Source organism: Pantoea sp. BR_17, from assembly GCF_041955125.1.
In the GTDB taxonomy this organism is placed as follows: domain Bacteria; phylum Pseudomonadota; class Gammaproteobacteria; order Enterobacterales; family Enterobacteriaceae; genus Pantoea; species Pantoea stewartii.
On the sequence record NZ_JAVAXT010000004.1, the window covers coordinates 1 to 115,343 of the forward strand.

A 115,343-nucleotide genomic window follows, 5' to 3' on the forward strand; every position below is an offset into this window, starting at 1 on the left:
GGAGCCGGGCCAGACCGTGACCGTGACGCTGGGCGGGCAGACCTACACCGCCACGGTGGGTCAGGACGGCAGCTGGAGCGTGACGGTGCCGGCGGCGGCGCTGCAGGCGCTGGCGGCGGGCACGGCGACCATCGAGGCGACGGTGAGCAACGCGGCGGGCACCGCAGCCACGACTGCCGAAACCATCACTGTGGAGGCACCGGCAACACAGCCTGGCGATCCGACGTTGACCGTCGATCCTTTCGCCGGAGACAACGTGCTGGATAATGCAGAAAAAGCAACGGATCAGATTCTGTCCGGCACCACCGTCAATGTGGAGCCGGGCCAGACCGTGACCGTGACCCTGGGCGGGCAGACCTATACCACCACGGTGGGCCAGGACGGCGGCTGGAGCGTGACGGTGCCGTCGGCAGCGCTGGGCGCATTAGCGGCGGGCACAACGACGATTGCCGTCAGCGTGGCTAACAATGCCGGAGACATCGCGACGGGCAACCAGGACATTATCGTTGAACCCGCAGCGGGGACGCCGGGATCGCTGACGATTACCCAACCGCTGGGCGGAGATGGTTTTATTAATGCGCTGGAGGCCAGCCAGGGCGTTATCGTTAAGGGTGCGTTCCTTGGTGGGACACCGGGTCAGCAGATTGCGGTTAACTTTAACGGTGTCAATTACAACGGTACCGTAGATGGTGACGGATTATGGTCGGTCACGATGCCTGCAGCCGCTTTTGACGGCGTGGCAGACGGGCTGAAATCGATTACCGTCAGCACCGTGGATGCTAACGGTAACCTCGTGACCGGCACAGCTGACGTGATCCTGCAGGCCACAACATTGCCTGCTGTTAACCTCGACAGCGGCGCGATCAGCGATGGTGTCCTTAATAATCTGGACGCCGCCAGCGATCAGGTACTGAGCGGGAATACCGGCATTACCGGTGACGGACAACAGGTACAGATTCAACTCGGCGGCAACACCTACAACGTTCCGGTTAATACGGACGGCAGCTGGAGTACGACGATTCCTGCCACCGATCTGTCTGCCTTACCGCAGGGGAATAACCCACTGGTTGTCAGTGTGGTTGATCAGGCTGGCAACGTGGTTACCCAGACAAATAACCTCACGGTGGATACCCAGTCACCTGTGCTGGGCGTTGATCCCGTGGGCGGCGATAACACGCTAAGCGTCAGCGATCTGACACAGCCACTGATCCTGAATGGTACCGGCCAGAATGGCGATCAGGTCACACTATCGCTCAACGGCAGATTTTACCGGACGCTGGTGGCCTCCAATGGCCGCTGGTCTTTGAGAGTTGACCAGTCTGATCTCGCTGCATTACCGTCAGGCAGCAATCCGTTTACGGTCACGGTGACGAATGCCAATGGCAGCCAGACGACGTTCACCAGCGATCTGAATGTCGCGACGGCACCAGAAGTCCAGCCTACCATTACGGTTAATTCGGGTAGTTTTGCTGGCGATGGCATTCTGGATGGTGCCGAACAGCAGCAGCCACAAACCCTTACCGGCACCACAACCAATGTTGAGGCGGGACAACAGGTTAGCGTTACCCTGAATGGCGTGACCTACACGGGGACAGTAGAGCCCAACGGTAACTGGCAAATCACGCTGCCGTCCACCGCATTGTCCGGCTTGCCGAATGGTGCGCAGACGCTGACCGTTGAGGTCGTAAACGCCGTCGGGAACACCAGCAGTGCCGAGCTGGCCTTTACGGTGGACAATACGGGCAGCAGCGTTGCGCTGTCGCCTGTAGGGACAAATAACTACCTCAATGTTGAGGATGTGGCCAGCGATGTCGTGTTGAGTGGCACCACAATCAACATTCCTGCGGGCAGTCAGGTGACCGTTAGTGTTAATGGCACCAGCTATACCGGCACGGTCGATGCGCAGGGCAACTGGACGGTGACGCTGCCTGCCGGTTCGCTGGCTGAACTGCCAAACGGTGCTCTGCCGGTCATTACCACTATCACCGATGCCGGTGGTAACACGCTTGCCACCAATACAACGAATATTAACGTCTTTGCTACCGATCTGCCGATCGCAACGGCTGGCGTCGCCTTTGGTGATGGCGTGCTGAATGGCGCTGAAGCCACGGCCAACGGCACGATTACGGGCAACAGCGGTGTGACCGGTGCCGGGCAAGGCGTTGTCGTCAACTTCAATGGGGTTGACTATAACGGCACGGTAGATGGTGCAGGTAACTGGCAGGTGAGCATTCCGTCAGGCATCCTCGCTGCGCTGGATCAGGGAACGGTACCTTATACCGTCACGCTCACCGATATTGCCGGCAACACCAGTACGGCCTCTGGCTCCGTCACGGTGGATACCGTGCCGCCGGTGCTGCAGGTTGCCACGCCTTCTGGCGATGGCGTACTCAACGCCACGGAAATTCAGCAGCCTCTTGTGCTGACCGGCACCAGTGAAAACGGTGCGACCATCGTCGCCTCGTTTAATGGTACAACCGTCACAACAACGGCTAATACAGATGGCACCTGGACGCTGAATGTACCGGATGCTGCGTTGAGTGGATTGTCTGACGGTAGCTATACCTTAACGGTGACGGCGACAGACAGTGCCGGTAACGTCTCTACCAATACCAGTAACCTGACGGTAAAAGCGGATGCGGCTTCGCTGCCAACGTTAACCCTGAATCCCTTCGCAGGCGATAATGTCGTCGATGGCGCAGAGCGTCAGGTCAGTCAGGTGCTGTCCGGCACCACTACGAATGTCGAGCAGGGTCAGACCGTCACCCTCACTGTAGGCAGCGATGTTTTCAGCGGCACAGTATTGGGGGATGGCACCTGGCAACTGACTGTTCCGGCAGAGGTCCTCGCTTCGCTGGCTGACGGCAGCGCCAGTTACACCGTGGCCGTCAGTGATGCCGCAGGCAATACCGCCACTGGCAGTCTGGATCTGACGCTCAACAGCAATGCCTCAGGTATCGCGCTGGCCCCCTTGAGCGACGATAACTATCTGAATGCCGGTGAGGCAACCGACCCGCTGATTGTTAGCGGAACCACGGTCAATGTCGCGCCCGACAGCACGGTTACGCTGGTGTTCAATGGCGTCACGTATACCGGCACGGTTTCAGCCACCGGAACCTGGAACATTGTGATCCCACCTGCCGATCTGGCAAGCCTGACTGATGGGCCGACCACGTTGACCGTATCGGCTACGGATACCACGGGGGCCGTACTCAGCAGCTCAGGTACGCTGAACGTGGCCATTAACAATGTACCCAACCCTGTCGTTATTAATGCTTTTGATGGCGGCGTGATTAATGCAGACGATGTCACCAATGCGCAGGCGCTGAACGGCACAACTGGCGTGAGTGGCGTTGGGCAAACCGTTAACGTCACCTTTAACGGTAATATCTACAGCGGAACCGTGGACGCAAACGGCAACTGGCGCGTTACGCTGCCTGCTGATGCGCTTACCGCTCTGACTGAGGGCAGCACCGGCTATACGGTGACGGTCACGGATGCGGCCGGTAACAGCCGTTCCGTTGCGGGCACTGTCGAGGTGGATCTCACCCCGCCAGGCCTGACGCTGGATCCGGTGACAGGTGATGATGTTGTCGACCCGACCGAGAGCACCGGACCGATTGTGCTCAGCGGCAGCAGTGATGCCGGGGAAGGTCAGGTGGTAACGATCGCCCTAAACAATCAGGTATGGACCACGGCAGTTGACGCCGAAGGCAACTGGAGCTTTACATTGCCCGCTGGCGCACTGGAAGGTATTCCCGCAGGTAGCTATGCACTGGCCGTGACCGTCAGCGATCTGGCCGGAAACAGCGTGACAGAAACCCGCGAGATTACCGTATCAACGAACAGTCTGCCGATCAGTATCGTTACACCTTTCACAGACGGTTATCTGAACCAGATCGAGTCCACGACTGACCAGACACTCAGCGGCACCACCGGCGCTTCTGGCGCAGGTCAGACCGTCACGGTGACCGTGGGGGGAAATGATTACAGCGCGACAGTGGATGCACAGGGTAACTGGTCTCTGACTCTGGGTAGTGATGTCCTTCAGGCACTGACAGAAGGCGTCAATCCCATTGTCGTCAATGTGACTGACGCGGCGGGTAACACGGGCAGCCTGGACAGTAACATCACCGTGGATTTCACACCGCCTGAACTGACTCTGACGCCGGTTACCGGAGATAATCAAATCAATGCAGTGGAGGTGCTGCAGACCATTCCGGTTTCCGGCACGGCATCGCTGGCTGATGAAGGGCAAACGGTTACCGTGACCTTACAAGGCCAGACTTATCAGACGCTGGTGCTTCAGGATGGAAGCTGGCAGGTCAATATTCCTGCCAGCGTCATGCAGGGCTTACCGGATGGCACGTATGCGTTGGATATTACCCTGACAGATGCGGCGGGTAACCAGACCACGCTGACGCAAAATCTGACCCGCGTCGCCGACAGCGCGTCATTGCCCGTGCTGACAGTCGATACCGTCAGCGGCGATAACTTGCTGAACCGGGCAGAAGCCGCTGCCGATTTCACCATCAGCGGTGGCAGCACGAACCTGACGGCGGGGCAGGTTGTGACTGTCACCCTGAACGGTCAGAGCTACACCGGTGCCGTACAGGCAGACGGCAGCTGGAACGTGACCGTTCCTGCGGGTGATGCTGGCGCGCTGCCAGATGGTGCGTTGTCTGTGGTGGTGGTGGCGAGCGATACGGCGGGCAATCCTGCCAGCAGCACTGCCAGCCTCACTGTCATCGCCAGCGAGGCGGCGCAGCCAACGCTTAGCGTAGATGTAGTGGCAGCGGACGACATCATCAACGCAACCGAAGCCGGAACGGCGCTGGAGGTGACGGGCAGCAGCAGGCTACTGGCAGAAGGGACGCCTGTTACGCTGACCGTTAACGGTATTGCGTACCCGACCACCATTGATGCCAACGGCAACTGGCGCGTAACCGTGCCCGCCGATGCCCTTGCTGATCTGCCGTCCGGGACAGAACAAGCCTTTGTGGTGACGGCGAATGATGCTGCGGGCAATCCTGCGGAGGCCAGCCATAATGTCGCCATCGAAACGACCCTGCCACCGCTGGTCGATATTACCCTGAGCGCAGGCACGTCGCTGAATCAGGCCGAATCGCTCCAGGATCTGACGGTCACCGGTAACAGTGCGCCTGGCGCACAGATTAGCGTGACGCTAAATCAAATCAGTTACACCGCCCTGGCCGACGGAAACGGTGCCTGGACGCTGGCCATCCCGGCAGCGGATCTGCAAGCGCTGACTGATGGTGTTCAGACTGTCACCGTGACGGCAACGGACACCAGCGGTAACGTCGCGACCGACAGCAGCACGACGCTGGATGTGGCGATCAGAAACGTACCTGTCCTGACGCTGGACGTCCCGTTTGGCGATGGCCTGCTGAGTCAGGCAGAGGCTGCGGGTGCGTTGACGCTGACGGGCACAGCCACCAATCTGGCCGAAGGCAGCGAAATCACCGTCACAATTGGGGATCAACCCTTTACCACGACGGTCGCTGCCAACGGTATCTGGACGCTCAGTCTGGCACCGGACGCGCTCAGCGGTTTACCCGATGGCGTGACGCAGGTGCAGGTGACGGCCAGTGATGTGGCGGGCAATCCGGCAGAAGCATCCGTCGGCGTTGAGATCTTACTGACGCCACCAGCGACGCCAACGGTTGCGGAAACGCTGTTTGGCGACAACGTCATCAATGCCAGTGAAGCTGCGTCAGTACAGCTGATTAACGGCACCACACCACTGAGCGACGGGCAAACCGTGAACGTGACTGTGGACGGCACACCGCTGACGGTATCCGTTGACGCCCAGGGTAACTGGACAGCCAGCCTGACGCCGGAAGTCATGGCGGGGCTGGCCGATGGCAGCCATACCCTGAGTATCGTGACGACCGATCGGGCAGGCAATACCTCGGTGACGACCACACAGGATTTCACGACGGCAACCGCACCGATTGCCGCGCCTACGCTTGATACGCCGTTTGGCGATGGACGCATTAACGCGGCCGAGGCGCAGGCTGGCGGTAGCCTGAGTGGCGATCTGAATAATGATAACGCCGCCGCCGTGACCGTTACGGTCAACGGGACGCTCTATGCGGCTGCCATTAACGGCGACGGCACCTGGTCACTGGACCTGCCCGCGAGCGTCCTGCAAACGCTGCCGGATGGGACCTGGCCGGTGACGATCACCGTCACCGACGTCAATGGCAATACGGCCAGCACCGTTGACAACATCATTGTCGCTGTGCAAACGCTGCCGAATGTGAGTCTCAATCTGCCGTTTGGCGATGGTGCGCTGAATGCCACTGAGGCGACACAGGACCAAACCCTGACCGGTACCACCGGCATCAGTGGCGCGGGGCAAACCGTTACGGTGGTGATCAGCGGCTTCAACAATGACGAACCGCTGAATGCGGTCGTGCAGAATGACGGAAGCTGGTCGCTCACGCTGACCCCGGATCAGATGGCGCAAATTCCTAACGGTAGCCATGTCATTACGGTGAGTGCAGCCGATAGTGCGGGGAACACCGACAACACCACATTAAACGTGGTGACCGCGGTGACGGCGCCCGTGCCGACTTTTGCGGCCACACAGTTTGGTGGCGACAATGTGCTGAGCATCAGTGAGGCCGCCGCTGGCGTCACGCTGACGGGAACGACGGGCAGCAGCGGCGCAAATCAGGCCGTCAGCATTATCGTGAATCTGGACGGCATCAGCTATACCGGCACGGTCGATAACGATGGCAACTGGAGCGTGACGATTCCGCCTAATGCGTTAAATTCGTTAGTGAGCGGTCCGTATACCGTCACCGTTAACGTCGTTGATGCTACCGGCAACCCGGGTACTGCCCAGTTTAACTTCACGGCCGATCTGACGACACCGGTGCCAACCGTGGCCCCGCTCGCACGTGACGGTTTTATTAATTCAGCGGATGTCGCGAATGGCGTCACCCTGACCGGTAGCACAGGGGAACCCGGTGAAGGGCAGACGGTTGTGGTCACCTTAGGAGGGACAAGCTTCGATGCGGTGGTACAGGCAGATGGCAGCTGGACATTAGCCCTGAGCACAGCCGATCTGCAAGGTTATACCGACGGAAATTACAGTCTTTCTGTGGTCGCGACGGATGCGGCTGGCAACAGTGCCACCCTTACAGAGACGCTGACCATTGATACTACCGCACCTGTGATCACCACGGTGGCCTTTGCAGGGGATGACGGACTGGATTACGCCGAAAGTGTTCAGCCGCAGGTGCTGAGTGGCGTAGTAACAGGGGCTGAAATCGGGACTTCGTTGACCGTTTCCCTTGCGGGTACGGTGCTGGGCACGGGCATCGTTGGGGCAGACGGAAGCTGGAGCCTCACACTGACGCCTGAACAAATGCGTGACTTTACGCAGCCGACTACCACACTGACGCTGACCGTCAGCGATCAGGCCGGTAACCCGGTGACGCAGGAACTGTCAGTTCCGGTTGATCTGACGCCACCGCCGGGACCGCTGGTCACGCTGGGCACCGTATCGGGTGACAACATCATCAGTACGGTCGATCAGGCAAATGGTGTCGTGCTGAGCGGAACATCGCAAAACCTGGGTGCTACCGGCGAGGTCAGCATTGTCATCAACGGGACCCCTTACGCCACCACGCTGGATGCGAACGGCAACTGGACGACGGGAGCGCTGTCCGTCGCCGATTTCGGCACCACCGACGGGCCGGTCACCATTACGGTCAACGCGACCAATGGTTCGGAAACCGTCACGGCCACTGGCACCGTGCAGTTGGATCTGACACCGCCGTCACTCACTATCAATGACTTTGCGGGTGACAATGTCATTAACGACGGCGAAACTCAGGTACGCCAGACCATTAGCGGTACCTCGGACACCAGTGAGGCGGGCCGCGCAGTAACGGTGACGCTCAACGGCAAAACCTACACCGCCGTCGTGCAGACTGACGGCACCTGGTCAACCAGCGTACCGGCCAGTGATATGCAGGCACTCGCCGAGGGTCAAACGGTCATCAATGCCCAGCTCAGCGATGCTGCGGGCAACGTGACTTCCGTCGACCGCACCGTGACTGTAGATACGACCGCACCATTGATTCAGACTGACGCCTTCCTGGGCGACAACCTGATTAATGCAGCCGATATCACAACCAGTCAGGTCCTGACCGGTCGCACAACGGGCGCAGAAGAGGGCCAAACCATTTCCCTGTTCGTGGGTGATGGTGCGCCGATCGCTACGGCGGTTATCGGTGCTGACGGTGCCTGGAGCATTGACTTAACGCCTGACGTGCTGGCCAGCCTTAACGATGGTCCGCTGGTCTTTGGTCTTCGCGTCAGCGATGTTGCAGGCAACCAAACCGATGCGACGATCACCGTCAACAAGGTGGTGAACGCGGCGTTAAATCTGGTGGTCGACTCTGTGTTTGGTGACGGCACACTCAGTGCTATCGATACCACGATTGCACAGACCATTACCGGCACGGCCACATCGGCCGGCGTGGGCGCGACCGTCGCGGTCACGATTGGTGGCACAACGCTGACCAGCGCGGTCGGACAGGATGGCAAATGGGCCATTGTGGTTCCACCGAATGTACTGGGTTTGATCAGTGATGGTCAGCTGGCGCTGGACGTCACCCTGACAGATGCTGCGGGCAACGTCCGTACCGTGGGGGAAACCGTGACGGCCATTGTCGATGCCGTACCCGTTGTGGGAACCCTGACCGGCCTGTTTGGTGGCGACAACTTGCTGAATATTGCCGAAGCGGCCGTCAACCAACAGATTGGCGGTACGATCGAAAATGCGGCAGCGGGATCGCAGGTGACGGTGACGTTAGGCACCCGCACCTACACCACTGCAGTGGGCACCAATGGAAGCTGGAGTCTGACGCTGCCTGCTGCCGACCTGACGGCGCTGACGGCGGGTAACCAGACACTGGGCGTCAGCGTGATTGATGCTGTCGGCAACGTGGCCAGCAACAGTACCACCATTGGCATTTTCACCCAGACGCCGACTATCAGTCTGACCTCACTGTTCGGTGATGGTGTGCTTAACCTGGCCGACATTGCGACCAGTCAGACGCTCAGCGGCGTGGTCAACAACGTCGCAGTAGGTTCGACAGTCACGCTTACGGTAGGCGCCTCGCAGATTAACGCAGTGGTGGGAGCGAACGGCACCTTCTCCGCAACGGTGACGCCAGATATCCTCGGCACGCTGGCGCAGGGCAACCTCACCATCGGGGCAACGGTTACCGATGCTGCCGGGAATACGGCCTCGACCAGCGCGGGCATTCGCGTCGATACCGTGGTACCAACCATCACCCTCAATCCGCTGTTTGGGGATACGTTGCTGAATGTAGCTGATGCCCTGGCGGGGCAGACGATTAGCGGCGCGGTAACCGGGGCGGAAGCCGGATCTCGCGTGGTTGTGACGATTGCGGGGCAGCAGCTCGTGACCGTCACCGATGCCAGCGGCAACTTCAGCCTCGGCTTAACGCCGACTTTGCTGAAAGGCTTGTCCGACGGCACGCTCACTGTAGGCGTCAGCGTCACCGATGCCGCAGGCAATACCAGTAGCAGCTCGGCCACGGCGACCGTAGGCATTAACAATTTGCCGAAAGTGACGCTGAACCCGCTGTTTGGCGACGGTGTGCTTAATATTGCCGAGTCGCTCGTGACGCAGACCATTACGGGGACCGCAACCGGCGTGGCGGCGGGCAGCACCGTGCGCCTGGCGATTGGCAACACCACGGCGACGGCGGTGGTGAATGCGGACGGCACGTTCTCTGCTTCGTTAAGCCCGGCAGTTCTTTCGACATTGCTTGGCGGCAACTTTACGGTCAGTGCATCGGTAACGGATGCGGTCGGTAACACCACCTCCACCAGCGCAGGCGTGCAGCTGGCCGTGACGCAGCCAACTCTGACGGTCAATACGGTGTTTGGCGACGGTGTCCTGAGCGCCGCAGACCTTTCAACTAATCAGACCATCAGTGGGTCGTCGTCACTGTCAGCGGGCGCAACCGTCAGCGCCACGTTAAACGGCGTGACCTACTCCACCAAAGTGGTGAGCGGCGGTGGGTGGACGATCAGCGTACCGAAGGCAGATCTGCTGAGCATCAGCGATGGTACGAAAACTGTTGCCGTGACAGGGACCGACCTTAACGGTAATACCGTGTCCGGTTCGGGCAACCTGAGCGTCATCAGTAACAGTGCGCCGGCGTTAACCATTACCTCCCTGTTTGGTGACAACGCGCTGAGCGTCGCAGATGTGAAAACCACGCAGACGATTAGCGGGACGGCCACTAACGCGGAAGGATCGCTGGTGCAGGTCACCATCGGTACCCAGACCTTTACCACGTCGGTAAACAGTAACGGGACCTGGAGCCTGCCGATCTCCGCAACAAACCTGGCGGCGATTGCGGACGGACTCTATACCGTTACCGCCAGCGTCACCAATGGTATCGGCAACAGCGGCAGCGCGTCTGCTTCGCTGGGCGTCGCCAGCCGCAGTACGCCGACCGTTGGTGTGAACAGCTACTTTGGCGGTGATGGTTATCTGAACATCTCTGAATCCAATATTGCTGAAACCATCAGCGGCACCAGCAGTAATGCTGTCGGCGGGCGCGTAACCGTTAACGTGGCAGGTAATATTCTGACCACCACTGTAGGCGCAAACGGCACCTGGAGCGTTAGCGTACCGTCAGCCACACTGAAAGGCATATCGGACGGCAGCCATTCGGTCGCGGTCACTGTCACGGATATCGGCGGTAACAGCACCACGACGACCAGTGCCTTTACCGCGTTGTCGCACAACCAGCCTGTCGTCGGGGTGGATCCGGTGCTCAGCGTCGTGACCGCACTGTTGACGGGTTTGACGGTGCAGGGCGGATCGCTGAACGCAGCCCAGGGTTCCAGAGTCAGCGTGACGCTGCTGCTGGCGAACGGCAGTAACGGGCCAACCATCAATACGACTACCGATGCTCTGGGACGTTACTCGGCTAATTTTGCCTCGTCACTGCTTTCTGTAGGGGGACTCTTGCTGTCAGTGAATACGCTGGCGAAAGTGACCATTACGGATGTGGCCGGTAACAGCTTTACCACCACAAACACGCTGTTGCTGGGGTCATTGTTGCCTGCCACGACCACGCTGTCGGCGGAGTCGTTTGCCACCTTCGCGGTGTCGGACGAAAGTGTTACGGCGGCCAGTCTGGAAACGCAGCATCACAGTCAGTCTGGCGAGGAAACAGCACCGGCGCTCCATGCCGTCTCTACACTGACCACGGAAGCCGATACGGTGGTGCCGACCAGCAGTACCGAGTCGGTGAATGTCGCGGAGCAAGCCGTTGTCGTGCCTGAAACCCCCATAACGGAGGAGGCTTACAGTATTGGTGGGGTGGTGATTACGCTGGAAGATGGCAGACAGATTGAAGGGGCGACGGTAAGCGGCAGCAGTGGTGCCGATACCGTGACCGTCAACGATCTGAATTTCAGCCATATTGATGGCGGTGCCGGTACCGATACCCTGGTGCTGGGCGGTGATCACATCACGCTGGATCTGACTGCGCTTGGCCTGAAAGTCGAAAACATTGAAATTCTCGATCTGGGTAAAAGTGGCACCAATTCGGTCAAACTTGATCTGAATGAGGCGCTTACGCTTACAGACAACCAGAGCGATGATTTGATGATTAAAGGCGCAGACGGCAGTCAGGTCACGCTGGTCAATAGCGATGGTGGCGTTTGGGAAATCAGTGGTGAGCGTATGCTGAATGGCCAGGCCTATGAGGTCTACCATAATTCGGCGCTTGCCAATGACAATACGCTGGGTGATGTGCTGGTCCAGCATAACCTGCAGGTCGCCATCGTCTAAACGGTGCAGTTTGATGGTTACACGCAGAACACAGCGGGTGCGCAAGCACCCGCTTTTTTAATCCGTTTTAACTGACCGTACCGCAGTTAATGCGCCGCATTCGATAGTGCGTGTCGGTCATCCATCATCCAGGCGGAGGACTGGCACGGGATAAAGCGGTATATAACGTCACGCCCAGTCCTGACGCCTCGTCCATCAACGGATAGAGTAATTCCTTAACTTTATTAACTGGTAGGATGTTTACTTATGCTAATGACTTTTTGGGATTAAATTTGGCTAAAAAAACAGCTTTCAGACGATATATTTGATAACTGGCGATTTTTATCATGAACCTCTCGCCAATTTATACTATTAATATTAACGCGCGCTTAGCGGTAGGCTTTCAAAAACATAAATTAAATTAACAATAAAGTGCGTGTTCTGCTGTCGCATTGCTGTTTTTTACGCCCCAAATCACCAGGTAATCCTCTAACGATGATAAACAGCCCTGTTGGTATGAAGAATGAAGAACGCGCGTCTGGTCCTGATCTGTTGTGCCTTAAATGGCATGGTACTCCCTGCAGCCCTGGCTGCGCCTTTACCCGAAGCCGAATTTAACTGGCGTGCCGCGCCCAGTGAAGAACAGGTGGCAACCTTAACCCTGCGTGAGGCGATTCTGCGCGCGTTTGCCCGCAATCCGAAGATTTCGGAAGCGGCCGCTCAGATTTACGTAGGGGAAGGGGATCTCAGTGCGGCCCAGAGCGCCTGGTATCCCCAGATATCGCTTCAGGGCGCAGCGGGGCGCTCACATCAGACGGATTCCTCCGGCAGTCTGAACAACAACGGCTCTGGCGGCATTATGCTCAGTCAGCTCCTGTACGATTTTGGCCGCACCAACGGCGCCATCGATGAACAGCATGCCCTTTCAGAGGCATATCGCTTTGGCCTGTTCGATGCCATGACGCAGGCCGCGAAAGATACGTTACAGGCCTATCTTGAGGTCAAACGCTATCAGTCACTTGCCATGACGGCCCAGACAAACATCGCGTCGCTTGAGCACGTTCGCGAAATTGCCAAAATGCGGGCGGATGCCGGTCTCAATTCTCAGTCCGATGTATTGCAGGCGGAAACCCGCATTGCTGCGATGCAGGCGACTCGTGAACAGTATCTGGCACAGCTTCGCTCGGCCAAAGCCCAGCTTACGGTCTTGACCGGCGTGGTACCGGCGACGCTGCCTGAACTTCCTCAGGCGCTGCTCAGGCAGCAGGTCACTCTTGATCGTATTGCCTATGAAAACAGCGCTTCGGTGCGCAGCGCGCAGTCTAAGCAGGAAGCCGCGCGTGAGCGGGTAAGGCAGGCCCAGTCTGGCCACTGGCCCAGTATCAAAGTGCAGGCGGGCCGGACGCGTTATGAAAACGATCAACGCTCATACTGGGACGACGAAGTGCAGCTCCAGGTTGAGGCGCCGCTCTATCAGGGCGGGCTGGTCAATGCCAAAACGCAGGCCGCCGAGGGTGAGCGTCTGGCCGCACAGGCGGCGGTGCAGCAAGCCAAACTGGCCATTAATCAAAGCGCCTCCACGGCTTACGCCGATATGATTGGCGCCCAGCAACGCCAGCAGGCGGGGGAAGTGCAACTGGCCAGCGCGGAGCACACGCGCAATGTTTACGCCGATGAATACCGGCTCAGCAAACGTAGCCTGAACGATCTGCTCAGCGTTGAGCAGGATGTCTTTCAGGCCGACAGTTCCCGCATCATCGCCCTCTACGACGGCTGGGATGCCACCGTCCGCTATGCGGCCGCCGTTGACAACCTGCTCGATATCATGGGCATCGACCGCCAGAAAAACAGTGGCGATCTTCTTCCTTCGCTGCAATAGCCAGTCTGCACTAAAAGGCGTGAATAATGAGTGTACAAAACCTGAAGACGGAAAACTGGATTGCCGCGATGTTGCGTGTGGCGGCGCGTTTCGGCAAGCCTGCCGATGGCAAAACGCTGCGTCAGCAGATGCGCTGGTTCGAACATCTCCCTGCTGAACAGCAACTTGAACGGCTTTGCGGTTTGCTCGGCCTGCACCTGACCATGGTGTCCCCCAACAAACTGCGCTGGCGCCAGGACATCACGCCTGTCGTGCTGGTTATGGAAAACCATAGCGTGGCGGTGCTGGAAGGCATTGATGGGGAGGGAAGCGCACGTTACTGGCTCAGCGAAGGCGGTGACGTGATTCGCGAAGGTGAGCTGGCGGGCCTGCTTTCGCGTACACAAGGGGATGTGGGCGTTATTGGCGTTGCCGCTCGTGGGCGGGATGCCCGCATTGATGAGTTTGTTCAGCCCTATGAGCCGCACTGGTTCTGGAAAAACTTTCGGGGCATGGGCCGCCGTATTGCTGAGATTTCCCTGGCATCGATCATCAGTAATGTTCTGGCGCTGGCCGGGATTCTGTTTTCCATGCAGGTCTACGACAGGGTCATTCCTGCGCAGTCCGAAGCTACGTTGTGGGTGCTGTTTGTGGGCGTGCTGATTGCCGCCGCCATTGAATATTTGATTCGTCTGATGCGCACGCAGGTATCCGATCTGATGGGGAAACGCATTGACCTGAAAGTCTCTGCCATGCTGTTTGCCCGGGCGATGAATATTCGTAACGAATCCCGACCTAAATCAACCGGCTCTTTTATCTCGCAACTGCGCGAGATCGATCAGGTGCGCGAGTTACTGACCTCCACGACCGTCGGCGCGGCGGCAGATTTACCTTTTGTCATTCTCTTCCTGTTTATTATGTCGTTTATTGGCGGCTGGCTGGTCCTGATTCCGCTGGCCGCCATTCCCCTCATTATTATCCCAGGCCTGCTGGTACAGTTTCCTATGGCCCGGCTGGCGAAAGCTGGCTTACGTGAAGGGGCACTGCGTAATGCGGTGCTGGTCGAGACCATCGAAGGCATTGAAGACATCAAGGCATTGCAGGCAGAGCCGTATTTTCAACGCCAATGGGAGCAAACGCATGAGGTCAGTGCGTCAATCGGTAATCAGCAACGCCTGTGGGGGGCCAGACTCACGGGCTGGGCATCGACCGTGCAGCAGCTGACCTATGCGGGCATGCTGGTCTTTGGGGTCTATCTGGTGCTGGACGCACAAATCACGACCGGGACGCTGGTCGCCTGTAGCCTGCTTTCCTCGCGCACCATCGCGCCACTGATGCAACTCACCATGGTCTTTTCCCGCTGGCAGCATGCGAAAACCGCAATGAAAGGGCTGGATGAGCTACTGAAAAAACCACTCGATAAACCTGAGACCGCGACACTGGCCCACTGTCCGACGCTGACCGGGCACTATGAATTGCGCAACGTGCATTACACCTATGATGAAGAGAACGAAAAGAACGTACTCAACGTGCAGCAGTTAACCATCAGGCCCGGTGAAAAAATCGCCATTCTGGGCAAGGTCGGTGCAGGTAAATCCACCCTGCTGAAAATTCTGGCCGGTCAGGCACAGGCCACGCAGGGGAAAGTGCTGGTCGATGGCGTGGATATGGCGCAAATCGACCCCACGGATCTCCGCCGTCAGCTCGGCTGGCTTTCTCATGATTCGCGACTGTTCTTCGGCACGTTACGTCAGAATCTGCTGCTGGGGAATCCACACGCCAGTGAACAGGAGATGCTGCAGGCGCTGCGTATCAGCGGTGCGTTGTCGCTGGTTCAGCAGGATGCGGCCAGTCTGGATCGCATTATTAATGAAGGTGGCCGTGGGCTGTCGGGCGGACAGCGCCAGATGATTATGCTCAGCCGGATGATTCTGCGCCAGCCACAGGTTGTGCTGCTGGATGAACCCACCGCCTCGATGGATGAGCAACTTGAAGATCATGTGATCCGCCAGATGCAGAGTTGGATCAGCGGACGAACGTTAATCCTGGTCACGCACCGTCCCGCACTGTTGAAGATGGTTGATCGTATCGTGGTGATGGAAAACGGCCGCATCATTGCGGACGGGACAAAAGAGCAGATTCTGCGGCGCGCGACCACGGATGCCGGCCAGGGAGGTGCAGCATGAGCATCGTCATGTTAGACAAAGATTTGGCCAAACATGAGCGACGCACATCCACCATCATCTGGTTGTGCACCGCCGCGCTGGTGCTTTTTCTGATCTGGGCGCATTTCGCCATTCTTGATGAAGTCACGGTCGGCACCGGAAAAGTGACGCCGTCAACCCGTGCGCAGGTAATTGACAGTCTGGACGGCGGCATCGTGAAGCAGCTTAACGTGCATGAGGGCGATATCGTCGAAAAAGGCCAGATTCTGGCCACTCTGGATCCCACCCGTTTTCAGTCTAACTTTGGTGAAGTGCAGGCACGGGTGAGGACGCTGCGCGCTTCGTCTGAGCGACTGAGCGCAGAGCTGTCTGGTACACCGCTCACCTTCAGCGCAGAGACGCTAAAAGAGCCGCAACTGGTGGCGCGTGAGAAGCAGTTGTACGAATCACGTCGCCGTAACCTGACAGAGACGATCAGCAACCTGCAACAGTCTTTACGGCTGGTTCAGGATGAGCTGCGTTTAACGGAACCGCTGGTGGCGAAGGGCGCCGCAGGGCAGGTAGAAGTCATTCGCCTGCGCCGTCAGGTCAGCGATCTGCGCGGTAAAATTGATGAGGCACGTAACGATTATCTGGTCCGTGCCCATGAAGAGCAGGTAAAAAACAATGCGGAACTGGATGCCCAACTGCAGGTTGCCGCAGGCAAAGAAGACCTGCTGACGCGTGCCACGCTCACTTCACCCGTTCGGGGTATCGTGAAGGATATCCAGGTCACCACGGTCGGTGGTGTGCTCGAACCGGGCGGTAAGATGATGGAAATCGTGCCGCTGGAAGATCAACTGCTAATCGAAACCCGTATCAATCCTCGTGATATCGCCTATATTCGGCCCGGCCTGCCAGCCGTGGTGAAAGTGACCGCCTATGACTCTTCCATCTACGGTGACCTGCCGGGCGTGGTGGAAACGGTCTCGCCGGATACCTTGCAGGATGAGGTTAAGCGCGATCAGTTTTATTACCGTGTTTATGTCCGCACACAAAAAGCGGAGCTGACAAACCGGGCCGGACGACGCTTCCCCATTGTGCCGGGCATGGTGGCGAATGTAGAGATCAAGACAGGGCAGAAATCTGTCATGGATTATTTGCTTAAGCCGTTGAATAAGGTTAAAGAATCGATGCGTGAACGTTAATAAGGCGTGGAACCGGACCGGTAACCTAGCTGGTTTCGGTCCGTGATAAAATACAGGGGAAACTTTGTAAGAGGTGAGGGTTAATTTGGCGAGGGCGAAGCGGCATAAGTGACGAATAATTCAGCACTTAGCGGTGCTATTTTCCGCACAGCTGACCAGACACTGAACAGCAGGCAAAAAAAAGCCGGGCAATATGCCCGGCGCTTAATTAGCATTTAAGAAATCATTCGGGGGTGAATGAAGATAAGAAATAAATGATGATAGCGGGTGTAATTATAGGGATTATGGGAAAGATGTTTTATCATTGAGTGCTTAGGAATATTCCCACTAAAATCATAGGAATAACTATTATTAAGTAAGGGATTATCAATTTGTGCTTTATTTTTTATCACTCCGTGCGGCTAATTAGTTCCGTAATATTCATATCCTGAAATAAATTTTACAGTTAAAGAAACACTTTCTGAAATTTCGTATCATTTTAGCGATGGATTATTACGCTTGTTGAAATAACAATGGGCCTTCAACCGATTTATCATCGGTCAGCAGTGGCAAATATAAAAGGCACATAACAGAGGGTAATAAAATGAAGCGTCACATTCTCTCCCTGGCGATCCCGGCTTTACTCGCAGCGGCAGGATCGGCAAATGCGGCTGAAATCTATAATAAAGACGGCAATAAATTAGATTTATTTGGCAAGGTAGACGGCCTGCACTATTTCTCGGACAACGACAGTAGCAATGGCGATCAGTCGTATGTGCGTTTTGGCTTCAAGGGTGAAACCCAGGTTACCGATCAACTGAGCGGCTACGGCCAGTGGGAATACCAGGCCGCGCTCAACAATTCAGAAGCCCAGGGAACAGCTGACAGCTATACCCGTGTTGGCTTTGCCGGGTTAAAATTCGGCGATGCGGGCTCATTCGACTATGGCCGTAACTACGGTGTCGCTTACGACATTGGCGCGTGGACAGACGTGCTGCCTGAATTCGGTGGCGATACCTATGGCGCGGATAACTTTATGTTCCAGCGCGGTAACGGCATGGCAACCTACCGTAACAACGGCTTCTTCGGACTGGTCGATGGTTGGAACTTTGCGGTTCAGTATCAAGGCAAGAACGATAACCCCACTGAAAAGTCAGGCGGTCGTGATGTGTTGGGTGAGAACGGCGACGGCTGGGGCCTGAGCACCACGTACGATCTGGGATCGGGCTTCGGCATCGGTGCCGCGACCTTCCAGTCCGATCGTACTAATAACCAAAATGGCAATGCGCCAGGCATTCTGGGACGCGGTGATAAAGCTGCAGCCTATACCGGTGGCCTGAAATACGACGCCAACAATATTTACCTGGCCGCGATGTACACGCGCGCCTATAACGCCATCAGCTTTGGCGACAGCACCAGCGGCAACCAGGCGAACACCGCTTACGGATACGCCGATAAAGCCGACAACTGGGAACTGGTGGCGCAGTACCAGTTTGATTTCGGTCTGCGTCCGTCTCTGGCGTACATCAACTCACGCGGTACTGATGTCCAGAACTGGGGCAAACAAAATCTGAAGAAATACGTCGACGTAGGGGCGACTTACTACTTCAACAAAAACATGTCGACCTATGTTGATTATAAAATCAACCTGCTGGACGATAATGACTTTACCAAAGCGGCCGGTATCAATACCGACGATGTGGTGGGCGTAGGACTGGTTTACCAGTTCTGATAAAAGCAGGGAGCGCTATGCGCTCCCTGCGTTATTCCTCACCCACCGAGGCTGGCGGATGGTTTTCGTCTGACGGCACAAGAACGTTGCCGTATCTCGCCCCTTCAAACGCCACACCTGACAAGGTAAACGCGGCGTAACTCAACCAGCGTTGTAACGCCGTCATTCCGATTTCTGGCTTTTCCATCCTCTCTCTCCCGGCAACGCAGATAGCATTACACGTGCAGGATTCATGCCAGTCCGACCGCTCTCATAGCCACGGACATCTCGCCCGTTTTGCTACAATGGCCGGCGATTCAGGGGAAGAGAATGACCTTTGATGGTGCAGACGTGATCAACGACGGCGCAGATAAGTCGTAACCATGTGGCGGTGACGGCGTTGTTGCCAGGTTTTATAACTGCCAATAACGAACAGGCCCAGCGCAACGGCAAGGATTATATAAATCATCTGTTGCTCCTTATGCTTACGCCCTCAGTATTGAGGAGAACGATCCAGTCTGTGCGACTCACTCAGCTTTATCAACCAGTTTTAATTTAATTTACTTAATGTTTATGCTTTGAAACAGGCATAAAACGCCCGTTATGGATGAATAATGATGAGAAGTAAGATTAATCTGCTGTTAGTGGCGGCGGTCCTGCTGGTAGCAGGATGTGATCATCCCGCATCAAAAACCAAAGACGGAATGGTGCTGGAAGGGAAAACGATGGGAACGGTGTGGCGGGTGAGCCTGGCGGGCGTGGATGAAACGCGTAAAGCCGATCTGCAGCAGCGCATTCAGCAACAACTGGATGCCGACGATGCCGAACTTTCAACCTGGAAGGCTACCTCCGTGCTCTCTCGCTTTAATCAGAGCCGCGCCACCACGCCGCAGCCGGTGAGTGAAAACATGGCTGATATTGTGACGATGGCTTTACGTATCGGTAAAAAAACAGCAGGTGCCATGGATATTACGGTGGGACCGCTGGTGAATTTATGGGGGTTTGGGCCGGATAAACAGCCCGTGCATATTCCCGATGATCAACAGATTGCTGCGGCCAGAGCGTTGACCGGCTTACAGCATTTGCGCGTCATACAGGGCAGCAACGGACAATGGCTGCAGAAAGATCTGCCAGGCTTGTATGTCGACCTCTCCACTATGGGCGAAGGATTTGCCACCGATCATCTGGCTCGCCTGATGGAGCAGGAAGGCATCAATAACTATCTGGTGTCGGTCGGGGGAGCCGTCTTATCCCGTGGAATGAATGCACAGAACCAGCCGTGGCGGGTTGCGATTCAAAAACCGACTGACAGAGAAAATGCGGTTCAGGCCAGAGTCGATCTGCAGGGCCATGGGATCAGTACGTCGGGGAGCTATCGCAACTATTATGAACTGGACGGTAAACGCCTCTCCCACATTATTGATCCGGCCACAGGCCGGCCTGTCGATCACAAGCTGGTTTCGGCAACCGTGATTGCCACGACCGCGATGGAAGCCGACGGCTGGGATACCGGGCTTATGGTGCTAGGCACAGAAAAAGCCAAAGCGCTGGCTCTGAAAGAGAAGCTGGCGGTGTACCTGATTACGAAGGAAGGGGACAAATTTGTGAGCTGGATGTCGCCACAATTTACCTCTTTCATTATTCCATCTGACTGACAGAGAGAAACGCATGCTGGATCTGTTTAGTGACGCTTCACCCTGGCAGGAACCGCTGGCGGACGGCGCCGTGATATTGCGGCGACGTGCCCGCGATCAGGCCGATGCACTGTATGAGGCGATCATGACGATTGCGAAGAGCAATCCGTTTGAACACCGTATTACGCCGGGAGGACACCGCATGTCCGTCGCCATGACCAACTGTGGTGATTTTGGCTGGTCCACGGATGCGCGCGGCTACCGTTACAGTGAGCAGGACAGCACACATCAACGCCAGTGGCCTGCGATGCCGGAGACGTTCCGGCTACTGGCCCGTCAGGCGGCAGAAGAGGCGGGCTTTCCGGCGTTTAATCCGGATGCCTGCCTGATCAACCGCTATGAACCTGGGGCAAAACTGACTTTGCATCAGGATAAAGACGAGAAGGATCTGCGTCAGCCGATCGTTTCTGTGTCGCTGGGGTTGCCTGCTGTATTTCAGTTTGGTGGTTTTGAACGCAGCGATCAGGCGCAGCGGGTGCTACTTGAACACGGCGATGTGGTGGTCTGGGGCGGCCCGTCTCGCCTGCGTTACCATGGAATATTGCCGCTGAAAGCCGGTATTCATCCGCTGACTGGCGCGTTCCGCTATAACCTGACATTTCGCCGGGCGTTTTAACGTGCGCAAGTTAGTGCGAATAACTATTGCTATCATTTGCCATCACTTTACACTGCAGGCTCACTGGATTGCCGGGTAAGGTTTTATGGCGTTGTTACAGGTTGTTTTTAATCAGTATCGCTGGCCGTTTATTGGTGTGATTTTGCTCACCCTGCTGAGTGCGGCATTGGGATTAGGCATGATTGCGTTTATTAACAGCCAGATGATTGTTGCGGTGAATACCTCGCTAAGCGTGTTGCCGGCTTTTCTGGCTCAGGTCGCGCTGCTGATGGCGGTGACCCTGGCCTCACAGCTGTCGCTGACCTGGCTGGGGCATCAGTTTGTCTGGCGGCTGCGCGGCGAATTTATCAAACGTATTCTGGATACACGCGTGGAGCGCATCGAGCAAACAGGCAGTGCGCAACTGCTGGCAGGATTAACCAGCGATATCCGGGCCATTACCCTTGCGTTTGTGCGTCTGCCGGAGCTGATTCAGGGCATCATTATCACGCTGGGTTCAACGCTCTATCTTGCCTGGCTGTCGCCGAAAATGTTGCTGGTGACCAGCGGCTGGCTGGCTGTGACGTTGGTGGGCGGCTGGATGCTGGTTTCCCGGGTTTATCAGCACATGGCGAAACTGCGTGAAGTTGAAGACAACCTTTACCGTGACTACCAGACGGTGATTGAAGGACGTAAAGAGCTGCAGCTTAACCGCGCGCGTGCCCGACTGATTTATGACACGGTTTATCAGCAGGATGCCCGCGCTTACCGGCACCACATTGTGCGCGCCGATACTTTCCACCTCAGTGCCGTCAACTGGTCCAATATCATGACGCTGGGTGCCATCGGCATGGTCTTTTTCATGGCAAACAGTCTGGGCTGGGCGAATACGGCTGTCGCAGCAACGTTTTCCCTGACGCTGCTGTTTCTGCGCACGCCGCTGCTGTCGGCGGTAGGGGCCTTGCCGACATTGCTCAGCGCGCAGGTGGCCTTTCGCAAACTCGCGCTGTTTGAACTTGCACCTTATCAACCTGATTTTCCTGTCCCCGCAGCAACAACTCCGTGGCAAACGCTTGAGTTGCGCGACGTCACCTTTCATTACGGTGAAAACGGGTTTCGGGTGGGGCCGATCAACCTGACGCTTCGTCGTGGCGAACTGGTGTTTTTGATTGGCGGTAACGGCAGCGGTAAGTCGACGCTGGCGATGCTGCTGACAGGTCTGTATCAGCCCCAGTCCGGTTGTCTGGTGATCGACGGTCAGCCGGTCGATGCTGGCGACCGGGATGCCTGGCGGCAGCATTTTTCAGCCGTCTTTACCGATGTGCACCTGTTTGATCGCCTGATTGACAGTCAGGGCGAACCGGCTTCGCCTGCCCGTGTCCAGCTATGGCTTGAAAAGCTAAAAATGCAGGACAAGCTGAAGATTGAGGGGAATAAGATACTTAATCTGCAACTGTCGAAGGGGCAGAGCAAAAGACTGGCGTTACTGTTGGCGGTGGCGGAACAACGCGACGTCTTGCTGCTGGATGAGTGGGCCGCCGATCAGGACCCGCATTTCCGCCGGGTGTTTTACCGCGAACTGCTGCCTGCGTTGCAGGCGGCGGGCAAAACCGTCTTTGCAATCAGCCATGATGATCACTACTTCATTCATGCCGATCGTCTGCTGGAGATGCGCGATGGCAGGCTGTATGAGTTAACCGACAGTGAGCGCGAGCGGGCCACGCAGGATGCGATAAAGCTTACCGATACCGGCTTGTAGACGCGTGGCAGCCGTTGCCGGCGCATCGACGATTAACGGAAATAAGACAAAAGATAAAGCCGCTCAAATCAGCGGCTTTTCAATGTTGGGTTGGCGTTTTCAGCTTCCACTCAGGCCTGACAGTGCCAGAGCCAACAACGGTGGGTTGGTCGCTTGAGATAATCAATCATTGGGTGGGATGGCAAAGTTTTTCAGGGACACGACAAAGTGGTGTTGGCCTTTACTGATGCGCGCACCGCGATCGCACCACTGACTTGCCAGACGGAAGAAATCGTCACAACCGATGTCGTATGCCAGCTCCACCTTACTGATGCCTGAATGCAGTAAGTCTTCTGCATCCTTCAGGTTCTTAGCTTTGATGACCATATCTGTATCCTCGATTTCAGGAAGAAACAGAACAAGTTATTTTTATTACAAATTGTTTCAATTTCATGAATGGCTGTCATATTTGCCCGTTTTGTGAAGCCACAAACACTTTGCATGTCACGTTAACCCAATGACTTTTTTCCTGAATCTCCCTTTCAGGCCTTTTTCTGGCAAGCCAGAGGGAAACCGCCTCAGCGTGGCCCGACTCACTATCCGCTCACTGCCATGCTATCTGTTCTGCGTTTTCCGCTTTCACGGTTGGGGTTCACTTTCAGTTGCTGACCGGACAGGCCCCTGCGACAGAAAACTGAGATCGCTGCCGGATGGACGCTGATAAATACGTAATGAAAAAACGTTAGCGATTGCATAGATATATTCAAAGATTGCCGACTGCGTATTTTCATAGTCCACCCAGAGTACGGAGGAGGTAAAGCAGTAGATCTCAATCGGTAAGCCTTCGGCTGACGGTTTCAGCGATCTCACCACGATATACATGTCTTTGTGGATATCCTCCCGCTGTGTCAGCCAGGCAGTAAGATAGTGACGAAAGACCATCAGGTTAGTCATGCCGTTTTCAACAAACCAACGGTCACCAACCGCGCTCAGTTCCCGACCATCCATCAGCTTTGACAGTTGTTCGCTGATGCCGCGGACCTGGACCATCGGCTCCAGCATGGCATGATCTACAAAGCGTATTGACGTTTGATCAAGGTAGAAACTCCGCATAATGCGTCGTGCACCGGAGGAAAACATTGCCTGCCAGTTGGTGTACGTTTCGGTCAGAAAGGTTTTTGTGGGCACACGCGAAAGTGTATTGTCCCAGTTACGAATGGTGATGGTGTGCAGCGCAATATCAATGACCTCGCCACTGATATTATTCGCGGGCAGCTCAATCCAGTCGCCAAGCTGTAGCACGTCATTCGATGAGAGCTGAATATTCGCCACCAGTGATAACAAGGTGTGCTGAAAGACCAGCATCAGAACCGCTGCCACGGCACCCAGACTGGAGATGATAATGGCTGGCGACTTATTCGACATAATGGCCAGGATCATTATCGCAGAGATAATGTGGACCAGAATCTTACCGACCTGAATATAGCCCTTGATTGAATGATTTTTACGTTTTGATTTTTTGACATAGGAGATGTTCACAATCTCCAGTACTTCATTAAAAAACAGCGACAGATAAACCATAAATAAAATGCCGCAAATGGTTTTTATGGCGATTAACAGGTGCTCGGGCAGGTCCGGCATAAACTGCAACAGGAAGTAGACCGTGATGACCGGAATAAAATTGGATAGTTTTTCAGACAATCTGACATCTTTATCCAGCGGCACCTGATTCTTGTGACTGCTGAAGAACACTTTACGCACCACTCTGACCACAAAAAATTTGCATACCAGATGGGCTACCAGGCCCGCGACAATCAACACCAGGAGGTTAACAGCAATAGAAAGGGCGGGTTTATTCTCGATAAAGTGTTGTATGTCGTTCAAATAATTCATGTTAATCGTAAGCCTGGAAATGTTGCTGGTATTCAACCACAAACCTGTTGATGGCGATAAGCGTAGCGTGCGCCTGCTCTTCGCGCGACCGCGGTTAAATAAATGTTGTTTGTGCCTGAATGTAAGCCGCGCGGCACGGGCCGTCAGCCCGGAGGTGGTGACCCTGCTGTTGTTGACGTGCGCGGCTATCTGTTCCAGCGCGGGTCGTTAACCACGATGTTTTGTCGATGCATCGCATTGTCTCATGAAGGTGAGTGCGGGTAACGCGCGGAGGTCTCCATCGCAGCAAACCGCATTGCAGATAAAGACAGAGAAGAGGCGAATCAGAGAAGGGATAATATCGTCGGCGTTTTTCTCCTTTGCACAGGGAAGGTGATTAGCGTCGGGTTTTATACTTGCAGAAAATTAAATTTTTGATGGTGACTGACGCGTATTAACCAGGCTGCTGTCGGTTTTATCCCAGGCGAGATAATGGCTGAATATATGCCCATATACGCTGAATACATGGAATATATGGTTATTATTTTGCTTATGAGAGCGTTATCGTAGGTTAAAAATACCTCTAAAACATATGCTTATCGCCACCTCTTTTCAGGAAGGTGGAAAATGAAAACGCACATAACGTCAACCATTCATGCCGATTACGCTGTTCAGTCAGACCGCTCGGGTCGTGTAGGCTTTATTGAGAAGGCCGGATTTGGGGCCGGTGATGCAGCCTGTAATATGTTGTTCAACCCGATAACCCTGTTCCTGTCATTTTTTTATACGGATATATTTGGTCTGGCTCCGGGTGTGGTGGCGACCATCTTTCTTGTTGTCCGTTTTGCAGATGCGATTTTTGATCCTTTTTATGGCGCCTGGATTGATAAAACCATCACACGCTGGGGGCGCTTTCGTCCGTGGATCATTGGCTTCGCCGTACCGTTTGCGATGAGTTGTATGGTGATGTTTTACACGCCCGATTTGCAGGGCAATGCAAAGATCCTGTATGCGTTTATTACCTATCTGATTTTGTCACTGCTGTATTCCGGTGTGAATATTCCGTACTGCTCGCTAGGCGGTGTTATCACCACCAATGCGCAGGAGCGGGTGTCCTGTCAGCAGTTTCGTTTTATGGGCGCTGGCTTTGCCAGCTTATTCTGTACTCTGACATTGTTGCCGATGGTGGCTTTCTTCGGTAACGGCAACCGGCAAATGGGCTTCTTTTGGGTCATTACGATTTTTGCCGTGATTTCCCTGTTCCTGTTTGTCTTTTGCGTGGCTACGACACGGGAGCGCGTGATCCCCAAAAGCAACGCCGGGGATTCCATCTTTAACATTATCCGGCAAATCATGAAAAACGATCAGTGGGTCGTCTGTGTCTTTGCCATGTTCCTGGATTGTATTCCATCGTTTGTGCGCGGGGCCGCGTGTATTTATTTTGCCAAATACGTGATGGGGCTAAACGATTATTATGCCACGCTATTTCTGAGCACCGGGATTGTCGCCGGGATTCTGGGTTCCTATATCACACCGTATTTCACCAACCGCTGGTGCAAAGTCACCGTTTACCAGGCATGCAAAGCTATCGCGCTGATGATGTCTGTCGGGTTCTTTTTTCTGCCCGCGCAGAGTGTGCTGGTGATCTTTGTCTGGTTCTTTGTTCTGTCAGTGATTCATCAAATTGGCGCGCCCATTCTGTGGTCGTTTATTGGCGATGTGGATGACTATGGCGACTGGAAAACGGGTAAACGTCTGTCCGGCATCTGTGCCTCCGGTAACCTGTTTTCACTCAAAATTGCGCTGGCCGTCAGTGGCGCGATGGTGGGGGCAGTGCTGTCGGTTACCGGTTATCAGGCCAATGTCGCCATTCAAAAAGCTAGCGCGATTGCGGGCATTTATACGCTGATGGTCTGGATTCCGGTCGTGGGTTATCTGCTTTCTGTGTGGCTGGTCCGCACGCGCTACATACTGACCACGGCCAAAATGAAAACCATCGAAGACGACCTGTTATCGACGCATTCTGAGTGAGCCTCTGCGCGTTCGCCACAGAGAAGACAGAAGGGGAGAAAATGATTAAGTACTTTTTTCAAAAACAAAACTACATCGGCCAGGTCAATGACGCGCTGTACGGTTCTTTTGTGGAACATCTTGGACGTGCGGTCTACAGCGGTATTTATGAACCCGGTCATGTCACGGCGGATCGGCACGGTTTTCGTCAGGATGTGGGGGCCCTGGTGCAGGATCTGGGGATTAACACCGTACGCTATCCTGGTGGCAACTTTGTCTCCGGTTACAACTGGCGAGACGGTATTGGGCCGCAAGCTGAGCGTCCGGTGCGGCTGGATTACGCATGGCTTACCAAAGAGAGCAATCAGTTTGGCATTGATGAGTTCGCGACCTGGTGTGAAAGCTATGGGCTGACGCCCATGATTGCCGTAAATCTTGGCAACGGCACGCCGCAGGAGGCCGGTTACTTTATTGAGTACTGTAATGTGGCATCGGGGACCGCGCTGAGCGATTTGCGTATCCAGCATGGTCGGGCAGCGCCGTACAATTTCAAATTCTGGTGCCTGGGTAACGAGATGGACGGTGACTGGCAAACCGGGCAACTGAGTGCAGAAGATTACGTGAAAAAAGCCCGTGAAACGGCAAAAATCATGCGCTGGGTCGATCAGGATATCAGGCTGGTCGCCTGTGGCAGTTCAAACTCGTTACAGGCCAGTTATCCGGAATGGGATCGCATCGTTCTGGAAGGGCTTTATCACCAGATCGATTACCTTTCCTGCCACCATTATTTTGAAAACAGCACCGGCAATGCGCAGGACTTCCTGGCGTCTTTCCAGCGAATGGATGATTTTATTCATACCATCACGGCCACAGCCGACTATGTGAAAGCCAAACTGCGTAGCGATAAAAAAATGATGCTGTCGTTTGATGAATGGAATATCTGGTCCATCGAAGGCGAGCCCTGGCAGGATTACTTCACCGATCCCGCTAATCGCTACCAGGAAGCACCGCCGTTACTTGAACAGTCTTACACCTTCCTTGACGCGCTGACGTTTGGCGGGCTGATGTGCTCGTTACTCAATCACTGTGACCGCGTAAAAATGGCTTCTCTGGCCCAGTTAGTTAATGTGATTGCCCCCATCTTTACCCGTCCGGGAGGGGAGGCCATTCGCCAGACGATCTACTGGCCTTTCCAGATGGTGAGCCATTCCGGGCGAGGGCATGCGTTACGCTATTTTGCCAATGTTCCTACCCTGAAGACGGTGCATGGCGAAACCCGGCAGATACAGAGCGCGGCGGTGTACAACGAAGAGAAACAGCAAATTGCCTTCTTCGCGCTCAATATGCACGAGCATGATGCAGCGGATGTGGCCTTTATGCTTGATGGCTTTGGTGAAGGGACGATAGCCGAACACAGCATACTGGCAGGTCATGCGCTGGACGCAAAAAACACTTTTGCTCAGCCCGACAACGTGGTGCCAACGTCACGCACGCTCACTGAGGCTGAACGTCGTCAGATGCAGGTGGCGTTGCCGCCGCTGAGCTGGAACCGGGTGCTGATTGATCTGCGGGGTTGAATACAGGTCGGGCCGGCCAGGTTGGCGGGCCCGGAGACAGACATAAAAAAACCAACCGTAAAGGTTGGTTTTTTCGGGATAATTTGGTCGGCACGAGAGGATTTGAACCTCCGACCCCTGACACCCCATGACAGTGCGCTACCAGGCTGCGCTACGTGCCGAACTTTGGAGAGCTAGTCTACTGATTATCAGCACGAATGCAAGCGTTCCAACGCCTAACTGCCTTATTATTAATCAGTTAGCGATAAAACGCTTCTCTTCTGTGAGCACCTGCAACAATAGCGCCAGCTCGGGTTTATGATCCTTCAACGTATTGCCGTCTGCGTCGTAGGCGCGATAGCTACCGTTATTGTTGAGCACCAGCGTGACTTTCGGCGTGGTGATGACCAGCTTATTGTCTTCGCTACTGGTCACCCAGTCATGACGGCGCTGTGCCGCAAACAGATCTTCACCCTGCGCATAATTCACCGGATTCGTTCGCACATGCAGCAAGCGCTGCATCAGCGTCACCATCACGTCCTGATGATCGGAAAGGCGCGTCACCGTCTGTGCGGGCGTGTCCGGCCAGTGAATCACCAGCGGCACCTGCAGGTTTTGGCGATTTCCCTCGTTATCCGGATCGCCCTCCAGCGCGATACCGTGCTGTGCGGTAATCACGACCACGGTGTTTTTCAGCAAATCACGCTGCTGTAGCGTGGTGAGGATCGCCTGAATCTGTTCATTTAGTGCCGGTGCCTGGCGCAGATAGCTGCGCTGGCGGGTTTTGTCATTGTTGCCGCTGATATCCGGTCCGTTCAGGGCCAGCCAGGAGAACCATGGCGTGCCGTCAACTTTTTGCGTGCTCAGCCAGTTTTGCCATTGCGATACGGTGCTGGCATTGGGCTGATCGCCGCTGGCAGGCAGCGAGTAATCTGACAACAGCGCCTGACGGTACAACGGCTGGTTGAAGCCGTCAGAAGAGAACAAACCAAACTGATAGCCCTGCGTACTCAGCGCCGTCAGCAGGGCAGAAGGCGTACGTTGCGCCAGCACGCCGTTCATATAACTGGGTGAAATACCGTAGAACAGGCCAAACAGCCCCCTTTCAGCGTTATCCCCTGCGCTGAAGTGCTGCGTGAAACGCACGTTCTGACGGGCAAACGCGCCTAGCGCGGGCAGCGCCGTGTCGGTGTTGGCGCTGTTCAGGCCATCCACCGTGATCACTAACAGGTTATCGCGCGTACCTTTATCCGCAAAGGTGATATCGCTCAGCGGATACTGCACGGCCGCCGCTTCGGGATCGCCTTGCTGTACCAGGCGGCGTTGATATTCCTGCGCATCCAGTAAGCCGTGGCGCTCCAGGAAACGTCGCGCGGTCATCGGGTAGGAGAGCGGCAGATTGGCGCGTTGCATAGTAATAGGGCGGTAGAAGTTGGCGTCCGCCCAGATATACATCAGGTGGCTGGCAAAGAAGGCGCAGATAAACAGGGCCGCCAGCGGTTTGCCAAAAGAGCGGCGGTTCAGGCTACGTAGCTTCTGCCAGCTCCAGGTGGCAAACAAAATCTCCACCAGAAAAATCAGCGGCACGCCGATAAACATCAACTGCCAGTCGCGCGCCATTTCACTTTGATCAGGATTGATCACCAGTTCCCATACCACCGGATTAAGGTGAAGATGGAAACGGTTAAATACCGCGCTGTCGACCATCAGCAGTGTCAGCCCTGCCGTGGCCACCACCGACGACAGGACCCGCATCAGACGTTGCGACATAACGACGAACGTCAGCGGAAAAATAATCAGTAAATAGGCGGCAAAGACAATAAAGCTGAAGTGGCCAATCCAACTGCTGTACGCATAGATACGTCCCGCCAGGGAGGCAGGCCAGTCGGCAACCAACAAATAGCGGCTACCCAAAATGAGCGCGAAAAAGATATTAAACAGAGCAAACCAGTGTCCCCAGCTAATCATCTGGGAGACTTTTTCGCGGTAGCGCTGTCGGTTGGTTACCATAGTTTTACGTCAGACCGGCAAATTAATGAGTACTGTCGTCTACCGACGCCTGTAGCGCATCAGCAAAAGAACGAGCCAGAGCGCGGCGTTGCGCAGGCGCAACATCGCTGTTAATCAGGTTGGTTACCATGTTCCCCAGAACCATCAGGGAGAGATCGGTGGGAGCCTGGTCTTTTTGCAAAACCTGCGCCATTTCCGCGAGGAGTTGTTCAACGCGTTGGTCGCTGTAACGGGATGATTGTGGCATAGCGAAAACTTATCTCGTCTCAAAAGGCGATATAGTACCGGAACAACGCACTTTTTTCCGCAAATTTATCGAAAGCATCCGGTCTGCGTTATGCAGAGAGTTGAAAGCTGCTGCTGGCGGTGTTTGAATACGCGCCTGTGCTACCAGGAGGAGTTTACCATGAGTCTGGATATCGACCAGATTGCCTTGCATCAGTTAATTAAACGTGATGAAAATCAGCTAGAGCTGGTGTTGCGTGATTCGTTACTGCCGGCCACCAGCACGGTCGAAGCAATGGCGGAAGAGTTGCACCGTGTTTACAGTGCGAAGAGTAAAGCTTACGGGCTGTTTAATGCGGAAAGCGAACTGGCCGAGGCGCTGCGTAACTGTCGCAAAGGACATGATGATTTCCTCGCCTTTAGCCGGGCGGCGACCGGACGCCTGCGTGATGAACTGGCAAAATATCCCTTTGCAGAAGGCGGCGTGGTGCTGTTTATTCAGTATCGTTACCTGGCGGTAGAGTATTTACTGGTGGCGGTATTGAACAGCCAGTCCAGTATGCGCGTCAACGAACAAATGGATATCAGTAGCACGCACTATCTGGATATCAATCATGCGGATATCGTGGCACGTATCGATCTCACCGAATGGGAAACCAATCCGGAATCCACCCGTTACCTGACTTTTTTGCGCGGCCGGGTCGGGCGTAAAGTGGCCGATTTCTTTATGGATTTCCTGGGCGCGGAAGTCGGTCTGGATACCAAAGCACAAAACCGTGGCCTGTTACAGGCGGTAGATGATTATTGTGACGAGTCGAATCTGGATAAAAATGAGCGGCAAAATTATCGCCAGCAGGTTTACAGCTACTGTAATGAGCAACTTCAGGCAGGCGAAGAGATTGCGCTGAAGGCGCTGTCTGGCGAACTGCCACCGCTGGGGGATAAAACGTTTGAAGCCTTTACCCAGGAGCAGGGCTATGAACTGGAAGAACATTTCCCGGCCGACCGCAGCACCTTACGTCAGTTAACCAAATTTGCCGGGAGCGGCGGGGGGCTGACGCTAAATTTTGATGCCATGCTGCTTGGCGAGCGCATTTTCTGGGACCCGGTGACGGATACCCTGACCATCAAGGGCACGCCGCCCAACCTGCGCGAACAGCTACAGCGCCGTACCAGCAGTAAGTAATGGCGAGCCGGACATGACGTTCCGGCTGACCGCAGACAAAATAAAAGGGCCGGTTTCGCAACCGGCCCTTCTACTTTCAACTCACCCGGCGATTAAGCGCGAACGAAGTCGATGTGGTGCAGTTTTGGCTTGAACGGGTGACGCTGAACAGCCTGCACTTTAACTTTGGTTTCTTTACCATCAACAACCAGCGTCAGAACTTCTTCGTAGAAGCCTGGCTTCGCTTGCAGGTTCATTACCTGGTCGTGGTCAAGGTCGATAGAAACAGCCGCTTCTGAACCACCATAGATGATGGCCGGGAAACGGTTTGCTGCGCGCAGGCGGCGGCTCGCACCCTTACCCTGCTCTTTACGTTCTACTGCATTGATAGTGAACATTAATACGTCTCTTTATAATTTCTGCTACAGGCGACCCAGTAACAGAAGGGTTATTCAACACCGCTGATGCACATGCAAAAGCGGGCGGCATTATAGCCGTAATCCCCCACCGGGGCAAACGCTAATACGACCTAGCGGAGTTCATTGGCCCGGCGGAAACGGCCCTGATAGTCAAACAGCTTCTCGCGAATCTGCCAGAAGCGGCCTTTGGCGCGCGCCACAACAAAATCGGGATGACGCAGCAGCGGCTGTAAGGCCAGCACATCGGCGGCGGTTTGCCAGCCCAGCGGCACGCCGGGTGCGCGCTGGTGCGGGCGCATAAAGAGCTGTTCGAAGGCCTTGCGCTGTGCAGGGGTTTGCAGGCGAAAGCGCTCGCTGACGCTGGTGCCGTCTTCATCGAAGTAGGTAGCGTTGAGCCATTCGCCTTTTTCATCGCGGCCCTGTTCCAGGGTCATGCCACCGCAGCGCAGAACCCGGGCATCTTTCAGTTTCAGGGCGGCTTTGAGCATATCGTCAGGATCGACCAGAATCTTGTCGCATTCGCGGCAGCGACGCGCGGCAATGTCGTTCTCTGCGTTGCACTCCGGACAGTTTTTAAAGCGGAAACGGTAGTCGCACTGTTCACGCTCGCCCTCGTCGTCCTCTAAAACGCCCTGGCATCGCCGGCCGAAGTGCTCAATCACCATGCCATCGCTTGTGGCTTTGCCCCAGAAGGTGTTGGCGAAACCGCAGGCAGGGCAAAACACCTGCACGGGCTGATTGTCGCTTTTCCCTTTTGGCGTCCCCACTTCGGGCGTAAACAAATCGTGGGGATTACCGGCATAGTCCAGAATCAGGCAGTCCTTCTTGCCGGGAGACAAGCGTAGACCACGCCCCACAATCTGTTGATACAGGCTGACCGATTCCGTGGGACGCAGGATGGCGATCAGGTCCACATGCGGCGCATCGAAGCCGGTCGTTAACACGGCGACGTTCACCAGAAATTTAAGCTGCTGGGCTTTAAAGGCGGCGATCAGGGCGTCGCGGTCTTTGGCATGGGTTTCCGCCGAGACCAGCGCGCTGTTTTCCGGCAGCAGGCTCAGAATTTCCCGTGCGTGTTCGACCGTGGAAGCAAAAATCATCACGCCCTGGCGATCGTCGGCAAATTCCACAACCTGACGAATGATCTGTGGGGTAATACGCTGCTGCTGTTTAAGTTCCCGGTTCAGATCGGCTTCGCTAAACAGGCCATTCGCCTGCGCGGTCAGGCGGCTGAAATCATACTGCACCACCGGCATATCCAGCCGTTCAGGGGGCACCAGAAACTGGTGCTTAATCATATAGCGCAGGGGCAGTTCATAGATGCAGTCGCGGAACAGGGCTTTTTCGTCGCCACGCACCATTCCGTGATAATGAAAACGGTATATCCAGCCCTTGCCCAGACGGAACGGTGTGGCCGTTAAGCCCAGTAAACGCAGGTTGGGATTGTGCTGACGCAGATGCGTAAAAATCTGTTGATACTGGCTCTCTTTGTCGTCACCAATGCGGTGACACTCATCCACGATCACCAGCGAAAAGGCGCTGTCAAACAGGCTGAGGTTTCGCGCAACGGACTGCACGCTGCCAAACACGACTTTTCGCTGACTCTCTTTACGCTGTAAGCCTGCCGCAAAGATATCAGCCTCCAGGCCGTAAGCCTGATACTTGCTGTGATTTTGCGCCACCAGCTCTTTGACATGCGCCAGCACCAGCACCCGGCCGCGGGCCAAGCGTGCCAGTTCCGCGATCACCAGGCTTTTTCCGGCCCCGGTGGGCAGCACTATCACGGCAGGGTCATGATGACGACGGAAGTGGGCGACGGTGGCATCCACCGCTTCCTGTTGATAGGGACGTAAAGTAAAAGACATGCTGCTCACTTTTGGAAAACCTGCTGCAATTATGCCACGAATCGTCTATAAACGCGCTGTCAGAGAGACGCCGTTCAGGCTATACTTCCCAGACTTTTTCAACGGTTAATAACGCCGTTTTAGTTTCCCTCCGCAGTAACAGGCAAAACACATTCATGCGACTCGACAAATTCATTTCTCAGCAACTGGAAATCAGCCGTGCTATCGCCGGACGTGAAATCCGTGGTCAACGTGTCACCGTTAATGGTGAGGTGGTGCGCGATACCGCGTTCAAACTCCAGCCCGATCACGAGGTCGAGTATGACGGCAACGTGCTTCAGATGCAGACCGGGCCGCGCTATTTCATGCTGAATAAACCGCAGGGCTATGTCTGCTCCACGGACGATCCCGATCATCCTACCATCGTCTATTTCATCGAAGAACCGATGGCATTCAAACTGCACGCCGCAGGCCGGTTGGATATTGATACGACCGGATTAGTGCTGCTGACGGACGACGGACAGTGGTCGCACCGTATCACTTCACCGCGTCACCATTGTGAGAAAACCTACCGTGTGACGCTTGAAGCGCCGGTAAGCGACGATACCGCTGCGCAGTTCAGCGCAGGTGTACAACTGCATAACGAAAAGAGCCTGACCAAACCCGCACAGCTTGAGATCATCACACCGACGGAAGTCCTGCTGACGATCAGCGAAGGGCGCTATCACCAGGTCAAACGCATGTTCGCCGCCGTGGGGAATCGGGTGGTGGAGTTACACCGTGAGCGCATTGGCGCCATCGTCCTGGACGAGGACCTGGAACCGGGAGAATACCGCCCGTTAACAGAAGAAGAGATAGCCAGCATTGGCTTGCCTGACGAACTGAAACAGAAATAGCGAGAAAGCCGGTGCGCAAGGAAAAAAATTCGCCAATGGGGTTGGTGATCATTCTCGGCCTGTTAGCGATGTTGATGCCATTGTCGATAGATATGTATCTGCCTGCCATGCCACAAATTGCGCGTCAGTTTGCGGTATCCGCAGGCAGCGTACAGATGACGCTCAATCTTTATATTCTGGGGTTCGCCATTGGGCAGTTGATCTACGGTCCGCTGGCCGACAGCTATGGTCGCAAACCGGTGATAACGCTGGGCACCCTGATATTTGCCTGTGCGGCGGCAGCCTGCGCGCTTTCTCAGTCAATAGAACAGCTTATCGCGATGCGTTTTTTGCACGGCCTGTCCGCTGCGGCTGCCAGTGTCGTGATAAATGCCCTGATGCGCGACAGCTACTCGAAAGAGGAGTTTTCGCGCATGATGTCCTTCGTGATGTTAATCACCACCATTGCGCCGCTGCTGGCCCCCATTATCGGTGGCTGGCTGCTGTTGCTCTGGAGCTGGCACGCCATTTTCTGGACACTCTCGATAGCCGCGCTGATTACCACCGTTCTGGTCGCGACTCAGATTCGGGAAACGCTGAAGCCTGCGCAGCGCCAGCGTTTTCATCTGCGCACGACGCTAGGGAATTTTGTGGCTTTATTTCGCCATAAACGGGCGTTCAGCTATATGCTGTCGAGCGGGTTCTCCTTTGCGGGACTGTTTACCTTTCTCAATGCGGGCCCGTTTGTTTACATCGAGCTCAATCATATTTCGCCGCAAAGCTTTGGCTATTATTTTGGCCTGAATATCGTGTTTTTGTTCATCATGACCCTGATTAACAGCCGCGCGGTGCGCCGTTTTGGCCCTGTCACCCTGTTCCGTTTTGGGTTACTGGTGCAGTTTGCGATGGGCGTCTGGTTGCTGGTGGTCAGCGCGTTTGATCTGGGGTTCTTGCCGCTGGTCTTCGGTATCGCCATGTTTATCGGCTGTGTGTCCATGGTGTCATCAAATGCCATGGCGGTAATTCTGGATGAATTTCCGCACATGGCCGGTACGGCGTCTTCACTGGCGGGCACGCTACGTTTCGGCGTAGGCGCACTGGCCGGTGCGCTGCTCTCCCTGTTCAGCTTTAACAGTGCCTGGCCTATGGTGGGCACCATTGCGCTCTGTGCAACGCTCTCCGTTGCGCTCTTTCTCTACGCGTCACGTCCGCATTCTGCCGCCCGCTAAGCAGGCGGCAGCCTTCGCTGTCGCCTGTCCTGACCTGCAAAGACAATAATGTTTCTTATTTGTGAAAAAAAATAGCAAATAAAGTAATCACATTGGGTCTAAAATGATTGTTAGTTATCATTAAACGCGGTACATATAGCCCAAAATGAGATTCAACTCGCAATTTGGCTGATAACGCGCATGACAGGTTCGGCGCGCGATGCTGATACCGTTAGTGGTGAATTGGCTGCATTCTCTGGAGATACTGATCACTATGTTGCAACTTTCGGTGGTGCATCGTTTACCCCAGCGGTTTCGCTGGTTGAGCGATCGTCATAGCGTGATTGAGACTGACGATACGGATTCAGAAGAGCACGATGTTATCGCGCTTCGTCTGATAAGCCATGATGGCGTGCCCGCCTGGGAGATTTTGCATGAACTGAAAGACATGCTGGCCGCCATTCAGGTCGACGGCAAAATTGCCGAGTGCGAAGGGCAACCCTGTCTTTTTATCCGCCGTTGTGATGAAAGCGCCACGAACTGCTGTCTGAAAAACCAGGGCGTTGCGATTGCGGAGACCTTTATTGGTCGCTGAGCGCCACTGACCTGAGCAGCTCGCGAGTATAGGCTTGCTGTGGGGCGGCGAATAACGTTTCACAGTCACCTTGTTCCACCACCTCTCCCTGTCGCAGGACGATCAGCTGATGGCAGAGCGAGCGAACCACTTCCAGATCGTGGCTGATAAACACATAGCTGAGCTGACGTTGCTGTTGCAGCCCACGCAGCAGATCCAGAATCTGTTTTTGGACCGAGCGATCCAGCGATGATGTGGGTTCATCCAGCAACAGCAGTTCAGGCTCCAGAATCAGTGCGCGTGCAATGGCGATTCGCTGCCGCTGTCCGCCCGAAAACTCTGCCGGATAACGATGGCGGCTCTCCGTGTCCAGCCCGACTTCTGCCATCACCGCGATAACCCGCTCTTCCTGCTGTGCCGCACTCAACTGCGGAAAATGCACCGCCAGCCCTTCGGCGATAATTTGCAGGACGGTCATGCGTGGATTAAGCGCAGAGTCAGGATCCTGAAACACTACCTGAATACGGCGGCGAAGCGGCAACAGCTGTTTACGTGACAGTTGATGCAGCGGCTGATGATCAAACCAGACTTCGCCCTGAGCGGCTATCAGTCGCAGCAGGGCCAGCCCGGTGGTGCTTTTCCCCGAACCGGATTCGCCCACCAGCCCCAGGCTTTCCCCGCGTTTCAGGCGAAAACTGATCGAGTTGACGGCAATCTTTTCGCCCGTTTTACGCTTAAACAGCCCCTGATGCAGAGGGAAAGTGACGCGCAAATGCGCCACGTTCAGCATCACAGGAGATTCGGCCGCGAGCGGCACGGCGCGGCCTTCCGGATTGGCCGCAAGGAGTTGCTGAGTGTAAGCGTGCTGCGGCTGACGAAGCAGAACCGCGCTGCGGTTGTGCTCCACCACCTGACCGGCGCGCATGACGCTCACGTTATCCGCCAGCTGACGAACGATGTTCAGGTTATGCGTAATAAACAGCATCCCCATATTCAGTTCCTGTTGCAGTTCACGCAGCAGGGTAAGGATTTGCGCCTGTACCGTGACATCCAGTGCGGTCGTCGGTTCATCGGCAATCAACAGCTTCGGTTGGGTAAGCAGCGCCATGGCGATCATGACGCGCTGGCGTTCACCGCCGGAGAGCTGATGCGGAAAATCATTGAGTCGCGAGGCGGGCTGGCGAATACCGACGCGATCCAGACAGCGAATAATCTCTGCCCGTGCCGCTTCCCGCCGCAGCCCGCGATGCAAAGACAGAACTTCGTACAGCTGTTTTTCGATGCTGTGCAGCGGATTGAGAGAAACCATGGGTTCCTGAAAAATCATCGCCATTTGATTGCCACGCAGTCCGCGAAGGCGCTGCTCTGATGCCGTTAACAGGTTCTCACCGGCGAACAGAATCTCTCCCTGCGGATAGACGACGGCGGCCTCATGCAGGAGCCGCATGACTGACAGGGCCGTGACGCTTTTTCCCGAGCCGGATTCGCCTACCAGCGCCAGCGTTTCTCCCGCCTCAACGCACAGTGAAACATCCTTCACGACCTGATGCAGCTGTTTGCCCTGACGAAAGGCGATGGAAAGGTGATTAACGGCAAGCAGCGGCGCGTCCATTCAGACTCCTTTACTGGGATCGAAGGCGTCGCGTACGGCTTCACCAATGAAAATCAGCAGCGACAGCAGTATCGCCAGCGTAAAAAAGCCAGATAAACCCAGCCACGGTGCCTGCAAATTATTTTTTCCCTGCAGCAGCAGTTCACCCAGCGAAGGCGAACCGATGGGCAAGCCAAAACCTAGAAAATCGAGGGACGTCAGCGTGGTAATCGAACCGCACAGTATAAAAGGCAGAAAGGTCAGCGTAGCGACCATCGCATTCGGCAGCATATGCCGCAGCATGATGCGTGCGTCGTTGACGCCCAGCGCCTGCGCCGCGCGAATATAGTCAAAGTTGCGGGTACGCAAAAATTCGGCTCGGACCACGCTGACCAGGCTCATCCAGCCAAACAGCACGGTCACCAGCAGCAGCCACCAGAAGCTGGGCTGAACCACGCTGGACAGCAGAATCAGTAAAAACAGCGAAGGCATACCGGACCAGACTTCTGTAAGTCGTTGTCCTATCAGATCTGTTCTGCCGCCAAAGTAGCCCTGTATTGCGCCAATGACGATACCGATGACGCTGGAAAACAGCGTAAGCAGCAGACCGAACAGAAGCGAAATACGCAGACCGTACAGCAACCGCGCCAGCACGTCGCCACCGTTGGCGTCAGTACCCAGCCAGTTTTGTCGCGAGGGAGGTGAAGGGAAAGGCACCTGTGACGCAAAATTGAGGGTATTGGCTCCAAAGCGAATGGGTGCCCAGAGCGCCCAACCCGCTTTTTCCAGCCGCTGTTGCAGCCAGGGATCCTGATAATCGGCTGCCGTCGCAAAGTCGCCGCCGAAGTCAGTTTCGCTGTAGTTAAAAAACAGGGGCGCGTACCAGCGGTGCTGATAGTGCACCAGCAGCGGCTTGTCGTTGGCAACCAGCTCGGCACACAGGGAAAGAACAAAGATAAACAGAAAAATCCACAGCGACCAGTAGCCGCGTCGATGATGCCGGAAGCGCTGCCAGCGTTGCTGGTTTAAACGCGAAATCTGCATTATCGCCTCTCAAAATCAATACGAGGATCAACCAGCGTGTAGGTCAAATCACTCAGGATATTCATCAGCAACCCAATCAGGGTGAAAATATACAGGGTACCAAACATCACCGGATAATCCCGCTGGACGGTAGCATCAAATCCCAGCAGACCTAAACCATTCAGCGAGAACATCACCTCAATCAGGACCGAGCTGGTAAAAAACATACTGATAAAGGTGGCGGGGAAGCTGGCTATCACCAGCAGCATCGCATTGCGGAACACGTGGTGGTACAGGATACGGCGCTCGGAAACCCCCTTAGCCCGGGCGGTGACGACGTAATGTTTGCGAATCTCATCAAGAAACGCATTTTTGGTCAGCATGGTTAAAGTAGCAAAACCGCCAATGACCGTAGCCAGCACCGGAAGCGCAATATGCCAGAGATAATCCTCCACCTTGCCGTACCAGGGCAGGGTGGCAAACTGCGGCGAGGTCAGCCCGCGCAGGGGAAACCAGTCGAAATAGCTGCCGCCGGCAAACAGGACTATCAGCATAATACCGAACAGAAAAGCAGGCACCGAGTAGCCAATGATGATGAACGTGCTGCTCCAGATATCAAACGGGCTACCATTCCGCACGGCCTTTTTTATCCCTAACGGAATCGACACCAGATAGATAATCAGTGTGCTCCACAGGCCGAGGCTGATGGATACCGGTAAACTCTCTTTAATCAGTTGCAACACAGACGCACTGCGAAACAGGCTGTCACCAAAGTCAAAGCGCAGGTAGTTCCACAGCATCGAAAGATAGCGCTGCCCGATGGGTTTGTCGAAACCATAACGCTTTTCAATTTCGGCGATCACTTCCGGGTCCAGACCACGTGCGCCGCGATACTGATTATCGCCAGGCGTTGAGCGATTCAGGCTGGACCGCGTTCCGCTGCTGTCAGCGCCGCCTGCGCCGGGCATGCCGCTGGTCTGGCCAAACTGAATGTTCGCCAGCGCCTGATCAACCGGGCCGCCGGGCGCGATCTGCACAATGAAAAAGTTGAGTGTGATAATGGCCCACAAGGTCGGAATGATCAGTAACAGTCTGCGAAAAAAGTACATTGCCACAGGATGTCCTTAGCGTCGGTTAGCGGGCAGGCGGCCGGCTTTACTGACGTCATACCACCAGTTATCCAGTCCCGTACTGTAATCAGGTTTCCTCGCAGGATGGGAAAATTTATTCCAAAAGGCAAGGCGCTGGTCGGCGCTGTACCACATCGGGATCATGTACGCATTCCACAGCAAAATGCGGTCCAGCGCCTGCCCCAGTGGCAGCAAGGCGTCGGCGTCACCCTGATGGTCGACAATCGCTTTAACGAAGTGATCAACGACGGGATCCTGAACCCTGGCGTGGTTCCACGAGGACTGAATATAGTCCGACTGCCAGCTAGCCTGCAGGTTACGTGAGGGCGTTGGCATCGCGAGATACACCGTGCTGACCATATCATAGTCGCCGCTGCGCAGGCGACGCAGATACTGAGAGCTGTCAATCTGACGCAGCGTTAAGGTGATCCCCAGGCGGGAAAGGTTATGCTGGTAGGGAAGGGCCCATTCGCTGTTGGTGCCACCGGGCAACAGCAGCTCTGCCGTAAAGGGTTTTCCGTTCTTATCGTTCACCAGGCGTTGGTTTTTAACATGCCAGCCAGCCTGGTTCAGCAGGGACATGGCTTTAAGCAGGTTCGTGCGATCGTAACCGCTGCCATGGGTTGTCGGGGGTGCCCAGGTGTCGGTAAAGATGTCCGGCGGTAACTGCGCACGGAAAGGGGTGAGTAGCCGTTGCTGTGCGGCATCAGGTTGGCCCTTTGCAGCATAGTTTGTATTCTGGAAATAGCTGCTGGTACGTTTAAAGGCATGATAGAACAGCGTTTTATTCATCCATTCAAAATCAAAGGCCAGCGCCATCGCCTGGCGTACCCGTCGATCCTGAAACAGGGGTTTTTGATTATTGAGCGCCAGCCAGCGCGTATCAATTGACGCGGTATTGGGCATAGATTCTTTCACAATCTGCTGATCGTCAAAGTGACGGCCACGGTACTGCGTTGCCCATTTTTTCGCGGACGTCTCTTCTCGCAGGTCGAAAGCGCCGGCCTTAAACGCCTCAAACGCCACGTTGTCATCCAGGTAATAGTCGTAACGCATGACGTCAAAATTAAAGCGACCGCGGTTGACCGGCAAATCAGCTGCCCAGTAGTCCTTCACGCGACTGTACTCAATAAACTGGCCCAGCTTCCAGCGGCTGATGCGGTAAGGTCCGCTCGACAGAGGAGGCTGACTGAGCGGTTCGTTAAACTTTTTATTCTGCCAGAAGGTATGCGATATCACCGGCAGCGATAGTAAGCTCAGCATCAAATCTTTGTCGGGTGCCGGTAACGTAATACGCACCGTCAGACGATTAACCGCCTCCATCGTCACGCCGCGATAATAGAGACGAAACTGGGGTACGCCTTCGGTCATGAATGTGTGAAACGTAAACGCGACATCCTCAGCGGTAATGGCAGAGCCATCGTGAAATCGCGCACGCGGGTTAAGGGTGATCTCCATCCAGCGAAAATCAGCGGGATGACGGGCGGATTCGGCAATCAGCGGATAGTAACTGCCGGGTTCATCATCCGACGTGGTAAATAAGCTGTCATACAGTGTGCCGGTGCCCGCCGCCGGATTGCCGCGCGATGCGTAGCGGTTGAAATTGTCGTAGGTGCCGGGCACAGCCTGAACAATTTTGCCGCCCTTCGGCGCGTCAGGGTTCACATAGTCGTAATGATGAAAGTCCACGGCATACTTCGGCGTGCCCAACTGAGCAAACGTGTAACTGACCTGCACCGGGCTGGCGTGCAGCGGGCTGGTCAACCAGCAGCACAGCAGCAAAACAACATAGCGGAACGGCATAAAGAGGGCGGTCTCCTGAACGTTTTGACACCGCAGCGGTGTTACAGGCTGATGGACTGGCTGGTCTGGCGCAGAAAGAACGCCTTGACCTGTTCGGGCGGTAGCGGGCGGCTAAACAGATAGCCCTGCAAATGTGTCACGCCACGGTTGATCAGCCAGCTTGCCTGCTCATCCGTCTCAACGCCTTCCGCCACGCTCATCAGATTCAGTTTCTTTGACAGCTGTAAGACTGTATCCAGTACGGGCGAGGTAATCGTTTCGGTGCCAATACTTTGAACAAACCCACGGTCAATCTTCAGATAATCAAACGCATACTTTTCAAGATAGATTAATGCACTGTGCCCGGTACCGAAATCATCTACCGCAATTTTAATTCCGCGCTGATGAAGCCAGTCAAACAGTGCGGCCGCGTTACTGTTTTCCACCACAGCACGTTCAGTAATCTCAAAAACGTACTGAAAGTGATCGTGCGGCATGCTGTCTTGCCAGTACAGCACATCATCGCGAAAGCTGCAGGCACCCAGATGCAGCGGCGAAATATTAAGACTGATGCAGGTTCCTTTCGGCAGCGTGTGGCGCAGTAGATGTGCATCACGTGCAACCAGCTCAAAAAGGTGCCGGGTCAGGGGAATGATTTGGTTTTGCGCTTCGGCATAACTGATAAAAATGTCGGGTGAGATTGCTTCGCCTGAAGGGTGCGTCCAGCGAAGCAGCGCCTCAATGCCGTACGATTGCCTGTCTGCTGCTGTGATGATGGGCTGATATTCAACATGAAACTCGCCACGTCGAATGCCCATCGTGATTTCTTTACCGGGACGGCGCACCCGGGACAGTAACACCCAGCTCATCCCGCTGACAATTAACGCAAACAACAGGCTAATCAGCATGATCGTTTGGTAGTCGCTCGCCGATAAGGTTGAACCATAAAGTGCAAACTGAAACGGCAATCCGTCCATTGGCGTCTGCATAAGGGGTGAGGGGATCAGGTGATTTCGCACCAGCGTGGGCTGCCAGCTTGTCAGGGCAGTATTATGCGCAAGTAACGCGATACCGGTAATTTCGGGGTGAGATGACGCTTTGAGTTGATAAGGTGACAGGCTGACATTCAGCGTGACAAACAGGCCTGACTGCTGGGTACCGGGTTGTTTGATCCAGATCGCCAGCGCCGGTTTTGTTGGCTGCATTGGCGTTCCGGGCAGTAAACGAATATCCCGTTCACGTGTAGGATCGGTGCGCGGTGAGAGCGCGCTGAGCGGCTGAAAGAAACTCCCCGTCGCCGAGGAGCAAAAGGCATTACCGTCTTTAACCAGGATAATGGCGCGTATGTCACCCGCAAAGGCTGCACGCGCGGTTAATTCGTGATTAACGATGTAGCATTCAGACTTAACTAAGGGAAGCAGCGGAATGAGGGTATCTGAAATAAGGGCGTTCACGCTGTGCTGAAAATCGGTGCTGCTGTCGATGAGCAACTGCTTGTGTTGTTGCTTGCGATGGTGCTGGGTCTGAATAAGCAAAACAGACGTTAACAACAAGAAAAACAAACTACCAACAATCGCGCTCTTCCACGCGATGCGACGAGGATAAGTTGCCTGGCGTATCAGCGCCCGCGACAATGGCATGAAGTGCTTCCCCTGATCAAAATACAAAACTAAATGATGCACAATCGCACACATTTTCGCGTTTGAGAATATAACGAGTCAGTTAGTAATGTCTCGTTATTATTTTGATAAACAAGTATTTTTTAAGTTGATTCGCTGGATTCAGAAAAAAAAACGCTGCATAGGCAGCGTTCTTTTTTCTCTGGCTGAGAGGACGTTCGTTCTACACTAGCTCGGATTTCGACTTAATACCCGACGTGCTTCGCGATAACGTTTTTTCCAGTAATCTTCATTAAGGCTGGAGATCATCACGCCGTTGCTGGTCGAGGCATGAACAAAGTTGTCGTTGCCAAGATAGATACCAACATGACGGCCGGTGGAACCTGCACGGAAGAGGACTAAGTCACCCGGGCGCAATCTGCTGCGTGCGATTTCTTTCCCTGTTCCCTGCTGTTCGGAGGTCGAACGAGGAAGATCTAATCCAAATTGTTCACGAAAAGTACGCTGTACGAAAGCGGAACAATCAATGCCGCGTTTAGTATCACCGCCAAGACGGTAACGTACACCTTTCCAGCTCGCGTATTGATCCATGATGCGTGTCTTAACATCGACATTACGCACCATCTCTTCGAACTCATCCTGAGACGCTTGAAGTAAAAAACCATTCTGGTTGTTAACTTCATGATTCTCGATTTTTGCGTTATGGGTACTGCTACAAGCTGAGAGGAGTGTTGCCAGCGCCAGAGCGGGCGCTATCCGCCAGATATATCTCAGTATTGGTTGAGACTTGACCATTATTCGGGTTTTCCTTCGAAGTCCTTACGACAAGATTGTCGCCAGCCAGATGACAAAACGGAATGAGATTAATAAGCCAGCCAGAACAAGACAACGCTTTAATTATAAAAATGTGTAAATCACCACAATTTATCTGTTAAAGAATGCTTAATACCGCGACTTCTTTCTCACTGCGACCGAGATTAACCGATTCCCGAGGCCGTGGCGAGTGCTTTTAATCAAATTCTGATAGGTTTTTTTGATACTTATCAAACTTAAATGACTTGTTCACTTTATCAACAGGAATGCAAGTGTAATAACAGGATGAAAGGGGAAAACAGACGCTAATTCCAGGCATAGTGCGGGTTACGGGGAGGGCGGCGGCGCGGCTGGCTTTCATCAGACAGGATAAATCCTGTAATATCATCGGCTTCAGTGTGATTTTTTGTTAGCGTGCTAATTGTTACTTTAAGTTTTTTATAAGTAAGGGCGGTTTAAAATTTAATCATTAACCCGCCCTCGCTAATTAATTACCCTTGGGGTTTATTTTTGCCCGGTAATTTGTGATAAAACCAATTAACCAGATAATCACTTGCCGGTGTTAATAACCACCAGCTCAATCCCACCAGAACAACAGAAAGCGAACCTACCGTAATATCCGTAAACCAGTGCGCGCCAGCCATCACGCGCGGCAAAGCGAATAAAGCGACAATTACCACGCCGACTAAAAACGGGCGAAAGCCAAAATAACGCCACATAAATGCCGCAAAGATCATCAGCATCATGCCATGATCGCCGGGAAAACTGTCCTTTGACGCATCTTTGGCGGGAATGCCGGTCAGCTCACTGACACGATGCACGCCGTCAAAAAACAGCGTCGGGCTGGCGTGTTTGACCGGCAACAGATGGCCGGCCTGATTCAGAACGACCGCAGTCACAAGCATGGTAATGCCAATGGCCAGCATACGACGTCGACCGGTGGGCGTTTCGCGGTACCACAGCCACAGATAGAGCAAGCCCATTGCCAGCAAGGACACGGCATCAAAGCCGCGAAAATTAGTGATGGCAACCAGCAGGGCAAACGCCGGGTGAGCAACCATCTCATTATTGAAGGCGAAAAAAATCCCTTTATCAATTTCAAACCAAAACCCGTGATGAGGCGGTAAGTACCAAGAAAAAAACAGCATCATCCCCAGTGCATTAAGCAGGAGGATGGTGACAAGACGTGTTGCGTGCATAAATCTGCCCCAGTAAAAAAATAACCGCCGACCATAACCATGTCAGCTTAAACGAATCTTCAACAAGGCGGATTGTAAACTATTCCAGTCGGCAGGTGCGGAATGAATCATCTCAACACGGCTGTCTGGCGGCGTTGTGTCCAGCAATGCATAATGAAAATCCTCCCCCTGACGATTGATACTGACTGAGCCTTCCTTTATTCGCAGGAAGCCTTTGACCCGATCTACAGGGGCAAGCCGCGCCCATTCAAGCAGGGGCTGAGCGTCAAACACCGTTTCATTGTCAAAAAGCCAGCCGCAGGCGACATAACCCTGGCCCTGATTGAGCGCCCGACGCCACGCGCTCTGCCCGTCAAGACGCATTGCCGCAATACCACTGCCCGGGGGCGTTGAATGAGAGTGATGTGCAGGATGCGGAATGTCGCGCGGCGCGCCTCGCGGTTTGTCCAGCAAGGCTGGAGGGATACGGCCAAATTCCGTAGCCACAAACGGGCGATCGGCCTGATGCGCTGTCCGCCATTGTGCCAGGCGCTGCTTATCATGGTCACTCCAGCGATCGCGTTTATTGCCAATGATGATGTCGGCGGCGAGGAGTTGATCGCGAAAGTTTTCATTATTGAGGATACGTGGGTCGGCAAGCTGGCGCGCATCCAGCAGCGTCAGTGTCGCCTGAAGCGTGAGCCAGGGCTCATAGGCAGGCGAGGTCAGCATGGTCAGGAGCTGGCGGGGATGGCCGAGTCCAGTGGGTTCGATTAATAAACGGTCGGGTTTAGTCTGCTTTAACAGCCTGTTCAACCCAATTTGCATGGGCAGTCCGTTAACGCAACACATACAGCCGCCGGGAATCTCTTTTAGCGTGGCGCCGCGGTTGGCAAGTAATGCGCCATCAATACCAATCTCACCGAATTCATTGACCAGTACAGCCCAGTTTTCCCCGGCGGGCTTATGCGCTAACAGGTGAAGCAGCGTAGTGGTCTTTCCGCTGCCTAAAAATCCGGTAAGGAGGTTAACACGTGTCATGCCTGAAGCTCCTGCAAAGCATTATGCGAATATTGTTATAGTATAACAATATTCGCCTGCCGCACGCGCCAGTCTGGATCAGTCGGCGCGTCCCATATAGCGGCGCTCTGCCACATGGATGCGAATGCGCTCACCGTTACTGAGATATTCGGGCACCTGCACGACCAGGCCTGTACTCATCCCGGCAGGCTTTGTGCGTGCGCTGGCCGACGCGCCTTTAATTCCGGGCGAGGTGTCCACAATTTCCATGTCAACCGTCTGAGGCAGTTCAAGCGCCAGCACCTGTCCGTCCATGGTGAGCACCTGGATACCGGGAATGCCCCCTTCAGGGATAAACAGCAGTTCTTCTTCTATTTGCTCTTTTTTGAAGGCGTAAGGCGTGTAATCTTCATCGTCCATGAAGACGTATTCATCACCATCAATATAAGAGAAGGTGACGCTGCGGCGGCTCAGCGAAATGGCATCAATAATTTCATCGCCTTTGAAGCGTTCTTCTACTTTCATGCCGGTGCGCACATCGGTAAAGCGCATTTTATACAGCGTTGCCGCGCCCCGGGCGCTTGGGCTCTGGACATCAATGTCTTTCACCAGCAGCAGTTTGCCGTTATGGGTGACGGCCATTCCTTTTTTGATTTCGTTCGCTTTTGGCATTGCGGTTCTCGCTGTCAAAGTGATAGTGCGCGCAACGTTACTCGCGCGGACGTGAACAGGCAAGACAGCGCGAAAAATTTTGTGCCTGATGGCGACTAACAGGATAAAGCCACCTCAGTATACATCATGGATCATGACGTCATTGGCGTTGCAAAGGCGACATCACAGCATGACCGGCGATCGGCGCCTGGCCTGTTTCTCTGTAAAGGTGATGTCAGGGTAAGGCACGTTCTGTTATCGTGCGCGCTTTAGCGGTTCGAGGAGGTAAAAGATGGAATGTCGTACAGACTGTGGCGCATGTTGTATTGCCCCGAGCATTTCCTCGCCCATTCCGGGAATGCCACAGGGCAAACCCGCTAATACCCGGTGCGTTCAGCTTGCGGATAATAACCTCTGTAAAATTTTTGGATCGCCTCTGCGTCCGAAAGTGTGCGCCGGACTACAGCCATCGGTTGAGATGTGCGGTAGTAACCGTCATTATGCGATGGATTATCTTATTCACCTTGAGCAAAGTACCGCCCCCTGATTTCCCCGGTGCAGGTTCCCGTCTTCGCTGCGTTTGTTGTCTTTTGAGACATCATCACCGTTTAAAAACGCCGCATTTCTGGCTGTATTGTCGACGGCATAATTTATCCTCTGGTGCATGTTAATCGCTCCCTGCCTGCATGGCGTCCTGAATTTGTTCGTATCTTTGTGAAAGTGTTTGCTGACGCTGACGCTGAAGCAGAGCAGAGGCATGCGATTAATGGCAAGGAGCTGACGTTGCTGAAATTCCCCTCCTGTTAATCGACCTCATGTCACCCAGACTTCAGCACGCTTTTTAAGATTATCCTCTGATCTCACTGAATTGTGCGTAACGTCAAAGATCTGCTACGTCGTTGACGCATTTTCTTGCCAGTGACACGCATGTTCAGCACAATTCTTGAAACGTTTCAGCGTTGCTGTAGCGGCCTTTAGTGGCACGAACAGCAAGATTCGACACCAGTAAGCTGAAACGATTCAATCAGCAAGCGAGGAGAATTATGTTCCAGCTCGAATTGCAGGCCATCCATACCGGAGCCAGCGCCCAAAATAAAGAAGATGCGATTCGTCAGGTTGCGGCGGCACTTACTGCTGCAGGTAACGTGGCGGAAGGTTATGTCAACGGTATGCTGGCACGTGAGCAGCAGACCTCTACCTTTTTGGGTAATGGTATTGCCATTCCTCACGGCACCACCGACACGCGCGATCTGGTGCTGAAAACCGGCGTGCAGGTCTTTCAGTTTCCGCAGGGCATTGCCTGGGGCGACGATCAGACCGCCTATGTCGCGATTGGTATTGCGGCCAAATCCGATGAACACCTAGCCTTGTTACGTCAGCTTACGCATGTGCTGAGTGATGACTCTGTTGCCGAACAGCTTAAAACGGCCTCAGCGGAAGATCTGCGTGCGCTGCTGATGGGTGAGAAGCAGCCCGCAGCGTTCAGCTTTGACACCTCCCTGATTACCCTCGACGTCAATGCACGTGATTTGATGACGTTGCAGGCCTTAAATGCCGGGCGTTTACAGGCGGCGGGCGTGGTTGATGCCAGCTATGTCGCGGATGTGGTGTCCCGCCATCCTCTGAGTCTGGGACAGGGCATCTGGCTCAGTGACAGCGGTAAAGGCAATCTGCAAAGCGGCGTAGCCGTCAGCCGCGTAGCGAGCGCGTTTGAGCACCAGGGCGAACCGGTCAACATGCTGATAAGCGTGGCAGCCGTTGATGAGCGTCCTCTGGACGTGCTGGGCTACCTCAGCGCTCTGCTGCAGAGTAATAAGGCCGATCGTTTATTAAAAGCGGATGCGGCAGGTGTTTATGCTCTGCTGACCAGCGAAGTCGACGAGCAGGCGGACCAACTGACTGCAGAATTCACGATCCGCAACGAGCATGGCTTACATGCGCGTCCGGGTACGGCACTGGTGAGCGTTATCAAGCAGTTTAACAGTGAGATCACGATTACGAACCTCGACGGCAGCGGCAAACCGGCGAACGGACGCAGCCTGATGAAAGTGGTCGCGCTGGGCGTGAAAAAAGGCCATCGCCTGCGTTTCACTGCCAGTGGTGATGATGCACAGCAGGCATTAGACGCCATCGAAGAAGCAATCAACAGCGGATTAGGTGAGGGGGCAGCATGACCAGACGTGTGGCAACTATCACGTTGAATCCTGCGTACGACCTGGTCGGCTATACGCCTGAAATTGAGCGCGGTGAAGTGAACCTGGTGAAGACCACCGGATTGCATGCTGCCGGTAAAGGCATCAATGTTGCCAAAGTGCTGAAAGATCTGGGGATTGATGTCACCGTAGGGGGCTTTCTGGGGAAAGATAACCAGGATGGTTTCCAACAGCTGTTCAGTGAACTGGGGATTGCTAACCGCTTTCAGGTAGTCAATGGCCGTACCCGCATCAACGTCAAGCTCACCGAGCAAAACGGGGACGTCACCGATCTCAACTTTTCCGGCTTCAGGGTGACCGCGCAGGACTGGGATCGTTTTACCAGCGATTCATTAACCTGGCTGGGTCAGTTCGACATGGTTTGCGTTAGTGGCAGCCTGCCGGAAGGTGTCGATCCTGACGCCTTTACCCGCTGGATGACCGAACTGCGCACCCATTGCCCATGCATTATCTTCGACAGCAGCCGTGAAGCGCTGGTCGCAGGCCTGAAGGCCGCACCATGGCTGGTCAAACCCAACCGTCGCGAGCTGGAAATCTGGGCGGGACGTAAACTCCCTACGTTGCAGGATGTGATTAACGCAGCGCACGAGTTGCGTGAGCAGGGCATTGCACATGTGGTGATTTCTCTGGGTGCAGAAGGCGCACTTTGGGTCAATGCCTCAGGTGAATGGATTGCTAAACCGCCGGTGTGCGAGGTTGTCAGCACCGTTGGGGCAGGTGACTCCATGGTAGGTGGCCTGATTTATGGCCTGTTAATGCGTGAATCCAGTGAACATACGTTACGTCTGGCTACTGCGGTAGCCGCGATGGCCGTGAGCCAGAGCAACGTTGGCGTTACCGATCGTACCCAGTTGGCCGCAATGATGGCGCGCGTCGACTTACAACCCGTTAACTAACAGCAGGAGAGCGATAGTGAAAACGCTGCTGATAAAAGATCCTTCAACAGGACTGGCCTCTGCCTACATGGCAAAACAACGTCTGGCTGCTGCGGCTGCGCAGGCGGGTTTGACGCTAACAGAAAACCCGGCGGAAGCCGAACTGGTGATTGTCACCGGTCAACATGTGCCTGACGATGCTGCGCTGAACGGAAAATCCGTCTGGCTGGGCGATGTTCAACAGGCGGTCAGTGAGCCAGAACAGTTCCTGAACCGTGCGAAAGCCGAAGCGAAACCCTGGCAGGCCCGCGCAGCCGCTCCGGCTGCAACCCCTGCAACAGCGTCAGCTAACGGACCAAAACGCGTGGTTGCCGTAACGGCCTGTCCAACGGGTGTAGCACATACGTTTATGGCGGCTGAAGCTATTCAGGCTGAAGCGACCAAACGCGGCTGGTGGGTAAAAGTTGAAACCCGTGGCTCTGTTGGTGCAGGTAACGCGATTACGCCAGAAGAAGTGGCGGCGGCCGATCTGGTGATCGTGGCGGCGGATATCGAAGTGGACCTGGCGAAGTTTGCGGGTAAGCCGATGTACCGTACCTCAACCGGCCTGGCGCTGAAGAAGACCGCTCAGGAACTGGATAAAGCCGTTGCTGAAGCGAAGCCGTTTAAACCGTCCGGCGCGCAAAACAGCAATCAGGAAGAGAAAAAAGAGGGCGGTGCAGGCGCTTACCGTCATCTGTTAACAGGCGTGTCTTACATGCTGCCGATGGTGGTGGCTGGTGGTCTGAGTATCGCGCTGTCGTTTGCGTTTGGTATTACGGCGTTTAAAGAGCCGGGTACGCTGGCGGCTGCGCTGATGCAAATCGGTGGCGGTAGCGCGTTTGCCCTGATGGTGCCGGTACTGGCGGGTTTTATCGCGTTCTCTATCGCGGACCGTCCGGGCCTGACGCCGGGCCTGATTGGCGGGATGATCGCCACCAGCATCAACGCGGGCTTCCTTGGCGGCATCATCGCGGGCTTTATTGCGGGGTATGCAGCCAAACTCATTAGCGGCAAAGTGAAGCTGCCACAAAGTATGGAAGCGTTAAAACCTATCCTGATCATTCCGCTGTTTGCCAGCCTGATCACCGGCTTGCTGATGATTTATGTGGTCGGTAAACCCGTCGCGGGCATCATGAGCGGTTTGACCAGTTGGCTGGCTCACATGGGAACGGCTAACGCTATCCTGCTGGGTGCTATCCTCGGCGGTATGATGTGTACCGACATGGGTGGTCCTGTTAACAAAGTTGCCTACGCTTTCGGTGTCGGTCTGCTGAGTTCACAAACCTATGCACCGATGGCCGCCATTATGGCTGCGGGTATGGTGCCACCGCTGGCAATGGGCCTGGCGACGCTGGTTGCCCGTCGTAAATTCAATAAAGGTCAGCAGGAAGGAGGTAAAGCCGCGCTGGTTCTGGGCCTGTGCTTTATCTCAGAAGGTGCGATTCCGTTTGCCGCTCGTGACCCCATGCGCGTCCTGCCATGCTGTATCGTCGGCGGTGCGGTGACCGGTGCCACTTCTATGGCGATTGGTGCCAAACTGATGGCACCGCACGGCGGCCTGTTCGTGCTGTTGATTCCAGGTGCAATTACCCCGGTACTGGGTTACCTGCTGTCGATTGTTATCGGCACAGCCATTGCCGGATTAGGGTATGCGGTGCTGAAACGCCCGGAAGAAGAACTGGCGAAAGCCTGATCTTAAAAGGAAAAAGGAGCCGCCAGGCTCCTTTTTTTAACGTTGCTCTGATTTGAGCCAGGCTATTTCATCTTTCCAGATATCCGGATTGATGGTCTCCAGAATCAGTGGAATACCATCGAAGCGCGAATCCTTCATTATCCAGCTAAATACGGTTTTACCGATATTGCCTTCTCCCAGGCTGTGGTGACGGTCAACCCGGCTGCCCAGCGTACTTTTGGCATCATTCAGGTGCATGCCACGCAGATAATTAAATCCGACTATGCGATCAAACTCGGCAAAGGTTTCAGTACAGGCGGCTTCGCTGCACAGGTCATATCCGCCGGCGAAAGCATGGCAGGTATCAATACAAACACCTACGCGAGATTTATCTTCAACGTGTTCGATAATGGTCGCGAGATGCTCAAAGCGAAAGCCCAGATTACTGCCCTGTCCGGCGGTGTTTTCAATCACGGCGGTGACGTTGCGGGTCTGATCCAGTGCGATATTGATGGACTCAGCGATACGTTTTAAACAGGTCAGCTCGTCAATCTGCTGTAAATGGCTACCCGGATGAAAATTCAACAGTGTCAGGCCCAGTTGCTCTGCACGCTGCATTTCATCCACGAAGGCATCGCGGGATTTCTGCAGGGCTTCCATAACCGGATGCCCCAGATTAATCAGATAGCTGTCATGAGGCAGAATCTGATCTGATGAAAAGTGGTATTTCTCGCAGGCAGCGCGAAAGGCAGCAATGGTCTCATCCGAGAGCGGGGCGGCTTTCCACTGGCGCTGATTTTTGGTGAACAGCGCAAACGCCGTGGCTTCCAGTTCATGCGCGCGGATCACTGCCTGATCCACGCCACCCGATGCGCTGACGTGCGCGCCAATATACTTCATGCCGTTCTCCTGAAGGGTTCAACTCAGTCTGAACGGCATGATACACGATGACACTGGGGCAAAACGCAGCGCGGCGGAAATTTTTACACCCGGATTAGGCAGGCAAACAGCAGCGCGACAGGATAATATCTGCTGCCCCGCAGAACAGAGCGGCGTCAGAAAGGACAGGCTGCCAGCATGGCGAGCTGGCAAGCGTCTGCAACAGAATGATGCGGGGACTAAAAAGGTTGGGCAAACCTGTCAGTGGCGGAGTTGCGCGATATCTTTTTCGCTCAGGCCGGTCATTTTGATGACGGTAGGGCGGTCAAAGCCGTTAGTTAACATGACCCGGGCAATCTTCAGCGCTTCTTCCTTTCTGCCTTTCTCAAGACCACGCTGTTCGCCCAAACGGATACCTTTCTCAATCCCTTTTTGTTCCAGCTGTTCTGCAATGGTCATCAGTGCGTCTCCGTGTTGCGGCACCCGCTGTGCCAGCTTATGGATTAAGGCATGCGCATCCGACACCTCGCCCGCCTGCACCATGTAGTTTACCAGCGAGATAACCTGTGATGAAGAGAGATATTCATTTGTGAGAATAGCCACCAGCCTGTCAAGCATCACGGTCAGATTACGCTGATGGATGTGCTTCTGAAGTAACGTTAAGGCGGCCATACGGCGGTGGTGCAGGATCTCGTCGTCAGGGATACGCGTTACGTCAACCAAAGGGAAAGCCGCCGTGTAAAGTTTGCCCGCCTGATCCGGTAACGCAAAGCCATCCAGCCAGCAGAGAGAATAGGGATAGGGGCTACGTTTACCGGTGTAGAACAAGACGGGAATGACTAACGGCAGCGTTTGATGTCCGGCTTGCAGATGGCGATGCATGGCGGCCACCGCATAGCGCATTAACCTGAAGGCCATGTGTTTATCCGGACCAGACTGGTGTTCAATAAGGACGTGGATATAGCCTTCGCCGGACGCGGTTTTCACGCTGTACAGCACATCGCTATAGTACTGCCGCAGGTCGTCCTCGACAAAGGAACCCGATTCCAGCTTAAGCGTGGTCAGATCGCACAGGGCGCGCAACGCTTGTGGCAGGTGGATCGCCATAAAATCCCGCGCCACGTCCGGTTCGGTCAGAAACTGTCGGAACAGCGCGTCGTGAGGTGTCGGTGTTGGGGACGTTCTCTTCATCAGTTCCGGCTCGTAAAAATCACCGGTCTACAATAGAGCTACGGGAGGATCTTACCTAATAACAATGGCTTAATTTACGGCGCTTCTCGCAACGTTGGGGTGAGATGAACACCTTCAGCACGCGAGCAAACGGGCTAACCGGCCTGCATGCGGCCGGTTTAATAAAGACATGAACGTGCCTTACGCGATAAAACGCTGAACCAGCAGGTTAATCGTGCCGCCGCCCAGCACCAGCCAGCCAAAGACCAGTGCCCCCAACAGCACAGGTTTATAGCCCGCTGCACGCAGGGCAGTGAAACGGGTGGTCAGACCCAGTGCCGCCATTGCCATGGTCAGCAATATTCCTCCCAGCGTGTTGAACATATTCACCCATCCGGCCGGCAGCCAGTGCAGCGAGTTGAACAAGGCGACAACGACAAACATCAGGGCAAACCATGGAAACGTCACCGGCTTTGCGCTCTGCTGTTCTGCCTGCTCACGTCGCAGGACGCCGCTCAGCAACAGTAAAAACGGCGCCAGCAGCATGACGCGCAGCATTTTCGCGATAACGGCGCTGCTTTCGGTTTCGGGCGCAATGCTGTGTCCGGCAGCAACGACCTGCGCCACCTCATGAATGGTTGAACCGGTAAAAATGCCAAACTGCGTCAGCGTGACACGGGGAAAAAAGTCATGCACCAGTGGCCACAAAACGGGATAAATAAAAATCGCCAGGGTACCAAACAGCACCACCGTAGCGACGGCAACGGCCACTTTTGACGGCGCCGCTTTGACCACCGGTTCCGTGGCCAGCACCGCCGCGGCGCCACAGATGCTGCTGCCTGCACCAATTAACCATACAGTTTCGCGGTCAAGCTTCAGCAGACGTCGGCCCAGCAGGCAGGTCACAAAGAACGTACTGCTCAGGGTCAGCACATCAATCAGCAGACCGCTTAATCCCACGTCGGTGATTTGCTGCAAGGTGATGCGAAAGCCAAACAGAATCACACCGAGCCTGAGCAGTTTTTGTTTTGCCAGCTGTACGCCCGCGTCACACTGGCCGGCAAGAGGAGAGTAAACGCTGTTACCGACGATGATGCCCAGCATAATCGCCAGAGTTAATGATCCCAGACCCAGACGAGCGATGCCTGGCACCTGGGCCACAGCGGCAGTCACGCTGGCGATCAGGCCGCATAACAACAGGCCGGGTAGCCACTGCTGAACGAAAGGATTTTTTGAGAGGGTGATGTCTGCCATGATTACGCTCCTGGTTGAGCGCTCATCATCATGCGGGGCTTGTTAAAAGTGAAATTGATTATATATTTATAATCTACCGCTATAAGTGATAAGGCAGGAACTATGCTGTTTGCACGACTGAAACGCTTAATCACGCTCATCAAACGCGATGTGCTGACGCTCGCCTTTGCCTGTCGCGATCCTCAAACACCGCTGTGGTGTAAAGGCCTGGCCGCCGGGTTGCTGGCGTACGGCATAAGTCCGATCGATTTGATTCCGGATGTTATCCCGGTTGTGGGATTAGTAGACGATGCCGTCATTATCCCTGCCGGTGTCATGTTACTGCTGAAAATGCTGCCGCGCGAGGTTCGGGCCCGCAGCGTCGCGCGTGCGCAGCAACAGCGTGCACGCGGTAAAAAAGTATTGGGTGTACTGGGTGTGATTTTTCTGCTGTGGATCGCCCTGATCGTTTACCTTGTCGCGCGCTAAGTGATTCCGGAGTTTTCATGCATATTACCCTGCGACAAATTGAAGTGTTTACCGAGGTGCTTAAAAGCGGCTCTACCACCCAGGCTTCTCAGGTGCTGGCGCTCTCCCAGTCTGCTGTCAGTGCCGCCCTGGCTGATCTGGAAAACCAGTTAGGTGTGCAGCTTTTCGATCGGGTAGGAAAGCGGCTAGTGCTCAACGAACATGGCCGGTTACTTTATCCCCGTGCCGTTGGCCTGCTCGAACAGGCCACAGAAATCGAACAGTTATTTAAAGAAGATAACGGGGCTATTCGTATTTATGCCAGCAGCACCATCGGAAATTATCTGCTGCCGGGGATGATTGCCGGTTACCGCCGTGATTTCCCCACGTTGCCTTTAGAGCTGAGCGTGGGAAACAGTCAGGACGTGATCACAGCCGTTTCCGATTTTCGCGTCGATGTGGGATTAATTGAGGGGCCGTGCCATATGACAGAACTGGTCAGCGAGCCCTGGCTGGAAGATGAACTGGTGGTCTTTGCCGCACCGGACGCCGCCATTTTGCAGCAGCCCGTCACGCTGACCTCGCTGGCTGAGGCCACCTGGATTCTCCGCGAGCGCGGCTCAGGTACGCGCGAGATTGTCGATTATCTGCTGTTGTCCCATTTGCCGACATTTCAGTTGGGCATGGAGCTGGGCAACTCCGAAGCGATAAAGCATGCCGTGCGACACGGGATGGGCATCAGTTGCTTATCACGTCGGGTGATTGCCGAGCAGTTGAGCGCCGGGACGCTGATTGAGCTGAAAACGCCTTTGCCGAATCTGACGCGCACGCTTTATCGCATCCACCATCGACAAAAACACATCTCAAAAGCCCTGTCGCGGTTTTTATCGTACTGCCGGGAAACGTAAACGCCCGATGAATGGTGGTTTAATCAGCGGTTCAACCCCTTGAATTTCAGGGAAACAGGCGGCGCCGCTAATAATTTCGCGCCAATCATGAAGGTAACTAATAACAGCGTAGCATTCGCTATACAGCGTGGCCTTTGCTGCTACAATCGCGCCTTATTTTTACCCAGCGTAATGTTTACACATGCATAATGATACAAATACAACACAACAACCTGCGTTACGACGCGATCTAAAAGCACGCCATCTCACCATGATCGCCATTGGCGGATCAATCGGTACAGGTCTGTTTGTGGCATCCGGTGCCACCATCTCTCAAGCTGGCCCCGGCGGGGCATTACTCTCATATGCCTTAATTGGCTTAATGGTCTATTTCCTGATGACCAGCCTCGGCGAACTGGCTGCCTTTATGCCGGTTTCCGGCTCCTTCGCCACCTACGGTGCCAAATACGTGGAAGAGGGCTTTGGTTTCGCCCTGGGCTGGAATTACTGGTACAACTGGGCGGTCACCATTGCTGTCGACCTGGTGGCATCGCAACTGGTTATGAATTACTGGTTCCCCGACACGCCGGGCTGGATCTGGAGCGCACTGTTCCTGAGCCTGATGTTCCTGATCAATTACATTTCAGTCAAAGGCTTTGGCGAAACCGAATACTGGTTCTCCTTGATCAAAGTCGCCACCGTCGTGATCTTTATCGTGGTGGGCGTGTTGATGATTGTGGGCATTATGCGTGGCGCGGAAAATGCAGGCTGGCATAACTGGCAGGTAGGCGATGCGCCGTTTGCCGGAGGCTTCGCGGCGATGATCGGTGTTGCGATGATTGTCGGCTTTTCTTTCCAGGGGACTGAACTCATTGGCATAGCGGCGGGTGAATCTGAAGATCCGGCGAAAAACATTCCGCGCGCCGTGCGTCAGGTGTTCTGGCGCATCCTGCTGTTTTATGTGCTGGCCATTCTGATTATCAGTCTGATTCTGCCCTATACCGATCCGCAACTGCTGCACAATGATATTAAAGATATCAGCGTGAGTCCGTTTACCCTGGTGTTCCAGAATGCCGGCCTGCTGTCTGCGGCGGCGGTCATGAACGCGGTGATTTTAACGGCGGTACTGTCGGCGGGTAACTCCGGGATGTATGCCTCAACGCGCATGTTGTATAACCTGGCGTGTGAAGGTAAAGCGCCGCGCATTTTTGCCCGGCTGTCAAAAGGCGGCGTACCGCGTAATGCGTTATGGGCCACCACCGTCGTCGCGGGTTTGTGCTTTTTAACCTCAAAATTTGGTAATCAGGAAGTCTATCTCTGGCTGCTGAATACCTCCGGTATGACAGGCTTTATCGCTTGGTTAGGGATTGCCATCAGTCACTATCGTTTCCGTCGCGGTTATGTGGCGCAGGGGCGCGATCTGAGCGACTTGCCGTACCGCTCAGGCTTCTTCCCACTGGGGCCCATTTTTGCCTTTGTACTCTGTCTGATTATTACGCTCGGTCAGAATTACCAGGCCTTCCTGCAGGACACCATTGACTGGTACAGCGTTGCAGCGACCTATATTGGCCTGCCCTTGTTCCTGCTGATCTGGCTGGGTTACAGGCTGGTGCGGGGCGGACGCATTGTGAAATACAGTGAGATGGAATTTCCCCGCTCATAACGGGTTAAAAGCGCACGGTAAACGCCGTGCGCTTTTACGTTACGTCATCACTATTAACATTCCATGAATTGATAATTATTATCACCTGCACTATTGTGGCTGCGTTTTTAATTTTGGAGCCATTACTGGATTGAACCATGACAACGGAATCCTCGTTGATTGGTGCTGAAGCAGGCCATCAGCCCATACTGAAAAATTATCATCAGGTTTTGCGCCGTCGCCTGTTATGGATAGGGGCGTTGCTGGTGGCGATCCTTGCGTCACTGGTTCTGGACTTTACGCTCGGCCCGGCCGGACTTTCGCTATCGACGTTGTGGCACACGCTGCTCTCACCCGAGAGCGTTGATGCAGGCACGCGCGTCATTGTCTGGGATATCCGCCTGCCTTATGCGCTCATGGCCATCGTGGTCGGCCTTGCACTGGGCCTTGCCGGCGCAGAAATGCAAACCATCCTTAATAACCCGCTTGCCAGTCCGTTTACGCTGGGCGTTTCCTCGGCGGCGGCGTTCGGCGCCGCACTGGCCATTATTTTAGGTGTAGGGATTCCGGGGATCTCCGGTCAGTGGTTTATCTCAGCCAATGCGTTTATCTTTGCCCTGCTGGCCGCCTTAATGCTGGACGGCATTACGCGCTGGACGCAGGTCTCGTCATCTGGCGTGGTGTTATTTGGTATTGCCCTGGTGTTTACCTTTAATGCGCTGGTGTCGATGATGCAGTTTATCGCCAGTGAAGATACGTTACAGGGGCTGGTGTTCTGGACCATGGGCAGCCTGGCGCGTGCGTCCTGGGAAAAACTGGGCGTACTGAGCGCGGCTTTTGTGCTGTTGGTGCCGTTTTCCCTGCTCAGTAGCTGGAAACTGACCGCACTGCGCCTGGGGGAAGACCGGGCCGTGAGTTTTGGTATCGACGTGCGCCGTCTGCGCCTGGCGACTTTGCTGCGTATTAGTGTGCTATCCGCCTTAGCGGTCGCCTTTGTCGGCCCGATTGGTTTTATTGGCCTGGTCGCACCGCACATCGCCCGTATGATGTTTGGCGAAGATCATCGCTTCTATCTACCGGCCAGTGCGCTGACCGGTGCCCTTGTGCTGTCGCTGGCCTCAGTGGCTTCCAAAAACCTGATTCCCGGAGCCATCATCCCGGTCGGGATAGTGACCTCGCTCATTGGGGTGCCGTTTTTCCTGAGTATCATTTTGCGTCACCGAGGGCATGTGTAATGAAACAGGGATTACGCCTGCGCGGCTTCACCACCGGTTATCCTAAACGTCAGGTCATTGATAACCTCCACGTCGAGCCGTTACCGCGTGGCGAAATCACGGTCCTGCTGGGACCGAACGGCTGCGGTAAATCCACCTTACTGCGTGCGCTGGCCGGGCTGAATAAAGGGCAGGGCGAACTGTGGTTAAACGGCGAAGATCTGATGACTCAGCCGTTTGCCCGCCGGGCCAGACAGGTTGTGTACCTGCCGCAATCGTTGCCCGCGGGGGTGCATCTGCATGTGCTGGAGTCCATTATCGTCGCGCAGCGTGCGTCATCGGGCCTGCACAGTCCCGCCAGTGAAGCCGATGTCATGAGACTGCTGGATCAACTGGGCATTGCCCATCTGGCTATGCGGTATCTGGATCAGCTCTCGGGTGGACAAAAGCAGCTTGTTGGCCTGGCCCAGTCGTTGATTCGCCGGCCTGCGCTGTTACTGCTGGATGAACCGCTGAGTGCGCTGGATTTAAACTACCAGTTCCACGTTATGGATTTAGTGCGGCGTGAGACGGCGCTACGCAATATGGTGACGGTGGTCGTGGTCCACGATATCAATATCGCTTTACGTCACGCGCAGCATGCGCTGATGCTCAAAGCGGGACGGTTAATCGCAGAAGGCGCACCGGATAGCGTGATCACGCCCACTACGCTGGCGCAGGTTTATGGCGTGCAGGGCCGCATTGAGCACTGTTCCCGCGGAATGCCGCAGGTCATGATTGACGGATTAGTCCGGGAAGGGCTGATGTAAAAAAACGGGGATGGCGCAGGCCATCCCCGGTTGTGTTATCCCACCAACAAGTGCTGCGCATGAAAGCGCAGATGATCTTCCACGAAGCTGGCGATAAAGAAGTAACTGTGATCGTAGCCTGGCTGAATACGCAGAGTTAACGGGAAATCCATCTCCTGCGCCACTGCCTCTAATCGCTCCGGCTGAAGCTGATCCGCCAAAAACTGATCGCTGTCGCCCTGATCGATCAATAACGGCAGGCGATGCTGAACCTCGCGCATCAGCTGACAGCTGTCGTATGCCCGCCAGGCCTGGCGATCCTCTCCCAGATAAGCGGTGAACGCCTTTTGTCCCCAGGGCACATCGGCGGGATTCACAATGGGCGCAAAGGCGGAGGCGGAGGCAAAGCGGTTTGCCAGGCGTAACGCCAGCATCAGCGCGCCGTGTCCGCCCATAGAGTGCCCCATGATCGACTGACGTTCACTGACCTTAAAGTTATCGGCAATCAGCGCAGGCAGCTCCTCACTAAGGTAGTCGAACATCCGATAGTGGCTCGCCCAGGGCTGCTGCGTCGCATTGAGATAAAAGCCCGCGCCCTGGCCCAGATCATAGCCCTCGTCATTGGCCACCGCCTCACCGCGCGGGCTGGTATCGGGCATGATCAGCACCAGCCCCAGTTCAGCGGCGACGCGCTGCGCACCCGCTTTGGTGGTAAAGTTTTCGTCATTGCAGGTCAGGCCTGCCAGAAACCACACCACCGGCGGGGGCGAATCCCCGCGCGGACGGGGCAAATAGATGCTGAACGTCATCGGGCAGTTCAGCACCTGAGAGGGATGACGCCAGCGCTGCTGCCAGCCGCCAAAAATACGGTGTTCTTCCAGTAACTCAAGAGAAGATGTCATAGCGCCCCCGATTACTTATTGAAGTGAACGACGGAGCGGATCGACTTCCCTTCGTGCATCAAATCAAAGGCGTCGTTTATCTCTTCCAGCGGCATGGTATGCGTAATGAAGTCGTTCAACGCAAATTTACCATCGAGGTAATCCTGCACAATCCCAGGCAGCTGCGAGCGACCTTTTACGCCACCAAACGCAGAGCCACGCCAGACGCGCCCTGTGACTAACTGGAACGGACGCGTAGAGATTTCCTGGCCTGCACCGGCGACGCCGATGATCACCGACTCGCCCCAGCCTTTATGGCAGCACTCCAGGGCAGAACGCATCACGTTGACGTTACCGATACATTCAAAGGAGAAATCCACGCCGCCGTCGGTGAGTTCAACAATCACGTCCTGGATAGGTTTATCGTAATCCTTAGGGTTGATCAGATCGGTCGCACCAAGTTTACGGGCCAGGTCGAATTTGCTGGTATTGATATCAATACCAATGATGCGGCCGGCCTTCGCCATTTTCGCGCCGATAATCGCTGACAAACCAATGCCGCCCAGACCAAAGATGGCAACGGTATCGCCTTCTTTAACTTTAGCGGTGTTCATCACCGCGCCCATACCGGTGGTTACGCCGCAGCCCAGCAGGCACACTTCTTCCAGTGGCGCTTCTTTACTGATTTTAGCCAGAGAGATTTCCGGGACGACGGTATATTCGGAGAAGGTTGACGTGCCCATATAGTGAAAAATGGGTTTACCGTCTTTAAAGAAACGCGTCGTGCCGTCAGGCATCAGGCCTTTACCTTGTGTGGTGCGGATGGCCTGGCACAGATTGGTTTTGCCTGACAGACAGAACTTACATTTACCACATTCCGGCGTGTAAAGCGGGATAACATGATCGCCCACTTCCACGCTGGTGACGCCTTCGCCGACCGCTTCAACGATACCGCCGCCTTCGTGACCCAGAATCGCCGGGAACACGCCTTCCGGATCGCTACCTGACAGCGTATAAGCATCCGTATGACAAACGCCAGTGGCAACGATACGGACCAGCACTTCCCCTTTTTGCGGCGGCATTAAATCCACTTCTTCAATTTTCAGTGGTTCGCCAGCGGCCCAGGCGACAGCGGCACGGGTTTTGATCATGTTCATGCAATCCCTCTTCCAGTCAGATTGTGACGCGTTATGGCGTCTGGATGGTCGTGATTCATTAAAAATAGCGCGGAAATCTTATTCCGCCGCCTGTAAAGGATGCATCAGCTCATCGTTGAGCGGACGATCGTGAAACTGTTCGATAATGAGGTACTTGAGTGCCTCAACATTGGGCGTGAAGGCGTCCCGTCGCCACATCAGCCAGGTCGCAGTATCACGATACTTCGCTGGCAGGCTGTGTACCTGAACCCGTGCGCGCTCTGGCATCTGTTTCAGGACCGACGCCGGAATCATCGCCACACCTGCACCGCCTGCGACACAGGCCAGCATGGCATGATAAGACTGAATCTCCATGACGCTGTCTGGCGCGGCCTGGCTGTCGCGATACCAGGCTTCCAGTTTCACCCGGTAAGAGCAGCTGTTGCGGAACGCAAACAACGTATCTTCCTGAGTATCGCGTGCGCTCGTCACCGGGATGTGGTCAAGGTCAGTGATGAGCACCATCTCTTCACGGAACGCAATACAGCCATTCAGATCGTCGTGCTGAACCGGCCCGTCGACCAACGCCGCGGCCAGTGTTCCTTCGCGAACCCGATCGATAATTTCACCGGAGGTGCCGGTGATCAGCGATAAGGCGACCGCCGGAAAACGCTGATGATAGGCAGCCAGCAGGCCAGGCAGGCGCGTTGCCGCCGTACTTTCCATCGAGCCCAGCGCAAAATTCCCGCCAGGCTTACCGGTGCGCGCCATACTTAAGGCTTCATCGCTCAAGGCCAGAATGCGCTGCGCATAGTTAAGAAAGTTATGGCCCATCGGGGATAAGCGAATGCGCTGTTTTTCCCGAATGAACAGATCGGCACCCAGTTCCTCTTCCAACTGGCGCAGGCGCGTGGTGAGGTTAGAAGGCACCCGATGCAGTTGTTCCGCAGCACGGGCAAGAGAACCACTCTCTGCCACGGAACAGAACATACGTAGCTGGACTAAATCCATGTGTTCTCTTCCTGTAAACAAGTTAGTTAAGATTATTCACTTTTCGTGATTCTAAGCATCGTTCATGCTGTACGCAAGTTTCAATTTAAAAAACTGAGGTGCCCAATGGCATTTCGCGTCGCGATAAGTGCGTTTTTGACCTTGTTTGTCGTCATGGGCATCGGCCGTTTTGCGTTTACGCCCCAGGTGCCTTTACTGATTCAGGCTGATCAGTTAACCCTGACCAGTGCCAGTGTGGTCGCAGCATTAAACTATCTGGGTTACCTGTGCGGCTCCTTTGACGCGATGCGCGCGCAGCAGCGTGTGGAGTGGCGGCTGCATCTGGGGGTTTGGGGCGCGGTGGTGTTAACCGCGTTGTCAGCCTGTGCCGGGGGCCCCTGGCTGCACGGGATCATTCGCTTTGTGATTGGCTGGGCCAGCGGCTGGGCCATGGTGCTGGTGGCCGCGTGGAGCAATGAGCAACTGCATCATCACGGTCGTCCTGGTCTGTCGGCGGCGGTCTTTGCCGGTCCCGGCGCTGGCATTTTCATCAGCGGCCTGCTGGCGGTCATCTTACACAGTTTACAGGTCTCTGTGACACTGGCGTGGGGCATTTACGCTGTGCTGGCCGCCGTGCTGGTGGCGGCCATCTGCCGCAACCTGCCGCGTACGGGGGCGCTGCACCGGGCAGGGCAGGTACCAGCGCCGCTGACGCTGACGCCCAACCTGCGGCGGCTGGTTCTGAGCTACAGCCTGGCGGGGTTTGGCTATATTTTGCCTGCCACCTTTTTGTCGCAAATGGCGGCAGCCCGTTTTCCGGGCAGTGCGCTGGCGCAGCTGGTCTGGCCGGTATTTGGCGGGGCGGCGATGCTGGGCATCGTCATCGGTATTGTGACGCGTCGAATGGGCCAGGCGCATGTCCGCCTGGCCATCACGCTCTGGGCCCAGGCGCTGGGCGTGCTGGCGGCCGCCTTGTTGCCGGGTTTCGGTGGTTTGTTACTCGGTGCGCTGCTGGTGGGCGGGGGCTTTTTGAGTGTCGTGCAGTTGTCGCTGCTTTGCGCGCGTGAACTGGCTCCGCAGCATACGCGCTATATGGCGGGCTTACTGACCACCGGCTATGCGATTGGGCAACTGGCTGGCCCCTTACTTTCCTCACTTTCAACCCTGTTTCTGCACCACCTTGAGCCTGCGTTATGGGTAGCAGGCGCCAGTCTGGTCTGGGCGGGCCTGTTAGTGTGGCGGCGGGTCGCGTGAAAAGCTTTCATCTCCAATCAGATTGATTGCTGGATTCCCTGCACAGAAAGTCTCACAATACGCGCTCAGTAATATGACCCGCAGGTAACAGACTGCGGGCGCAACACCTGCCGGAGAAGAGTAAGATGAGTACCTTAAGTCAGGAAGCTGCACTGGTTCACGAAGCGCTGCTGGCGCGTGGGCTGGAAACGCCGCTGCGTGCACCTACGCGTGAAATGGACGATGAAACGCGCAAAAGCCTGATTGCAGGCCATATGACGGAAATCATGCAGCTGCTGAATCTGGATCTTGAAGATGACAGCCTGATGGAAACCCCGCACCGCATTGCCAAAATGTATGTCGATGAGGTCTTTTCCGGTCTCGATTACGCCAATTTCCCCAAAATCACCCTTATCGAAAACAAGATGAAGGTGGACGAGATGGTCACGGTACGCGACATTACGCTGACCAGCACCTGTGAACATCACTTTGTGATTATCGATGGCAAAGCCACCGTCGCCTATATTCCCAAAGACAAAGTGATTGGTTTGTCCAAAATTAACCGCATCGTGCAGTTTTTTGCCCAGCGACCTCAGGTGCAGGAGCGTCTGACTCAGCAGGTGCTGCTGGCGCTGCAAACATTGTTAGGCACCAATAACGTTGCTGTTTCCATTGATGCCGTCCACTACTGTGTAAAAGCACGCGGTGTGAAAGATGCCACCAGTGCCACCACGACCACTTCCCTGGGCGGTCTGTTTAAATCCAGCCAGAATACCCGTCAGGAATTTCTGCGCGCGGTGCGTCACAGTTAATATCGACAGGTGGGCGCAGATGCGCCTGCCGGGTCCGTCAGGAGCCGCTATGCAACGCTACCTTGCGCTGGATTTTATTCGCGGCTGTGCCATTCTCGGCATCCTGTTGCTGAATATTATTGGTTTTGGCTTACCTTCTGCGGCCTATCTCAATCCTGCCTGGCAGGGCAGCGTCACCTTGTCTGATGCCTGGACATGGGCGCTGTCCGATATCTTCGCGCAGCTTAAATTTCTGACGCTCTTTGCGCTGCTGTTTGGCGCGGGGTTGCAACTGCAACTGCCGCGCGGAAGTCGCTGGCTGTCCGCCCGTCTGTCATTACTGGTGCTGCTGGGGTTTCTTCACAGCATTTTTATCTGGGAAGGCGATATCCTGCTGGATTACGGCATTATCGGCCTGATCGTCTGGCGGATGCTGCGCGATGCGCCGTCCACGCGTGGGCTAATCAATACCGGGATTTTACTTTATCTGGTGGGCTGTGCGCTGTTGCTGATCTTTGCCCTGATTAGCAGCGCCGAGCCGTCACGCTCGTGGTTGCCCGGCGCCGCAGACATTCAGTATGAACAGTTCTGGAAGGTCAACAGCGGGCTGGCGGCGGTACGCATCCGCCTGGATAACCTCTCCTCCAGTTTAATGGCACTGGTGGCGCAGTATGGCTGGCAACTGGCCGGACTGATGCTGCTGGGCGCGGCCTTGTTACGTAGCGGCTGGCTGAAAGGAACGTTTCCCGTGTCCCATTACCGGCGCGTTGCGCGGATGTTACTGCCGATTGGGCTGGGGATAGCGACGGCAGGTGTGGCCGCGCAATGGTTTGTGGACTGGGATGCACGCTGGAGTGCGTTCTATTTACAACTGCCGCGTGATCTTGCCAGCCCGTTAATCAGTATCGGCTATGCCGCACTCTGCTTTGGATTTTGGCCAGCCATTCAGCGCTGGCGGATGAGTTATGCTATCCAGTGCGTGGGCCGTATGGCGCTCAGTAACTATCTGCTGCAGTCCCTGATCGGCACTACGCTGTTCTACCGCTTCGGGCTTTTTATGCACTTTACGCGCGGGCAACTGGTCATGATGGTGCCAGGCATATGGTGTATTAACCTGCTGTTTTCCGTGCTGTGGCTACGCTATTTCCCGCAGGGGCCGGTGGAATGGATCTGGCGTCGTCTGACACGCTTTCTTGCCACGCCGCACCCCACGTCATCCTCAGAAAGATAATGACGGTCATCACAAAGGTTGCAGAATTGTATGTAACCGTTTTCATTGATGTGACGCAATTCACGCTGTCCCGTGCACTTCCCTGACAGAATAGCGCCGGTGCCATAACCGGCGTAATGCCTTTTCTCTCTGGAAGTGCTGCATGATAACCATTCGAGATGTTGCGCGTCAGGCGGGCGTGTCCGTAGCGACTGTCTCGCGCGTACTAAATAACAGCAGCGCGGTCACCGCTGAAACACGTGACGTCGTGTTACAGGCGGTTGACGCTCTGGGCTATCGCCCAAATGCCAATGCTCAGGCGCTGGCAACCCAGGTGAGCGATACGATCGGCGTCGTCGTCATGGATGTCTCCGATCCCTTTTTTGGCGCGCTGGTCAAAGCGGTGGACACCGTGGCACAGCGCGTCCAGAAACATGTACTGATCAGCAACTCCTGGCATCAGGAAGAAAAAGAGCGTCACGCTATCGAAGTGTTGATACGGCAACGGTGCAATGCGCTGGTTGTCCATGCGAAAACGCTTTCAGACGCAGAGCTGGCGGGCTTTATGAGTCAGGTGCCAGGTATGGTGGTTATCAACCGCAGCATACCGGGTTATGAGGCCCGTTGCGTCAGTCTGGATAATGTGACCGGGGCGTTAATGGCCTCACGCATGCTGCTGCAACAGGGGCATTCCCGCATCGGCTATCTCTGTTCCAGTCATCCCATTGAAGATGTGGATCAACGGCGTGAAGGCTGGTTACAGGCGATGGCAGAGCAGGGAATCCGCCCACAGGAAAGCTGGATAGCCAGCGCAGAGCCGGATATGCAAGGGGGCGAAGCCGCAATGGTGGAACTGCTGGGACGCAATCTGAATCTCAGCGCCATTTTCGCCTATAACGATGGTATGGCGGCCGGTGCCCTTACCGCTCTGAAAGACAATGGCATTCAGGTGCCGCACCATTTTTCTGTCGTCGGCTTCGATGATATTCCGGTTTCGCGGTACACCGATCCTCAACTTACCACAGTCCGTTATCCTATTGTTTCTATGGCAAAACTTGCCACTGAACTGGCCCTGCAGGGCGCGGCAGGCTGTCTTGACACTACGGCGAAACATATCTTTATGCCCACCCTCGTTCGCCGCCATTCCGTCGCGCAAAAGCAAAGTGTGGAGTCCGTCACTAATTCAGGCGATTCCGCGATGTAACCGTTTTCAATCTGTGATTGTATTCACAGTTAATTAACATTGCTATCACTATGATGGCAACGTCTTACAGTACTGAAACATTATGTAACGCCACTCTCCCGTTGAGGGCACCGACAGCATCGTTGGTTCAGGCTTATAACACACGCTTTACGGACGCATTGACCTACATGGAAGTCGAGTTTGGCACGGCACAGCAGTGGCTCAGTCTGATTTAGAGCGCATCTTGCCTCGCCGGATAATTCTTACCCGATGTTCTTCCGCGGCTTGACGCAGCAGAACATAAAAAGACCCTACAGAAAAACCGGAGATACCATGAATAAGAAGGTTTTCACGCTCACAGCACTGGTTGCCAGCATGATGTTTGGTGCAGTAGCCCACGCCGCTGATACCCGTATCGGCGTGACTATTTATAAGTACGACGACAACTTTATGTCGATGGTACGTAAAGACATCGAGAAAGAAGCCAAAACGCTGGGCGGCATCCAACTGCTGATGAATGACTCGCAGAACGATCAGTCAAAACAAAACGATCAAATTGACGTGCTGATGGCAAAAGGCGTGAAAGCGTTAGCCATCAACCTGGTCGACCCGGCTGCAGCGGCCGTCGTGGTACAGAAAGCCCGTGCGAACGATATCCCGGTTGTGTTCTTCAACAAAGAACCTAACGCCAAAGTGCTGGCCAGCTACGATAAAGCCTACTATGTCGGTACTGATTCGAAAGAGTCTGGCGTGATTCAGGGCAAACTGATTGAGAAGCACTGGAAAGCGACCCCGGCCTGGGATCTGAACAAAGACGGTGTGATCCAGTATGTGCTGCTGAAAGGCGAACCAGGCCATCCTGATGCCGAAGCGCGTACTAAATATGTTATCGATACGCTGAACAAAGATGGCGTGAAAACCCAGCAGTTAGCGATGGATACGGCGATGTGGGATACCGCACAGGCTAAAGACAAAATGGACGCCTGGCTGTCAGGCCCTAACGCCAAGAAAATCGAAGTGGTAATCGCGAACAACGATGCGATGGCGATGGGGGCTGTTGAAGCGCTGAAGGCACACAACATGTCTTCTATCCCGGTATTTGGTGTGGATGCCTTACCTGAGGCGCTGGCGCTGGTTAAATCTGGCGCGATGGCCGGTACGGTGCTGAACGATGCGGAAAACCAGGCGAAAGCCACCATCGATATGGCGAAGAACCTTGCCGATGGTAAACCGGCCACCGAAGGCACCAACTTCAAGATGGTCGATAAGATCGTACGCGTACCCTACGTACCGGTTGATCAGGAAAACCTGTCTCAGTTCCAGAAATAATTATGTGCAAACGGGCGCGGCGGCTGCTGCGCCTTTTTTATGTCATCACCGTTTTTTAGCCAGGTAAATTATGGCCAGTGATAATACGACCGCGCAGCGCGAATATCTGCTGGAAATGACCAACGTCAGTAAATCATTTCCCGGCGTTAAAGCTCTCGACAACGTAAATTTAAAAGTGCGGCCTCACTCCGTTCATGCACTGATGGGTGAGAACGGCGCTGGTAAATCAACGTTGTTAAAATGTTTATTTGGTATCTACAAAAAAGATACCGGAAGTATTCTTTTTCAAGGGCAGGAAATAGATTTTAAAAGCTCCAAAGAGGCGCTGGAAAATGGCGTGTCAATGGTTCACCAGGAATTAAACCTGGTATTACAGCGTACCGTGATGGACAACATGTGGCTTGGGCGTTATCCACGCAAAGGCTTCTTTGTCGATCAGGAAAAAATGTACCGTGATACCAAAGCGATTTTTGACGAGCTGGATATTAACATCGATCCCCGTGACAAAGTCGCGCATCTCTCCGTCTCGCAAATGCAGATGATTGAGATTGCCAAAGCGTTTTCTTATGACGCCAAAATCGTGATCATGGATGAACCGACATCCTCGTTGACGGAAAAAGAAGTTAATCATCTGTTCACGATTATCCGTAAGCTGAAAGATCGCGGCTGCGGCATTGTTTATATTTCACATAAAATGGAAGAGATCTTCCAGTTGTGTGATGAAATTACGGTTCTGCGTGACGGTCAGTGGATTGCAACCCAGCCGCTCGAAGGGCTGGACATGGATAAGATCATCGCCATGATGGTGGGGCGTTCATTAAGCCAGCGCTTCCCGGATCGCGTTAATGTGCCGGGCGAGACCATTCTTGAGGTGCGCAATTTAACCTCTCTGCGTCAGCCTTCTATTCGTGATATTTCGTTTGATTTGCGTAAAGGGGAGATACTCGGTATTGCCGGGTTGGTCGGTGCAAAACGTACGGATATCGTCGAAACGCTGTTTGGCATTCGCGAAAAATCGGGCGGCACAATTAAACTGCACGGTAAAACGATTAATAATCACACGGCGAATGAAGCCATCAATCATGGCTTTGCTCTTGTGACGGAAGAACGTCGCTCTACCGGTATTTATGCGTTTCTGGATATTGGTTTTAATTCTCTCATCTCCAATATCAAAAAATATAAGAACAACATTGGTCTGCTGGATAATAAGCGTATGAAGAGTGATACCCAATGGGTTATCGACTCCATGCGGGTAAAAACGCCAGGCCACCACACCCAAATTGGTTCGCTTTCAGGTGGTAACCAACAGAAGGTGATTATTGGACGCTGGTTGCTGACGCAGCCCGAAATATTGATGCTCGATGAACCCACTCGCGGTATTGATGTGGGGGCCAAATTCGAGATTTACCAGCTGATGGCTGAGCTGGCAAAAAAAGAAAAGGGCATCATTATTATCTCTTCCGAAATGCCAGAGCTGTTAGGCATCACCGATCGTATTCTGGTCATGAGTAACGGTCTGGTCGCTGGCATTGTTGATACAAAAACGACTACGCAGAACGAAATATTGCGTTTAGCGTCATTACACCTTTAATGAAGTAAGGGCTGTTAACATGAAAGCGACTACAAAAAAGAATGCGCTAACCTGGCTGAAAGAGGGTGGCATTTATGTCGTGCTACTGGTACTGCTGGCGATTATTATTTTCCAGGATCCGACGTTCTTAAGTTTAATGAATCTGAGTAACATTCTGACCCAATCCTCGGTGCGTATTATCATCGCGCTGGGCGTTGCGGGACTGATTGTGACTCAGGGGACAGACCTGTCAGCCGGTCGTCAGGTTGGCCTTGCCGCTATCGTGGCCGCTTCGCTGCTGCAGGCTATGGATAACCCAAACAAAGTGTTCCCCCATCTGGAAACCGTACCGATTCCTGTGGTGATCCTGATTGTTTGTGCGATTGGTGCCGTTATTGGCCTGGTGAACGGCGTGATCATTGCTTATCTGAAAGTGACGCCGTTTATCACTACGTTGGGTACCATGATTATCGTTTACGGTATCAACTCGCTGTATTACGACTTCGTAGGAGCATCACCAATTGCAGGCTTCTATGACGGCTTCTCAACCTTTACGCAAGGCTTCCTGCGTTTCGGGGATTTTAAGCTGTCCTACATCACCTTCTATGCGGTGATTGCGATCGTGTTCGTCTGGATTCTGTGGAACAAAACGCGTTTCGGTAAAAACATTTTTGCCATCGGTGGTAACCCGGAAGCGGCAAAAGTCTCCGGCGTAAACGTCAACCTGAACCTGATTCTGATTTATGCCCTTTCAGGCGTGTTCTATGCTTTCGGCGGCATGCTGGAAGCGGGCCGTATCGGCTCGGCAACGAACAACCTTGGCTTTATGTACGAGCTGGATGCTATCGCGGCCTGCGTCGTCGGTGGTGTGTCTTTTGCCGGTGGTGTGGGAACGGTGGCCGGTGTCGTGACCGGTGTGTTGATCTTCACCGTCATCAACTACGGCTTGACCTATATCGGCATTAACCCGTACTGGCAGTACATCATCAAGGGCGGCATCATTATTTTTGCTGTGGCGCTCGACTCGCTGAAGTACGCACGTAAAAAATAACGGCAGAAGTCATCATGTAAGCTAAGCGGCCTGCGGGCCGCTTTTTTTATGGCACGGAAGCCGCCAGCCTGCGCCCGGAAGCAGGAAAGAACGCGGATTCACGGCGAGCCAGCAGGATGCCCGCTATGAGAGTGCGCGTTCGAATTGACTTTAATCAGGAACAGAAAGCTGTCCTGTGGACGCAAAATCCTGAGTCAGCAGGTCAGCAGGTCAGCAGGTCAGCAGGTCAGCAGGTCAGCAGGTCAGCAGGTCAGTAGGTCAGCAGGTCAGTAAGGTAAAGAAGCAGCAAATCCGCCGCGCTGGACTGACCGTCATCCTTGGTAACGATGCGTGATAAGCCCTGTCGCCATCGCAAAGTCCCGCGCTAAGCCTTGTTTCGCCATAGCAAGGATGCTACGCGTCGGCGATGCACTCCTGTCAGAAAGGTGGAGCCTGCCGCGCCGGCGTTATCATCCGTTCTCACAGTCTATCTTCACGCCAGGGTCAGCGGGCTGTCAGCCAGACAAAGGCGGCTTACTGATGGCGTTTTTGTTCCAGTTCCAGCAGTTGCTCAGGGGTGACAGCAGGATAGCTTTGCGCATCCTCCGGCACATCATGTACGGCGGGAATGGGCACCAGAGGCCCGAGGAAGCGCGGTTCACGCTTGAGGAGGTACAAATCTACCAGCGCGCCAAGACGTGCACCGACCTCACGCATGCGCACTGTCAGCATATTTTTCGGCGAGGGCACAGCGTAGCACTGAGCCTGAATGCCAAGGTGCAGGGCGATAAACAGCGCCCGCTCACAGTGGAAGCGCTGGGTGATGATAATAAAATCGTTGGTATCGAATACCTTGCGCGTGCGGACAATGGAATCCAGCGTCCGAAAGCCCGCGTAATCCAGTACGATATCCGCCGGATCGACGCCACCTTTGATTAAATCGCGCCGCATGGTCATGGGTTCGTTATAGCTCTGCTGCGCATTGTCTCCGCTCAGCAGTAAATAGTTAATCTTGCCGCTGTTATAGGCGTTAAGCGCGCCCTGCATCCGGTACAGGTAGTACTGATTAATCACCCCGGTGCGGTAATATTTTGCCGTGCCCAGCACAACACCGACCTGACGATGGGGCAGTGAGGCCAGATTGTCGTAAATATAGGGGGCGGTTTTCCAGCTTATCCAGCGATCCAGGCCAAGCGCCGTCGCCACCATCGTTAAGATGATGAAAAGCAGAGCAATGAAAACGCGTTTCAACATGCGCCTGAGCACTCGAGATGAGAGGTTTTGGTGGGACAAGGCTACTTGAGCAACCCTCGCGAAGCAAGTTTACCCCGTCTGGCTGGTGCTATTTTAAGCAGCGCTGGATCGGAGGATGATCCAGCGCAGACCTTTTTAGATCGAGGTACGGCGATAATGACGGTATTGCGGCAGCCAGAAGTTATTCGAAATAGACTGTGACAGCACGTCTTCCGAGGTCACCACGGCAACGCCCGCCAGTTGCGCGGCTTTGCCTACTTCCATTGCGATCACTTTCGACACGCCCTGAATATCTTTGATTTCAGGCAGTACCGGCCCTTCACCATCGTTGACCAGCGGCGAGCAGTCTGCCAGTGCGCGGCTGGCTGTCATCAGCATGGTATCGGTTACGCGTGATGCGCCCGAGGCAATCACCCCTAAACCGATGCCCGGGAAGATATAGGAGTTGTTACACTGCGCGATCGGATAGGTTTTACCGTTCCATGAAACCGGTGAGAACGGGCTCCCGGTCGCGACCAGTGCAGCACCATCGGTCCAGGCGATAATATCCGCTGGCGTGGCTTCAACGCGCGAGGTGGGGTTAGAGAGCGGCATCACAATAGGACGTTTGCAGTGCTTGTGCATCTCGCGGATGATCTCTTCGGTGAACAGTCCGGGCTGCCCTGAAACCCCAATCAGAATATCGGGTTTGGCGTTGCGCACTACGTCCAGCAGCGAAATCGCATCACTGGCCGTATCCCAGTCTTTGAGGTTGTCGCTTTTCTGCACCAGCTTGCTCTGGAAATCGAGCAGGTTAGGCAACTTATCAGTGAGCAGGCCAAAGCGGTCGACCATCATTACGCGGCTACGCGCCTCTTCATCGCTCAGACCTTCCGACTTCATCTGCGCAATGATTTGCTCTGCGATACCGCAGCCGGCTGAACCTGCCCCCAGGAACACCACTTTTTGTTCGCACAAACGGCTTCCGGCAGCACGACTGGCGGCAATCAGAGTGCCCACGGTGACAGCAGCGGTGCCCTGAATATCATCGTTGAAGCAGCACACTTCATCGCGATAGCGCTCCAGCAGCGGCATTGCGTTTTTCTGCGCAAAGTCTTCAAACTGCAGCAGCACTTTCGGCCAGCGGCGTTTCACGGCCTGGATAAATTCATTAACGAATTCATCGTACTCTTCGCCGGTGATACGTGGGTGACGCCAGCCCATATAAAGCGGATCGTTCAGCAGTTGCTGGTTATTGGTACCGACATCCAGCACCACCGGTAAGGTGTAAGCCGGACTGATGCCGCCGCACGCGGTATACAGCGACAGTTTACCAATCGGAATACCCATGCCGCCGATGCCCTGGTCACCCAGGCCCAGAATACGCTCACCGTCGGTCACCACGATGACTTTAACGTTCTGTTTGGTGGCGTTTTGCAGCATGTCTTCGATGTGTTCACGGTTGGGATATGAGATGAACACACCGCGGGCGCGGCGATAAATTTCAGAGAAGTGTTCGCAGGCTGCGCCGACGGTTGGCGTATAAATAATTGGCATCATCTCTTCAAGATGATTGTCCAGCAGACGGTAGAACAGGGTTTCGTTGGTGTCCTGAATATTGCGCAGGTAGACGTGCTTGTCGTTATTATTTTTGAAGTCCTGAAACTGACGCCATGCGCGTTTCGCCTGCTCTTCAATGGTTTCGACCGCTTCGGGCAGTAAGCCGTTGAGATTGAATTCGTTACGCTCTTCGATGCTGAAGGCGCTGCCCTTATTCAGCAGGGGAAATTCCAGCAGAATAGGGCCAGCGTAGGGAATATAGAGCGGGCGTTTACTTTCGTATTCGAGTTCCATGCAGTAATGCTCCGGTTGCGAGTGTTCCTGGCGCAATAAGAGGGTAGAGGACGCCAGTTTATTTTGATAAAGAAGGCCTGGCGTCAGATCCTATGAAATTTCTCGCGGATGTACAGCTTTTGTAAATAAAAGATTTAGAAACTGTTTAAAACCGTGCCCCGCATTACGCTTTACGCCAGCTCGATAACGCTGAGGTTGTCGCAACCCAGCGCGCGCAGTGTTGCCTGCGTCGCTGAATACTGATCTAACGCAGGCTGTCGGGGCTGGGCCAGCGCCGCTGCCTGAATCGCCTCGCAGGATTCGCCGGCCATGTTCAGCAAAATCAGTGCGGCCTGAAGCGGAGGCAGGCTGGGATTGAAGGCCGCATTTTCCGCATAGCGACCGCTAAAAATACGGCCTGAGGCGGTTTGCACTGCAACGCCACTGAACGCGCGGCTGTAAGGGGCATGACTCTGGTTGGCCGCGTCAATGGCCGCCTGCGACAGCGCATCGCCCGTGACAACAAAGCCATGATCCACCTTATCCATCAGCCGTTCGGTGATGTGCAGGTCGCCAGGACCGAAAGCGTCAGGCAGATAGTGCGCTAACGTCTGCACCGGGCGCTGGGGCAGGCTGATACGCATCGCCGTGCCGCTGTTAAGCTCATTCATGAACTGGCGGCAATGCCCGCACGGCGTGTAGTTGACGGTGATGGTCTCCAGGCGCGCTTCGCCGCGCAGCCAGGCGTGCGTAACGGCGCTTTGTTCTGCATGCACGGTTTGCTGCATGGTGGCACCGGCAAACTCCATATTGGCACCGAAATACCAGTTACCGCTTATCCCGCGTGCAATGGCACCGACGTTGAAACGGGACAGCGAGGCGACCGCGCAGGCCGCCGCGACCGGAAGCAGCGCCAGGGCGAGGGCGTCCGCATCCAGTTGGGTTTGCTGTTGCAGGAGGGTGACCTGATCGGCCCGCAGCATCGCGTCAAATCCCGGCTCACTCAGCACCGGACGAAGCGCGGTTTGCAGGGGAGCCGGCAGTAATTCAAAGGCAGAGTGGAAACGTGGATGCATGGAAGCCTCATTCAATCTTCAGGCAATGTGCCAGACATCGGTTTATATGTGATCTCTGTCGCTCTGACAATGCAACGTGTCTTAGAGTTTTCAACTTTGCGAGATCTCTCCCAAAGTTTTAGCCAAACCAGTGCAGTAGCAGCGGAAAAACAAAGGGTGCCAGTAACGACGTTACGATGCCGCAGATCACCAGTGCCAGCGAACTAAATGCCCCTTCCTGGAAGTCCAGTTCCGCCGCCCGGGCGGTTCCCAGCGCATGGGACGCATTACCAATCGCCAGACCGCGTGCCGCTTTACTTTTCACGCCCAACAGATTCAGCACCATATGGCCAAATACCGCACCGAGCACACCGGCTATCAGCACACAAATCGCACTGATAGCGGGAATGCCGTGCAGAGAGCCGGATACTGCCATCGCGATCGGTGTGGTGACGGATTTAGGTAAAATCGTGGCGGCGATTTCCGGCGTTGCCCCCATCCACAGGGCGATCGCTGTGCCGGAGGTCATTGCCGTCAGGCTGCCGATCAGGCATACGCCGATAATGGATTTCCAGCGGGCGCGAATTTGATGCATCTGCTCATACAGCGGCAGCGCCAGTGCGACCACGGCGGGCTGTAGCAGGTCATTAAGCACCTGGCTTCCGGCAAAGTAACGTGTATAGGGCAGTTGCAGTAACAGCAGGATGGGAATGATGATCGCCATCGAAACCAGCAAGGGGTTCAGCAGGGCAATCTTCAGCGCGGCAGCCAGTCTGCGCGCCAGGAAAAATGCGCCCAGCGTCAGTGGCAATGACCACCAGATATCACTCATCCTTCACCTCTTTCGTCGGCGCGCGCGAATGCAGCTTGTGGGCGCTTAACCCCACGATGCTCAGGACAGCGAAGGTACTGACAAGACACGAGACCACGATAGGGCCAAACTGCGCGGTCAGCAGATCGGTGTAATTCATGACGCCCACGCTGATGGGAACGAACAGCAGCGCCATATAGCGAATAATAAGATGACAACCGGGCTTAACCCAGTGGACCGGCACGATCTGAGACGCGAGCAGGGTAAACAAAATCAGCATGCCAATAATGCTGCCGGGCAGCGTAATGGGCAGCAACCTTGCTACGCCGTTTCCGGCATATAAACAGAGATAGAGAAGGGTAAAAGCGCGCAGATAACGCCAACTTATCGCTAGCACGGTGTGCATGACAGGCTCCTGTTTCCAACGAGCGTGATCCTACGCACTGACGATCTGGCGTGCCAGCTGTCAGCGTAAGGCAGAACGGCCCTTCCTGCCATCAGATGCAGGAAGGGCGAACGCCTTATTTAACGGGCATACCCGGCACTGCGCCACTGTCGACAGACAACACGAACAGGTCTTTGCCGCCCGGCCCCGCAGACAGCACCATGCCTTCCGAGACGCCAAAGCGCATTTTACGTGGTGCCAGGTTCGCCACGATAATGGTCATTTTGCCAACGAGTACGGCCGGGTCAGGATAGGCTGCACGGATACCAGAGAAAATCTGGCGCTTCTCGCCGCCCAGATCCAACTCCAGACGCAGCAGTTTGTCTGAGCCGTCCACCAGTTCCGCTTTCTCAATCAGTGCCACACGCATATCAACTTTGGCAAAGTCATCAATCGTGATGGTATCGCCAATCGGCGCATCCGCCAGTGGGCCGCTGACCGTCGGTTTACTGGCTTCAGCCGCGTCGGCTTTCGACGCTTCAATCAGGCCCTCGACTTTCGCCATCTCAATGCGACCATACAGGGCTTTAAACGGCGCAACCTGATGGTCGAGCAGCGGCTGCTGAATGGCGTCCCAGCTGAGTTCGCTGTTCAGGAAAGCTTCGGCTCGCTCGCTCAGCGACGGCAGCACAGGCTTCAGCCAGGTCATCAGCACACGGAACAGGTTAATGCCCATGGAGCAAATAGCCTGCAGATCGGCATCACGGCCTTCCTGCTTCGCCACCACCCACGGTGCCTGCTCGTCAACATAACGGTTGGCCAGATCGGCCAGCGCCATAATTTCACGAATCGCCCGGCCAAATTCACGGCTTGCCCAGGCCTCGCCAATTTTTTCGGATGCGTCCAGGAAGGTTTGATAAAGCGCCGGATCGGCCAGTTCTGCGGACAGCTTGCCGTCAAAGCGTTTGGTGATAAAACCGGCATTACGTGACGCCAGGTTGACCACTTTGTTCACAATGTCGGCGTTGACGCGCTGAACAAAATCTTCCAGATTCAGGTCGATGTCATCAATACGCGAAGAAAGCTTGGCCGCATAGTAATAGCGCAGGCTGTCGGCATCCAGATGCTGTAACCAGGTACTGGCTTTGATAAAGGTTCCGCGCGACTTCGACATTTTTGCGCCATTTACGGTCACATAGCCATGCACAAACAGGTTGTTGGGTTTGCGGAAGCCGCTGCCTTCCAGCATGGCAGGCCAGAACAGGCTGTGGAAGTAGACGATGTCTTTACCAATGAAGTGGTACAGCTCTGTGGTGGAATCCTGCTGCCAGAATTCGTCAAAACTGATGTCGCCGCGTTTGTCACACAGGTTCTTAAACGCGCCCATATAGCCGATCGGCGCATCCAGCCAGACGTAGAAGTATTTGCCCGGCGCGCCAGGAATTTCGAAGCCAAAGTACGGCGCATCACGGGAGATATCCCACTGTTGCAGACCGGATTCGAACCACTCCTGCATTTTATTGGCGACCTGCTCCTGCAGTGCGCCAGAACGCGTCCAGGCGCGCAGCATTTCGCTGAACGACGGCAGGTCAAAGAAGAAGTGCTCGGAATCACGCAGCACAGGGGTTGCACCGGACACCACAGATTTCGGATCGATCAGTTCGGTCGGGCTGTAGGTCGCGCTGCACACCTCGCAATTGTCGCCGTACTGGTCAGGCGTTTTACATTTCGGGCAGGTGCCTTTCACGAAACGGTCAGGCAGGAACATGCCTTTTTCCGGATCGTACAGCTGAGAAATCGTGCGGTTCTTAATGAAACCGTTCTCTTTCAGGCGACCATAGATGAGCCCAGCCAGCTCACGGTTCTCGTCGCCGTGCGTTGAGTGATAGTTATCATAGCTGATGTTAAAACCGGCAAAATCTGTTTCGTGCTCGTGTTTCATTTCAGCAATCATCTGTTCCGGCGCAATGCCCAACTGCTGAGCCTTCAGCATGATCGGCGTGCCGTGGGCGTCATCGGCGCAGATGAAGTAAACCTGATTGCCACGCATTCGCTGATAACGCACCCAAATGTCCGCCTGGATATGCTCGAGCATGTGGCCGAGATGAATTGAGCCGTTAGCGTAAGGCAGGGCGCAGGTTACCAGAATTTTTTTTGCGACTTGAGTCATAGTTTGCGTAGCTTTCAGTTAAGTAAAAAAACGGGCTTAGATGGTAACCGATGGGCACAGCCGCGTAAACATAAGGGATTTCCCGCCGCGCGGCCCGTGAAACGATCGGCATCTGATAGTATTGTTACTACATCGTTGAAAAACAGCATAAGCACAGCAGAAAAGGAGTGGGGATGACAGCGCAATCCCGGGAACCACATACACCAGAAGCCTTACGCGCCGTGGTGGCCGGCGTTCTGAACAGCTTTGAGCATCCGACGCTGCAATGTAACCTTATTACCCTGAAGGCGCTGCATCATGTGGCGCTGCTGGATGGGACGTTGCATATTGAACTGCGGATGCCTTTTGCCTGGCACAGCGCGTTTGAGACCTTAAAAGCAGACACCAGCGCTGAGCTACTGCGTCTGAGCGGCGCGCAGGCCATCGACTGGCGGTTAAGTCACGAGATTGCTACGTTGAAACGCGTGAAAAATCACCCTGGTGTTAACGGCGTGAAGAACATTATCGCGGTCAGCTCGGGTAAAGGCGGCGTGGGCAAATCGAGTACCGCAGTTAATATGGCGCTGGCATTGCTGGCCGAAGGCGCACGTGTGGGTATTCTGGATGCCGATATTTATGGCCCGTCCGTGCCCAACATGCTGGGCTGTGAAAAAGAGCGCCCGACCTCGCCTGACGGCACCCATATGGCGCCGATCATGTCCCATGGTCTGGCAACCAATTCCATCGGCTATCTGGTGACCGACGATAACGCGATGGTGTGGCGCGGCCCTATGGCCAGCAAAGCGCTGATGCAGTTACTTACCGAAACCCAGTGGCCCGACCTGGATTATCTGGTGCTGGATATGCCGCCAGGAACCGGAGATATCCAGTTAACGCTCGCGCAGAGTGTGCCCGTCACCGGTGCGCTGGTGGTCACTACGCCACAGGACATCGCGCTCATCGATGCACGCAAAGGCATGGTCATGTTCGAAAAGGTTAACGTCCCGGTGCTGGGCGTGGTGGAGAACATGAGTATCCACGTCTGCAGCCAGTGCGGTCACCATGAGCCGATTTTTGGTACCGGCGGAGCGCAACGGCTGGTGGACGACTATGGCACGCGGCTGCTGGCACAGCTTCCCCTGCATATTCATCTGCGTGAAGATCTGGATGATGGCGAGCCAACGGTGATTCGTCGGCCGGACAGTGAATTTGCAATGCTGTACCGTCAGCTCGCCGGACGTGTGGCCGCCCAGCTTTACTGGCAGGGCGAGGTGATTCCCGGCGATATCGCCTTCCGCGCGCTTTAACCCTTCTGCGCGTCGCTCTCATAGTGCGACGCCTGGGGATAATGCATTAACAGATAGCCGCCTTGCTCGCTTTCACCCTGGGAAATCACTTTCCAGCCATGTTGCAGGTAAAACGTCTGGGCGGCCTTGTTCATTTGCAGACACTTCAGCGCGCCGGTTGATGTAAAGCGTGACTGGACGGCCTCAAGCAGTGCACTGCCCACGCCGCGCCCCTGATAATCAGGGTCCACATACAGGCTGTGTAAGAAATTATCGTTTTCCATCAGACCCGCGAATCCTGCCCGATGCCCGTCCAGCTCAGCCACTAAAACGGTTTCGCCGAGTATCACCTGATCGAAGTCTTCCAGTTGCCAGTCATCGTTGGCGATCCAGTCCCAGTTATGCCGACGGGCCGCCAGAAACAACGTCCGCAGGAAAGGACGGTCGGCCTCTGCAAATAATCGAATATGCACATCAAGCTCCGTTAAACATCTTTTAACAACCCTGGCAGGGATTCTCAAAAAAGTAAAAGCAGAACAAATGTCATCACTTTCCTTGTACACTGCCCGACGGTGCCTTATGGGAAAACAGCAAACGGCCTTCAGTTAACGCACAGGGGTTATTGCCTGGAAGCACGCAATATATCTTTTTGCGGGTAAATGAAGGTAAGAAAAGCGGTTTTTTCCCTTAACGATCAACGCGATCGGCGTTTGATAGCTTTCGTTTATTTTATTGATAACGAGGGCTTATTAGATGTTGGCCCGGAAAATTTGTAAGCTGCATCACATATTTTAAAGGAGGCCATCACATGTCCATTATCAACACCAAAATTAAGCCGTTCAAAAACAGTGCATTTAAAGACGGCCAGTTTATCGAAGTAACCGAGAAAGACGTTGAAGGTAAATGGAGTGTTTTCTTCTTTTATCCGGCTGACTTCACCTTTGTTTGCCCAACCGAACTGGGCGACGTCGCGGATCACTATGAAGAGTTCCAGAAACTGGGCGTGGACATCTACTCAGTGTCTACTGATACCCACTTTACCCACAAAGCCTGGCACGGCTCTTCTGACACCATCGCAAAAATCAAATATGCGATGATCGGTGACCCAACTGGCGCGCTGACCCGCAACTTCGACATCATGCGCGAAGATGAAGGTCTGGCTGACCGTGGTACATTCATCGTTGACCCACAGGGTGTTATCCAGGCTGTAGAAATCACCGCTGAAGGTATTGGCCGTGATGCGTCTGACCTGCTGCGCAAAGTGAAAGCGGCGCAGTACGTGGCTTCTCACCCTGGTGAAGTGTGCCCGGCCAAATGGAAAGAAGGTGATGCGACTCTGGCGCCTTCGCTGGACCTGGTTGGCAAAATCTAATTTCCACATCGCAACGTCGATCATTTTCTCATCGGGTGCTTCGGCACCCGATTTTTTGACCAGGAACTCACTATGCTTGATACCAATTTAAAAACGCAGCTCAAAGCTTATCTTGAGAAACTCACCAAGCCTGTGGAGTTGATTGCAACGCTGGATGATGGCGCAAAATCAACCGAGATTCGCAATCTGTTGGTCGATATCGCGAGCCTGTCTGACAAGGTCAGCTTTCGTGAAGAGAACGATCGTCAGGTGCGTAAACCCTCATTTTTAATCACTAACCCTGGTGCGGATCACGGCCCACGTTTTGCGGGTTCGCCGCTGGGTCATGAATTTACCTCACTGGTGCTGGCGCTGTTACAGACCGGTGGGCACCCGTCCAAAGAAGCACAAAATCTGCTTGATCAGATTGCGGCGCTGGATGGGGATTTCCATTTCGAAACCTATTATTCGCTGTCCTGCCACAACTGTCCGGATGTGGTACAGGCTCTGAACCTGATGGCGGTCCTGAACCCACGCATCAGCCACACCGCGATTGACGGTGGCCTGTTCCAGAACGAAATTCAGGAACGGAATGTCATGGGCGTGCCGGCGGTTTTCCTGAACGGCAAAGAGTTTGGTCAGGGCCGCATGAGCCTGGCGGAGATCGTCAGTAAAGTCGACACCAATGCTGACAAGCGCGCAGCAGAAGCGCTGAATAAACGCGAAGCCTATGATGTGCTGATTATTGGCAGCGGTCCCGCTGGCGCAGCGGCCGCCATCTATTCTGCCCGTAAAGGCATCCGCACCGCCCTGATGGGTGAGCGTTTCGGCGGACAGGTACTGGATACCGTTGATATCGAAAACTATATTTCCGTGCAGAAAACGGAAGGGGCCAAACTGGCTGGCGCACTGCGTGCCCACGTTGACGATTACAGTGTTGATGTGATTGACAGTCAGAGCGCGATTAAACTGATTCCGTCTGCGGCGAAAGGCGGCCTGCACGCCATTGAAACGGCGTCAGGTGCCGTACTGAAATCCCGTAGCATCATCCTGGCGACCGGCGCGCGCTGGCGCAACATGGGCGTGCCGGGGGAAGAGCAGTACCGTACTAAAGGTGTGACCTATTGCCCGCACTGTGACGGTCCGCTGTTCAAAGGTAAACGCACTGCCGTCATCGGTGGCGGTAACTCCGGCGTGGAAGCGGCTATCGATCTGGCTGGTATCGTTGAACACGTCACATTGCTGGAATTTGCCAGCGAAATGCGTGCAGACAAAGTGCTGCAGGACAAACTGCGCAGCCTGAAAAACGTGGATGTGATCCTGAATGCACAAACCACCGAAGTGAAAGGCGACGGCAGCAAAGTTACCGGCCTGCAATATCTGGATCGCACCAACCAGACAACCCATGAACTGGCGCTGTCAGGCATTTTTGTTCAGATTGGCCTGCTCCCTAACACCACCTGGCTGGAAGGGGCGGTTGAGCGCAACAAGATGGGTGAAATCATCATCGATGCAAAATGCGAAACCAGCCTGAAAGGCGTTTTCGCAGCAGGCGACTGCACCACGGTGCCTTACAAGCAAATTATCATTGCCAGCGGTGAAGGGGCAAAAGCCTCGCTGAGCGCTTTTGATTACCTGATTCGCACCCAACCTGCACACTAATTTCGGTGCAAAAGCCAGCCCTGTAACCTGTGTTACAGGGCTTCTTAGTATCCGGCCAGCGTCATTAACATCATCCACAGCGGCGTGGTTATCGCGGCAAAAAGGGTGGAAAGCAGCATACTGGCGGCCGTGGGGCCGGTAATCACGTTAAATTTCTGCGACATCAGGTAAACATTCACACCGACCGCCATCGACCCCAGCAGCACCACCACTTTACTTTCCAGCGCAGGCAGACCCGTCAGCCAGGCGATCGCCCAGACACACAGCGGCTGCAGAATCAGTTTCAACGCACAAATCGTGTAACTCTCTTTCAGGCCTTCCCGCACCCGGTAGTGCGCCAGGCTCATGCCGAGAGTGACCAACGATAAGGGTGCGGCGATGGACGCCAGCATGCGCAGCGGTTCAGCGGCGATGGCGGGAAGCGGCCGCTGCAACAGGCTCCAGGCGGTGCCTGATAAGATGCCAATAATTAACGGATTTCTGAGCACGCTAATCAAGGTGCGCTTAAAGCCCTGAAGGGAAAAACTGCCCTGTTTCGACCATTCCACCGAGACGGTGAGTAATGTCCAGAGGATCAGACTGTTAAACACCAGCACCAGCGCAACCGATGGCAAGGCACCGGGGCCCAGCAGGACGGTAGCGACCGGAATACCCAGCATAACGTTATTTGAAAAGACTCCGCCCAGGGCAAAGACCGAACCGGCCACGCCATCCAGATGAAACAGACGCGAGGCAAGGATTCGGCCCACGATAAACACCAGCAGACAACTGCCAAAGAATGCCAGAAGCAGGCGCACATCGACTGCGGGACTGTTGTAAAAGTCACTCATGATGCGAAACAGCATGCAGGGCAGGGCAACGTTAAAGACAAACCGGTTCATGCCTTCGCTGATGCTCAGCGGCCATTTGCCCCATTTCGTCAGGCAATAACCCAGGAAAATAAGAATAAACAGCGGGGCTGACAGGTAAATCTGGTGTCCTAATGTATCCAGCAGGAAGGGCATAAGCGTAAGCAGTCCAGTGACTCAGTAAGGGCAAGACTACCAAATTGCGTCGGCCGCGTAACCTGGCAAAACGTGTACCCGACCCGCGAATTTACCCCAGCCAGCGGCGCGCCTGGTCATCACTGATATCGCGATAATACACCCGATGGATAACCGCATCGCAACGCTGACAACGGGCAGAAAGATAAGTGGAATAATAGTGTCGGCCAGAAGGAGAAAGGGCACCCTGACGGGTAATGGTGATGTCAGTCCATCGGTGACGATGAGGGATAAGCGCTAAAAATCGCATCATGCTTCCTGTCAAGTATGAAGTGTTCTGGTAATTTTTAACTACGTGATATGAAGATTTATTGTTGCGATGTTGTAGGCAGGTGTTTGTTATTGCTGGGCATTCTGATAATGGTGAAGGATATAATTTACTCGCGTAAATACCTTTACTGCTCTGACGTGCAAATTTTAAGCCCGCAGCATTAAGCCTTTTTTCGTGCGGTGGGGAGTTGATCGGGATCATGTAAAAGTCTTGCCCGCCAGGTTGAAAAAAGAATAAGCACCTTGCTTAAATTTAGGGGCTTACTTATTCTTCTTTGCGTAACACGACTCGGGGTGCCCTTCTTTGTGAAGGCTGAGAAAAACCCGTATTACCTGATCTGGATAATGCCAGCGTAGGGAAGTCTGATGCCTGACCGCATTCGCCTTCTTGTCCGCCGGTTGGGAGTTCTGATGACACATCAACCGCACCATCTTTCTGATGCGCAATGCGCGCCCATCCTGCAACAGTTTCGCCGTCAGTCACCGCTCGTGCACTGCATGACCAATGATGTGGTGCAAATGCTCACGGCTAATGTCCTGCTTGCTCTGAACGCGTCACCTGCCATGGTCATCGATCGCGAGGAAGCGCCGCAGTTCAGCGGTATCGCGGATGCACTGTTAATCAATGTCGGCACATTAACGCACGAACGCCAGCAGGCCATGGCCGCGGCAATCGAGGCGGCTAATCTGGCAGGCACGCCCTGGACGCTGGACCCGGTAGCGGTGGGCGCACTGACGTTGCGTACCCGGTTTTGCCAGCAGGTGCTGATGCAGTCGCCTGCCGTGATTCGCGGCAATGCTTCCGAGATTCTGGCGCTGGCCCAGCAGGCTGACGGCGGACGTGGCGTGGACAGTCTGCACGCCGCCGAAAGCGCCCTGCTGGCCGCCCAACAACTGGCGCGTGAGTATCAGACCTGTGTGGTGGTCACTGGCGAGGTGGATTATGCCACCGACGGAATGCGTACCCTGTCGATCGTCGGCGGATCGCCCTTAATGACGCGGGTGGTCGGCACCGGCTGTGCGCTGTCTGCGGTCGTCGCCGCCTTTGCCAGCCTGCCGGGTGACAGACTGGTGAATATCGCCAGCGCCTGTCGGGTGATGGCACTGGCCGGAGAGAAAGCCGCACAGGCATCAACCGGGCCGGGCAGCTTTGCACCGGCGTTTCTGGACGCGCTCTGGACACTGGAGGCCGCCCTGTGAAACGCATCAATGCTTTAACGATTGCCGGTACCGATCCCAGCGGCGGTGCCGGGATTCAGGCCGACCTGAAAACCTTCTCCGCACTGGGCGCTTACGGCACCAGCGTGATTACGGCCCTGGTGGCGCAAAATACCTGTGGCGTACAGTCGGTGTACCGTATTGATCCTGATTTTGTCAGCGCGCAGCTGGATTCCGTTCTTGATGACGTGCGCATCGACAGTGCAAAAATTGGCATGCTGTCCGACGCGGCGATCGTGGAGCGGGTGGCGGTTGGCTTGCAGCGCCGGGCAATCCCGTTCGTGGTGCTGGACACGGTGATGGTGGCCAAGAGCGGCGATGCCTTACTGAGTCCTGATGCCATTGCCTGTGTCCGCGAGCGCCTGTTGCCACAGGTGTCACTGATCACACCTAATCTGCCCGAAGCCGCCGCGCTGCTCGAATGCCGTATGGCCAGCAATGAGAACGAGATGCTGACGCAGGGCGATGCCCTTCTGGCGCTGGGTTGTCAGGCCGTGCTGATTAAGGGCGGACATCTGGATCATGGCGAAAGTCCTGACTGGCTGATCACGCCAGCGGGGCGGCAACGGTTCAGCACGCCTCGGGTGAAGACGCGCCATACGCACGGTACCGGTTGTACGCTGTCTGCTGCGCTGGCGGCCCTGCGTCCACGGCACAGTGACTGGGCGGAGACGGTTAATGAAGCCAAAACCTGGCTACAACAGGCCCTGCTGGCAGCCGATTCGCTGGAGGTGGGCCACGGGACTGGACCTGTGCATCATTTTCATCAGTGGTGGTAACGGCTTCGCTCAGCGATTGTACGGCGCGCTACTCAGCCTCGAACCAGTCACGGTTTTGCCTGATCACGGGCGCGAGCGAAAACATCATTGCCTGCAGATGGTGACGCAGGGCGGTTTCTGCCTGGTCCGCATCGCGCGCTTTCAGGGCGGCAAAAACGGCTTCATGTTGTTCGATCAGCGTTTCAGCGGGCGCGACCTGATTCAGGGTGAGATAGCGCACCCGGTCCATCGTCGCCTTGATGTTTTCAATGGTTTCCCATGCCAGCATACAGTCGATACTCTCCGCAATCAGACGATGGAATTCATCGTCCAGGCTGAGAAACATCTGGCTGTCGCCCCGGGCGGCAGTGATGCGCTGGAGCTGCAGATTATGCTCCAGCGCCATCAGTCCGCGCTGGCTTGTTTCCCGCGCTGCGCGGCGTATCACGGCCAGTTCTACCGCTTCCCGGATAAAGCGTCCATCTTCAACCTGCTTCGCTGAAATCTTACGCACAAATGTGCCGCGCTGTGGAAGGATTTGTACCAGACCGGCTTCTGCCAGCTTAATGAACGCCTCACGTACCGGCTGGCGAGAGAGATGAAAACGGGCGGAAACCTCTTTTTCCGACAGCAAAGCGCCCGGCTGAATGACGCAGGTGACGATATCTTTGCGTAGATAACGGTAAATCTGCTGATTGACCGGTTCACTTGTCGTGATGGTGTAGGAAAGCGTCATGTTCTGTCCCTGTTAACATTAACCCGATTTCGCCAGCGCGTTAAAACGCCTTAGCCCTGTGCGATGGCCTGTTGCACGGCCGCCCGTGCCCCCACTTTCGTTAACTGTATATAGCAGGCGGAGAGCGCGTCAACGAAGGCTGTATTATCCGCCAGATCCTCGCCGAAAACGGTTTTCAGGCCCAGTAAGGCCCGCACCCGCTCCTGACCTTCCGCGCTTTCTGCCACACAGGTGGCCAGCTGCGCTTTAAGTGGGTCGCGGATCGCTATAGGTTCGCCTTTTTCATCGACCGCAGCGACATAGCGCATCCAGGCGGCAATGCCCAGCAACAGCAGCGGGCAGGGTGTGCCGTTAGCGAGATGCCAGCGCACGCTGTCAAGAAAGCGTTGTGGCAGTTTCTGGGTGCCATCGGTTGCAATCTGGTAGGTACGGTGTCTGATAGCGCGGTTGGCAAAGCGAGCGATTAAGGCGTCGGCGTAAGCCGGTAAATCCACCCCCTGCGTGGTTAACGTCGGCGCCTGTTCGTTAACCATCAGCGCACGTGCGGCCGTCCGGAACGCGTCGTCAGCCATACAATCGCTGATGTGTTCATAACCCGCAAGGTAACCAAGGTACGCCAGAAAGGAGTGGCTGCCATTGAGCATGCGCAACTTCATTTGCTCAAACGGCAGCACATCCTCCACCAGTTCGGCACCGGCCTTGTCCCAGTCAGGTCGGCCACTGACAAAATGGTCTTCAATCACCCACTGAAAGAAGGGTTCAGCCTCAACGGCCACCGGATCGGACGAACCAATACGGGCACGTAACGCGTCAAAGGCGGCCTCATTCATCGCCGGAACAATGCGATCTACCATGGTGGAGGGAAAGGTGATGTTGTGCTGAATATAGTCCGCCAGCGACGCATCATGCTGCCGGGCGAGCTGCGTCACCACATTCCGTGTGACGTGGCCATTTTCAGGCATGTTATCGCAGGACATCACGCTGAAAGGCGCTAAACCCAGATCGCGTCGACGGCGGATGGCGGCGACAATCAATCCGGGCAGCGAGCGGGGCTCTGCGGGGTGCGCCAGGTCATGCACGATATCCGCATGTTGCAGATCGAGATTGCCGCTGGCGGGCAGGTGACAATAGCCTTTTTCCGTCACGGTCATCGACACAATCGCCACGTCCGGCTGGCACAGGGCCGTAATCACGGCATCAATGCCGTCCGTTTTGCCGTGCAGTGCCGCGGTAACCACCCCAATGACCCGGGTTTTCACGGCGTCGTCACTTTTTTCGGTCAACGTATAGAGAAAGTCCTGCTGGCGGAGTGCCTGAATCAGCTCGCCGCTGTTAAGGTTAACCTCGCAGATTCCCCAGTCGCTACCCTGTTCGGCCAGTTTATCCGTGCACAAGGCCTGATGGGCGCGATGAAAGGCACCAAAGCCGATATGCACTATACGGGTTTTAAGCTGGCGACGGTCATAGGCGGACAGATGAACATCCGCAGGAAGGTGATCGATGTGTAGCATAAAGCATCCTTGTGGCAGACGGACGGCAGGCCATATACTGGCATTAAGGATGAAAAATTACGCGTCCCGCTACTACCATACAAGTTGAAGTAGCGGAATTGTGAATGTAATCACGAACTGTTTACATTAAGGCCGGGAGCCAGGGCTCCCGTGAGAATTAACTCAGCAGGGCACACTGCGGCGGCAGGCGGCAGCTTAACGCGCCCGGCATGATATCGATGGTAAATGACTGGCCTGTCAGCGGTTCGCCATCCAGGTTAAAGGTCATTTCATGCGGTGAGCGAATCGTCAGGGACGATAAGCGAGTGGAAATAATGCCGGGATTCTCTTCATCGCCGGTCAGGGAATGCAGCAGGGTAGGCAGCAACTCCTGCGCGGTAACAATGCTGACGTCCAGCAGGCCATCGTTAATCAACGCCGACGGGCATAAACGCTGACCGCCTCCGGCCTGACGACCGTTGCCGATGCCGATGACCAGCGCATCGCCCTGCCAGTTAAAACCGGGCCCGGTAATTTCACAACTGTCCGGTTTTAGCGTGTCCATGCGCATCAACCCATGAATAAAATAGGACACGCCGCCCAGCGCGGATTTGAGTTTTTCCGGCGTCTCGGTCGTAATGCGCGTGCCAAATCCTCCGGTCGCCATATTAATAAAATAGTGATGCTGGTTAACGCGGGCGAGGTCGATATCACAGGCTTTACCCTGGATAGCCAGGCGCAAGGCGTGCTCAATCTCTTCAGGAATGCCGACGCTGGTGGCAAAATCGTTCGCTGTGCCCAGCGGCAGAATCCCCAGAACCGGGCGCTCATCCGCGTTGACCGACGCCAGTGCGGTAGCGATTTCGTTGACGGTGCCGTCACCGCCGCCCGCCACCACGGTTTCCGCCTGCAGTTCAAGGGCTTCTTCCACGTAACGCTCACCGTCTCCTTTTTCATACGTCACGCGCACGGCTATGTTAAAGCCCTCGGCGCGCAGCTTCGTGATCGCTTCACGGAGATCGTCATTGCCTGCGCCTTTACCATTCAGGATTAGCAGCGTAAGCGATTGTTTGTCCATTATCTGTTCCTTGGAGATCGAAAGCGTAGTTAGTGGTTATAGCATAGCCGGAAGAGAAAAATGATTGGCGAAAGGGAGAAAAAAGAAAACCCGCACGGGGGAGCCGGGCGGGTGAATGAGGTGGATCCAGTTACTGCTGCTGATAATTGTTACTCATTGGTAGCAGGCAGCACTATAGTTCAGTAAAACCGAGCCGTCTGTGATCCTGTTCTTGCTTTTGTCAAATTTTGTCAGGCCGTGGCGTGAGCGGCATGCGGATCCTGAGTGTTCTGGCCTGGCGCAAAGTTACGCAGCAGCAAGGCAAACCGCAGATCTACCTCCGGCGGCACTTTCATCCAGACGCGATGCCCGTCTCCCGGGGCCACCTCTGTCGGTTCTCCACGGCTGTTTTGCAGGGCATCAAGGGTGCAGATCAGGTTACCGGACGGCGTCATGATCTCCAGGCTGTCATGCAGAACAAATTTATTCTTTACCCGTACTTCCGCCCAGCCCTCGCGCTGTTCACCGCTAAACTCCCCGACGAACTGCTGGCGCTCTGAGACAGAGTAGCCGGTCTGGTAATTCTGGTAGCTGTCGTGGGTGTGACGACGCAAAAAACCTTCGGTATAGCCGCGATGCGCCAGGCCTTCCAGGGTTTCCAGCAGGGCAGAATCAAACGGTTTACCTGCCGCCGCATCGTCAATGGCTTTGCGATAAACCTGTGCGGTGCGGGCGCAGTAATAATAGGATTTGGTGCGACCTTCGATTTTCAGCGAGTGAACGCCCATCTGGCTCAGGCGCTCGACGTGCGCCACGGCACGCAGATCTTTCGAGTTCATGATGTAGGTGCCGTGTTCATCTTCAAAGGCGCTCATCATTTCGCCGGGTTTCATTTTCTCCTCCAGCAAAAACACCTTGTCGCTGGGTTGCCCAATGCCCAATGTAGGCGTCACGTCCTGTACGCTGACCGGCTGATGAATTTCAACAATGTTGCCGACGTCATCTTGTCTGGCTTCCTGCAACTGATATTCCCAGCGGCAGGCGTTGGTGCAGGTTCCCTGGTTAGGATCGCGTTTATTCATGTAGCCCGACAGCAGACAGCGCCCGGAGTACGCCATACACAGTGCGCCGTGCACAAATACTTCCAGCTCCATGTCCGGCACCTGCTCGCGAATATCGGCGATCTCCTCCAGCGACAGCTCGCGGGATAAAATCACCCGACTTAAGCCCATTTGCTGCCAGAATTTCACCGTTGCCCAGTTTACGGCGTTAGCCTGCACAGATAAGTGGATGGGCATGGCCGGAAACGCCTCGCGCACCAGCATGATCAGGCCAGGATCGGACATGATTAACGCGTCGGGCTGCATCTCAATTACCGGCGTTAAATCGCGAATAAAGGTTTTCAGCTTGGCGTTATGCGGGGCGATGTTCACCACCACATAAAACTTTTTACCCAGCGCGTGGGCTTCGTTAATGCCTTTCGCCAGGTTTTCATGGCTGAATTCGTTATTGCGTACCCGTAGGCTGTAGCGCGGCTGGCCGGCATAGACGGCATCGGCCCCATAGGCAAACGCGTAACGCATGTTTTTCAGCGTTCCGGCGGGGGAAAGTAATTCGGGTTTCATGATGTGCTCACTGATGTCAGGTCAGCATGTCGCCTGGGCGACATGTGCAGGGGGAAACCCTGCAAAAGGTGCGGAATTGTAGGCAGGGTGAAAACGGAAGTAAATTGATCTGGGTCAATCTAAATCAACTGGCAGACATCGGCTTCCCAGCGATAGCCCATGCCATATACCGCGCGGATAAAGGGTTGTTCGCTGTCCAGGCTTTCCAGTTTTCTGCGCAGGTTCTTGATATGGCTGTCAATGGTTCGGTCGGTGACAACCCGGTAATCGTCGTAGAGATGGTTTAACAACTGTTCACGGGAGAAGACTTTTCCCGGTTCAAGGGACAGCGTTTTCAGCAGACGAAATTCAGCGGGCGTTAAATCCAGCGGCTCATCACGCCAGCTGGCCTGAAAGCGGCTTTCATGAACTTTCAGCAAAGACGCGACGGGCGCTTCTTCGGGAGATCGCTTCACCCGGCGCAAAATGGTTTTGACCCGCGCTACCACTTCGCGTGGGCTGAATGGCTTGCAGATATAGTCATCCGCACCAATCTCCAGGCCCAGCAGGCGATCGATTTCTTCCGTGCGCGCGGTCACCATAATAATCGGCAAGTCGGAATCACGGCGAATCTCACGGCACAGCGTCAGCCCATCTTTCCCCGGCAGCATCAAATCCAGCAGGATAAGATCGGGCGGCGTCTGTTTAACGTAGTCCAGTACCGCGTTGCCGTGCGCCAGATGATGCGTGCGATAGTTAGAGGCCTCAAGGTAATCAATCATCAGCTGTGCCAGCTTGGGTTCATCTTCAACCACAAGGATTAGCGGGTAAGTGTTTTCCTGGTTCATAATCTTCTAAACGGGAGGAACATAACGCAATTGTAGCGCGATTTTCAGCCCACCTAAATCCGCATGCGAGGCGCTGATGCTGCCACCGTGGGCATCAACAATGTTTTTACAGATGGCCAGCCCCAGGCCAGAGCCGCCGCTGGCGCGATTGCGCGAACCTTCTGTGCGGAAAAAACGCTCAAATATTTGTGCCTGTTGATCGCCTTCCACGCCGGGCGCGCTGTCCTCTACGGTGACGTGCCAGTAGGGCGCGTCATACCAGAGCCGCACCCGGACTTCGCCGCCGGCATCGGTGTAACGCAGGCTGTTTTCCAGCAGGTTAATAAACAACTGCATCAGCCGGTCAGGATCGCCAAAAAACGGCGCGTCATCCGGCATGTCGAGCTTCAGGGTTAAATCATGGCTGCGGTAGCGCTCGGTAAAATTGCCTGCGCTGATCTCAATAAGCTGCACCAAATCGGTGGCCTGCTTGCGATAGGCCAGTGCGCCGACGTCAGAGAGCGAAAGCTGGTGCAGATCATCCACCAGCTTGGTCAGCAGCGCCACTTCGCTTTGCAGAGAGGTAATCGCGTCTGGCGTGAGTTTACGTACACCATCCTGCATGGCTTCCAGCTCACCGCGCAAAATCGCCAGTGGCGTGCGCAGTTCATGCGAGATGTCGGCCATAAAGGCCCGACGCATACTTTCATTTTTCTCCAGCGAACTGGCCAGCAGGTTAAAGTCATGGGCCAGCTGGCCCAGTTCGTCCTGGCTGTCAACCTTAACCCGTGTGGCTAAGTTCCCCGCCGCCAGATGATGCGTACCGTCTACCAGTCTTTTCACCGGTGCCAGCAAGCCCCGCGCCATCAGCCAGGTGACCAGGGCGGCAAGCAGAGTAGAGAGGCCCACGATATACCAGCTGGTTCGTCGCTGCTGCTGATCAAAATTGATATCGGTGCTGCGCGTCAGGCGCTCTGGCGGCGAGCTGATGATCCAGCCCACGACTTTACCGTTACTGAGCGTAATATCGTGACGTATCCCTTCCGGGGGAACCTGTGAGCGCGGGCCGACCATCACTTTGTAGTGCTGATCGAGTACCCAGAACTGGGTGCGCCAGCCGTGAGGCGGTAACTGGTTACTGCTGTCCGGGTTTTGCTCCAGCGAGCGCAGCATCGAGAAGATCAGCCGGTCGTTATTACGCAGAAAATCCCAGTCGCCATGCTGTTCATACTGATCGGCCAGCGCCGCACCCAGCAAATTCAGCCGCTGTTCATTCCCGCGTTTAATATAGTCGACAAAGCCATGTTCAAAGCTGAGCCGGACGCCCCAGTGCATGGTAATCAGGACCAGCATGCAGGTGGAGAATATGGCCATGAATAATTTGGCACCGATGCCAAAATGCAGGAACGATCTCATTCACTTCTCCGACGTCGCAGATCGACGCTTTTACTCATCTCTTTCGGAACCCGCCAGAACACCAGCGCAGGCAGAATAATGATCAGCGCCATACAGAGATAAACACAGATAAACGCCTGATGGCTTAAACCCTGTTCCCCGGACGTTGCATGACCAAACGCGCCCAGCAGCAGGCCCGCCACGGTTACGCCAATACTCATTGAGAGCTGCATGATCATCGATAACAGGCTGTTGCCGCTGGAGGCCAGGTCATCGGGTAGATCCTTGAGCGTCAGCGTGTTCATCGAAGAGAAGCGAATCGCATTCACCATGCCTTGCAGAAACAGCACCAGCGGCAGCATGACTGTCCAGCCGAGCATCGCCACCAGTGGAAACAGCAAGACCACCAGCGCCAGGCCTATTGTTGAACCCACCAGCACGTTGCGATAGCCAAACAGGTTAACAATGCTGACAACCACACGCTTCATGCCCATATTGCCCAGCACCATGGCAATCATCATCAAGCCTGCATGAAACGGGCTGAAGCCCATGCCGATTTGCAAGAACAGCGGCGTCATAAAGGGCAACATGCCGCTGCCGATGCGGCCAGTCAGACTACCGAGTAAGCCAATAGAGAAAATGCGGTTGTCGAACAGCTTCAGGCTGAACAGCGCACTGTCGTTTTGGCGCGCATGCAGCAGATAAAACAGAAGAGAGCCGGTGCCGATGAGGATCATCGCGGCCAGTAACAAGGCAGAGCCGCCGCTACTGCGTTGACCGTCAAGCGCCAGCGTTAACGTAGCCATTCCGGCGGCCAGCAGGACAAACCCGACAAAATCAAAGCGTCGCGGCGGCATCGCGTAGTTCGGCAGTAACTTCAACGTGGCGACGGCACCGATGATGCCGACCGGGATGTTAATCAGGAAAATCCAGTGCCAGCTGGCATATTCCACCAGCACACCGCCCAGTGCGGGCCCCAGCAGCGGCCCAATCTGGCCGGGCAGGGTGACAAAGGTCATCGCAGACATATACTGGTCACGCGGTACAATGCGCATTACCGTCAGTCGTCCTACCGGCACCATCATGGCCCCGCCAATCCCCTGAATCACACGCGCCATGATAAGCTGATTCAGCGTGCCTGACAGGCCGCACAACAGCGATCCCACGCTGAACAGCACAATCGCGCTAAAAAAGATATTTCTCACGCCAAACCGGTCCGCCAGCCAGCCGCTCAGCGGCAGCGTCACCGCCACCGTGAGCACATAGGCCACAATCACCGAATGCATATGCAGTGGGCTCACGCCCAGATCGTGCGCCATGGACGGGATCGCCGTGTTGACGATGGTGGTGTCCAGCGTCTGCATAAAAAAACCAAAGGCAACAATCCACAACTGCCAGCGGAACGTGACGCTCTGCATGATATTTACCCCTTAATGCTGAGTGGCATTCATCCTCTGGGTGCGCGTTTTACGTCGCAGTTTGTCCATCATTAAGTACACCACCGGCGTGGTATACAGCGTGAGGAGCTGGCTCATGATCAAGCCGCCGGCAATGGTGATGCCCAACGGCTGACGCAGCTCGGCGCCGTCTCCGCTGGTCAGCACCAGCGGTAACGCGCCAAACAGGGCCGCCAGCGTGGTCATCAGGATAGGGCGGAAGCGTAACAGGCAGGCCTGGAAAATCGCCTCGCGGGCGCTCAGGTTGCCGTTGCGTTCTGCGTCAAGCGCAAAGTCGACCATCATGATGGCGTTCTTTTTTACTATCCCGATCAACAACAGAATCCCGATCAAGGCAATCAGGCTGAACGGCGTATCAAACAGCTCCAGCGCCAGCAGGGCACCGACGCCCGCAGACGGCAGCGTCGAAAGAATGGTCAACGGGTGCACATAGCTTTCGTAGAGAATCCCCAGCACGATATAAACTGCCGCAACCGCAGCCAGCATCAACCAGAGTTGACTGCTTTGCGATTGCTGGAACGCCTGTGCGGTGCCGGCAAAGCTGCCGCGCACGCTGGACGGTACGCCAAGCGCCGTCATAGTGCGATCGATCGCCTCGGATGCCTGGGACAGCGACACACCTTCTGGCAGGTTAAAGGAGAGGGTTGACGCGGCAGACAAGCCCTGATGATTAACCGACAGCGGCGCGTTGGCCGGTTGCCATTTGGCGAACCAGGAAAGCGGGATGGGTTTGCCGTCGCTGTTAATCACAAACATCTGATCCAGTGAACTGATGTCCTGGGTATAGCGCGGATCCACTTCCATGACGACCTTGTACTGGTTCAGCGGCTGATAGATGGTGGAAATCTGACGCTGACCAAACGCATCGTTGAGCAACGCATTCGCTTCGGAAACATTAATGCCCAGCCGCGCCATGCTGGCCCGGTCATACGTCAGGGCCATTTCGCTGCCCTGATCCTGCTGATCGGAGTTAACGTCGGCCAGTTCCGGCAGGGCGGTAAAGGCCTGACGAATTTTCGGTTCCCAGGTGCGCAGCGCAGCCAGATCGTCTGTTAACAGAGAATACTGATAGCTGGCGTTGGCTTCGCGACCGCCCACCCGGATATCCTGCACCGCATTAAGATACAGGTTGGCACCGGGCTCCTTTGCCAGCTTGGTACGCAGGCGGGCAATCACCGCCTGTGCATTATCTTTGCGTTCGGACAAGGGTTTCAGGGAGATAAACATCAGGCCCATATTGGTGCGCATGCCGCCGGTAAAGCCCACCACGCTTGAGACATCCGGATCGGCCCCCACGATTTTCATGAAGTCCTGCAACTTACCGCGCATCGCCTGAAACGAAATGCTTTGGTCGGCAGAAATAAAACCGGACAGGCGGCCGGTATCCTGCTCGGGCAAAAAGGTTTTAGGAATACTGATGAACAGCCACACCGTCAGGGCGACAGTGCCCACGAGCAACAGGATGACCCAGCGCGCATGGTTCAGCACGACGTTCAGAGAGCGGGCATAACCCTGTTGTACCGCCAGCAGCAGGCGGCCAATGCCCCGTCGCCGCGGCTGACTGCGCGGCGCATGGGGTTTCAGCAGGTAAGCACACATCATGGGCGTCAGCGTGATGGACACAAACAGCGAGATCAGAATAGCAACCGACAGGGTGATGGAAAACTCTGCGAAGAAGCGGCCAATCAGTCCGCCTGTCATCAGCAGCGGCAGGAAGACCGCGATCAGCGACAGGCTCATCGACAGCACCGTAAAGCCCACTTCACGCACGCCTTTGAGCGCGGCGGCCAGCGGTTTCATGCCCGATTCAACATGACGGGCAATGTTTTCCAGCACCACAATGGCATCGTCCACGACAAAGCCGGTGGCGATGGTCAGCGCCATCAACGACAGATTGTTCAGGCTAAAGCCGCACAAATACATGGCGGCAAAGGTGCCAATCAGCGAGACCGGCACGGCTGCCGCCGGAATCAGCGTGGCGCGACCTGAGCGCAGGAAAACAAACACCACCAGAATGACCAGGCCAACGGCGATAATAAGCGACTGCTCCACTTCTTCGAGCGACGCGCGGATGGTGGGTGAGCGATCCTGGGCAATCTGCAGATCGATCGCCGTCGGGATGATTTCGTGCAGTTCGGGCAGTTCAGCGCGAATACGATCAACCGTCTCAATCACGTTCGCATCCGCCGTTTTGCGAATCACCAGCAAAACGGCCGGTTTGCCCCGCGACATACCGGCGTTGCGCACATCCTGCACGGAGTCCTCAACGGTGGCGACATCGGACAACCGTACTGCCGCGCCGTTGTTGTATTGCACGATCAGCGGCTGGTATTCCCGGGCAGTTTGTAATGCATCGTTGGTCCGTAACTGCCAGCGCTGTTGCCCGTCTTCCAGCGCGCCCTGCGGACGGCGCTGGTTAGCGTTAGCGATGGTCTGACGCACCGCATCCAGCGACACGCCCTGATTAAATAACGCCTGCGGATTGAGCGCCACGCGCACTGCGGGCAGCGAGCTGCCGCCCACGGTGACATCGCCCACGCCATTAATCTGCGACAGCTTCTGTGCCAGCTGTGTCGACGCATAATCATAAAGCTGGGCTGGCGTGTACAGATCTGACGTCAGCGTCATAATCATGATCGGCGCGTCAGACGGGTTGGCTTTGCGGTAGGTCGGACGCGACGGCATGCCGGTAGGGAGCAGACTCTGCGCCGCGTTAATGGCCGCCTGCACATCACGTGCCGCGCCGTTAATATCACGATTAAAATCGAACACCATAATAATGCGGGTCGATCCCAGCGAACTGGTCGAGGTCATTTCACTGACGCCTGCAATTCGGCCCAGCGAGCGCTCCAGCGGCGTGGCGACCGAAGACGCCATCGTTTCGGGCGAGGCTCCTGGCAGGGACGCTGACACCATAATGACCGGAAAATCCACCTGCGGCAGCGGCGCCACCGGCAGCAGGCGGAAGCCCAGAATGCCCGCCAGCGCAATGGCCAGCGTCAGTAGCGTCGTGGCGACCGGACGATGAATAAACAAAGCAAAAAACTTCACGGCTGCGCCTCCGTCTGACCCAGGCGACGACGCAGGTTATGCGCCAGGCGGTCAAACAGCAGGTAGATTACCGGCGTGGTAAACAGCGTCAGAATCTGGCTCAGAATCAGGCCGCCGACCATGGCGATCCCCAGCGGCTGCCTCAGCTCTGCACCCACGCCAGTGCTGAGCATCAGCGGTAATGCACCCAGCAGGGCGGCCAGCGTCGTCATCAGAATCGGTCGGAAACGCAGCAGGCAGGCCTGATAAATCGCATCATAGGGCTTCATGCCCTGTTCACGTTCCGCCGCTAACGCGAAGTCGATCATCATAATGGCGTTCTTTTTCACAATACCAATGAGCAGAATGATGCCGATGATGGCAACAATATCCAGCTCATTCCCACTTATCATCAGCGCCAGCAGCGCACCGACGCCCGCCGTGGGCAACGTGGAGAGAATGGTGATGGGATGGATAAAGCTCTCATACAGCACGCCGAGCACGATATACATCGCCACGACTGCCGCCACAATCAGCCAGACGGTACTGGTCAGGGCAGCCTCGAAAGCCAGCGTGCTGCCCTGGAACTGCGTCATTACCTCTGAAGGCATCCCCAGTTCCGTCTCTGCCTGGTTGATCGCTTTGGTCGCATCTTCCAGCGAATAGCCCTTCGCCACATTGAAAGAGAATGTGGCGGAGGGGAACTGACTCAGGTGGTTAATCGTTAAAGGCGCATGGCGCTGGGCAATGCTGGCGATCGCGCTCAACGGCACGCTGCCACCGTCAGTGCTGTTCAGACGAATACTGTCCAGGCTTTGCAGGCCCGGCATGGTGCTGTTGTCCTGTTCCAGCACCACGCGGTACTGATTCGCCTGGGTATAAATCGTGGAGATCAGCCGCTGACCAAAGGCGTCATACAGCGCGTTATCTACGTCCGCCATGCTGATGCCCAGCCGGCTGGCACTGTCGCGGTCCACTTTGATATAGGCTTCCAGCCCCTGGTCCTGCCAGTCACTGCTGACGTCACGTAGCGCAGGGTGTTTCTGCAGGGCGTTAAGCAGGGCAGGGACCCAGGTGCTGAGCGAATCCAGCGAACCGGACTGCAGAGTAAACTGATACGGCGTACGGCTGGCCTGGGTATCAATTGTCAGGTCCTGCACCGCCTGCAACCACAAGGTGACGCCAGGAATTTTGCTGATCTGCGCTTGCAGCCGCTGCTGAATCTCCGGAATACGCTCGCTGCGCATATCCAGCGGTTTGAGGTTAATCTGCAACCGGGCACTGTTGAGTGACGGATTGGTGCCATCCACGCCCACGAATGAGGTCAGACTCTGCACAGCCGGATCTTTCATAATCACAGAGGCAACATCGCGTGTCCGCTCCGCCATACTGGCGTAGGATACCGACTGCGGTGCCTCCAGCGTTCCCTGGATAATGCCGTTGTCCTGCTGCGGAAAGAAACCTTTCGGAATGGCCATCCACAGCAAAACCGTCAGCAGCAACGTGCCGAGCGCCACGGACAGCGTCAGCCAGGGGTGATTCAGCACCCGGCGCAGCCCACGACCATAAACGGCAATGATGCGATCGAACATCGCTTCGCTGGCACGGGAAAAGCGGTTCTGCTTACGCAGTGACTCGGCGCTGAGCATGCGGGCACACATCATCGGCGTCAGGGTGAGCGAGACCACCGCTGAGATCAGAATTGCCACCGCCAGCGTCACCGCAAATTCGCGAAACAGGCGACCAATCACGTCGCCCATGAACAGCAGCGGAATCAATACCGCAATCAGTGAAAACGTTAACGAAATAATGGTAAAGCCAATTTCGCCTGCCCCTTTCAGGGCCGCTGTCATCGGCTTTTCCCCTTTTTCGATATAGCGCGAGATATTCTCAATCACCACGATGGCATCGTCCACCACAAAGCCTGTGGCGATGGTCAGCGCCATCAGCGTCAGATTATTGATGGAAAAGCCCAGGAAATACATTGCCGCAAAGGTGCCAATAAGCGACAGCGGAACAGCCACGGCCGGAATGATGGTCGCGGGCACATTACGCAAGAACAGGTAGATGATCATCACCACGAGCGCCATTGCCAGCATCAGCTCATGCTGCGTATCGGTGACGGACGCGCGGATATTGGTGGTGCGATCGGTGACCAGTTTGACATCGACGGATTTGGGCAGGCTGGCAATCAGCCCGGGCAGCATGGCGCGAATATTGTCGGCGGTTGCAATAATATTGGCACCCGGCTGGCGCTGCACATTCAGTACGATGGCGGGGTCACGGTTAGACCAGGCACCCAGCCAGCTGTTTTCGGCACCCTGTTCAATCGTAGCTACATCGGCCAGCCGCACTGGCGCGCCATTTTTATAACTGACGATCAGCTGGCGGTAATCCTCGACCGATTTCATCTGATCGTTGGCTGACAGCGTAACCGAGCGGGTCGGACCATCAAGACTGCCTTTCGCGGAATTTACGTTGGCGTTGGTGATCGCCGTACGCACCATTTCGCTGGTCAGGCCCATAGAGGCTAATGCCTGGGTGTTCATCTTAACGCGCACCGCGGGACGCTGGCCGCCGGTCAACGTGACCAGGCCAACGCCGGTCACCTGGGAAATTTTCTGCGCGACGCGTGTTTCCACCATGTCCTGTACCTGGGTTAAGGGCATGCTGGTGGTGGTGACGGCGAGCGTCATGATGGGCGGATCCGCCGGGTTAACTTTGCTGTAAACCGGCGGATTCGGCAAATCGCTGGGCAGCAGGTTAGAGGCAGAGTTAATCGCCGCCTGCACTTCCTGTTCTGCGACATCGAGCGGCAGCGAGAGCTGGAACTGCAGCGTCACCACCGAGGCGCCGCCAGAACTTTGCGAGGCCATCTGCTTAAGACCGGACATCTGACCGAACTGACGTTCAAGAGGCGCTGTAATCGACGACGTCACCACATCCGGACTGGCACCGGGATACAGGGTAACAACCTGAATGGTCGGATAGTCCACTTCGGGTAACGCTGACACCGGCAAAAAGCGGTAACCCAGAATCCCCGCCAGCAGAATAGCAATCATCAGTAACGTCGTCGCGACCGGGCGCAGAATAAACTGGCGTGACGGTCCTCCGCTGCGGTCAGGAGGCATAACCTGCATTACTCTGACTCTCCTTTGGATGGCAAGCTGGCGCGGCTCTGTTTAGTTGCACTGCTCTGTGCTGCAACCACTTCCACTTTTGCCCCCTCTGTCAGGCGGTCAAGGCCATCCGTTACCACGCGGTCGCCCGCGCTCAGTCCGGCATTGATGACCACTTTCTGACTGTCCTGGAAACCGGCGGTCACGGTTTTCTTACTCACCTTATCTTCGCTGTTAATCACCCAGACAAAGTGGCCTTCGTTGCCCATCTGTAACGCGGCTACCGGAATCACGACGGCATCCTGCAACGTATTCACCTTCAGCCGGGCGTTGACGAACTGATTAGGGAAAAGCAGGTCATCCTGATTATCAAAACGCGCTTTGATTTTTATGGTGCCTGTCGTGACGTCGATCTGGTTATCCAGGCTGAGCAGTGTTCCGCGCGCAATCAGGTGTTGATTGCTGCGGTCCCAGGCTTCCACCAGCAACGGTTCGCCACTTTTCTGCGCCTGCATGATCTGGCTGATATTGTTTTCGGCGACGCTAAAGACGACATCCACCGGATGCGTCTGAGTAATCACCACCAGACCATTGGTATCACCGCTGGTGATGTAGTTGCCAATATCAACCTGCTTCAGGCCGACGCGACCCGCAATCGGGGACGTAATTCGGCTGTAAGTCAGGTTCAGCTGTGCGCTGGCAACGCTGCCTTCGTCGGCCTTAATCGTGCCCAGGGTTTCACTGACCAGCGCGTTTTGCGTATCCAGATCCTGCTGGGATACCAGCGAGGTTTTCGCCAGCTTCTGGTAACGGGCTAAATCACGGCGGGCGTTCGCAAGCGTAGCCTGATCGCGCGCCAGCTGGCCTTGAGCCTGCATCAGGGCGACCTGATAGGGACGCGGATCGATCTCTGCCAGCAGATCGCCGGCTTTGACCTGGTGGCCTTCCGTGAAATGGATGGCCACCAGGTTACCATCTACCCGGCTGCGTACCGTGACGGTATTGGCTGCGGTCACCGTACCCAAACCGCTAAGGTATTGCGGCACACTTTCTGTTACAGCGCTGGCAGCCTGCACGGGCGCAAGCGGTTTATGTCCACCGTTGCCTCTTTTGCCGTGTTCTGACTGGCTGGATGTTTCGTTGCCTGCGGGTTGGGCTGGATGCTTCCACCAGTAGTAACCGCCTGCAGCAGCGGCAATAACCATCGCTAAAATCAGGCCTTTTTTCATTCCAGGATGTCGGTTGTTCATTGTTATTGTTGCTCTCCAGCGATATCGTTCCAGGACGCGGGCGTAAACGTTAGCCTGCAAACCACGAATTGTAGTCGTCCCTGCGGGTAAAAATTTGAAGGAATTAAGGATATCTGTCAGCGCACCGTAAGTATGTCGGTTTTTTGAAAAAACGGCGTTGGCAAAGAGTCAGATTTGATGTGAAACAAGGCGGACTACGCTGACCACAGCGCGCCGGATCATATCCTGCCTGATCAGGAAATACAGGATTAAAAACAACTTATCCTTCAGGAAGATGACACATTCATCACCCAGCGCTTTACGCAGCCGTGCGCAGCATGAAGAAGGTCAGCGTTTAACCTTACGTTATGCCTGCTGAGACATTGAGCGCTGAGCAAGGGGGCGCGGCGCAAAGAGGAATAAGCATCATCTTCGATACCGCCGGGTCCGTCAGTAACGTGCATTGCCGGACCGGGCGCTATCCTTAACGCGGCAGAACCGGCTGACGCATGGTGCCGCTTTAACCCCGCTCAAGATTAAAGGGCAGAAGGGCTTTTTTCTGAGGACAGGCACTGCATTCGTTTTGCCTTCAACGCAAAAGAAAGCACGGGCTCACTTACTCTGTCGCTTTACCCGTGCGCAAACTGACAAAGCCAGAAGGGGCATTTTCTGCGAGGTATTCCGCAGCGCTGAGCGACCTGAAGGCACCGCGTCAGCGGCGCGAGGACCGCCGAAGCCAAAGTGCCCCTTCTGGCGATCTCACCCGCCGACATCACAACAATGGGTTAGCATCCCAAAACAGCTCAGCCTGACGTCTTCGCGGTAAAGGCAAACGAAGGAAAGGGAGCCGAAGCCAAAATGCCCCTTCAGGCGATTTCACCCGCCGAGAGTGCTGCACTTTATTCGACTCCCCCCGCTGTCAGGCAAACATCACCTCAGCCCAGCGCGCCAGACCAGCAGTCACTGAGGCAAAGTCATCTCCGCCAGCAATCGGTGTACCTGGCAGGGCCTGCTGCAGCGCAGCGCGCAGCAGAGGCGAACGTGCACTACCGCCCGTCAGATAGATCACTTCCGGCTTAATATGACTGGTCGCCAGCGCCAGATGTACCTGTTCCAGGATCTTCTCCAGCGGCTGGCTGATCGCGTCCTGCAGGGTTGCCACGCTGATATCGGCCTGTAAATCCGCGCTGATAAAATCCAGTGCAGCGGCGAAGTCAGGGCGGTCGGAGAGGGCGATTTTGCTCTCTTCCGCAGTACGCACCAGACGATAGCTCAGCTTTTGTTGCCAGACTTTTAACAGGTGTGCCACGGCGGCAGGATTTTCGGCATCCCGTACCAGATCGCGCAACAGTTTGCCGCAGGCGGTACTGTAAAAATCGCTTTGTGCAGGCACATCGTTGATGGCGACGGCATTCCACCAGGGCAGGGCAGGTAAGGCCGTGCCTTTTTGTGTCTTCCCGCCCGCGCCCAGCAACGGCATCAACGCTTTAAACGCCAGCATAATATCCAGGTCATTACCGCCCACGCGGCAGCCACTATGGCCCAGCAGGCTTTCCCGCCGGTCTGACAGATGACGCCACTGCGGCCCCATCAACAGCATCGAACAGTCGGTGGTTCCCCCACCGATGTCCACGACCAGCACGCGGGTTTCTTTTTCGAGTGTGGCTTCAAAGTCCAGCCCCGCCGCGACCGGCTCAAACTGAAACTCCACCTCCCGAAAGCCCGCGCGTTTAGCGGCACGCAATAAGATGCCCTGGGCCTGCGCGTTGGCCTCTTCGCTGCCCAGTCCCTGAAAGTTCACCGGGCGGCCAATTACCGCCTGTTCAATTGACTGGTCAAGCTGTGCTTCGCCCTGCTGACGAATATGCAGCATCATGGCGCACACTAAATCTTCAAAGAAGGCGATCTGCTGGGGTTTTAACCCACTCGCGCCCAGGAAGGACTTCGGCGACTTCACGAACCAGACATCTTCCGGATCGACCATATAGTGCTGAAGCGCGGTCAGACCGAACTGCACGCTATCGGAGAGAACATCGATATCTTCTTCACGGTTATAGCGCAGCGCCCGTTGCAACAGCGCCGTGCTTTCCTGGTCCGGCGTGGCAACCTGATGATGGCGATAAAGCCATTCCGTAACGGCTTCACGTGTCGGGGAGCAGATCATCGATGGCAGCAGGCGTTGACCGTTCTCCAGCGTTAACAGTCGTGGTGTGCCTTTTTCGCTGACCGCAATCGAGCAGTTAGCCGTACCGTAATCGAATCCAATGAACATTTTTCGCCCCCAGGCAGGAAAAAGGGGGCGACTTTAGCGCAGCTGTAAAGGTGAGGCAAGCGGCGAGCGGCAGAATTAGCGAATCGCAAAAAGGTGATCTTCACTCAGTTTGCTGAGCGGCTGGCGCTCGGCAACCGCACTGCCCCAGACTCCGTCAACATCCAGGCTGGTAAGCGTGGTCAGAACGGCCGGCACGGAGACTGGGCCCGCAAGCAATATAATATTACGTTCATTGGTCTGGCTTTGAATAATGGAAATCAGCATTTCATCCATCAGATTGTTATGCAGGTTCGCCACCAACTCGGGTGCCAGAATCAGGCAGTCCACCACTTTACCGGTTAACTGATTAAACGCATCCAGGTTACGGCCAAACTGTTGCAGCACGATGCGACAGCCTGCCTGGCGCAGCTTCATCAGTGTGCCCAAAAGCTGCTCGCCGCCCGATAACACGCTGGCGGCATGCAGCGCGATACCGCTGTTACTGTTCGCCAGACCGGATTCTGCAAAACGGACACAAAGTTTCTCAACGAAAACCGGATTATAAAGCGCGTTAACATCCACGGGCAAAATTAAGGCAATGCCTTTTTGGCTCATAGCCGCAATGCGATGACGGAAAAAAGCCTCAACGATATTGTCTTCCAGCCGCTGTTTCAGCGCCGCGTCAGTCAGGTTGTTACGCAGCAGATGTTCATCCACCAGCAGTCCTTCCCGGGTAAACAACTGCACTTCAATCAACCAGACGCTGGCTGAGTGCGGCTTACCTGGCGGTGCGACAGCCCAGACCTGGAGTTCCACCTGCAACGCATCCAGGGTTGCCTGATCCAGCGAATGGTGGCTGCCGGTCAGGGCCAGCGGATGCTGTTCGTACACCATGTAGCGCCCGCGGCCGCTGCGTTTAGCGTTGTAACAGGCAATATCGGCCTGGGACAACACATCACTGCTTTGACAATTATTTGGTGAAATTTGTGTCATGCCTGCGCTGGCCCCAACCTGATAGGCCCGGCCCAGCCATTCAAAACAATAGTCGTTGACTGCACGCACGATACGCTGCACCACGTCACGGGCCTGGTCCACCAGACATTCAGGCATGAGCACGGCAAATTCATCCCCGCCAAGACGGGCGAGAAAGTCGGTGCTGCGCAGGTGGTGACGCATTAAATCGGAAAGTTCGCTCAGCAGTGCATCCCCGGCGGCGTGCCCGGCGCTGTCGTTAACCGCTTTGAATTTATCCAGGTCAATAAACACCAGTACATGCTGATGTTGATGTTCAGCGGCATCGGACAGCAGTCGCTTCAGTTGCAACTCAAAACTGGCGCGATTGGGCAGGCGGGTTAACGTATCGTGCAGCGCGCTGTAGCTCAATCGTTTCATGACCTTACGTGATTCACTCACATCCTGAATGACCATCACCGCGCCGCGTTCGGTTCCCGATTCCGATTTCAGCGGTGTTATCGTGTAATGGATATCAATATGCTCACCATTCAGGGTGTGAAGCACCCACTCTTCCGACAAATAGGGCGCAGTCTTTTCAGAATGCGTGGGGTTGATCATCAGATTTTCTACGGGCGCGCCGTGACGGCCATGGGTGATGTGAAGCAGTTCACTTACCGGTCTGCCGACCGCGGCTTCCTGTGACCAGCCAGTCATTTTTTCAGCCACCGGATTCATGAAAGTGACGCGCATGGCCTGATCCGTACTGATGACGGCCTCGCCGATGGAATCGAGCGTAATCATCATGCGCTCTTTTTCCTGAAACAGGGCTTCGTTCAGGTTACGCAGCGGCGTAATGTCCTGTGCAACGCCCAGTATGCGCTCGATCCGGCCTTCCTGACTGAGTAAACGATTCGCCTGAGAACGTATCCAGTAATGTCCTTCTTCGCGCATCACGCGATACTCCATTTGAAACGCGCTGCTTTCTTCAATGGCCTGCTGTATGGTCTGCACACAAAATGCGCGATCGTCGGGATGCACCAGTTTGATCCACAAGTCGAAGCTGGGCACTTCATCCGACTGCAAACCGAACAATGTGTACATGCGTTTATCCCACAGCATTTCTCCACTGTTCATGTTCCATTCCCACACGCCAATGCCGCCCGCTTCGTTGGCCAGCGTGATACGTTCCATTAATCGCTGGTTGACCAACTCGCTCTGTTTTAATTCAGAAATATTCACAATCTGCGCAATAAAATAGAGCGGTTGTTGTTCGCTGTCCCGTACCAGCGAAACCGTCAGCCGCACCCAGACGATTTCATGGTCCTTACGGAAGTAACGCTTCTCCAGCGTGAACGACAAAATCTCGCCAGCCAGCAGCTTATCCATTTTGCCATCGTCAATACCCAGGTCGTCAGGATGCGTAATCTGCTGGAAAGTCAGGTTCTTTAATTCGTACTCGGGATAACCCAGCGTGTCGCATAATGATTTATTCACCTGAAGCCAGCGGCCTTCGGGTGAAACCAGCGCCATGCCAATAGCGGAATACTCCATGGCGTTACGAAAACGCGTTTCGCTTTCACTGATATGGCGCGTTTCATGGCGGAACGCATCCATGACCAGCGACATAATATGGCAGGGGATTAAGACCATCAGAAACGGCAGCCAACTGACAATCATGGCGTAATTCGTCGTCGTAGGCGTGACGATTATCCAGTCTAAAGAAAGCAGCAGCGCCATAAAGCTGGCGTTGAGAAAGAACAGGACAAACGCCTCCACCTTGGGCAGCCGAACAGCGCACCAGAACAGCACGACCAAAATGAAGGTAAACGGCCAGGGCAAAAAACGCAGCGACAAATAGCTGGCAATCAGCGTCAGAACGAGGCTGAAAAGTGTTTCAAACAGCGAGGCGCGCCTGAGGTAACCCTTAGGCAAGGGCCAGGAGAGCAGCAGCAGAACCGGCCCAAGCGCGAGCATGCCGATGATTTCCGAAATCACCCATGTATAAAAGAAGGCGAAAGAGGCCTGTTGTCCAACCTGTAAAACCCACAGCGCCAGTACGCCACCAATCAGTGGCGAAATCACGCCGGTGGCAAAAACAAAGCGCAGCCAGTCGCGCAGCGACACCAGCGGTGCCTCGCGGTTAAGCAACGCGCGCAGCAGCATGCCACCGATGCCCGCCTGCAAAAGGTTCAACAGGGCAAATTTTAAATTTGAAAGCGCAGGACCGATGACAAACGCATTGGCTGCGGCGGTGCCAATCAGGCAGGCCGCAAGAAACAACGGCAACTGACGTGATGTGCAGCGAAACACCACCACGGTCATTAAGGCGGTGGAAAACCATAAAGGCGAGATCTTGCCGCTCACTACGATCAGTTCAAGGCAGAACAAGGTCAGGACGAACGAAACCAGGCCAAGCCCGCAGGCATGAAGCCACGAATTAGGTGATTTATCTGACGAAGCCAGCGCATCAACGATCATTTATCGATCCAGCAGGGTACAAGGTATTGACATGGCAGGTGACGAGATAGCCATCCTGATTGAAGAATGCTAGCACATTTGTTGGAGAAAAAAGGGGGGAAATCATTAAATTGCGTTATTTGACCGATTGACGGGCTCGTCTGTGAGGCGAGCCCGTCTCGCCTTATTCAACGAAAAAGGTCGGCACGGGTATAGGGTTTTTCCAGGCCCGCGAGGCGGGCTGAAAAGTGCTCAAGAAACTGCTGCGTGGTGGCGATGCGTCCATGTCCCAGCAGCAGCACCGGCACCAGCAATGCGGCGGCAATCTGCGGCCAGCTAAACCCTTTTAATGCGGTTTCGCGTTGTGAAAGCAAAAAAGCTGTGCTCAGTGTAAAGCCTAACAGCAGTCCGGTCAGGACTTCGCTGAGGGAATGGGCATGGATGACGAGGCGGGAAAACCCCACCATTAAGGGGATCATATAGCCCACGCCAATGGCGAAACCGCGCCACAGGCTCGGCCAGCGTCCGGATATCAGCCAGAGCATCACGGGCCACAGGGTGGCAGACATGGCGCTGTGGCCGCTAAATCCGGTGAAGTTAAAACGGGCACTGCCAATGCCAAAGCCCAGAAAGAGAATTTTTGACAGGCTGACAACCAGCCCCGCCAGGCCAAAGGCAAAAAGCCAGTACCATACGGTGCGCCGGTTATCACTTTTCCACGGCAAAATCAGTGCAATAATCACCGCCGTGGGAATTAATAACATACTGTCACCAAAATAGGTGAGGGTCTTCCAGAGCATAGTTTTCCTTTATTTTTTTCGGGCCCCAGGCCCTTTTTGTTCAGGTTTGTAAGACCTGATACGTGCTGTGCATCGTCATGCTGTCTGAGAGGGCTAGTTTATCGATGAAATCATTCGAGTTAAAAGGGGAAAGTCTGAAAACCGGCCATGCCATTTCTCTGGCATCAAAAGACCGAAATCCCTATACTTAGCGCCAAATCACCCTCTCCGTTCAGCCCCATTAACTGGGTGCGCAGTTTGCGTACAGTTTCTGGCTCCAGTATCAGGTTTTTAAAAGTATGACTGACAAGTCCCATCAGTGCGTGATCGTTGGCATTGCAGGTGCATCCGCATCCGGTAAAAGTTTAATCGCCAGTACCCTGTATCGTGAAATTCGCGATCAGGTGGGTGATGAACACATCGGTGTTATTCCCGAAGATGCCTATTACAAAGATCAAAGTCACCTCACCATGGAAGAGAGGGTTAAGACCAATTATGACCATCCCAGCGCGATGGATCATGATTTGCTGTTACAGCATCTGCGCGCTGTCAAAGCAGGACAGGACATTGAACTGCCGGTTTACAGCTACGTTGAGCACACCCGCACGCAAGAGACGCTGCATCTCAAGCCCAAAAAAGTCATTATTCTTGAAGGCATTCTGTTGTTAACGGATGCGCGGTTACGCCAGGAACTGAATTTTTCCATTTTCGTCGATACGCCGCTGGATATTTGCCTGATGCGCCGAATGAAGCGCGACGTCAATGAACGCGGTCGCTCAATGGATTCCGTCATGAGTCAGTATCAGAAAACGGTACGCCCGATGTTTCTGCAGTTCATTGAACCGTCAAAACAGTACGCGGATATCATCGTGCCGCGCGGTGGTAAAAACCGCATCGCGATTGATATTCTGAAGGCCAAGATTAACCAGTTTTTCGAGTAGTTTACGTCTCAAAAGGCGTGACGCGAACAGGTTAAAAGCACAGATGCGCCCTGTTCGCTACACTTACTTCATGGAGTTACCGTAATGAGATTATGCGACCGCGATATTGAAGCCTGGCTCGACACTGGAAAACTGGCGATTACCCCACGGCCAACCGTGGAACATATCAATGGTGCAACAGTGGACGTGCGTTTGGGCAATCAGTTCCGGACGTTCAGCGGACATACCGCGCCGTTTATTGATTTAAGCGGCCCGAAGCACGAGGTCAGTGCTGCGCTGGATCGCGTCATGAGCGATGAGATCGTGTTGCCGGAAGGTGAGGCGTTCTTTCTGCATCCGGGCGAACTGGCGCTGGCGGTAACGCTGGAATCTGTCACGATTCCCGACGATCTGGTGGGCTGGCTCGACGGGCGTTCTTCACTTGCCCGCCTCGGGCTAATGGTTCACGTCACTGCGCACCGTATCGATCCGGGCTGGCAGGGCCGTATCGTGCTGGAGTTTTATAATTCAGGCAAACTGCCTCTGGCGTTGCGCCCTGGCATGTTGATTGGTGCGCTAAGCTTTGAACCGCTTTCCGGTCCGGCAGCGCGTCCCTATAATCGCCGTGAGAATGCAAAATATCGTGGCCAGCAGGGTGCTGATGCCAGTCGTATCGACAAAGATTAATTCATGAGGATGTGATGAGAAGAGTGATAACCACGCTGGCCATTCTACTGGTAGTGGTCGTAGCCGGATTAACGGCGTTGGTCATGCTGGTGAACCCTAACGACTTCCGTAGTTACATGGTGCAAGAGGTCGAACAGCGTAGCGGTTATCAACTCACTATCGATGGCGACCTGCGCTGGCATGTGTGGCCGAAACTCAGCATTCTCGCCGGACGGATGAGCCTGACGGCACCCGGAGCGGCGCAACCGGTTGTTTCTGCCGATAACATGCGTCTGGATGTTAATCTTCTGCCGTTACTTTCCCATCAGCTCAGCGTAAGCCAGGTGATGTTAAAAAATGCCATCGTGCGGGTCACGCCAGACAGCGCCGCGCGGGCACCTGAGAACGCGCCGCGCGCGCCACACAACAGCGAACCCACCTCGTCTGCCGGCTGGTCGTTTGACATCGACAATCTGCAACTGTCCGACAGCCTGCTTATCTGGCAGCAGCCGGGCGGGGACGCCTTTACCTTCCGTAATCTTAATCTGGATATGGAGCAGGATCAGTCCAGAATCGCCACGATCGGCCTGACGACCAGTCTGACCCGTAACCAGCGCACCGCTGTCCTGACGCTGAAAGGGCAACTGGACAAATCACGCTATCCGCATCAGTTGAGCGGCCAGGTGGCGCAGGTCGACTATAACCTGACCGGAGCGAGCCTGCCGCCAGAGGGCATTAAAGGCACGCTGAGCTTTCAGGGCAACTGGGACCTGGATAAAAATCGTTTTGACGTGAGCAATCTTAAGCTGACCGCTAACGACAGCGTGCTCAGCGGGCGCGCTGAAGGCGAACTTACGCCGCCGCAAAAGCTGGCGCTGGATCTTCATGCCAGCGCACTCAATATGGACAATCTGTTGTTTATCTCGACCCTGACCCAGCAGATGAGTGGACAAAACAGTCAGATTGCCCCGGCACCGGTCATCGCGGACCAGCCTGAACCGACCAATGCAGACTCCCCGCTTAACGACATTGATCTTGATTTGTCGCTGCAGGCCGATAGCGCGGTCTGGCGTGGCCTGAACCTGACCAAACTCTCCCTCAAAGCGGTTAATCAACAGGGGCTGGTAACCTTCAGTACATTATCAGGCAATGTGGGGCAGGGGAGCTTCTCTGTACCGGGCAGTATCGACATTCGTCAGCCTGTTACGCAGGTCGCTTTTACGCCGGTGCTGAACCAGATAGCTATCCAGCCTTTATTAAAAGCGCTGGCCTTGCCGCCGTCGCTGCAGGGAACCCTGAGCCTTAAAGGTGAATTGTCGGGTGAAAATCTGACGCTTGCGGATGCAAAACGCAGCTGGCAGGGCAAGGCCGATATCCAGGCGCATGATCTGAAACTGGCCCAGCTCGACTTACAGCAAATGGTGCGCAGTGCCGTGGCACGTGTCAGCGACCGTGTCAGCAGTGATTCTCAGGCGTACGGACAGGGCATTGAGCAGGTGAGCGGACAACTGGCCATGAAAAATGGGCTGCTGACGTTAAGTCATCTCGACGGTGGAGGGAAGGCGCTGACGCTGCGCGGCGAGGGGCGTATCAATCTGGTGCAGCAACAGCTGGATGTGACGCTGGGCCTGACACTGAGCGACTGGCGCGGCGACGAAAAACTGGTGGCCGCGCTGTCCGACCAGGTGATTCCGTTCCGTATTTATGGCAGTTGGGCTAATCCGCAATATACGCTGCCGGTAGATGATGTCATGCGTGACAGGCTACAGAATGAGGCAAAATCCCGCCTCAATCAGTGGCTCGATCGTCAACAGGCAAAAGACAAGAACAGTACGCACCCGTAATTACCGTCGGCAGCCGGCGCTGAATTACGCTTTCAGCGCCGCACCGTCGACGTAAGGTACAATCCCTACCTTCTGAATCCGGTGCTGATCGACCTGTAAAGTCCGTAGCCGGTATTCGCCAAGCTGAATCTCTTCGCCTTCCTGCGGCACATGTTGCAGGCGATCCATCATTAAACCTGCGATCGTGTGGTAATGCTGTGTGTTTTCTCGCGGCAGCGTGACGTAAAGGGCCAAATCGTCCAGTGGCATATGGCCATTGGCAATCCAGCCGCCTGCACCGTCAGGCTGAATGTCGTGGCGTGCCTCTGAATCGGCTTCGTTCGGCAGATTGCCCGCAATCGCCTCCATTAAATCGCTCAGCGTCACCACGCCTTCTACCGACCCGAACTCATCGACCACAAACGCAAAATGCGTCTGTGCCTGGCGGAACTGCTCCAGCGCCTGTAACACCGTTATTCGCTCATGGAAGACCAGCGGCTGACGGATCAGGCTACGCAGATCCAGGGCATGCTGATGCAGCAACTGATGCAGCAGATCGTTAACATGGACAACACCAAGCGGTTCGTTACCGTTTTCGGTGATAACGATGCGCGTATGCTGATTGCGGTCAAGATCGGCCATAATGACGTCGGGATCGTCGCTTAAATCAATGTGCTGAACATCATGGCGCGTGGTCATAATTGTGTCGATACGACGTTGCCCCAGTCCCATCACGCTGGCAATCATCACACGTTCCTGCCGGTTAAACAGGGCAACAGACTCACCGTCAGCCAGCATAGAAGCGGTTTGCGTATCCAGCTCGGCCTGTTCCGCTTCACCACGCAGCAGCCGCAGCACGGCTTCAGCTGTGCGCTGGCGAAGGGGCCGTCCGGCTGACAACACTTTACGGCGGTTAAACTGTGCCAGCTGATTCAGGGCTTCAATGACGACGGAGAAACCGATCGCGGCATACAGATAGCCCTTGGGAATCGCAAAACCAAACCCTTCCGCCACCAGACTGAAACCAATCATCAGCAAAAAGCTCAGACACAGAATCACGATGGTCGGATGGTTGTTAACAAAGCGCGTCAGCGGTTTACTGGCTAACAACATCAGTAAAATGGCGATAGTGACCGCCGCCATCATGATCGGCAGATCGTTGACCATCCCGACGGCGGTAATCACCGCATCCAGAGAAAAAATGGCATCCAGCACGACAATTTGTGCCACGACGGGCCAGAATTTAGCGCCGCCCTTTTGTTGAGTGTCCTCCGCATCGCTGCCTTCAAGTCGTGTGTTAAGTTCGGTGGTCGCTTTGAACAGCAAAAACATCCCCCCGCACAACAGCAACAGATCACGCGCACTAAAGGCATGATGCGCGAAGGTGAATAAAGGTTGAGTCAGCGTTACAAGCCAGGAAAGCGAGGCTAACAGCAGCAGGCGACAAACCAGCGCCATGAGCAGACCAATAATGCGCGCGCGGTCGCGCAACGCCGCAGGCAGTTTCTCCACCAGGATAGCGATAAACACAAGGTTATCAATACCCAGCACCAGCTCCAGAACGATTAGCGTTACTAAACCTGCCCACAATGAGGGATCGGTCATTACCTCCAGCATGCGTTATTCACCTGAATGTCTAAAAATAAGCTTTGTCTGATGATAGTGGACAGACGGCGTCGGGACAAATAGCGGAATGACAGGCGCTTTACGCTTTATTTAGACACAGACCACTTTAATTACAGGCGAATTAATGGACGAAATGATTAATGCGGGAAGGACTGTAAGGGATAAAGGTTGCAGATTAATGTCACTACACTCGCCATTCAGAGGAATTTCTTATGCGATTAATCCTGGTGCCAACATGGAATAAATCTGATTTTTTTCTTCCCTGGCACCCAAAATGAGCGGCTTCAATACTTATTACTGGTAGTCTTTTTCCTAAAATAGTCCGGTGATGGCGGGGTCCACTTGTAAACAGGCCAGTAATAACTAGTATAGCAACGAGTTAGTTAACGCCTGCGTCTGAACCTGTAATTTGCGCAATCATCCGTCAGGGTAAGCAGCGGAATGTAAACGCATTCGGCAAGGGATGCGTTGTGCGCCTTCATTTGTGGCGCAGGGAGAACCCGAGGCTATCAAGGCGGTATTGGCACCGACAGCCAAGGGCGGTAGCGTGCCTGACTTGCCGCTGTGGTTTGATATTTAATCAGTCCTGTGTGGGTAAAGTCAGAGTAATCTGTTGGTATTGAGTACGGGATTATTGTTTTCATAGTCAATGACAATGGCGTAAATGCCGCAGGAGCTCCCCTCAGAAACGCTTCAGGCTCAACATCAGTACTGTTCACTTCAGGGTCTGGTCGTGGTGGGTTAAGGAAATAAAATAAAGAGTTAAATATGCGCGATAACCATTTTACGTTTAAAAGTCTTATCACCAAATTATTATTGGCTTGTTCTGATTTAATATGTTTCAACGCGGCATTATTTATCGCGATGATGCTAATTAATTTGACATCTCCATCTCTTTTATCGGATATGTCTGACCGGGAATTAAATTTAAAAATTGCTACCCACATTTGCCTGTCAGTAATTTGCGTGGGCTGGTTCTGGGTCAGACTGCGTCATTACACCTATCGCAAACCTTTCTGGTTCGAATTAAAAGAAATTTTTCGTACCATTCTTATTTTTTCCGTTATTGAACTGTCAA

85 protein-coding genes, 1 tRNA gene and 1 riboswitch (1 of these 87 running past the window's edge) are annotated in these 115,343 nt (G+C 54.9%); of the genes, 39 read left to right on the forward strand and 47 right to left on the reverse strand.

The genetic code is table 11. The features are described from left to right. From RAC60_RS08005 to ompC, 5 genes are all read left to right on the forward strand, one after another. Positions 1–11,884 (forward strand): Ig-like domain-containing protein (locus RAC60_RS08005; protein WP_375093270.1); only part of this gene is annotated, 11,884 nt, incomplete at its 5' end. Between the two features lie 502 nt (positions 11,885–12,386). Further along, positions 12,387–13,742, forward strand: coding sequence for a TolC family outer membrane protein (locus tag RAC60_RS08010; RefSeq protein ID WP_110268200.1), 1,356 nt, complete (start codon positions 12,387–12,389; stop codon positions 13,740–13,742). A 26-nt stretch (positions 13,743–13,768) separates the two neighbouring features. Continuing rightward, positions 13,769–15,907 carry a type I secretion system permease/ATPase gene (locus RAC60_RS08015; RefSeq protein ID WP_054687466.1) on the forward strand — a complete coding sequence of 713 codons (2,139 nt, stop codon included), beginning with the start codon at positions 13,769–13,771 and terminating at the stop codon, positions 15,905–15,907. Next, entirely contained in the window at positions 15,904–17,073 is a 1,170-nt protein-coding gene (locus RAC60_RS08020) for an HlyD family efflux transporter periplasmic adaptor subunit (RefSeq protein ID WP_033740600.1), read from the forward strand. The genes RAC60_RS08015 and RAC60_RS08020 overlap by 4 nt, the downstream gene beginning before the upstream one ends. Positions 17,074–17,656: 583 nt before the next feature. Continuing rightward, positions 17,657–18,784 (forward strand): porin OmpC, encoded by a 1,128-nt coding sequence (gene ompC, locus RAC60_RS08025; protein WP_375093274.1) that lies wholly within the window; start codon positions 17,657–17,659, stop codon positions 18,782–18,784. 31 nt (positions 18,785–18,815) lie between these two features. Here ompC and RAC60_RS08030 read toward each other — a convergent pair whose 3' ends face one another. Both RAC60_RS08030 and RAC60_RS08035 read right to left on the reverse strand, forming a co-directional pair. Next, positions 18,816–18,971 carry a hypothetical protein gene (locus tag RAC60_RS08030; protein WP_006119982.1) on the reverse strand — a complete coding sequence of 52 codons (156 nt, stop codon included), beginning with the start codon at positions 18,969–18,971 and terminating at the stop codon, positions 18,816–18,818. 147 nt (positions 18,972–19,118) lie between these two features. After that, positions 19,119–19,232 carry a hypothetical protein gene (locus RAC60_RS08035; RefSeq protein WP_006119983.1) on the reverse strand — a complete coding sequence of 38 codons (114 nt, stop codon included), beginning with the start codon at positions 19,230–19,232 and terminating at the stop codon, positions 19,119–19,121. A gap of 145 nt (positions 19,233–19,377) precedes the next feature. Between RAC60_RS08035 and apbE the strand changes: the two genes are divergently transcribed. The 3 genes from apbE (at position 19,378) to RAC60_RS08050 (ending at position 22,811) form a co-directional block, all read left to right on the forward strand. After that, a complete protein-coding gene (gene apbE / locus RAC60_RS08040) occupies positions 19,378–20,418 on the forward strand; it encodes an FAD:protein FMN transferase ApbE (RefSeq protein WP_375093276.1) in 1,041 nt (346 codons plus the stop codon). A gap of 13 nt (positions 20,419–20,431) precedes the next feature. Continuing rightward, a complete protein-coding gene (gene alkB / locus RAC60_RS08045) occupies positions 20,432–21,073 on the forward strand; it encodes a DNA oxidative demethylase AlkB (RefSeq protein ID WP_039338180.1) in 642 nt (213 codons plus the stop codon). A gap of 85 nt (positions 21,074–21,158) precedes the next feature. Next, positions 21,159–22,811, forward strand: coding sequence for a multidrug ABC transporter permease/ATP-binding protein (locus RAC60_RS08050; RefSeq protein WP_375093278.1), 1,653 nt, complete (start codon positions 21,159–21,161; stop codon positions 22,809–22,811). A 162-nt stretch (positions 22,812–22,973) separates the two neighbouring features. On the opposite strand, the gene RAC60_RS08055 is transcribed toward RAC60_RS08050, so the two are convergent. Beyond that, entirely contained in the window at positions 22,974–23,177 is a 204-nt protein-coding gene (locus RAC60_RS08055; protein ID WP_006119987.1) for a hypothetical protein, read from the reverse strand. A 252-nt stretch (positions 23,178–23,429) separates the two neighbouring features. Next, positions 23,430–24,683, reverse strand: a complete 1,254-nt coding sequence (locus tag RAC60_RS08060; RefSeq protein ID WP_375093280.1) for a mechanosensitive ion channel family protein — start codon at positions 24,681–24,683, stop codon at positions 23,430–23,432. A gap of 606 nt (positions 24,684–25,289) precedes the next feature. Between RAC60_RS08060 and RAC60_RS08065 the strand changes: the two genes are divergently transcribed. Together RAC60_RS08065 and RAC60_RS08070 are read left to right on the forward strand one after the other, a co-directional pair. Beyond that, complete coding sequence (locus RAC60_RS08065; RefSeq protein ID WP_375093281.1) at positions 25,290–26,693, forward strand: glycoside-pentoside-hexuronide (GPH):cation symporter; 1,404 nt, start codon at positions 25,290–25,292, stop codon at positions 26,691–26,693. Positions 26,694–26,734: 41 nt separating this feature from the next. Then, positions 26,735–28,249: an alpha-N-arabinofuranosidase gene (locus tag RAC60_RS08070; RefSeq protein ID WP_375093283.1), complete on the forward strand. Its 1,515-nt coding sequence runs from the start codon at positions 26,735–26,737 to the stop codon at positions 28,247–28,249. Positions 28,250–28,333: 84 nt separating this feature from the next. Here RAC60_RS08070 and RAC60_RS08075 read toward each other — a convergent pair. The 3 genes from RAC60_RS08075 to RAC60_RS08085 all read right to left on the reverse strand — a co-directional run bounded on the left by RAC60_RS08075 (position 28,334) and on the right by RAC60_RS08085 (position 30,485). Further along, positions 28,334–28,410 (reverse strand) — tRNA-Pro (locus RAC60_RS08075). Between the two features lie 73 nt (positions 28,411–28,483). Continuing rightward, entirely contained in the window at positions 28,484–30,238 is a 1,755-nt protein-coding gene (gene yejM / locus RAC60_RS08080; protein ID WP_058708435.1) for an LPS biosynthesis-modulating metalloenzyme YejM, read from the reverse strand. 22 nt (positions 30,239–30,260) lie between these two features. Beyond that, on the reverse strand, positions 30,261–30,485 hold the full coding sequence (locus RAC60_RS08085) for a YejL family protein (protein ID WP_006119976.1): 225 nt from the start codon (positions 30,483–30,485) through the stop codon (positions 30,261–30,263). A gap of 159 nt (positions 30,486–30,644) precedes the next feature. Here RAC60_RS08085 and yejK point away from each other — a divergent pair, with 159 nt between their 5' ends. Further along, positions 30,645–31,649 (forward strand): nucleoid-associated protein YejK, encoded by a 1,005-nt coding sequence (yejK, locus tag RAC60_RS08090; RefSeq protein ID WP_033740589.1) that lies wholly within the window; start codon positions 30,645–30,647, stop codon positions 31,647–31,649. A gap of 92 nt (positions 31,650–31,741) precedes the next feature. Here yejK and rplY read toward each other — a convergent pair whose 3' ends face one another. Continuing rightward, positions 31,742–32,026, reverse strand: a complete 285-nt coding sequence (gene rplY / locus RAC60_RS08095) for a 50S ribosomal protein L25 (protein WP_006119974.1) — start codon at positions 32,024–32,026, stop codon at positions 31,742–31,744. A gap of 131 nt (positions 32,027–32,157) precedes the next feature. Beyond that, positions 32,158–33,912, reverse strand: a complete 1,755-nt coding sequence (locus RAC60_RS08100; protein ID WP_054633436.1) for a DEAD/DEAH box helicase — start codon at positions 33,910–33,912, stop codon at positions 32,158–32,160. Between the two features lie 155 nt (positions 33,913–34,067). Here RAC60_RS08100 and rsuA point away from each other — a divergent pair, with 155 nt between their 5' ends. The 3 genes from rsuA (at position 34,068) to RAC60_RS08115 (ending at position 36,569) form a co-directional block, all read left to right on the forward strand. Beyond that, positions 34,068–34,787 carry a 16S rRNA pseudouridine(516) synthase RsuA gene (rsuA, locus tag RAC60_RS08105; protein WP_033740587.1) on the forward strand — a complete coding sequence of 240 codons (720 nt, stop codon included), beginning with the start codon at positions 34,068–34,070 and terminating at the stop codon, positions 34,785–34,787. A gap of 11 nt (positions 34,788–34,798) precedes the next feature. Then, a complete protein-coding gene (locus RAC60_RS08110) occupies positions 34,799–35,995 on the forward strand; it encodes a Bcr/CflA family multidrug efflux MFS transporter (RefSeq protein WP_185199236.1) in 1,197 nt (398 codons plus the stop codon). 253 nt (positions 35,996–36,248) lie between these two features. Continuing rightward, a complete protein-coding gene (locus RAC60_RS08115; protein WP_054633572.1) occupies positions 36,249–36,569 on the forward strand; it encodes a hypothetical protein in 321 nt (106 codons plus the stop codon). On the opposite strand, the gene yejF is transcribed toward RAC60_RS08115, so the two are convergent. The 9 genes from yejF to yeiP all read right to left on the reverse strand — a co-directional run bounded on the left by yejF (position 36,556) and on the right by yeiP (position 47,376). Then, positions 36,556–38,160, reverse strand: a complete 1,605-nt coding sequence (gene yejF / locus RAC60_RS08120; protein WP_033740585.1) for a microcin C ABC transporter ATP-binding protein YejF — start codon at positions 38,158–38,160, stop codon at positions 36,556–36,558. The genes RAC60_RS08115 and yejF overlap by 14 nt on opposite strands. Further along, entirely contained in the window at positions 38,161–39,183 is a 1,023-nt protein-coding gene (locus RAC60_RS08125; RefSeq protein WP_039338172.1) for an ABC transporter permease, read from the reverse strand. It lies immediately after the preceding gene. Next, positions 39,183–40,277, reverse strand: a complete 1,095-nt coding sequence (locus RAC60_RS08130; RefSeq protein WP_262959296.1) for a microcin C ABC transporter permease YejB — start codon at positions 40,275–40,277, stop codon at positions 39,183–39,185. The genes RAC60_RS08125 and RAC60_RS08130 overlap by 1 nt, the downstream gene beginning before the upstream one ends. Positions 40,278–40,286: 9 nt before the next feature. Continuing rightward, positions 40,287–42,095: an extracellular solute-binding protein gene (locus RAC60_RS08135; RefSeq protein ID WP_263757812.1), complete on the reverse strand. Its 1,809-nt coding sequence runs from the start codon at positions 42,093–42,095 to the stop codon at positions 40,287–40,289. Between the two features lie 41 nt (positions 42,096–42,136). Beyond that, positions 42,137–43,714 (reverse strand): cyclic di-GMP phosphodiesterase, encoded by a 1,578-nt coding sequence (locus RAC60_RS08140; protein ID WP_375093287.1) that lies wholly within the window; start codon positions 43,712–43,714, stop codon positions 42,137–42,139. Between the two features lie 207 nt (positions 43,715–43,921). Further along, positions 43,922–44,488 carry a bifunctional murein DD-endopeptidase/murein LD-carboxypeptidase gene (gene mepS, locus RAC60_RS08145; protein WP_006119961.1) on the reverse strand — a complete coding sequence of 189 codons (567 nt, stop codon included), beginning with the start codon at positions 44,486–44,488 and terminating at the stop codon, positions 43,922–43,924. Between the two features lie 509 nt (positions 44,489–44,997). Next, positions 44,998–45,705, reverse strand: coding sequence for a phosphatase PAP2 family protein (locus RAC60_RS08150; protein WP_375093289.1), 708 nt, complete (start codon positions 45,703–45,705; stop codon positions 44,998–45,000). A gap of 42 nt (positions 45,706–45,747) precedes the next feature. Next, the gene (locus RAC60_RS08155; protein ID WP_375093291.1) at positions 45,748–46,725 is read right to left on the reverse strand and encodes a CobW family GTP-binding protein; all 978 of its coding nucleotides are present in this window, start codon (positions 46,723–46,725) and stop codon (positions 45,748–45,750) included. Positions 46,726–46,803: 78 nt separating this feature from the next. After that, complete coding sequence (yeiP, locus tag RAC60_RS08160) at positions 46,804–47,376, reverse strand: elongation factor P-like protein YeiP (RefSeq protein WP_006119958.1); 573 nt, start codon at positions 47,374–47,376, stop codon at positions 46,804–46,806. Between the two features lie 271 nt (positions 47,377–47,647). Here yeiP and RAC60_RS08165 point away from each other — a divergent pair, with 271 nt between their 5' ends. From RAC60_RS08165 to fruA, 4 genes are all read left to right on the forward strand, one after another. Next, entirely contained in the window at positions 47,648–47,902 is a 255-nt protein-coding gene (locus RAC60_RS08165) for a YkgJ family cysteine cluster protein (protein WP_006119957.1), read from the forward strand. Positions 47,903–48,398: 496 nt separating this feature from the next. Continuing rightward, the gene (fruB, locus tag RAC60_RS08170) at positions 48,399–49,529 is read left to right on the forward strand and encodes a fused PTS fructose transporter subunit IIA/HPr protein (RefSeq protein WP_282498022.1); all 1,131 of its coding nucleotides are present in this window, start codon (positions 48,399–48,401) and stop codon (positions 49,527–49,529) included. Beyond that, entirely contained in the window at positions 49,526–50,464 is a 939-nt protein-coding gene (gene fruK, locus RAC60_RS08175; RefSeq protein WP_006119955.1) for a 1-phosphofructokinase, read from the forward strand. The genes fruB and fruK overlap by 4 nt, the downstream gene beginning before the upstream one ends. Positions 50,465–50,480: 16 nt before the next feature. Beyond that, on the forward strand, positions 50,481–52,178 hold the full coding sequence (gene fruA, locus RAC60_RS08180; protein ID WP_006119954.1) for a PTS fructose transporter subunit IIBC: 1,698 nt from the start codon (positions 50,481–50,483) through the stop codon (positions 52,176–52,178). Between the two features lie 36 nt (positions 52,179–52,214). On the opposite strand, the gene nfo is transcribed toward fruA, so the two are convergent. The 3 genes from nfo to RAC60_RS08195 form a co-directional block, all read right to left on the reverse strand. Then, positions 52,215–53,057 carry a deoxyribonuclease IV gene (gene nfo, locus RAC60_RS08185; RefSeq protein WP_033740573.1) on the reverse strand — a complete coding sequence of 281 codons (843 nt, stop codon included), beginning with the start codon at positions 53,055–53,057 and terminating at the stop codon, positions 52,215–52,217. A 240-nt stretch (positions 53,058–53,297) separates the two neighbouring features. Further along, positions 53,298–54,227, reverse strand: coding sequence for an Rpn family recombination-promoting nuclease/putative transposase (locus RAC60_RS08190; protein ID WP_033740571.1), 930 nt, complete (start codon positions 54,225–54,227; stop codon positions 53,298–53,300). Between the two features lie 180 nt (positions 54,228–54,407). Continuing rightward, on the reverse strand, positions 54,408–55,460 hold the full coding sequence (locus RAC60_RS08195; protein ID WP_058702633.1) for a YeiH family protein: 1,053 nt from the start codon (positions 55,458–55,460) through the stop codon (positions 54,408–54,410). A 102-nt stretch (positions 55,461–55,562) separates the two neighbouring features. On the opposite strand from RAC60_RS08195, the gene RAC60_RS08200 reads away from it, so the two are divergent. The 5 genes from RAC60_RS08200 to RAC60_RS08220 all read left to right on the forward strand — a co-directional run bounded on the left by RAC60_RS08200 (position 55,563) and on the right by RAC60_RS08220 (position 60,459). Beyond that, the gene (locus RAC60_RS08200; RefSeq protein ID WP_006119946.1) at positions 55,563–55,928 is read left to right on the forward strand and encodes a YkvA family protein; all 366 of its coding nucleotides are present in this window, start codon (positions 55,563–55,565) and stop codon (positions 55,926–55,928) included. Between the two features lie 17 nt (positions 55,929–55,945). After that, positions 55,946–56,815 carry a DNA-binding transcriptional regulator YeiE gene (gene yieE / locus RAC60_RS08205; protein ID WP_033740566.1) on the forward strand — a complete coding sequence of 290 codons (870 nt, stop codon included), beginning with the start codon at positions 55,946–55,948 and terminating at the stop codon, positions 56,813–56,815. 181 nt (positions 56,816–56,996) lie between these two features. Continuing rightward, on the forward strand, positions 56,997–58,457 hold the full coding sequence (locus tag RAC60_RS08210; protein WP_033740564.1) for an amino acid permease: 1,461 nt from the start codon (positions 56,997–56,999) through the stop codon (positions 58,455–58,457). A gap of 137 nt (positions 58,458–58,594) precedes the next feature. Then, positions 58,595–59,671, forward strand: coding sequence for an iron ABC transporter permease (locus RAC60_RS08215; protein ID WP_006119941.1), 1,077 nt, complete (start codon positions 58,595–58,597; stop codon positions 59,669–59,671). Next, positions 59,671–60,459, forward strand: coding sequence for an ABC transporter ATP-binding protein (locus RAC60_RS08220; protein ID WP_054633449.1), 789 nt, complete (start codon positions 59,671–59,673; stop codon positions 60,457–60,459). The genes RAC60_RS08215 and RAC60_RS08220 overlap by 1 nt, the downstream gene beginning before the upstream one ends. Before the next feature lie 35 nt (positions 60,460–60,494). On the opposite strand, the gene fghA is transcribed toward RAC60_RS08220, so the two are convergent. The 3 genes from fghA to RAC60_RS08235 form a co-directional block, all read right to left on the reverse strand. Next, entirely contained in the window at positions 60,495–61,340 is an 846-nt protein-coding gene (gene fghA / locus RAC60_RS08225; RefSeq protein ID WP_006119939.1) for an S-formylglutathione hydrolase, read from the reverse strand. An 11-nt stretch (positions 61,341–61,351) separates the two neighbouring features. Beyond that, entirely contained in the window at positions 61,352–62,476 is a 1,125-nt protein-coding gene (locus RAC60_RS08230) for an S-(hydroxymethyl)glutathione dehydrogenase/class III alcohol dehydrogenase (protein ID WP_033740561.1), read from the reverse strand. Between the two features lie 78 nt (positions 62,477–62,554). Continuing rightward, positions 62,555–63,466 (reverse strand): LysR family transcriptional regulator, encoded by a 912-nt coding sequence (locus RAC60_RS08235; RefSeq protein WP_039338161.1) that lies wholly within the window; start codon positions 63,464–63,466, stop codon positions 62,555–62,557. A 105-nt stretch (positions 63,467–63,571) separates the two neighbouring features. Here RAC60_RS08235 and RAC60_RS08240 point away from each other — a divergent pair, with 105 nt between their 5' ends. The 7 genes from RAC60_RS08240 (at position 63,572) to mglC (ending at position 71,812) form a co-directional block, all read left to right on the forward strand. Beyond that, a complete protein-coding gene (locus RAC60_RS08240; protein ID WP_039338160.1) occupies positions 63,572–64,699 on the forward strand; it encodes a YbfB/YjiJ family MFS transporter in 1,128 nt (375 codons plus the stop codon). 125 nt (positions 64,700–64,824) lie between these two features. After that, positions 64,825–65,490: a GTP cyclohydrolase I FolE gene (gene folE, locus RAC60_RS08245; protein WP_006119934.1), complete on the forward strand. Its 666-nt coding sequence runs from the start codon at positions 64,825–64,827 to the stop codon at positions 65,488–65,490. Positions 65,491–65,539: 49 nt separating this feature from the next. Then, positions 65,540–66,700, forward strand: a complete 1,161-nt coding sequence (yeiB, locus tag RAC60_RS08250) for a DUF418 domain-containing protein YeiB (RefSeq protein ID WP_375093299.1) — start codon at positions 65,540–65,542, stop codon at positions 66,698–66,700. 142 nt (positions 66,701–66,842) lie between these two features. Further along, positions 66,843–67,883 (forward strand): HTH-type transcriptional regulator GalS, encoded by a 1,041-nt coding sequence (gene galS, locus RAC60_RS08255; RefSeq protein ID WP_110268213.1) that lies wholly within the window; start codon positions 66,843–66,845, stop codon positions 67,881–67,883. A gap of 312 nt (positions 67,884–68,195) precedes the next feature. Beyond that, complete coding sequence (mglB, locus tag RAC60_RS08260; RefSeq protein ID WP_033740552.1) at positions 68,196–69,191, forward strand: galactose/glucose ABC transporter substrate-binding protein MglB; 996 nt, start codon at positions 68,196–68,198, stop codon at positions 69,189–69,191. A gap of 70 nt (positions 69,192–69,261) precedes the next feature. Beyond that, positions 69,262–70,782: a galactose/methyl galactoside ABC transporter ATP-binding protein MglA gene (mglA, locus tag RAC60_RS08265; protein WP_006119927.1), complete on the forward strand. Its 1,521-nt coding sequence runs from the start codon at positions 69,262–69,264 to the stop codon at positions 70,780–70,782. Positions 70,783–70,801: 19 nt separating this feature from the next. Then, on the forward strand, positions 70,802–71,812 hold the full coding sequence (gene mglC / locus RAC60_RS08270) for a galactose/methyl galactoside ABC transporter permease MglC (protein WP_006119926.1): 1,011 nt from the start codon (positions 70,802–70,804) through the stop codon (positions 71,810–71,812). A 513-nt stretch (positions 71,813–72,325) separates the two neighbouring features. Here mglC and sanA read toward each other — a convergent pair. From sanA to metG, 6 genes are all read right to left on the reverse strand, one after another. Beyond that, positions 72,326–73,045, reverse strand: a complete 720-nt coding sequence (gene sanA / locus RAC60_RS08275; RefSeq protein ID WP_006119925.1) for an outer membrane permeability protein SanA — start codon at positions 73,043–73,045, stop codon at positions 72,326–72,328. A gap of 135 nt (positions 73,046–73,180) precedes the next feature. Then, a complete protein-coding gene (locus RAC60_RS08280; RefSeq protein ID WP_006119924.1) occupies positions 73,181–74,878 on the reverse strand; it encodes an NAD-dependent malic enzyme in 1,698 nt (565 codons plus the stop codon). A gap of 170 nt (positions 74,879–75,048) precedes the next feature. Beyond that, a complete protein-coding gene (gene cdd / locus RAC60_RS08285; protein ID WP_375093304.1) occupies positions 75,049–75,933 on the reverse strand; it encodes a cytidine deaminase in 885 nt (294 codons plus the stop codon). A gap of 118 nt (positions 75,934–76,051) precedes the next feature. Continuing rightward, positions 76,052–76,744, reverse strand: coding sequence for a CidB/LrgB family autolysis modulator (locus tag RAC60_RS08290; protein WP_033740549.1), 693 nt, complete (start codon positions 76,742–76,744; stop codon positions 76,052–76,054). Further along, entirely contained in the window at positions 76,737–77,129 is a 393-nt protein-coding gene (locus RAC60_RS08295; protein ID WP_033740547.1) for a CidA/LrgA family protein, read from the reverse strand. Before RAC60_RS08295 ends, RAC60_RS08290 begins: the two co-directional genes overlap by 8 nt. A gap of 115 nt (positions 77,130–77,244) precedes the next feature. Continuing rightward, positions 77,245–79,278, reverse strand: a complete 2,034-nt coding sequence (gene metG / locus RAC60_RS08300) for a methionine--tRNA ligase (protein ID WP_375093306.1) — start codon at positions 79,276–79,278, stop codon at positions 77,245–77,247. A gap of 173 nt (positions 79,279–79,451) precedes the next feature. Between metG and apbC the strand changes: the two genes are divergently transcribed. Then, positions 79,452–80,564, forward strand: coding sequence for an iron-sulfur cluster carrier protein ApbC (gene apbC, locus RAC60_RS08305; protein ID WP_289367412.1), 1,113 nt, complete (start codon positions 79,452–79,454; stop codon positions 80,562–80,564). Here apbC and RAC60_RS08310 read toward each other — a convergent pair. Further along, entirely contained in the window at positions 80,561–81,016 is a 456-nt protein-coding gene (locus RAC60_RS08310) for a GNAT family N-acetyltransferase (RefSeq protein WP_054633457.1), read from the reverse strand. The genes apbC and RAC60_RS08310 overlap by 4 nt on opposite strands. A 335-nt stretch (positions 81,017–81,351) precedes the next feature. Here RAC60_RS08310 and ahpC point away from each other — a divergent pair, with 335 nt between their 5' ends. Both ahpC and ahpF read left to right on the forward strand, forming a co-directional pair. Continuing rightward, the gene (ahpC, locus tag RAC60_RS08315; RefSeq protein ID WP_033740540.1) at positions 81,352–81,915 is read left to right on the forward strand and encodes an alkyl hydroperoxide reductase subunit C; all 564 of its coding nucleotides are present in this window, start codon (positions 81,352–81,354) and stop codon (positions 81,913–81,915) included. Positions 81,916–81,987: 72 nt separating this feature from the next. Beyond that, entirely contained in the window at positions 81,988–83,556 is a 1,569-nt protein-coding gene (gene ahpF, locus RAC60_RS08320) for an alkyl hydroperoxide reductase subunit F (RefSeq protein WP_039338149.1), read from the forward strand. A 44-nt stretch (positions 83,557–83,600) separates the two neighbouring features. Here the strand turns inward: ahpF and RAC60_RS08325 are convergent, their stop codons facing one another. Both RAC60_RS08325 and RAC60_RS08330 read right to left on the reverse strand, forming a co-directional pair. Then, positions 83,601–84,560 carry an AEC family transporter gene (locus RAC60_RS08325; RefSeq protein WP_033740536.1) on the reverse strand — a complete coding sequence of 320 codons (960 nt, stop codon included), beginning with the start codon at positions 84,558–84,560 and terminating at the stop codon, positions 83,601–83,603. A 91-nt stretch (positions 84,561–84,651) separates the two neighbouring features. Continuing rightward, positions 84,652–84,849, reverse strand: coding sequence for a hypothetical protein (locus RAC60_RS08330; RefSeq protein WP_006119907.1), 198 nt, complete (start codon positions 84,847–84,849; stop codon positions 84,652–84,654). Positions 84,850–85,149: 300 nt separating this feature from the next. Further along, a riboswitch (TPP riboswitch) is annotated at positions 85,150–85,246 on the forward strand. 34 nt (positions 85,247–85,280) lie between these two features. On the opposite strand from RAC60_RS08330, the gene thiM reads away from it, so the two are divergent. Both thiM and thiD read left to right on the forward strand, forming a co-directional pair. Further along, positions 85,281–86,069 carry a hydroxyethylthiazole kinase gene (thiM, locus tag RAC60_RS08335; protein ID WP_152607495.1) on the forward strand — a complete coding sequence of 263 codons (789 nt, stop codon included), beginning with the start codon at positions 85,281–85,283 and terminating at the stop codon, positions 86,067–86,069. Further along, positions 86,066–86,866 (forward strand): bifunctional hydroxymethylpyrimidine kinase/phosphomethylpyrimidine kinase, encoded by an 801-nt coding sequence (gene thiD, locus RAC60_RS08340; RefSeq protein WP_375093310.1) that lies wholly within the window; start codon positions 86,066–86,068, stop codon positions 86,864–86,866. Before thiM ends, thiD begins: the two co-directional genes overlap by 4 nt. Before the next feature lie 28 nt (positions 86,867–86,894). Here thiD and RAC60_RS08345 read toward each other — a convergent pair whose 3' ends face one another. The 13 genes from RAC60_RS08345 to RAC60_RS08405 all read right to left on the reverse strand — a co-directional run bounded on the left by RAC60_RS08345 (position 86,895) and on the right by RAC60_RS08405 (position 109,251). Beyond that, positions 86,895–87,581, reverse strand: a complete 687-nt coding sequence (locus RAC60_RS08345) for a GntR family transcriptional regulator (RefSeq protein WP_039338144.1) — start codon at positions 87,579–87,581, stop codon at positions 86,895–86,897. Positions 87,582–87,631: 50 nt separating this feature from the next. Next, the gene (locus RAC60_RS08350; RefSeq protein WP_375093311.1) at positions 87,632–89,092 is read right to left on the reverse strand and encodes a mannitol dehydrogenase family protein; all 1,461 of its coding nucleotides are present in this window, start codon (positions 89,090–89,092) and stop codon (positions 87,632–87,634) included. Between the two features lie 157 nt (positions 89,093–89,249). Continuing rightward, entirely contained in the window at positions 89,250–90,149 is a 900-nt protein-coding gene (gene yegS, locus RAC60_RS08355; RefSeq protein WP_054633462.1) for a lipid kinase YegS, read from the reverse strand. Positions 90,150–90,379: 230 nt separating this feature from the next. Further along, positions 90,380–91,756, reverse strand: coding sequence for a tRNA 5-hydroxyuridine modification protein YegQ (gene yegQ / locus RAC60_RS08360; RefSeq protein ID WP_033740520.1), 1,377 nt, complete (start codon positions 91,754–91,756; stop codon positions 90,380–90,382). 116 nt (positions 91,757–91,872) lie between these two features. Continuing rightward, positions 91,873–92,580 (reverse strand): two-component system response regulator BaeR, encoded by a 708-nt coding sequence (gene baeR / locus RAC60_RS08365; RefSeq protein ID WP_033740518.1) that lies wholly within the window; start codon positions 92,578–92,580, stop codon positions 91,873–91,875. Positions 92,581–92,586: 6 nt separating this feature from the next. Then, positions 92,587–93,975 carry a two-component system sensor histidine kinase BaeS gene (gene baeS / locus RAC60_RS08370; protein WP_006119887.1) on the reverse strand — a complete coding sequence of 463 codons (1,389 nt, stop codon included), beginning with the start codon at positions 93,973–93,975 and terminating at the stop codon, positions 92,587–92,589. Beyond that, the gene (mdtD, locus tag RAC60_RS08375) at positions 93,972–95,372 is read right to left on the reverse strand and encodes a multidrug transporter subunit MdtD (protein WP_375093314.1); all 1,401 of its coding nucleotides are present in this window, start codon (positions 95,370–95,372) and stop codon (positions 93,972–93,974) included. The genes baeS and mdtD overlap by 4 nt, the downstream gene beginning before the upstream one ends. 12 nt (positions 95,373–95,384) lie before the next feature. After that, entirely contained in the window at positions 95,385–98,462 is a 3,078-nt protein-coding gene (gene mdtC / locus RAC60_RS08380; protein ID WP_205950525.1) for a multidrug efflux RND transporter permease subunit MdtC, read from the reverse strand. Next, positions 98,459–101,581, reverse strand: a complete 3,123-nt coding sequence (locus RAC60_RS08385) for an MdtB/MuxB family multidrug efflux RND transporter permease subunit (RefSeq protein WP_375093316.1) — start codon at positions 101,579–101,581, stop codon at positions 98,459–98,461. The genes mdtC and RAC60_RS08385 overlap by 4 nt, the downstream gene beginning before the upstream one ends. After that, the gene (locus tag RAC60_RS08390) at positions 101,581–102,810 is read right to left on the reverse strand and encodes an MdtA/MuxA family multidrug efflux RND transporter periplasmic adaptor subunit (RefSeq protein WP_375093318.1); all 1,230 of its coding nucleotides are present in this window, start codon (positions 102,808–102,810) and stop codon (positions 101,581–101,583) included. Before RAC60_RS08390 ends, RAC60_RS08385 begins: the two co-directional genes overlap by 1 nt. Positions 102,811–103,708: 898 nt before the next feature. After that, on the reverse strand, positions 103,709–105,061 hold the full coding sequence (gene yegD / locus RAC60_RS08395; RefSeq protein ID WP_039338137.1) for a molecular chaperone: 1,353 nt from the start codon (positions 105,059–105,061) through the stop codon (positions 103,709–103,711). 75 nt (positions 105,062–105,136) lie between these two features. Next, the gene (locus tag RAC60_RS08400; protein WP_110268224.1) at positions 105,137–108,472 is read right to left on the reverse strand and encodes a diguanylate cyclase; all 3,336 of its coding nucleotides are present in this window, start codon (positions 108,470–108,472) and stop codon (positions 105,137–105,139) included. Between the two features lie 167 nt (positions 108,473–108,639). Further along, positions 108,640–109,251 carry a phosphatase PAP2 family protein gene (locus tag RAC60_RS08405; RefSeq protein WP_006119881.1) on the reverse strand — a complete coding sequence of 204 codons (612 nt, stop codon included), beginning with the start codon at positions 109,249–109,251 and terminating at the stop codon, positions 108,640–108,642. A 278-nt stretch (positions 109,252–109,529) separates the two neighbouring features. Between RAC60_RS08405 and udk the strand changes: the two genes are divergently transcribed. The 3 genes from udk to asmA all read left to right on the forward strand — a co-directional run bounded on the left by udk (position 109,530) and on the right by asmA (position 112,660). Continuing rightward, positions 109,530–110,171: a uridine kinase gene (udk, locus tag RAC60_RS08410; RefSeq protein ID WP_006119880.1), complete on the forward strand. Its 642-nt coding sequence runs from the start codon at positions 109,530–109,532 to the stop codon at positions 110,169–110,171. An 84-nt stretch (positions 110,172–110,255) separates the two neighbouring features. Next, entirely contained in the window at positions 110,256–110,837 is a 582-nt protein-coding gene (gene dcd, locus RAC60_RS08415; RefSeq protein WP_006119878.1) for a dCTP deaminase, read from the forward strand. Positions 110,838–110,851: 14 nt separating this feature from the next. After that, on the forward strand, positions 110,852–112,660 hold the full coding sequence (gene asmA / locus RAC60_RS08420) for an outer membrane assembly protein AsmA (protein ID WP_375093321.1): 1,809 nt from the start codon (positions 110,852–110,854) through the stop codon (positions 112,658–112,660). 24 nt (positions 112,661–112,684) lie between these two features. Here the strand turns inward: asmA and RAC60_RS08425 are convergent, their stop codons facing one another. After that, positions 112,685–114,256: a transporter associated domain-containing protein gene (locus RAC60_RS08425; protein ID WP_375093323.1), complete on the reverse strand. Its 1,572-nt coding sequence runs from the start codon at positions 114,254–114,256 to the stop codon at positions 112,685–112,687. A gap of 777 nt (positions 114,257–115,033) precedes the next feature. Here RAC60_RS08425 and wbaP point away from each other — a divergent pair. Next, positions 115,034–115,343, forward strand: the beginning of a protein-coding gene (gene wbaP / locus RAC60_RS08430) for an undecaprenyl-phosphate galactose phosphotransferase WbaP (protein WP_039338133.1). Its footprint extends 1,124 nt past the window's final position; 310 of the gene's 1,434 nt are visible here — the first part of the coding sequence; its start codon is at positions 115,034–115,036; its stop codon lies beyond the right edge, outside the window.

Excerpts from the sequence above, each read along its gene's own strand:
- RAC60_RS08010 (WP_110268200.1), top strand. The coding sequence starts at position 12,387 with ATGAAGAACGCGCGTCTGGTCCTGATCTGTTGTGCCTTAAATGGCATG.
- RAC60_RS08015 (WP_054687466.1), top strand. The coding sequence starts at position 13,769 with ATGAGTGTACAAAACCTGAAGACGGAAAACTGGATTGCCGCGATGTTG.
- RAC60_RS08020 (WP_033740600.1), top strand. The coding sequence starts at position 15,904 with ATGAGCATCGTCATGTTAGACAAAGATTTGGCCAAACATGAGCGACGC.
- ompC (WP_375093274.1), top strand. The coding sequence starts at position 17,657 with ATGAAGCGTCACATTCTCTCCCTGGCGATCCCGGCTTTACTCGCAGCG.
- RAC60_RS08030 (WP_006119982.1), bottom strand. The coding sequence starts at position 18,971 with ATGGAAAAGCCAGAAATCGGAATGACGGCGTTACAACGCTGGTTGAGT.
- RAC60_RS08035 (WP_006119983.1), bottom strand. The coding sequence starts at position 19,232 with ATGATTTATATAATCCTTGCCGTTGCGCTGGGCCTGTTCGTTATTGGC.
- apbE (WP_375093276.1), top strand. The coding sequence starts at position 19,378 with ATGATGAGAAGTAAGATTAATCTGCTGTTAGTGGCGGCGGTCCTGCTG.
- alkB (WP_039338180.1), top strand. The coding sequence starts at position 20,432 with ATGCTGGATCTGTTTAGTGACGCTTCACCCTGGCAGGAACCGCTGGCG.
- RAC60_RS08050 (WP_375093278.1), top strand. The coding sequence starts at position 21,159 with ATGGCGTTGTTACAGGTTGTTTTTAATCAGTATCGCTGGCCGTTTATT.
- RAC60_RS08055 (WP_006119987.1), bottom strand. The coding sequence starts at position 23,177 with ATGGTCATCAAAGCTAAGAACCTGAAGGATGCAGAAGACTTACTGCAT.
- RAC60_RS08060 (WP_375093280.1), bottom strand. The coding sequence starts at position 24,683 with ATGAATTATTTGAACGACATACAACACTTTATCGAGAATAAACCCGCC.
- RAC60_RS08065 (WP_375093281.1), top strand. The coding sequence starts at position 25,290 with ATGAAAACGCACATAACGTCAACCATTCATGCCGATTACGCTGTTCAG.
- RAC60_RS08070 (WP_375093283.1), top strand. The coding sequence starts at position 26,735 with ATGATTAAGTACTTTTTTCAAAAACAAAACTACATCGGCCAGGTCAAT.
- yejM (WP_058708435.1), bottom strand. The coding sequence starts at position 30,238 with ATGGTAACCAACCGACAGCGCTACCGCGAAAAAGTCTCCCAGATGATT.
- RAC60_RS08085 (WP_006119976.1), bottom strand. The coding sequence starts at position 30,485 with ATGCCACAATCATCCCGTTACAGCGACCAACGCGTTGAACAACTCCTC.
- yejK (WP_033740589.1), top strand. The coding sequence starts at position 30,645 with ATGAGTCTGGATATCGACCAGATTGCCTTGCATCAGTTAATTAAACGT.
- rplY (WP_006119974.1), bottom strand. The coding sequence starts at position 32,026 with ATGTTCACTATCAATGCAGTAGAACGTAAAGAGCAGGGTAAGGGTGCG.
- RAC60_RS08100 (WP_054633436.1), bottom strand. The coding sequence starts at position 33,912 with ATGTCTTTTACTTTACGTCCCTATCAACAGGAAGCGGTGGATGCCACC.
- rsuA (WP_033740587.1), top strand. The coding sequence starts at position 34,068 with ATGCGACTCGACAAATTCATTTCTCAGCAACTGGAAATCAGCCGTGCT.
- RAC60_RS08115 (WP_054633572.1), top strand. The coding sequence starts at position 36,249 with ATGTTGCAACTTTCGGTGGTGCATCGTTTACCCCAGCGGTTTCGCTGG.
- yejF (WP_033740585.1), bottom strand. The coding sequence starts at position 38,160 with ATGGACGCGCCGCTGCTTGCCGTTAATCACCTTTCCATCGCCTTTCGT.
- RAC60_RS08125 (WP_039338172.1), bottom strand. The coding sequence starts at position 39,183 with ATGCAGATTTCGCGTTTAAACCAGCAACGCTGGCAGCGCTTCCGGCAT.
- RAC60_RS08135 (WP_263757812.1), bottom strand. The coding sequence starts at position 42,095 with ATGCCGTTCCGCTATGTTGTTTTGCTGCTGTGCTGCTGGTTGACCAGC.
- RAC60_RS08140 (WP_375093287.1), bottom strand. The coding sequence starts at position 43,714 with ATGCCATTGTCGCGGGCGCTGATACGCCAGGCAACTTATCCTCGTCGC.
- mepS (WP_006119961.1), bottom strand. The coding sequence starts at position 44,488 with ATGGTCAAGTCTCAACCAATACTGAGATATATCTGGCGGATAGCGCCC.
- RAC60_RS08150 (WP_375093289.1), bottom strand. The coding sequence starts at position 45,705 with ATGCACGCAACACGTCTTGTCACCATCCTCCTGCTTAATGCACTGGGG.
- RAC60_RS08155 (WP_375093291.1), bottom strand. The coding sequence starts at position 46,725 with ATGACACGTGTTAACCTCCTTACCGGATTTTTAGGCAGCGGAAAGACC.
- yeiP (WP_006119958.1), bottom strand. The coding sequence starts at position 47,376 with ATGCCAAAAGCGAACGAAATCAAAAAAGGAATGGCCGTCACCCATAAC.
- RAC60_RS08165 (WP_006119957.1), top strand. The coding sequence starts at position 47,648 with ATGGAATGTCGTACAGACTGTGGCGCATGTTGTATTGCCCCGAGCATT.
- fruB (WP_282498022.1), top strand. The coding sequence starts at position 48,399 with ATGTTCCAGCTCGAATTGCAGGCCATCCATACCGGAGCCAGCGCCCAA.
- fruK (WP_006119955.1), top strand. The coding sequence starts at position 49,526 with ATGACCAGACGTGTGGCAACTATCACGTTGAATCCTGCGTACGACCTG.
- nfo (WP_033740573.1), bottom strand. The coding sequence starts at position 53,057 with ATGAAGTATATTGGCGCGCACGTCAGCGCATCGGGTGGCGTGGATCAG.
- RAC60_RS08190 (WP_033740571.1), bottom strand. The coding sequence starts at position 54,227 with ATGAAGAGAACGTCCCCAACACCGACACCTCACGACGCGCTGTTCCGA.
- RAC60_RS08195 (WP_058702633.1), bottom strand. The coding sequence starts at position 55,460 with ATGGCAGACATCACCCTCTCAAAAAATCCTTTCGTTCAGCAGTGGCTA.
- RAC60_RS08200 (WP_006119946.1), top strand. The coding sequence starts at position 55,563 with ATGCTGTTTGCACGACTGAAACGCTTAATCACGCTCATCAAACGCGAT.
- yieE (WP_033740566.1), top strand. The coding sequence starts at position 55,946 with ATGCATATTACCCTGCGACAAATTGAAGTGTTTACCGAGGTGCTTAAA.
- RAC60_RS08210 (WP_033740564.1), top strand. The coding sequence starts at position 56,997 with ATGCATAATGATACAAATACAACACAACAACCTGCGTTACGACGCGAT.
- RAC60_RS08215 (WP_006119941.1), top strand. The coding sequence starts at position 58,595 with ATGACAACGGAATCCTCGTTGATTGGTGCTGAAGCAGGCCATCAGCCC.
- RAC60_RS08220 (WP_054633449.1), top strand. The coding sequence starts at position 59,671 with ATGAAACAGGGATTACGCCTGCGCGGCTTCACCACCGGTTATCCTAAA.
- fghA (WP_006119939.1), bottom strand. The coding sequence starts at position 61,340 with ATGACATCTTCTCTTGAGTTACTGGAAGAACACCGTATTTTTGGCGGC.
- RAC60_RS08230 (WP_033740561.1), bottom strand. The coding sequence starts at position 62,476 with ATGAACATGATCAAAACCCGTGCCGCTGTCGCCTGGGCCGCTGGCGAA.
- RAC60_RS08235 (WP_039338161.1), bottom strand. The coding sequence starts at position 63,466 with ATGGATTTAGTCCAGCTACGTATGTTCTGTTCCGTGGCAGAGAGTGGT.
- RAC60_RS08240 (WP_039338160.1), top strand. The coding sequence starts at position 63,572 with ATGGCATTTCGCGTCGCGATAAGTGCGTTTTTGACCTTGTTTGTCGTC.
- folE (WP_006119934.1), top strand. The coding sequence starts at position 64,825 with ATGAGTACCTTAAGTCAGGAAGCTGCACTGGTTCACGAAGCGCTGCTG.
- yeiB (WP_375093299.1), top strand. The coding sequence starts at position 65,540 with ATGCAACGCTACCTTGCGCTGGATTTTATTCGCGGCTGTGCCATTCTC.
- galS (WP_110268213.1), top strand. The coding sequence starts at position 66,843 with ATGATAACCATTCGAGATGTTGCGCGTCAGGCGGGCGTGTCCGTAGCG.
- mglB (WP_033740552.1), top strand. The coding sequence starts at position 68,196 with ATGAATAAGAAGGTTTTCACGCTCACAGCACTGGTTGCCAGCATGATG.
- mglA (WP_006119927.1), top strand. The coding sequence starts at position 69,262 with ATGGCCAGTGATAATACGACCGCGCAGCGCGAATATCTGCTGGAAATG.
- mglC (WP_006119926.1), top strand. The coding sequence starts at position 70,802 with ATGAAAGCGACTACAAAAAAGAATGCGCTAACCTGGCTGAAAGAGGGT.
- sanA (WP_006119925.1), bottom strand. The coding sequence starts at position 73,045 with ATGTTGAAACGCGTTTTCATTGCTCTGCTTTTCATCATCTTAACGATG.
- RAC60_RS08280 (WP_006119924.1), bottom strand. The coding sequence starts at position 74,878 with ATGGAACTCGAATACGAAAGTAAACGCCCGCTCTATATTCCCTACGCT.
- cdd (WP_375093304.1), bottom strand. The coding sequence starts at position 75,933 with ATGCATCCACGTTTCCACTCTGCCTTTGAATTACTGCCGGCTCCCCTG.
- RAC60_RS08290 (WP_033740549.1), bottom strand. The coding sequence starts at position 76,744 with ATGAGTGATATCTGGTGGTCATTGCCACTGACGCTGGGCGCATTTTTC.
- RAC60_RS08295 (WP_033740547.1), bottom strand. The coding sequence starts at position 77,129 with ATGCACACCGTGCTAGCGATAAGTTGGCGTTATCTGCGCGCTTTTACC.
- metG (WP_375093306.1), bottom strand. The coding sequence starts at position 79,278 with ATGACTCAAGTCGCAAAAAAAATTCTGGTAACCTGCGCCCTGCCTTAC.
- apbC (WP_289367412.1), top strand. The coding sequence starts at position 79,452 with ATGACAGCGCAATCCCGGGAACCACATACACCAGAAGCCTTACGCGCC.
- ahpC (WP_033740540.1), top strand. The coding sequence starts at position 81,352 with ATGTCCATTATCAACACCAAAATTAAGCCGTTCAAAAACAGTGCATTT.
- ahpF (WP_039338149.1), top strand. The coding sequence starts at position 81,988 with ATGCTTGATACCAATTTAAAAACGCAGCTCAAAGCTTATCTTGAGAAA.
- RAC60_RS08325 (WP_033740536.1), bottom strand. The coding sequence starts at position 84,560 with ATGCCCTTCCTGCTGGATACATTAGGACACCAGATTTACCTGTCAGCC.
- RAC60_RS08330 (WP_006119907.1), bottom strand. The coding sequence starts at position 84,849 with ATGCGATTTTTAGCGCTTATCCCTCATCGTCACCGATGGACTGACATC.
- thiM (WP_152607495.1), top strand. The coding sequence starts at position 85,281 with ATGACACATCAACCGCACCATCTTTCTGATGCGCAATGCGCGCCCATC.
- RAC60_RS08345 (WP_039338144.1), bottom strand. The coding sequence starts at position 87,581 with ATGACGCTTTCCTACACCATCACGACAAGTGAACCGGTCAATCAGCAG.
- RAC60_RS08350 (WP_375093311.1), bottom strand. The coding sequence starts at position 89,092 with ATGCTACACATCGATCACCTTCCTGCGGATGTTCATCTGTCCGCCTAT.
- yegS (WP_054633462.1), bottom strand. The coding sequence starts at position 90,149 with ATGGACAAACAATCGCTTACGCTGCTAATCCTGAATGGTAAAGGCGCA.
- baeR (WP_033740518.1), bottom strand. The coding sequence starts at position 92,580 with ATGAACCAGGAAAACACTTACCCGCTAATCCTTGTGGTTGAAGATGAA.
- baeS (WP_006119887.1), bottom strand. The coding sequence starts at position 93,975 with ATGAGATCGTTCCTGCATTTTGGCATCGGTGCCAAATTATTCATGGCC.
- mdtD (WP_375093314.1), bottom strand. The coding sequence starts at position 95,372 with ATGCAGAGCGTCACGTTCCGCTGGCAGTTGTGGATTGTTGCCTTTGGT.
- RAC60_RS08385 (WP_375093316.1), bottom strand. The coding sequence starts at position 101,581 with ATGCAGGTTATGCCTCCTGACCGCAGCGGAGGACCGTCACGCCAGTTT.
- RAC60_RS08390 (WP_375093318.1), bottom strand. The coding sequence starts at position 102,810 with ATGAACAACCGACATCCTGGAATGAAAAAAGGCCTGATTTTAGCGATG.
- yegD (WP_039338137.1), bottom strand. The coding sequence starts at position 105,061 with ATGTTCATTGGATTCGATTACGGTACGGCTAACTGCTCGATTGCGGTC.
- RAC60_RS08400 (WP_110268224.1), bottom strand. The coding sequence starts at position 108,472 with ATGATCGTTGATGCGCTGGCTTCGTCAGATAAATCACCTAATTCGTGG.
- RAC60_RS08405 (WP_006119881.1), bottom strand. The coding sequence starts at position 109,251 with ATGCTCTGGAAGACCCTCACCTATTTTGGTGACAGTATGTTATTAATT.
- udk (WP_006119880.1), top strand. The coding sequence starts at position 109,530 with ATGACTGACAAGTCCCATCAGTGCGTGATCGTTGGCATTGCAGGTGCA.
- dcd (WP_006119878.1), top strand. The coding sequence starts at position 110,256 with ATGAGATTATGCGACCGCGATATTGAAGCCTGGCTCGACACTGGAAAA.
- asmA (WP_375093321.1), top strand. The coding sequence starts at position 110,852 with ATGAGAAGAGTGATAACCACGCTGGCCATTCTACTGGTAGTGGTCGTA.
- RAC60_RS08425 (WP_375093323.1), bottom strand. The coding sequence starts at position 114,256 with ATGCTGGAGGTAATGACCGATCCCTCATTGTGGGCAGGTTTAGTAACG.